This window comes from Latilactobacillus fuchuensis (genome assembly GCF_900258455.1).
Classification (GTDB): domain Bacteria; phylum Bacillota; class Bacilli; order Lactobacillales; family Lactobacillaceae; genus Latilactobacillus; species Latilactobacillus fuchuensis.
This window is the reverse complement of sequence record NZ_LT984417.1, coordinates 1,574,637-1,665,839: the sequence shown is the minus strand read 5'-3', so window position 1 is coordinate 1,665,839 and position 91,203 is coordinate 1,574,637. Positions and strand designations below refer to the sequence as shown.

Sequence of the window (91,203 nt, the reverse complement as noted above, 5' to 3'; positions counted from 1 at the left end):
CAACGACCGATTTAATTAGTTGGAATAACATCAAAAATAATATGATTCATCCTGGCGATGTGTTAATCGTTTCTAAATCAGCGGCTGGCAGTGGTAACAGCAACAGCGGTAATACGGGCAGCACAACGACACCCGCAACTGGCACGAAATACACGGTTAAATCCGGTGATTCAGTTTGGGCGATTGCTAATAAGTACGGCATTTCGATGGCGAATTTAGTCAAGTGGAATAGTATCCGCAATAACTTTATCTACCCTGGTCAAGTCTTAGTTGTGAGTCAAAGTGGTTCTGGTAGTACTAGTACCGGCAACACGGGTTCGGGTTCAACGACAACTAATCAAACTGGAAAAACTTACACGGTTAAATCTGGTGATTCAGTCTGGGCAATTGCCAATAAATCTGGCATCTCAATGGCAACATTAGTTCAATTAAACAATATTAAAAATAATTTTATTTATCCGGGTCAAGTGTTAAAATTAGGCAGTACAACGACGAGTATGTCGAACAATAATCAAGGGTCTGCATCGACAGCGAAGACTTATACCGTTAAGTCTGGTGATAGTCTCTGGTCAATCGCGCAAAAGAATCAATTATCAATCACGCAATTAAAACAAATCAATAATTTACATTCAGATTTAATCTTAGTTGGTCAAACCTTGAAATTGAAGTAAGAGTTTGGTATGCTAAGTACAATTATTTAACGTTGAAGAGGATTAGTAGTCAGTATTAAGTGTTCAGCGAGCGTATGGTTAGTGAGAATACGTCTTTAATACTGATGAACTCGCCTTTGAGTTTTCGACTGAATTAAGTAAGTTGGAACGTGAGCCGCGTTAAGGCCAGAGAGTTGTCCAATTTGTGTTGGGCAGAACTTAGGTGGCATCGCGGTCAATTCGTCCTATGGTATTTTATACCATAGGACTTTTTTTTTTCGTTAAATAAACCAGAAGAGGAGTGTTTTTATGACTTACGATCATCGCGCAGTTGAACAAAAGTGGCAAGCTTATTGGCAAAGCCACAAATCATTTAAAACCACAGAAGATCAGAATAAGAAGAACTTCTACGCACTCGATATGTTCCCCTATCCATCCGGCCAAGGCCTACATGTTGGTCATCCAGAAGGCTATACCGCAACTGATATTTTAGCGCGGATGAAACGGATGCAAGGCTTTAACGTGTTACACCCCATGGGTTGGGATGCGTTTGGCTTACCCGCTGAACAATACGCGTTAGATACCGGTAATAATCCGATTGATTTTACGCAAAAAAATATCAACACGTTTAAACGTCAAATTAATTCACTTGGTTTTTCTTACGATTGGGATCGTGAAGTCAATACGACTGATCCTAGTTTCTACAAGTGGACGCAATGGATTTTTGAAAAGATGTATGAAAAGGGTTTGGCTTATGAAGCCGAAGTGCCCGTTAACTGGAGTCCTGATTTAGGAACCGTTGTCGCCAACGAAGAAGTGATTGACGGCAAAACAGAACGGGGCGGTTATCCGGTTTATCGGAAACCAATGCGTCAATGGATGTTGAAAATCACGGCTTATGCTGATCGGTTAATCGACGATTTAGATACGGTTGACTGGCCTGAAAGTGTCAAAGATATGCAACGTAACTGGATTGGCCGTTCTAAGGGCGCTGAAGTCACGTTTGCGATTGAAGGGCAAACTGATTCAGTCGCCGTCTTTACGACGCGTCCGGACACGTTATTCGGTGTCAGCTACATTGTGATGGCCCCCGAACATGCTTTGGTGGCTAAAATCACGACTCCCGCTCAAAAAGCGGCCGTTGATGCTTATTTGAAAGAAATCGAACACAAAAGTGATCTTGAACGGACTGATTTGGCGAAAGATAAAACCGGTGCATTCACTGGTGCTTACGCCACTAACCCAGTGAATGGCGAACAATTACCAATCTGGATTTCGGATTATGTGTTAGCCACTTACGGAACTGGCGCAGTGATGGCCGTACCAGCCCATGATTCGCGTGATTGGGAATTTGCGAAGAAGTTTGATTTACCGATTAAACCAGTCGTTGCTGGTGGCAATCCAGAAGAAGCCGTTTATGACGAAGCTGGCGTAATGATTAATTCTGATTTCTTAGATGGATTAGATAAACAAGCCGCAATTGAATGCATGATTCCGTGGTTAGTAGAACATGATGCGGGTCACGAACAAGTGAGTTACAAACTCCGTGATTGGTTGTTCTCACGCCAACGCTATTGGGGTGAACCCATTCCAATTATCCATTGGGAAGATGGTACGAGTTCAGTAGTGCCTGAAGACCAATTACCACTTGAATTGCCAATTACGAGCGACATCAAACCTTCAGGAACTGGCGAAAGTCCATTAGCCAACCTAACTGATTGGTTGAACGTAACGGATGAAAATGGCCGTAAAGGCCGTCGTGAAACCAATACGATGCCACAATGGGCGGGTAGTTCATGGTATTACCTCCGTTATATTGATCCTAAAAACCCCGATAAATTAGCTGATTTTGCTAAATTAGAAGAATGGTTACCGGTTGATATGTATATCGGTGGTGCTGAACATGCCGTCTTACATTTACTTTATGTTCGTTTCTGGCATAAATTCTTGTATGATATCGGTGTTGTGCCAACCAAAGAACCATTCCAACGGTTGTATAACCAAGGGATGATTTTAGGTGATAACCACGAAAAAATGTCGAAATCAAAAGGCAACGTGGTTAATCCGGATGACGTGGTTGATCGCTATGGTGCCGATACGTTACGGTTATACGAAATGTTCATGGGACCTTTGGACGCGTCAATTTCTTGGAGTGAAAAGGGCCTAGCCGGCGCACGGAAGTTCTTGGACCGGGTATGGCGTTTATACACTGAGGAAGATACCGACGAACAAGATCAAGTTTCAAGTAAATTAGTTCAAGCAAATGATGAAACGTTGAAGAAATCTTACAACGAAACCGTTAAAAAGGTGACAGAAGATTTCGAAAACATGCACTTTAACGTTGCGATTTCGCAATTGATGGTCTTCATCAATGATGCTTATAAAGCCGATACATTCCCAATGGCCTATGCAGAAGGCTTCGTTAAGATGTTAGCCCCAATTGCACCGCATATGATGGAAGAATTGTGGACAATGCTCGGGCATACTGAATCAATCAGTTACGAAGCATGGCCAACGTTCGATCCCGCTGCACTAGTGGATAGCGAAGTCGAAGTTATTCTACAAGTTAATGGTAAGTTGAAAGCCAAAGTCACCGTTGAAAAAGACATGGCCAAAGACGCACTAGAAGCTCTAGCAATGGCGAACGAAAAAATCGCCGACTTCATCGCCGAAAAAACAGTCCGCAAAGTAATTGTCGTACCAAATAAAATTGTTAATGTGGTAGCAAATTAAAAGAAATAAGTGCTGACTGAGCTGGTCAGCTTCTGAGTATAGCCTAAAATCGGACGTTGTGACTGAAGTTTAGTCATGACGTCCGATTTGTAGCTAGACGGAAGAAGCTAGCTCAGAAGCACGTTAAAGAAGTAAGTGTGTTGAGTTGCGCTTAGCAACTGAGCATTAACAGAAAATTCCCAGTTATCTTGATTTTTAAGATAATTGGGAATTTTAGGTTAAGCGGAAGTTGTTGCAACTCAAAAGCACGTTAAGATCGAAGTGCCTAATTCAAGTTGGTCAGGCTTTGAGGATTAACCTAGAGCTGCCAAACTCTTCAGCACCAAAAAAACTAGCCATCACTTGAAAATAGTGGTGGCTAGTTTTTTGGTTAATAAAGTGGATTAATCTGGTCGTGGTGCAACACCTTAATCGATTCACCGGCTTGTTGACGGCGATCGATATTTTGTTCACCCCAAGTACAGAGTAGATTGAGAATCTGGTTGAGTGATTGACCGTATTCGGACAAACGATATTCAACGTGAGGTGGGACTTCTGGATAGATTTTACGATTAATAATCCCATCGCGTTCTAATTCGCGCAATTGTTGCGTGAGCACTTTTTGGGAGATACCGGGAATATTCTGGCACAGTTCACTGGTTCGTAAGGGTTGATTGCGCAGATGGCATAAAATGATTGGTTTCCATTTACCGCCGATGATTTCAATCGTCGCTTCAACGCCGATGTTATATATTTTCTCATCCATTTTTAATTTTGATTCACCTTTTCATTGTGATAATAACCAATTATAACCTTTGAGTAACCTAATAACAAAAAAGTGCGTAATTGTGCAGTAACCACTTCTATTGAATAATAGACTACATCAATAAAAAGTGTAGGAGTGTGGAAAATGAATCAGAAACAACGTGCCAATTTAACGTTATTGGCTTTAGCAATCAGTGCCTTTGCCATCGGATCGACCGAGTTCATTAGTGTCGGGTTAATGCCACTGATGATTAAGGATTTTGGGATTACGATGAGTCAAGCCGGTTTGACTGTTTCGATGTATGCGTTGGGGATTACCATCGGTGCCCCAATTCTAGTGATTTTAACCAGTCGTTGGCCGCGTAAAAATTTATTGTTAGGGATTATGTTAGTGTTTATCGTCGGTAATTTAACCGTCGCTTTTGCGCCTATTTTTCCAATTGTCTTGTTAGGGCGGATCATTTCAGCCTTGGCACACGGGATATTTATGTCAATCGCTTCAGTGATTGCCGCCGATGTTGTTGAACCAGAACGGCGGGCGAGTGCGATTGCAGTCATGTTTACCGGATTAACGGTTGCAACCGTGACGGGCGTGCCCCTTGGAACTTTCATTGGACAAGTATCAACTTGGCATATGTCGTTTATCTTTATTGCGGGGATCGGGGTGCTCGGTTTAATCGCCAACTGGTTCTTAGTGCCGAACGATTTACCATTAGGTCAGCCAAGTCATTTTAGTGGGATTAAACGGGTTTTCATGAATCGTCAAATCGTTTTAGCGCTATTGATTACGGCGTTGGGCTACGGGGGTACTTTTACCGTGTATACGTTTGTGACGCCGATTTTAGAAACGAAAATGGGGTGGTCGCCAAGTGCGGTCGTCATTATTTTAGTGATTTACGGTTTAATGGTGGCGATTGGTAATACCTTGGGAGGTAAATGGTCGAATCATCAGCCGTTGTTGGCGCTTTTAAAGATGTTTATCGGATTATTAGTGACCCTAATTTTCTTTTTAGTCACCTTGAATGGACACTGGTTCGGCTTAATCAACGTTTTAGTGATGGGCTTCTTCGCGTTTATGAACGTTCCCGGACTGCAACTCTATATTGTGCAACTAGCTGAAAAATATGCACCGAATGATATTCCGTTGGCCTCGGCTTTAAATATTTCGGCGTTTAATGTCGGGATTACGATCGGTTCACTAGTCGGCGGTCAAGCTTCTGCCGCGTGGGGCTTGGGCAGCACGCCAATCTTTGGCGCTGCGATGGTTTTCATCAGTATTTTATTAACGTGGTGGTTAATTCGAATGACGAAAAAAGCAGCATAACTGAAAAGCCAACTGATCCTGAAAAAAGGAGTAGTTGGCTTTTTTGATGTTGTGTGAGAATTTGTATTCTGAAACGTGCTTCTCAAGCAAACTTTTCCGCTTAACTACAGAAACGTCATTATGGTGAAAGGCAACCATAATAACGTTTCTTAGGTTAATGCTCAAAGTATGAACGCTTGATAAGCACTCTTCGAAAACGTGCTGCGTACACCAACTTCTTCCGTCTAGCTACAAATCAAAAATCATGACTCAAAACCGGTCATAATTTCTGATTTTAGGCTATACTCAGAAGTTACCCGGTGTACGCAGCACTCTGCCTAAAACGTGCAGTTCAAGCCAACTTCTTCCGTTTAGCTACGAATAGCAAATCATGACCATAGTTCGGTCACAATTCGCTACTCTAGGCTATACTCAGAAGCTACCCGGCTTGTACAGCACTCTGGTCAAAACGTGCTTCTCGAACAGCCTTTTCCGGTTAACTACAGGGCATAATTTATGGTAAAGAGCACTATAAGTTCTGTCCTTATGTTAATCCTCAAAGCCTCCCGTTCGAATCAGCACTCTGCCCCAAACGTGCAGTTCAAGCCAACTTCTTCCGTTTAGCTACGAATAGCAAATCATGACCATAGTTCGGTCATAATTTACTACTCTAGGCTATACTCAGAAGCTGAACGGCTTGCACAGCACTCTGCCTAAAACGTGCTCATTCTCACAGCTTCCTGTGCTTAGCTACGTTTCGCAAATAAAGTCCCAAGTACGGACTTTATTCACGGAACTAGGCTAATGCTCAGAAGCTTTCGTGAGAACTCACACCCTGAAATATTTTCTAAAGTTTTGTTAAAGGAATTGCAAGGATGGTGGCAATCAACTAGAATAGTAGGAAGACGCTTTTCGATGTTTAGACAAGGAGTTATGAAAAATGACCAATTCACCAGAAACGGGGACTACGGACACTTCTTCGCAGAGTAAGATGTTACGCGGTTCTGCTTGGATGACAGCTGGCAGTATTTTTTCGCGAATTTTAGGGGCTGTCTATGTTATTCCGTGGCCAATTTGGTTTGGCGTTAATTTTATTGCCGCCAATAATTTATTTGGACGAGGTTATCAGATTTACAGTGTTTTAATTGTTGTTTCGACGGCCGGTATTCCAGGGGCGTTATCGAAGCAAATTGCACATTATAATGAAATGAACGAATATGGCATTGGGAAAAAGTTATTTGAAAAATCATTGATTTTAATGTTAGTGATGGGGATTCTTTCGGCGGGGGCTTTATATTTATTGTCACCCGTTCTTTCTCAAGGTGATGCACGAATGATTCCAGTTTTTCATTCACTCTGTTGGCCTTTATTGATTATTCCGTTACTCAGTATTATGCGGGGATTTTTCCAAGGTTATGCTGAAATGGCACCGTCCGCCATCTCACAATTTGTTGAACAGGTTGCACGAGTTGCCTACATGACAATTACCGTTTTTATGATTACACAAGTTGCCAAAGGGAGTTACGTGACCGCCGTTACACAAGCAACGTTTGCTGCGTTTATCGGGGCAATCGCCGGATTATTATTACTTGTCTGGCACTATTTAAGACAACGACCAAAGCTTGAAAAGTTAATTGAAAATAGTAATAACGCAATTGAAGTTTCAACGACTGATTTGCTTAAAGGCATTATCAAACAATCAATTCCGTTTATCGTGATTGATGCCAGTATTAATTTAGTCTATATTATTGATCAATTTAGTTTTAATCGAATGATGAGTGACTTTGTGATTGCGAGTGATCATCAATTATGGAATATGTATACTTTATTTGCCGTTAACGCCAATAAATTGATTTCAATTACGGTTTCGTTAGCCGCTGCCATGGCGGTTACTGCGATTCCATTGATGTCAGCTGCTCATGTGCGTGGGAATCAAAAGGAATTAAAGCGCCAAATTGGGAGTACTATTCAGCTCTTTAGTTTCGTCATGCTTCCTGCAGCGTGTGGGATGGCGGCCGTGGCTGGTCCATTGTACACACTATTTTATGGCTACGATGCTTTAGGGGTCAATGTTTTACAATATTCATCATATATCTCAATTTTATTAGGGTTATTCACGGTTTTAGGGGCGATTTTACAAGGACTCTATCAAAATCGAACAGCGCTCTTTTATTTAATGATCGGTTTTATTGTTAAAATTGTAGCGCAATATCCAGCAATTTATTTCTTTCGTGTGTACGGGCCATTGACGTCCACTGGTTTGGCATTTGCCACGAGTTCGATTTTAATGTTGATGGCGTTACGTCGCAACTACCATTTTGATGTCTTACAAACCATACGTCGTTTAGCAGGGGTCTTAATCTTCTCAGGAATCATGTACATCGTCACTGCCGGTGCGGTTAAGCTGTTATACCTTGTTTTCAACCCATACAGTCGGTTACAAAGTGTCTTGGTCTTGGTGATTAGTGTTGGGATTGGGGCCGGTGTTTACGCTGCCTTAGCGTTGAAGACTCGGTTAGCTGATTTCGTTCTTGGAACCAACATGGATCGCTTTAGAAGAAAGTTGAAATTAAAATGAGAATCGATCGATTTTTAAGTTATATGCAAGTGGGGAGTCGGCAATCGTTAAAAGCCCTTTTTAAGGCCGGCCGAATCCAGGTTGACGGCCAAGTGATTGGCAACGGCAAGTTTCAGGTGACTGAAACGACTGTTGTTGAAGTCGATGGCGAACCGATTCATTATCAAACTGATTTTTATTGGTTACTCAATAAACCGGCGGGCGTGATTTCGGCGACCACTGATCCGCAAAAAACGGTCATCGATTTATTAACACCGGCCGATTATCGGGCTGATTTATTTCCGGTTGGCCGGCTAGATAAAGATACAACTGGGCTATTATTATTAACCAACGATGGCGATTTAACCCACTCATTATTAAGCCCGAAGAAGCATGTTTCTAAAAAATATCAGGCTAAAATTGCTGGGATTGTGACGGAAACGGATCAAGCGCAGTTTGCGGCGGGAATCCAATTAAGTGATTTTCAAGCGCAACCAGCGCAATTGATGATTCTCGAAACGGATGAACAAACGCAAACTAGTCTGATTACCGTTGAAATTCATGAGGGTAAGTTCCATCAAGTTAAGCGGATGTTTCACGCAGTCGGCAAAGAAGTGTTGACGTTGCAAAGGTTAACGATGGGGTCGTTAACCTTGCCCACGGACTTATTACCTGGGCAATACCGCGCATTAACCACGGCTGAAATTGAAGCCTTAAAAGAATAACAAAAAAGCCAACTCACTGAGTTGGCTTTTTTACTGATTATGATTGGGACAGCTTTGCCATAAATGCCGGCAGCGCTTGAATAATCTGGGTTGGTAAAGTGACATATTGGGTTTGCGCAAGTTGATCTGAAATCGCGCTGTGCGTATAAACCGCAGCGTTGACCGTTGCGATACTGGTTTGGAATTGACCGCAAAAGGCGGCAATAATCCCAGTTAACGTGTCACCACTACCACCGGTCGCTAAAGCGGGGGTGCCGATTGTTAATTGGTAAACTGCTTGGTCGTGATAAATTTCAGTGTGATGTTTCTTTAAAACTAAAATTGGTTGACCTAACTGGGCTAATGATTGTTGATTAGCGCTAATAGTCTGGTGGGCAATTGGTAACTGGCTGAGGCGCGACCATTCCATTTGGTGTGGTGTTAGGATTAATTGCGTGTTGGGCAATGGTAAGTGGTGTTTAGCGACTAAGGTCAGTGCTGAGCCATCCACTAGTAAAGTTTGGGTCGCCGTCACCGTTTTAAAAGTGAGTTGCAATAACATTAAGGCGTGGGCGGTTAAGCCCAGACCGGGCCCAATCACGATGACATCGGCGTTTCGAATGGTTTGTGCGAGTTGATTGGTGGGCGCTTGATAATCAACAAACATCGCTTCGGGTAACCGAGCGTGTAGGCTAGTCAGATTGATTTGATCGGTCATCACCGTTACCAGACCCGCACCGGCATTTACAGCCGCTTCGGCGCTCATCATGGCCGCGCCACCATATTGTTGGTTGCCGCCAATGATTAGAACGCGGCCAAACTGGCCTTTATGACTATTGGCGGGTCGTTTAACAATCACTTTTTGCACCATTTCGGTTGTAATAACTTGCATCGGAATCCCTCCAGTTATTTTGATTCTATTATAAGCCAAAGATTGGTAAAAAGGTATTGGCAGGGCTTGCTAACACTGGTACAATAGTCTTGTAGCAATTTTTGCCCGTGTGGCGGAACTGGCAGACGCGCAGCGTTCAGGTCGCTGTTTGGGTTTCCAAGTACAGGTTCGAATCCTGCCACGGGCACTATAAGAAAAATAAAAAGCACCAAAACCATTGATATATCAGTGGTTTTGGTGCTTTTTTTAAATTAAATAGTATAAGATTCAATATGTCTTTGTTAAAAGTGTATCAATTATTAAAAAAACAGTGATTGCTGTTTTTGTGTAGCGATACTAACAAGAAATGTAGCCTGCCGTATCAATAAAAATGATATTTGAATGACGTTGAGAACAAATTTTTGGTCGTTCATGTCGGAGTGGCAAATCATATGAACTATTATGTTAGAATTAAAAAAATATGAAAATAAAGGTGCCAGTGATTTTTATGAAAAAAATATTGATTATTGTAAGTGGTATCATTTTGTTATTGATTGGAATTAGGATGGGGGCAAAGATTTATATGGACAATAAAGTGACTAAAGAATTGGAATATCAAAGAGAATCTGCAATTTCATTGAGAAATGAGTATACGGATTTAGAAGAGATTATTTTTGATAAAGATGGTGGGCAGTTTTCAAAAACTGAAAATGATTTTGGTACTTGGTACATAGAAGTGAAATTAAAAATTTCTGATAACTGGTATGAAATTGCAACAGGGAAAGATGGTGGTTCCTATGGTGGAGTCGATAAAGATTTTCCTGAAGAAAAAATAGGAAAGGAAACTAAAAATTCTGTAATAGTTAAATATAGTAACGGAGATGAGGCGGTGTTGAAATGACGACAACAAAGCAATATGCCAGTTTAGATAATATTGTTTATGACGCTGATGCTTTAAAATTAAAAAAACCAATTAGAAGTGGAAAATTTGTTTATGAAAATTATCCAAAAAACGGTGGTCAAAAATATCAAGTTCTAAAGACCGTTGACACTAACGATACTAAAAATAGTCATGGGTATGACACAAACGGTTTCCAAGGGATGGCTGTGGCGCCAATTGATCAAAATGGGAATGTCGATTATACGCAGATTACAGTTGCGTATGCCGGAACTAATTTTAGTGATCGTAAAGATGTCGCGGAAGACTTACAGGGTATCGGTGCTGGTAATCGTAAAAACTTGATGTTAACCAACGAAAAATCGCAGAAGTATATCACTGCTAGCCAATTCGATTCGGCTTTAAAATTCTACCAACAGGTTCAGACTAAGTATCCGAACGCAACGCTTGATACAACGGGCCATTCTTTAGGAGGCGCGATTGCGTTGTTGGTAGGCAGTCATTATCATGTTTCGGCAACTGTATTTTCGGCGCCGGACCCGTGGAATGCGATGACGAATACTGAACGGCTTTGGGCATTGGCTCATCCGGAGTCATTGAGGAATTATCGGCATCAAGGTGATCTATGGTCGGAGACCGATTCTAAAACTTTGGGGATTGATGGGTTCACTGGAAAGACAGTCTGGTGCCAAACAACTGCAAGCGGCATGCTAAAAAATCATAATACGCATATGTTGTCGACGTTTAAATTTAATCAAAAGGGTCAGGCGAAACAACTGAAGGCGCAAATGGAGAACGATATCGATTTGCTTGATGAGAAGCAGTCTGCAATTAAGAAACTAGTTAAATCACTAAAAAAATCGGGTGGGACGTTTACCCATGCTGAAAAAATTGCCGTTGATGCGGTAGAAGCAATTGCAATGGCGGATAGTTTAAATCGAATCGCTGGCGATGGTATCGGCCAAATTATTAAACAGTATCATGCGGCAATTGAAGAGTTTGAGCCACTTTGGCAACAGACCATCAAGTCTGCGGCGCTGATTGGGGCTCATTTATCTGACAATGAAGTGATTCAAGCATTGGAAGCTGGTGGCGTCAGGCGTCAAACCGTCGTTGATGAACCAACGCAAAAATTGACGGCTAAAATAGACCAAGCACAGGCTGTCGGGCAAGAATACTTGGCGCTTTCAGCCAATATTAAACTGGTGGTTGATCGAATGATGGCCACTGATCAGGAATTAGCGGGGATGTTTAGCTAATGGTTACTAGTCAAAGAGAAGCATTAAGGACAAAACAAGCTGTTTTAGAGGCCGATTATCGGCAATCAAAGCGTTTAATGGTGGCGATGGCCGATCAGGTACAATTTGAAAAAAGACAAAATGCGACTGATTTGGAAGCTTTGTATCAGCGATATCATTATGTGATGCAAGCAGTTGCCGTCGATGTTGACCACACCTCATTAATGAACCAGTTGGCAACGACCAGAAATGAGATTGATCAGTTACTTAATCACCATCAGAGCGCAATCAAAGAGCAGATTGAAAGCAATGAAGCTCAATATCGCAAAACCCAACAAAATCTTTTAGAGAAATGATTGGAGCAGAATATTAATGGTTGATTTTGTAGCAGAAAGCCATCGAAATGAATTAGATAAGCAATTCAAAGCCATTCAACAACAAAGATTGGCGCAAACAAAGGCGTTAGAAAAATTAAGTATTTCGACTAATTTCAGTGTAGCGACTTTGAAAATAGTTGCTCATAAAAAGAGCACTGCTAAAAAGATTGCGCGACAATCCGCTGAAACGGTTAGTGAGCGGTTAAATCAACCCTTAACCGAAATGCCAATTTACATCAAGGGCAAAACTGTTTCAAAGATGAAAGTAGCGTATAGTGACGAAAATCAAAGGTTATTGAAACTATGAGCTATATTGTGAAATATGATTTGAGTATAGATAGGCACGTTAGCAAGGCTGTTAAAACAGTGATGCTAGTGTGCCTATTATTTTGCAATGATTATCAAATAAAACGATATTTGCACGACATTGAGGGCTGATTTAAAGACGTTCATGATAATCCGACCTATCGTGCAACTGATTATGATAGACTTTAGAAGAATTTTGGTGAAATTAGTGTGCAATCGAATCTGACACTTTAATCATAATGAATTAAGATGGAGAACTAAAAAATGACTAAAACAATGAAAATCATCATTAGTAGTGTTGTCATAATCGCAATCATACTTGGAGGAGGGTTAGTTTATATGCATGAGAAACAGGAGGCATTTCATCAAGAGATGGTCGACATCGTTAAAAGTAAAGAAGCAACCAATATTTTTGAAGATGGTATTCTGAAATTAGATTCTAAAGCTTTTACTAAAGAAGGCATTATTCAAAACTATTCAGTTGATTATTCAACGATTGAGCATAATCCGATGGGGGGAATAGACGGGACCCTCTACATAAATAATCAAAAAAATTATATGTAAGGTTTACTTTGAATAGTAATAATGATGATGAGTTGGATAAAGATTCTGGCATAAGTGGTTATTCAGCACAATTGGATAAACTTTTGGAAGGGGCAAAGTCTAATAATGAAGGAAATATTTAATGATACTGAAAATATTGAAATTGCTAGACATGAGTATTCGAAATATAACGTAGGGGATCCAATGACTATAAAAAATGGGACTGTGAGAATTGGGTTTATTGCCGATATTATTAATGATCCGAAAACGGGGCTGCAAGCTTACGTTATCACGCCGAATAGTCCTAATGCAGCCAACTTTGATCCGGATAAGGTGCAGCATGTGACGGTTATGTACCGGGGGTCAACCGGGGTCAATCACCTAGCGGGGACCGATGAATTGGGGCATGATGCGCGTCAAGATTGGTTTCAGAATGATGTACCAATTACCGGAAAAGTTAAAGCACCCATCACAAACATGTCTGAACGGGTCCATAATCAACTAGCCAACAGTTTGGGTGGCAACGCCGATCAAGCAACACCACAATTAAAAGCGGGGGGCAGAGCCCTATCTCGTGAAATGGGCATTTATCGAAACGCACAATTCGATGTTTATGGTCATTCATTGGGGGCGGCTGTTGGTGCTTATGCTTTGGGGGCCATTTCTGAGGAAAAGGGTCAACGAATTCGGCAAGCTTTTTTGTATGAAGGACCGAATGTGTACGGCCTGATGAATGACGCACAACGCGCACGGGTGGCCAAATTAAAGCAGTCGATTTTTAACTATATTGATTCGAAAGATCCGGTTGCATTAGGCTATGATGACCCCGCAGTTGGCACCGTCATCGAAGTTGATTCGAAGAAAACGGGCGACGTGACGAAACAGCATATGTGGGGTGGCTATCAATATGATCAAAATGGCAATATCAAGGCATCGGCTTCAGATATGTTGGCCGTTCAATTAGAGCGGTTAAACGTGCTCTACGAAACTTATCAAGCAAGTGGGACATTGACCGCTAGTCAGCAGATATTGCTAGATGCGGCTGCAGCGATGTCGTTGGTTAAATCGGTCGAAACGACAGCCATTGAAGCCTTAAATAACATGATTAAAATGTGGCGTAAAGCGATTGTTGAAGCACAAACGCTCTGGCAAGAAGCCCAATTAACCGCAGCCTTGGTTGGCCCGCATTTATCACATCAGGAAATGCACGATGCGTTGGCACGTGGTGGTGTCACCAAAGCATTGGTGGTCGATGGCCCGACTGATTATTACGAAGGTCAGATTCAACAGGCGCAATTTTTAAAGACTGAATTTAAGATATTCGTTAATAACATCCGGAGTGGCATTAATCAACAAATTGCAAATGATCAAACGTTGGCGAAGGGGTTCAAAGCATGGGATTAAAGCCGAATCAGTTAAAACAGCAAATTAGTCTTTTAGAAGAGCAGGCTATCGAGTGTGCTAACCAACAGCAATTAGACGAAGCTAAGTTGGATTGGTATCAACGTGAAAGTAATCAAGTGTTGGGCCAAATGCATCAGATTGCTTGTGCCAAGATGAGAAATCTTGAAGGTGCTGCTGACGTTTTACCACGTATTAATCAAATTGTAGAACAAAGTAACGATGATGTGGTTAAAACAGTTTGGGACACTAAAACCCAACTAACTGAAAGCAATGCGCAACGAACTCAGACGAATCAGAAGCGCCTGGCAAGACTAGCAGAACAGTTACGTGTGGCTAGGGGGACTCGGGATGATTGATGTCACGGATATCGAACATGCCTTTAATCAGACTGTCAAAAAAGCAGAAAAGATTTTGATTGAACAGGCAATCGCGGTGGGCTTTGAACAGGTTAAAAACGCACATCGAAAGCAAAATAAAAAAACTTATCAGGCTAAAAGTACCCAGGCTCAGCAACAGATTAAGACTCAAAGTGAGGCATTAAACCAAGCGATTAAAGGCAAGTGGGCTGACAAGGTGATTGAAAAATCAAAGGATAAGGGTACCAAGTTAACGAAGTTATAAATAGCCGTCATAAAAAGACCGTTTCAGGATTAGAAACGGCCTTTTTGTCTGTCATTTGCGAGGTAGATTAGAGCTTGCTCTTAATTAAAAATGAAAAGCCCCGAATAACATTTTTTAAATGTTATTCGGGGCTTTTTGGACTGTTTACATTGAAACAGACAGTCCCTATTGATGATATTTATTTTTAATTATTTAATAAAATTTTGGGAGGAATTTATTTCAAATAATTAATAGATGGCGTCTGTTTCAGAAGTGAAGATTGTATCGTTATTAGTACCAATAATTGGGGCCTTGAGAAGGTCCCATGGGGCTGATGAATATTGTAAGTGCGCAATGAATTCGTAACCAGCTGGTGCAGAATCAACTGGTAAGTGATGATTCTCTTCTAGTAATTGACCATAATCAATCACGATATCAGCGTTGACATCGCCAACGCCAATCCAGAATGATCTTGGGACTTCAACAATAATACGATCAGTATAAACGGTTACGTTACTGGGATTAATCGGTTGTGTGTTATCGCCAAACAATCTGGTTTCACGCATCTCCCCAGTGATGTAGGATGCGAATTCAGGTTGACTAGCAAGGTATTTAAATTGTTCTGGTAATTTAATCGTTAGGTAGGCAATATCGCCATCAACGAAGCCGCAATTTTGGGCGGTGTAGTGTAAAGTAACTTTACCTGTATTAGGGACACATCTAATGTAAGGAACCAGTTGTCCTTGTAGGGTGCCTTTAGCAGTGATAATCGCAGTTCGTGCTTGTTTAGGATTGCTGACAGTTGATGTTGGCGCGGTGTTTGTACCGGCAACTGCTGCTTGCGCCGTTGTTAGTGGTGCAAAAACACCAGCTAGCATCATCGCTGTAGCAGCCGTTGTTAGTAAGCGTACATTTTTTTTCATAAACTAAATCCTCCAAGAAAATAATAGTTAAGGGACGTCACCTTACGCGCTATTTTACACTGCTTAAATTAATTGTCAATAAAAACAATAAAATAATAGTATTTTTACATAAACTAAAAATATATAGTATACTGTGGTATCAGAAATAGGCGGATGACGGACGTAATTAGGAAATTTAATATTTGGAATAAAGCCCATGAATAGTACGTTATGGCTCATATCATTAAAAACTACTTGCGAACTAACATTGACTTCTAAAAAAGCATGTGATAATCTTCTCGACATAGAAATGCGATATGCCGTATCGTATTTTTATTATCATAAAATCACAAGGGGGAATTATGACGATATTAACGACATCCGAGATAATGGCGCTAATTCCTAACCGCTACCCAATCATTTACATTGATCGTGTTGAGGCGTTGGAACCGGATAAAAAAATTGTGGCCACTAAGCTTTTAACGATTAATGAATCGTTCATGCGCGGGTATCAACCTGATCAGCCGCAAATGCCCAATACATTGATCATCGAGGCACTCGCACAAACCGCTTCAATTTTAATTTTGAAATCACCAGCATATGCCGGTAAAACGGCTTATCTGGGAGCGGCCAAACAAGTTGATTTTGGACGGAAGGCTCGACCAGGTGATCAATTACAATTGACAGTGACCTTAATTAAGACGAAATCAAATATGGGTGTTGTGCAAACTAGCGCAACGGTTGACGGCGAAAACGTCTGCACAGCAGAATTAACGTTTGTTGTGGGTCCACGTGATAGTCAACTCGAAAAAAATAGGGGTTAAAAGATGGCCTTTAAAATGATTGCAACCGCTCAACAAGTGCCACAGCAAATTGTGACCAATGACGATTTAGCAAAACGCTTAGAAACATCTAATGAATGGATTGAAAGTCGCACCGGGATTAAAGAACGTCGAATCGCACAAACTGAAAATACATCTGATTTATGTACGCAAGTGGCACGCCAGTTATTGAACCAGCAACAATTAGCCGCGAGTCAAGTCAAAGCGATTATCGTGGCGACGATGACACCCGATTACTATACGCCAGCTACTGCTGCGATTGTACAGGGGAACATTGAAGCTGTCAACGCTTTTGCTTTTGACATTAGTGCGGCTTGCTCGGGTTTCACGTACGCTTTATCCGTTGCCAAAGGTTATCTACAATCAGAAGATGATTACGTGATGGTGATTGGTGGCGAAGTGATTTCCAAAGTGTTGGATTGGTCGGATCGCAGTAGTGCTGTTCTTTTCGGCGACGGGGCAGCAGGTGTGTTATTACAAGGCACGCTAGCCGCAGACGCTTGGTTAGGCGAACGATTGGTGACTCTGGGTCAGCAGAACGATCAACTGACTTCAGGGCAACTTGTTACCGGTCAAACGAATTGGCAAGCACCAACGCAAACCCATTTAGCAATCGACTTCTTCCAAATGTCGGGGCGTTTAATTTATAATTTTGCGACACGAACGGTGCCAGTGGAACTTGAACAAGCCGTTTTGGCGGCGGGCTATTCGTTGGACCAAGTCGATCATTTCTTGATTCATCAAGCCAATGCGCGACTGATTACGCAATTAGCCAAACGGTTAAAACAACCGTTGTCCAAGTTTCCGATGAATCTACAGCACTACGGCAACACCTCCGCCGCCAGTATTCCATTATTATTGGACGAAGAAGTCCAACAAGGTCGCATTAAAACCGGTGATTTATGTGTTTTATGCGGTTTTGGCGGTGGGTTGACGATTGGCATTCAAATCATACGTTATTAAAAATTTAAAAAAATAAACTAACAAACAAGGGGATTTTATCATGACACAAGCAGAAATTTTAAACAAAGTACAAGCAGTAATCGCAGAACAATTGGACGTTGAGATTGAAAAAGTGACACCACCAACTAATATTCGGGAAGAATTGGATGCTGATAGTCTTGATATTTTCGAAGTCATGAACCAATTAGAAGATGATTTAGAAGTCAAATTAGATCCAGACGAATCAATCGTGACGGTTCAAAACGTGGTTGATTACATTGAACAAACATTAGCCGCTAAATAAGGGGCAATACGATGCAGAAAATTGGACTTTTATTTAGTGGTCAGGGCAGCGAAGTGGCTGGGATGGGGCTTGATTTATATCAGAATCAACCGACTTATCGAGCTGTGATTGATCAAGCTAGCCAAGTGACGGGGCTTGATTTACCCGCAATAATGCAAACACCAGAATTATTGGCGCAAACCCAGTATGCGCAACCGGCAATCGTCGCGATGAGTGTCGGAATTGCCCAACTCTTAGCGGAGAATAATGTGCCGATTACGGCGGCCGCTGGTTTGAGTTTAGGGGAATATTCAGCGTTGATTGCCAACCAAACCTTTTCGATGGCGGGAGGCTTACCATTAGTCGCAACGCGCGGTCGTTTGATGCAACAAGCGATTGAGCACCAAGCCGGCCAAATGGTCGCGTTGATTGATCCAAATGTTGCGCAAGTGCAACAAATTTGTGCAGCTGTTCAGGCGCAAGGTGAGTGGGTGGCGATTGCTAATGTCAATTCGCCAAAACAGATTGTGGTTGGTGGCACACCAAATGGGATTCAGCAATTCACAACCGAACTAAATCGACTAGCACCCACGACGAAGTGTTTATCATTGAAAGTCAGTGGGGCTTTTCACACCCAATTGTTTGCTGAAACGGCGCAAGCTTTTAAACCGGTTATTGAACAAACGTCGCAAAATCAAGGGTTGTATCCCGTGATTAGTAACACAACACAACAGCCGTTTGAATTGGCGACTTTAACGGAGACGTTGGTCCAACAGATGGCCCACGCGACCCATTTTAGCGCTAATCTACAGTTTTTAGCCCAACAGGGAATTGATGTCTTAATTGAAGTCGGTCCGGGGAAGACGTTAAGTAAATTTGCCCGGCAAACGATTCCGACAGTTGAACGTTTTAATATTGGTAATCAAAAACAATTGACGTCCGTGTTAGCGGCGTTGAAAGAGGTGCACTAATGAAAAACGAAGCTAAAGTCGTGGCCATCACCGGCAGTAGCCGCGGAATTGGTCGCGCGATTGCGGTGACCTTTGCTAAGGCCGGCTATGATTTAATTCTCAATGGTCGCCAGACAGTCGATCCTGAACTGATTACTGAAATTGAAACCATTGGCCGCCAATGCGTCTTTGTGCAAGGCGATGTCACTGATGAAACGACGGCGACCCAAATCGTAGCGACCGCATTCGAACGGTTTGAACGATTGGACGTTGTGGTCAATAATGCCGGGATTACCAAAGATAAATTATTGATGGCGATGTCCGCAGCTGATTTTAAAGCGGTTGTGGATGTTAATTTGATGGGGACGTTTAATGTCACCCAAGTCGCCTTTACGAAGATGTTACGCCAACGCAGTGGTTGCATTATTAATTTAGCTAGTGTGATTGGTCAACATGGCAATGCCGGTCAAGCCAACTATGCCGCTAGTAAAGCGGGGATTATTGGTTTGACGAAATCAGTTGCTAAAGAAGGCGCTAAACGACATGTCCGGTGTAATGCGATTGCCCCAGGCATGATTGCGACCGATATGACAGCCGTCTTAAAACCAGCGATGACGGATGCCATTTTGGCACAAATTCCGTTAAATCGGTTTGGTGAACCAGAAGAAGTCGCATCAGCAGCGCTTTTCTTGGCTGAAAATCAATACGTCACCGGTCAAGTCTTAACAGTTGATGGTGGCATGACGATATAAGTGAGGGATAACAATGACAAGAGTAGTTGTAACCGGTATGGGCGTTGTCGCACCTTTAGGCAACGATACCGCCACTTTTACCAAACGAATTCTACAAGGTGATTTGGGCATCGGTCCGATCACTAAATTTGATGCCAGTGCGACTGGGGTGACCTTAGCCGCCGAAGTTCAAGATTTTGATGTGGCTGCTCGGGTTGGTAAGAAAAAGGCGAAGCGGATGGATTTATTTTCACAATACGCAGTCGACAGTGCGCTAGCAGCGATGCAACAGGCGCAGATTACACCAGAAAATACGAATTCTGAAGATTTAGGTGTGATTTATGGCTCTGGGATTGGTGGGTTAACCACGATTCAAGAACAAGTGATGCGAATGGTCGAAAAAGGCGCTGATCACATTTCACCGTTATTTGTGCCAAAATCAATCGGCAACATGGCATCGGCTAATATTGCCCTTGAAATCAACGCGCAAAACATTTGTACGACAATTGTCACGGCTTGCTCTAGTGGGGCCAACGCTATTGGTGAAGCCTATCGCCAGATTAAAGAAAAGCGCGCGACTGTCATGGTAACGGGCGGGGCCGAAGCATCGATTAATGAAATCGGGATTGGTGGTTTCGCGGCGTTATCAACGTTGTCAACGGCGACCGATCCGCAGCGTGCTTCTTTGCCGTTTGATCAAAATCGTCAAGGTTTTGTGATGGGCGAAGGCGGTGCGACGCTCGTGTTAGAAAGTTTAGAACACGCGCAAGCCCGCAACGCGACTATTTTAGGTGAAATTGTTGGTTACGGCACGAATTGTGATGCTTATCATATGACGTCGCCGAATCCGGACGGGAGCGTTGCAGCTAAAGCGATGCAGATGGCGCTTAAGGAAGGCCAGATTACACCCAACCAAGTGGATTATGTCAACGCCCACGGGACGGGGACGATGGCCAATGAACTCGCTGAATCGGCCGCGCTCAATCGGGTCTTTGGTTTAGACAGCCAAGTACCAGTCAGCAGTACTAAAAGTATGACGGGTCATTTATTGGGTGCGGCCGGCGCGGTTGAAGCCGTCATTACGTTAGCGGCTTTACAACAAGGTGTTTTGCCACCGAATATCGGGACGCAACAACTCGATGAGCATTGTCAGATCAATCTGATTACGGCGCCAACGAGTGCCCCTGACGCCCAATACGGGATGAGTAATTCATTTGGTTTTGGTGGTCACAATGCGGTGTTGCTGTTTAAGAAGTGGAGTGACTAAAGATGGAATACGAACAAGTCAAAGAAATGGTGACCTTATTTAATCAATCGGCCAACCAAGAAATGCAACTTGAAACAGAAGACGTTAAATTATATTTAAATAAACAACCGACGTCAGCAGTCACCACAATGAGGACGCCGGTTGAGGCTACACCTGATTTGCCAACTGAGGAAGCAACGTCGACTCATCAACCAACGGTTAGTGAATCGGGAACGACGATTGAATCGCCGATGGTCGGCAGTGTTTATTTGCAACCGGCCCCCGATCAATCAGCTTACCTGACTATCGGTCAATCAGTGACCGTTGGCGAGGTGGTTTGCGTAATTGAAGCCATGAAGATGATGACCGAAGTTAAAAGTACAGTGGCAGGTGTTGTGACGGCCGTTTTGGTCGCCAATGAAGAACTGGTTGAATATCATCAACCCCTTTTCGAAGTGAAAGAAGGCTAAAACATGTTAGATATTGTCGAAATTCAAAAGATATTACCGCACCGCTATCCGATGTTGTTAATCGATCGGGTCTTAACGCATGTACCAGGTGAATCAGCCGTGGCGCAAAAAAATGTGACGATTAACGAAGCTGTTTTCCAAGGCCATTTCCCGGGCAATCCAGTGTTACCGGGGGTCATGATTTTAGAATCGATGGCGCAAACCGGCGCGATTGCGTTATTGACTTTAGACCAATTTAAAGGGCGGACGGTCTACTTTGGTGGCATTAAGAGCGCCAAGTTCCGGCGCGTTGTGCGACCAGGGGATGTTTTAGAAATTACGGTTACTTTAGAAAAGTTAAAAGATAAAATTGGGTTAGGTAAAGCGATTGCGACCGTTGATGGTCAAAAAGCCTGTACCGCAGAATTAACATTCATCATCGAATAAGGAGGGCACCAGATGTTTAAAAAAGTATTGGTTGCCAATCGTGGCGAAATTGCCCTCCACATTGTTCGAACGTTAAAAGAAATGCAGATTGCGTCAGTCGCGGTTTATTCGCAGGCTGATCACAATAGTTTACATGTGCAGTTAGCCGATGAAGCCGTTTGTATCGGGGGCAATCGTGCGCAAGATTCCTATTTGAATATGCAAAACGTCATGTCCGCGGCTTTAGGAACCGGTTGTGATGCGATTCATCCCGGCTACGGTTTTTTATCCGAGAATAGTCAATTCGCAGAAATGTGTGAAGCTTGTGGCATCACGTTCATCGGACCTAGTAGTCAAGTGATTGCTTTGATGGGCGATAAGAGTCAAGCCAAGTTAAGCATGCAACAAGCCGTTGTGCCGTTGATTCCCGGCAGTGACGGTCCAGTGCAAGATTTGGCGCAAGCCCAAGCGGTGGCACAAGACATTGGTTATCCAGTCTTGTTAAAAGCCGTCGCCGGTGGGGGTGGCAAAGGGATTCGACGTGTTGAATCCGAAGCACAATTGAATCAACTGTATCCGCAAGCGCAAGCTGAAAGTGCCGCAGCGTTTGGCAATCAAGCGCTCTATCTAGAAAAAATTATGACCAACGTTAAACATATTGAAGTCCAAATTTTTAGAGATCAACAGGGGCACGGCGTCTATTTTCCAGAACGGGATTGTTCATTGCAACGCTTTAAACAAAAGGTATTGGAAGAAACGCCCAGTACTTTATTAACGACTGAAGAACGCCAAAAACTCGGTGCCATCGCCTTGCAAGCCGCCGAGCAAATTAATTATGTCAACACGGGTACCGTTGAATTTTTAATGGATCAAGCCCATCAATTTTATTTTCTAGAGATGAATACGCGGATTCAAGTCGAACATCCGATTACTGAAATGGTGACCGGGATTGATTTAATTCGCGAACAGATTAATGTCGCACAGGGGCATCCCTTGTCGTTTGAACAAAGCCAGTTAACGCCCAATGGTTTTGCCATTGAATGCCGGTTGAATGCCGAAAATCCAGAACAACATTTTGCGCCTTCAGCAGGGACGATTGATTATCTCTATTTACCAATTGGCAATCTTGGGGTGCGAATTGATAGCCATCTTTTTAGTGGTTATACGATTTCGCCTTTTTACGATGCGATGATCGGCAAGTTAATCACTTGGGGGCCAACGCGGGCGATTGCGATTGCGAAAATGCAACGGTTATTAAACGAACTGATTGTAACCGGGATTAAAACGAACCAAGCTTTCCAACAAACATTGTTGATTGATCCGACATTTGAAGCCAGTCAGGTGACAACCGATTATTTATCACAGAAATTAACGGATTAACGTAGGAGGGTGTCATGCAATTATTTAATGCCGTGCGTCAGATTGGCAAAGCGCACCTGAAATATAATCAAGCGAGTCGCAAAAAGGTGCCTGATGGTTTATGGATTGCTTGTCCTAAATGTCAGCAATCTTTTTACCATAAAGAAATTGGGCTGTACCGAGTCTGTCCGTTATGTGGATATGGTTTCCGCACGCGGGCTAAAACGCGGTTAGCGTGGCTAGCGGCCGATTTTCAACCGCTCGATACGACGCTTAAAACCATTAATCCATTAAAATTCCCAAAATATCCGCAAAAAGTCAAACAAGCCCAACAAATTACCGAATTAAATGACAGCGTCCTAACGGGCATCGCCATGATTGACGGTCACCGGGTGGCGCTTGGGATTATGGATCCGTATTTTATCATGGGTAGTTTGGGCACGATTGCCGGTGAAAAGATTACTCGATTATTTGAATTAGCAACGATTCAAAAGTTACCAGTGCTGCTGATCACCGCCTCTGGTGGCGCGCGGATGCAAGAAGGGATTCTATCGCTGATGCAGATGGCGAAGACCTCAGCTGCGATTAAACGCCATGCCGAACAAGGGCTGTTGTACATCAGTTTATTGACTGATCCGACCACGGGGGGTGTGACGGCTAGTTTTGCCACGCAGGCTGATATTATTCTAGCGGAACCTAAAGCGTTGATTGGATTTGCCGGGCGCCGCGTGATTGAACAAACGACGCACGAACAAATTCCGGCTGATTTACAGGATGCCGAAACCGTACTGCAAAATGGGTTCATCGATCAAATCGTTCCACGCGAACAACAAAAGGCGGTCTTGAGTCAAATTCTCAGATTACATGAAAGCGGGGCTAACGAATGAAATCAACTAAAATCCAAGCCGCCGAAATCGTGGCGGGGGCCCGTAGTCCGCAAAAAATCACCACGGAACAATTATTAACCGGCTTATTTGACGATTTGCTGGTTTTTCATGGCGACCGGGTTGGCGGCGAAGACCCCGCAATTATTGGTGGCGTGGCGACTTTTCAAGGCCAGCCCGTGACTGTGATTGCGACGGACAAAGGCACCACACCGGAAGAGCGCATCGCGCGTCATTTTGGCTGTCCCGAACCGGCTGGTTATCGGAAGGCTTTGCGCTTAATGCAGGCCGCCGAGAAATTTAACCGGCCGATTATTACGCTAGTCAATACAGCGGGGGCCTACCCAGGCGCTCACGCTGAAGAAACGGGTCAGGGGATGGCGATTGCCAATAACCTCTATACAATGAGCACGCTAAAAACCCCAATTATCAGTTTGATTTTCGGGGAAGGCGGTTCTGGTGGCGCATTGGCGTTGGCGTGTGGCGATCAAGTTTGGATGGTCACTAATAGTATGTATTCGGTGTTATCACCGGAAGGTTTTGCTTCCATTTTGTGGAAAGACAGTTCATTGGCGGATCAAGCCGCTGAAATCATGCAACTAACGCCGACCGCATTGAAGAAGGCGGGGATCATTGAAGGGATTATTCCGGAATCGGACAATCCAGCTGAATTCTGCCAAGCGATTCAAAGCGTTTTGAGTGAACAATTAACCAATTTACAGGCGATTCCAAGTGAGACGCTCTTGAAGATGCGTCAAGCGCGGTTCCGCCAATTTTAAGGAAGAGGAAGTGACGCAAAGTGTTAAAAGGTCAAAAAATATTAGTGATGGGTGTTGCGAATAAAAGAAGTATCGCTTGGGGATGCGCACAAGCGATTATCGCCGCTGGTGGCGACGTGATTTACACTTATCAAAATGAACGGATTAAACAAAAATTACTTAAAATATTACCAGCTGAAGCGACTTTAGTAGCGTGTGATGTCAGTGATGATCAAGCGATTGAAACAGCTTTTCAAACGATTAAAACCGAGATTGGCATGATTGATGGCATTGTTCACGCAATTGCTTTTGCAAACCGCGAAGAATTAGAAGGCGTTGTTTATGAAACATCGCGCGCGGGTTACTTATTGGCTCAAGAAATCAGCGCTTATTCATTAATCGCAGTGGCTAAATACGGTCGTCTAATTTTAAAACAACCGGGTAGTATTGTGACATTAACTTATTTTGGTTCAGAACGTGCGATTCCGAATTATAATGTGATGGGGATTGCCAAAGCCTCACTGGAAGCGAGTGTCCGTTATTTAGCGCGTGATTTAGGGGCTGAAAATATTCGAGTTAACGCAATTTCCGCCGGCGCGATTAAAACGTTAGCCGTCACTGGGGTCAAAGATTACCGGGCCTTGTTGGACGAATCAGAACGCCGGACGGTTGATGGCCAATCAGTCACGATTGAAGAAGTCGGCAATACCGCCAGTTTCTTATTGAGTCCGTTAGCCAGTGGCATTACGGGTGATGTGATTTATGTCGACAAAGGCGTTCATTTAATTTAGCGAACGACAGCAATTATTAACGATTCAACCCTTTAAGATAGTTTCCTCAACAAGCGATTATTTAAAAATAGCCCTAGTGGTTTGCGAGGAGTGAAAAAATGACTTTATCCAAGGCGCGTCAAATCAGTTATGCAAGTTTGGGCTTAGCGTTATTAATCATTAGTGCCCAAATTAGCTTACCAATTTGGACGATTGCGGTGACGCTCCAAACGTTAGTCGTTGGCTTATTAGCGACGATTTTACCGTATCGTTTAAATCTCATGATTATTTTAGCCTACCTAACGTTAGGGTTGCTCGGCTTACCAATCTTTGCCAATTTTACGAGCGGGATGAGCGTGTTGGTCGGGCCGACCGGTGGCTATCTAATCGGATTTTTGGCGTATAGTACCGTGACGACCATTGGTATTGCTTGGTTAGGCCGCCAGCCATTAACGCTATTCGGGGTGACTTTTGTGGCCAGCATCAGCCAATTATTAATTGGGACGGTCTGGTTATTGTTCTTTTTAAAATTAACGTGGCCGGTAGCGTTGATGACCGGTTTTGTCCCATACGTGCTCATCGAATTGATTAAATGTGGTTTAATCAGCCAAATAGCCCCTCGATTAAGGGCCAATCTATTTAAAGACTCATGAATCAGCTTGGCAACCAGTCACGCCCTGTACGTTAGGACCTGATTAGCTGCCTTTTTGATTGGTTTCAAGTAATTCTGAACCAAATTCATCAATTAGTGCGTGAAATTCTTGGAAGTCTTGAACGGTCAAAGTGGTTAGAGTCGATTCGAGTTGCTGTTTGACCCCGGCGTAAGTTAAATTTTTAAGTGGCCGTTGTTCGTAGTGGGACACCAGTCGGCGGGCGTAAGTGTCGGCAACAAAGACTGGCCGGTTGAAGACGTATAATAATAACACATCAGCGGTTTCGGGGCCGACGCCGGGAAGGGCTAATAATAAGGTCCGTAATTCAAGCGTTGAATAAGTCGCGTCCATTTGGCTAATCTGATAATCGTGCGTTTTGAAGAAATTGAGGAGGGCAACCAGCGCCTGACTTTTATGTCGATAAAAGCCGCTGGGCCGGATTAACGTCATCAGTTGGTCAGCGCTTAACGCCAGAATGCGAGCGGGCTGTAAATCAGTGGCGCGCTTTAAATTGGCCAGCGAATAATCGACATTGCGCCAATTTGTATTTTGAACGAGAATGGCGCCAATCATCATTTCCCAAACTGAATCGGCAGGCCACCAATGTTGCGGACCATGTTGGGCTAATAGTTGATGGTAGAGTGCGGTGTAATCAATCATTGTGAGGACTTCCTTTGCTAGTCATTAGTTTAGCACGCCGATCGATTAACTCAGTCCGTGAACACTTATGAGATTTAAGGCTTGACTTTTTATGTTTACAGATGTAAATTTAATGTATCGAAAGAAAGCAGTTGTTCGCAACGGCTATTTTTTTAAAGATAAAGTTTACAAATGTAAATAATAGGAGGCTTTAATCATGGAACAAATTGTTAAGATTGATGGGATGAAATGTACGGGTTGTACGCAAAAGGTGCAAGATCGGTTTGAAAAATTAGCGGGGGTTCAATCCGTCCAAATGGATTTAGCCCAAAAGCAAGCGACGTTGACGGTTACTGAACCAGTCGCCTCAACGACGTTAGCGGCCGCATTGCAAGATACGAAATACACGATTGCTTAGTAATTAGGCGAGAAAGGAGTCAGCGATGACCACCAAAACTTTTAATATCGACGGGATGGTTTGTGCCTCTTGCGCGCAAACGATTGAAGGCACGACCCGCAAATTACCAGGCGTCCGTACTGCGGCCGTCAACCTAGCGACTGAGAAAATGCAGGTCGATTACGATAGTCAACAATTGGCTGTGGCTGAAATTGAAACGGCCGTTAGTGATGCCGGTTATCAAGCCACTGAACAAGTCGATCATCAACAAACAGCGGCTAAGATTCAGGATAAACGGGCGACTCATTTGCAAGTGCTCTGGCACCGCTTCTGGTGGTCCGCGTTGATGACGATTCCACTACTGCATTTATCAATGGGGCATATGGTTGGTGCGCCGTTACCAAGTCTCTGGCACCCGACCAGCCATCCGTTGATGTTCGCGGGGACGCAACTGCTACTGACATTACCGGTGTTATATTGGGGCCGGTCATTTTTCACAATTGGCTTTAAAGCGTTATTCAAAGGTCATCCGAATATGGATACGTTAGTGGCGCTCGGGACGAGTGCGGCTTGGGGTTATAGTTTGGTTGCGACGATTGGTATTTTGTTTGGCCAAACCGCACTAACGATGAGCCTTTATTATGAATCAGCCAGTGTTATTTTGACCTTGATCACGCTGGGTAAATATTTTGAAGCGCGTTCGAAAGGCAAAACATCGGCGGCGATTGAACGGTTGATGAATTTAGCGCCGAAGCAAGCGACGGTCTTAATTGATGGTGTTGAACAAACCGTGGCGGTCGCCGATTTAAAAGTGGTCGACGTGATTCTGGTTAAACCGGGTGAAAAAATTCCGGTTGACGGGCAAGTGATTAGCGGCCATTCCGCGATTGATGAAGCGTTGATTACCGGCGAAAGTTTACCAGTTGAAAAACAAGTCGGCGATGCGGTGATTGGGGCCAGTCTCAATAAGAATGGTAGTTTCCAATTTAAAGCCACTAAAGTCGGTGAAGCAACGGCTTTGGCTCAAATCGTTAAATTGGTTGAATCAGCTCAAGGTTCAAAGGCGCCGATTGCAAAATTAGCCGATACGATTGCCGGCGTTTTCGTTCCGATTGTGATGGGGCTAGCGGCCTTTTCCGGCTTAGCTTGGTATTTCTTGGGCCAAGAATCATGGTTATTTGCTTTAACGATTACGATTTCGGTCTTAGTGATTGCCTGTCCGTGTGCGCTCGGTTTAGCGACGCCGACAGCGATTATGGTCGGAACCGGTAAAGGGGCCGAAAACGGCATTCTAATCAAAAGTGGGACGGCGCTCGAAACTGCACAACGGGTGCAAACAGTCGTTTTAGATAAAACTGGGACGATTACGCAAGGCCAACCCCAAGTGACCGATACGGTGGTGGTTCAAGGGACCACGACTGAATTATTACAACTGGCGGCGAGTGTTGAAGTCGGCTCGGAACATCCGTTGGCGAGTGCCTTAAAACAGGCGGCAACGGATCAGGATTTAGCTTTATTACCGATCAGTCAATTTACGGCCGTTCCCGGCTTTGGGTTATTAGCCGAAGTGGCTGAAGCAACGATTGCTTTTGGTAATCTGGGATTGATGCAACAACAAAATGTACTGGTGACGGCTGAGCAACAGACCACCGTTCAGCAATTAGCGGCGCAAGGTAAAACACCCATGTATCTCGCTAAGGCGGGCCAACTCCAAGGGGTGGTCGCGGTTGCGGATCCAGTGAAAGAAACGAGTGCCACCGCGATTCAAGCATTACAACAACAAGGGGTTCAAGTCGTGATGTTGACGGGCGATAACGCGGAAACGGCGCAAGCAATTGCGGCATCCGTGGGGATTACTGAAGTCATTAGCGACGTTTTACCAGCACAAAAAGCACAAAAGGTGCAAGCTTTACAAGAAGCCGGTCAAATCGTGGCGATGGTCGGCGACGGCATCAACGATGCGCCCGCGTTAGCGCAAGCTGATATCGGGATTGCGATTGGTTCTGGCACCGATGTGGCGATTGAATCGGCCGATATCGTACTGATGCATAGCGATTTACAAGACGTGCCACGAGCTTTGACGTTGAGTCGCAAAACGATGCGCAATATTAAAGAAAACCTCTTTTGGGCCTTTGCGTATAACGTTTTGGGGATTCCAGTTGCGATGGGGGTCTTACATCTATTCGGAGGACCCTTATTAAACCCAATGATTGCCGGGGCAGCGATGAGTTTTAGTTCCGTTTCGGTGTTATTAAATGCATTACGTTTGAAACGGTTGACGTTAAAATAAAGACAGTATTAAAAGAGACTAACGCCTACATATAAGGGGTGTTAGTCTCTTTTTTTGTTTCAAAATCAATGTAATCGGTTGCTAGAATTGGATTTAAACGTTATATTATTAGAAGTAATTATTGAGAAGGAGTTTACTAAATGGCAATTAAATTAATCGCATCCGATATGGATCATACTTTATTAACGGAACAGGGGCAGCTGCCCCCCGATTTTGTCGAAACGGTTCATGCGTTGACCGAAAGTGGTATCTTGTTCACCGCCGCTAGTGGTCGTCCATTGTATACGCTGAAACAAATGTTTCCGACATTAGCCGACCAAATGTGTTATGTCGGGGATAACGGGGGCGTCATCAGCTATCGAGGCGAAATCCTGTTTAAGAGTTTATTACCCTTAAATGATTATCAACGAATGGTTCAATTTGTGAATGAAAGTCAGACCGGAATCGGGATGATTTGTGGGATGGACGCTGCTTATATCGAACGGCAATATCAAGATTCAGATGCCATCTTCCGTCAATTTTATGCCAATATTGAATACGTTGATGATTTGACCCAAGTCACGGTTGAAGCGGATAAATTTACCGTCTACTTCCCCGAAAAGAATAGCCAGGCCTTCTATGAACAGGTTTATGGTCCAGAATTTGGCAGTGATTATTCGGTGACGGTCGCGGGCGTCGAATGGGTTGATATTATGAATCAAGGCGTCAATAAGGGCCATGCCATGCATTTATTGGCTGAGCATTTCCAGATTTTACCCACCGAAATGATGGCGTTTGGGGATACTTATAATGATAAGGAAATGCTCCAAACCGTGAAATATAGTTATCTAATGGGCAATGCGGCGCCTGAAATGGCGCAATACGCGACGTATCAAGCTGATACGAATGATAATTATGGGGTTTTAAAAGAAATTAAGAAGTTATTATAGATAGCCAAGACGCAATTTTTTGGAAGGTGATTGGGGCTGTCGTTTCTTGTAAAATTTCATGGGCAGTGTGTGGTAAGATTTGGACCGTCGCGGCAGTCAATTGCGCCTGATCAAACTGACTGGTTAATTGGCGGGCCCGACGACCATTACCACCGGCCGGATCGTCTTGGCCGCTTAAGACAAGCATTGGGAAAGTTTGATTTGTGGCGAACCAATCCGTTTGTCTGGACTGTTGCGCGATGGTAAAGAGGGTTGCAAAACCATTGTTGGTAAAAGTATAACCACAAAGGGGATTTTGTTCATAGGCGGAAACGTTGTCTAAATTGTAACTCAGCCAAGAAAAGGGGCGGCGTCGATCAAATTTTTGTGGATAGATGCCAAAAGCGAGCCGGTTTAGGACGTTCCCCGGTTTGTGTGGCGCCTTTTTAGCGATGAGTCGGATGACCGGTAAGCCAACTTTTAAAACAGCGGGGACGTCAATTACCCCGATGAAAATAACACCACTTAATCGACTGGACGCTTGTTTCAAATACTGGGTCGCGAGCATTGAGCCCATTGAATGGCCTAGAACGAACAAGGGGAGTTCGGGATAACGTTCTTGAGCGAATTGACCAATTTTTAAACTATCCGCCAGTAGTGTCGCTGCACCATCTTGACCGAAGTAGCCCAATTCGCTAAGGGATTGGACTGAATGACCCTGTCCCAGATGATCATGGCCGATAACCACCCAACCTTGAGCGGTTAGATATTCTGCTAGCGGGGTGTAGCGTTCAATATATTCGGCCATACCGGTGATAATCTGGAGAATACCGACGGGTGTTTGGTCGGTCGGTTCCCAAAGGATGGTATGCAATTCGACATCGGCTTTAGTCGAGTTAATTTTAAAAACGTGCATGGTTTATTGCCTCCTTTAAAGGGCTTTCATTGTTGCCATTGTCCCCATTCTAGCAGAGATTATTAATAATGCACCTAGTCTGCTTATACATCATTGAACAATCGCAAGTAGTTAGAAGCACAATTTTGTATACCGCAATATAAAAAAGGGTCATTCGCCAGAATTTTTGGCGGATGCCCCTTTTTAAGTGGTGCGTGTGCAACGAGCAGTTTAATTTTAATCTTTAACGGTTTGATTAATCGCTTCGGCTTGTGCAAAGTATTGTGAACGGAAGCGACTAACGACGCCCCAGTAATAGAAAATTAAGGCGAGCACCGTGATGATGACGAAATCATATGGATAATGTAGCCAGTTACGACCATTAAACGCAGTACTACCAACACAGGAAATCACCGATAACAATGCGAGATAGATAATGAGCCACAAACTGCCTTTAACTTGCGCCCAAGTATCTTGCCAATGGCGGCGGTATTCATAATAGATGTAAAAAGGAATCCCTAACAGAATCACGCCAATCACCTTAATCGTCGTCGGCCACATCGCCCAATAAGTCGCTAAACTAGCCAGAACAAACGAAAAAGGCGCCATGACTTTGAGCCAACGCGATTGAACGGGCCGTTTGAAATCCGGGGCCATTTTACGTAAGGACATTGCGGTGACCGGACCGGTTAGATAGGCAATCAGTGTCGCCGTTGAAATGACACTGGCTAAGGTCCCCCAGCTTCTAAAAATCGAGACGAGTAACATGCTAACGAGCGCGTTAATCACCATCGCAACCCGCGGGATATGGTATTGGGCGTTGAAGCGCCCGATGATCGCCGGCATGTGTTGATTTTGTTTCAAGGCGGCAAAGGTGCGCGCACAAGACGCAACAAACGAAACGCCGGTCCCAAAAGGGGACACAAAAGCGTCTAAATAGAGTAAGACGGCTAACCAATGAATCCCTAATAAAATTGCTAAATCGGCAAAAGGCGATTGAAAGTTTAACCCGTGCCAACCCGTCTTGGCGATGATTGTTGGTGAGACCGCGCCAATGAAGGTGACTTGTAATAATAGATAAATCACAATACTGATGCCGAGTGAAATCGCAATGCCGCGCCCAATATTGCGTTTGGAATCTTGAATCTCACTGCCGACATTGATCACGGTTTGAAAGGCGTTATAGGAAAAGATAATCCCCGATACCGAAGTGGCCGCAAAAATTTTAGCGGAACCATACGGCATGAAAGTCGCCATTGAATGACCAAAATTAGCGGGATGCCAACCAGTTGAAATCAATAAGATTATCGTCAAGAGCGGCACACCCAATTTAAAGACGGCGATAAAGCTCGTGAAACGGGTCAGAAATTTAACTGACCAAAAATTAAGTAACGTAAAGACGATAATAAATAGGAAAACGACGAGTAATCCGCGATTTGAAATCGCGCTATTGTGCATAAAATGATTGGTCCAATTGGCCCAAGCGGCGATAAAACCTAATAAAGAACCGTGACTATATTGAGCGTAATGACTCATGCCGCCACTTTCGGGGAACATGGTGCCGAGTTCAACGTAATTAAAAGCGATGGCGCCAATCACAATTGCTCCGACAATCCAAGAAATAATGGCGGCCGGTCCGGCAACGGTCGTCGCTTCCCAAGCACCAAATAACCATCCTGAACCAATAATTGAGCTGAGGCCTAACATGACCAAACTAAATAAACTCATTTTGTTTTTCTCTAACATGGCAACCTCCTGTGTATGGTGAGCTATTATAGCAACCAATTAGGGGGGATACAAATGGCAATCGGATTAAGAAAGGGCCACCAATCGTTTGTCAGCAGTGACGTTCGCGATTTTAAAATAAATCGGACACTAAAAAAACCACTATCAATAGTGGTTTACTAATTTGCTTGTATAAATTAAGGCTTAGCGATGAATCGCGTCGGTTTGTTTGAGTAATTTAACTTTACGATCATTCCAAAATGATTCAGACATATCGCGATAGAAAATGGCAGTCTGACAAGTAGGACAACGCTTGATACCGTAATCAATAGCGGCTTGGCATGCTGGACAATGAAAAGCAGTTGTCGTTGATTCAGTGGCAACTGGTGTTTCTTCACGCGTATCTACCATCAATAGGACTCCAATCTTAGCTTAATGACCTTAGTATACCTTATCGGGTAGCGCTTTGTTAAGTCCTTGAACCGGTTTTTTAAAAAAATATGCACAAAATCGAAATAATATGCTATACTAGGCAAGTACTAAAGCGGTATGCGAGTGTAGTTTAGTGGTAAAATTCAAGCTTCCCAAGCTTGTGTCGCGGGTCCGATTCCCGTCACTCGCTTCTATAAAACAGTATAAGTGAAAAACGATTATCCGATTTTGGGGGTAATCGTTTTTTTGTGCTAGTCAGAGTGCGAAGCATCGTCTTTTGAAACCTTATCAGTTATAATGGGTTCACAACTAATCAAGGGGGTCAAATTGATGAATAGCATCCATTTAATTTGTTTAGGCGTTTTAGATTTAACGGCGTCTCGTAAATTCTATCAAGCACTTGGTTTTAATGAACCGGCTAGCGAACATGCTGATGTGATTGCTTTTTTTAATAACTTTGGCACTAAACTGGAACTCTTTCCGTACGAAGCGTTGTTGGCCGATATCGGTCTTGATGCAGCGGAGAACCCAATGCCGACGACGTTTAATGGCGTGACCTACGCTTATAATACGAAGAGTGTAGCCGAAGCTGATCGTGTCTTTCAAAGGGCGTTGGCCAACGGTGCCACTTTAGTGAAACCCCTGACGTGGGGCGACTGGGGTGGTTACAGTGGCTATTTTAAAGAGTTGAACGGTTATTATTGGGAAGTGGCTTACTCCAAGGACTGGCAATTTGATGCCAATGATATGCTGATTATTCAGTAGGGTTAAGACTTTAGGCGGATTGTGTCCCAATTAGTGGTTTGGTAAAGTAATGACTGTAGTAAACGCCTTAAACTCTAGGCGATTGAATGGGCAGGAGTGAATCGAATGACATTGTTAGAAATCAAAAATATTCACAAGTCATATTACGTGAATAAAGAAGAATTTAAAGTTTTAAAGGGGATTAATCTCAATTTTGATCGAGGCGAATTTGTCTCCATCTTGGGGGAATCCGGTGGTGGTAAATCAACCTTATTAAATATTATTGGCGGCTTAGATCACCAATACGATGGTGAATTAATCGTCAACGGTGAATCCCTTAAAAATGCGTCTGAAAAGAAATTTGATGCGTACCGGAGTCAGACGATTGGTTTTATTTTCCAAAGTTTTAATTTAATCAGTCATTTAACCAATTTGGAAAATGTGATGGTGCCACTCGAAATGACTAATTTATCGCACAAAGAACGGGTCGCTAAAGCCACCGCTTTGCTCGAACAAGTTGGGTTGAAAGACCATGTACATAAACATCCTAATCAATTGTCGGGGGGCCAAAAACAACGAGTCGCAATTGCACGGGCACTAGCGGCCAATCCCGATGTGATTATTGCCGACGAACCAACGGGGGCGTTGGATAGCCAAAATACCGCGGAGATTCTCGAAATTCTCCAAAAGATTGCTGAAGATGGTAAGTTGGTGATTGCCGTCACGCATTCCCAAGCAGTTGCGGATCACGGCACGCGCGTCGTTCATATGGTTGATGGTCAAATTGATTATGACAAGTCATTGAAGGTGGCTTATCCAGCGCCAGCAGAAGTTGCTACAAAGAAGAATAGTCCGTTAAGCTTTGCATCGGCGTTTAAAATGGCGATGCAACACATGCGTTACGATATTAAACGCAATCTGTTGATTATCTTTGGCGCATCGATTGGGATTTTCTCGGTGATTTTAATGCTGGGCCTGGGACAAGGAGTGACCGGCTACATCAATGATCAGGTCTCGTCACAAGTTAATCCGAATACGGTCCAAGTGGCTCGAAATATCACCAAAGAACAGACCGAAGCTGGTGATACCGGAGATTTAGCAACGAAAGATTTAAATCGTTTTAAAAAGATTAAGAATGTAACAAAAGTTGAAAAAGGCTTTTTCGCACAAGGGGTCCAGGTTAATTATTTAAAGAAGCGGACTACGATTCAAATGTTCCAAACTTTTAATAAGACCGAACGGGTGTCAGACATTACGGTTGGTCATCAACCTGGGCGAGATGAAATTCTGTTAACCAAAGCGACCGCTAAGGAATTGAATAAACATTATAAACAGATGGTCGGCCGGACGATTACGGTTTACGTCAACGCGCTTTCGAAGAATCAACAACCGGTTCAAATGAAAAAGACGTTGACAGTTTCGGGAATTATTAAATCCGGCACGGACGCAATTAATTACAACACACTAGCGGCGATGTACGCTGCTCAAAAATTAGAGTTTGCCCCGAATTTTGCCGCGGTGACGATTAATGAAACGGCGAATGTTAAAGCGGTGCAAAATAAGATTAAGACTTATAGTAGCCAAGTTGCTGGCAAAGCGCATAAAGATTATCAAATTACGGGGGTCGGTGCGATTTTAGACTCGATCAACACTTATTTGATGTTAGCCTTCTATGTCTTAGCGGGTATTGCTGGTATTTCACTCTTAGTTTCTGCGATTATGATTATTGTTGTTTTATACATCAGTGTTTCTGAACGGACCAAAGAAATTGGCATTCTACGGGCAATTGGTGCGCGCAAGAAAGATATTCGCCATTTATTCGTTTCGGAAGCGTTCTTGATTGGTCTATTATCAAGTGTCCTCGGTGCTTTAATCGCGGGAGTCGGCCAAGTGATTGTCAATACGATTGCGAAACCGTTAACGCATATGGCGATTGTTGATATTTCAAGTGGTTATATTATTTTTGGAATTGTCATCAGTATTCTGATTAGTTTACTGGCAGCATTAGCGCCATCCCGTAAAGCGGCGAAGTTAGATCCAATTGAAGCGTTGGCTGCTGAATAATAGTTGAAAAATTAATTCGGATTGGTTATACTAGGGTCAAGATAGAACAGTCGAAAGAATAATATCAGTGGCGATTACTAGCGAGTTCGGGATTGTGTAAGCCGAATAATCAAACTGATGTGGCGCGCTTTTGATTGAACAATTGCATACTTTAAAGTGGATCGATTGATCAATTTGAGTGGTACCGCGGGAAATCTCGTCTCTTTCATTTATTTGGAAGGGACTTTTTTTTCGGAAATTAAAGGAGGAATTTAACATGGATTTTAAACAACAAGTGGCCAATACGTTAGCATCAGTTTTAGGTGAGACATTAGAATTAGCCCAAATCGAAAAATTAATTGAAACCCCTAAGACGTCAGATTTAGGGGACTATGCCTTTCCAACCTTCATTTTGGCGAAGAGTTTGCATAAAGCGCCTCAACAAATCGCCCAAGATTTAGTCGCTGAAATTGACGCGACTGATTTTGAAAAAGTGGTCGCAACTGGCCCTTACATTAACTTCTTTTTAGATAAAGCGGCGTTTAGTGATCAAATCTTAAAAACCGTTTTAACTGAAATGAGTAACTATGGTCAAAGTGATTTAGGCCAAGGCGGTAACGTACCAATCGATATGTCATCACCTAACATTGCCAAACCAATTTCAATGGGTCATTTACGCTCAACCGTGATTGGTAATTCAATTGCCAAAATTTTAACTAAAGTAGGCTATCAACCCATTAAAATTAATCATTTAGGTGATTGGGGCACGCAATTTGGTAAGTTAATCGTGGCTTACAAAAAATGGGGTAGTGAAGAAGCTGTTAGAGAAGATCCAATCACTAACTTATTGAAATATTATGTGAAGTTCCATCAAGAAGACGTTGAACATCCTGAATTGGATGATGAAGCGCGTGCTTGGTTTAGAAAACTAGAAGGTGGCGATGAAGAAGCCACTGAATTATGGTCATGGTTCAGAAGTGAATCCTTAAAAGAATTCCAAAAGATTTACGACATGTTGGACGTTAAATTTGATTCATACAATGGTGAAGCTTTTTACAATGATAAGATGGATACGGTCGTTAATGCGATTGAATCTAAAGGGTTATTGCAAGAAAGCCGCGGCGCTGAAATTGTTGATTTAACGGCTTATAACTTAAACCCAGCGTTGATTAGAAAATCAGATGGTGCCACGCTTTACATGACACGTGATTTAGCGGCTGCGATGTATCGGCATGATACTTACCATTTTGTGCAATCATTGTACGTCGTTGGTGGCGAACAACGTGAACATTTCAGCCAATTAAAAGCTGTTTTAAAAGAAATGGGCAATGACTGGTCAGACGATATTCATCACATTCCATTTGGTTTGATTACGCAAGGGGGTAAGAAATTATCAACCCGGAGTGGTCGGGTCATCTTGTTGGAAGAAGTTTTAAACGATGCGGTGAAATTAGCCGGTCAACAAATTGAATCGAAGAATCCTGACTTACCGAATAAAGCAGAAGTAGCCAAGCAAGTCGGGATTGGCGCGGTTATTTTCCATGATTTGAAGAATGATCGTTTAGATAATTTCGACTTTAACTTGGAAGAAGTGGTGCGTTTTGAAGGCGAAACCGGTCCTTACGTACAATACACGAATGCGCGTGCGCAAAGTATTTTACGCAAAGCCAACCAAGAAGTCGTTGCTGACGATCAATTAGTAGTTGCCGACAGCAATGCTTGGGATGTTTTAAAAATGTTGAATAACTTCCCGAACGTCATTGTGCGTGCTAGCAAGGAATACGAACCATCAGTAATCGCTAAATATGCGTTACGTTTAGCCAAAGTTTTCAATAAATATTATGCAAATTCTAAGATTTTAGCGGATGACGACCAACGCAACGCACGGTTGGCATTGGTTAAGAGTGTCAGTACCGTTTTAGAAACGGCCTTAGATCTATTAGGCGTTCAAGCACCGAAGGAAATGTAGCGTACTAGCGCTACTTATAGGAAGTTTATACGTATAAATAAAAATAGCTTATTATGACTTTTTGGGTCATAATAAGCTATTTTTTATTGATTAGAAAAAATATTTAAATGTGTAAATCCTTAGACGATAATTATAGGCTAAATTGCTAATTAATTATTGTTGTCCGTAGGTTTTAAATTTCTCTTTAACAATTTTCATATCGTCATCATTTAATAGAACAGGTTTGCCGATAGATTCAGCATGGACTTTTAGTTTGGCCAAAAATTCAATATCTTTTGCAACCGAAAAAGCATCAGCACAAGTTGGTCCTACTGCCAAAACACCATGATTACCTAATAAAATACCATTATTATTGCGCATTGTTAGATAGGCCTCTTCGGCTAATTTTGAAGAACCAAACGTTTCATATTTACAGCAACGTACTTTATCACCAACAGAACCAATAATATAATGTAAGGGTTCGATATCTTCATGCAGACAGGAAATTGCGGTAGCGTAATCTGAATGTGTGTGCACAACAGAGTTAATATTAGCAGTTTTTCTATAAAAAATTGAGTGCATTGCATATTCACTGGAAGGCTTTTTAGAACCTTCTAAAATATTGCCATTTAAATCCATAACAACGATATCTTCAGGTAAAGTGTCGTTATATGGAATACCGCTAGGACTAATCAACATGACATTATCAGAACGAATAAAAATGCTGATATTACCACCGGTACCGGTGGTAAGTCGTTCAGTAACTAATTTTTTTCCAAATTCGACAATTTGATTCCGTTCGTTTAAATATTTCACTTTATATTCCAGCTTTCTATTCGTAATATACGTAGTTCACAAATACATAATATCAGGCATTTTTTATAAAATCAATGTTTTTCTTTGTTTTTCTTGTTTTGATGTTTTTAAATAAGGAATATATAATTTGATTTATTCTAAGATATGTAAGCAATAAGAGATATTGAATGGTCAGCATATTGAATATGTGTATACAATGAAATTTGTTGGATATCCTAAAATGGCTACTGTAACTAAGCACTTGTGCCTTAACAGTCCCGGAGATATATAAGTAATGATATTGTATAGAAATTAGAATAGAAAGAAATACTTAAAAAATAAGGTTTATTTATTTAATGAATAACGTACGCAATACGACTATCTAAGTGATCATACAAACTGATGAAGCCGAATATATTGCAATAACCAAAAAAAATAAATAAAAAACAAAGAAAAACATTGATTTTATAAAGAATAATTGATAATATGAGTTTGTTAAATGAAAGCGATTTCTAAAAGCGGATGGCGTGTGGTTATTTTAAAAGGAGGTCATATCAGCGATTGCATATTAATCATAAGTAGTTAGTAAAAGTTGTAATGTTACAGAAAAATAAAAGGAGGTCTATGTATGCAAAATTTTGATTATTATAATCCAGCGCATATATATTTTGGGAAAGGTCAAGAAGAATTAGTTGGTGATTTAACAGCACAATACAGTAAACATAAAAATGCACTTGTTTTATACAGTGGCGATTATTATAACTTTTTAGGGATTTCTGAACTGATTAGAACGAAATTTAAAAAGTCAGGCATCTCATACGTTGAATGTGGTGAAGTAGTTCCTAATCCTCAAATTAAATTAGTTCGTCAATTATGTGATTTAGTTCGAGATAAAAAGATTGATTTTATTCTGGCAGTTGGTGGCGGCTCTGTTATTGATACTGCAAAAGCTGTTTCATTTGGAGCTTTGTACGATGGAGATCCTTGGGATTTCTTTGCTGGAAAAGCAGTTGTTGAAAATGCGTTACCAGTTGGTGTTTTATCGACGGCGGCTTCCTCTGGGTCTGAAATGTCCAATGCAACTATTATAGACAACGACAATTATAAATTAGGCGTTGAGACGAGTTTAATTATTCCTAGTTTTACAATTATGAATCCTGTCTATACTCAAAAAATACCAGCATATCAAACTGGTGTAGGAATTTCCGATATTATGTCGCATATGTTAGAACGATACTTTACTTTAGTGAAAGATGTTGATTTAACGGATCGGTTATTGGAATCTGTAATGTATTCGTTGATGAATACAGCTAAAAAATTATTGAAAGATCCAGAAAACTATCAATTAAGAGCAGAGATTATGTGGGCCGCGGTGACTGCTCATAATAATTTCTTAGAATGTGGTCGCGAACCAGATTGGGGTTCACACCGTATTGAACATGAGATTAGTGCTGAATATGGTGTTGTTCATGGTGAAGGGATGGCTGTCGTGACTCCGGCCTGGATGGAATATACTAGTCAGAATTATCCCGATAAATTTGTTCAATTGGCAGCTAGATTATTTGGCGTCAATACTCAAGTAGTTGGTGAGGATGAAGCAATTAAGATTCTGATTGGTGAATTCAGAATGTTTTTCAAGGAACTTGGAATGAAAGATTCTTTACAGTCACTAGGAATAGAAGACAAAAAACAATTTAAAAAGATGGCTGAAAGGGCGACACATAATGATGAAAGTCCTGTAGGTCACTATCAGAAATTGTATGTGAATGATATTGTTGAAATTTTAAATAGAGCATTCTAAGTTAAATTATGATAATTAATTAAATCTAAGGCTTATCAAAGGAGTTAACTATGCTGAAATCTAAATTAATTCACCCAGAAATAATGAGTGCGTTGGCAACATGTGGACACGGTGATCATATTTTGCTTGTTGATGGCAATTATCCATTAGCATCTGCTACCAATATAAATGCAAAAAAGGTATATCTAGGATTAGAAGCGGGCGTTCCATCGGTTTCTTCGGTTCTAGAAGTTTTAAAGACAGCCATTAATTTTGAATCAATGGCTGTTATGTCCCCAGAGACAACGGAATCAGAACCAACTATCTTTGAAGATTTCCGAGAAATTCTACCGACGGTGCCATTAGAAAAGATCGATCGGTTTGAATTTTATGAAAAAGCAAAAAGTATGGAAAATATTAAGCTTGCAATCAATACCGGCGAGCTTAGAGCATATGGATGTCTTATTTTAACAGTTGGGTTTCGTCCAGCATAAGATGCTAGATGAATAAAGATAGTTTGATAAACTTAATCGACATTTGTTAGTACTAATTTGATCATAGAATTATTTGTGTAACTACTGAAGGAGGTTTATGCATGTCAACAAAAGAAAATGAAGTCAAAGGGTCATTTGCAGGCCTTTTACCATTAATCGGTTTCTTAATGTTATATATCATGGCTGGATTGGTTAGTGGTAAATTTGATAGTATGCCGTTATTAGTGGGAATGACTATTGCCGGAATTATTTCATTCGCATTACCACCAGCAAAAGGCGAAAAGAAGCTCTCTTTCCAACAGAAAGTTATGAAATTTTGTAAAGGTGGTGGCGAACCAAACTTAATGATGATGGTTGTCATATTCATTATGGCTGGTGCGTTTCAAGGTGTTGCCTCGAAAATGAATGCGGTTTCATCCGTGACTAATCTTGGGTTAAGTATCTTACCCCAAAGTATGGTTTTACCAGGGATCTTCATTGTAGGTTGTATCTTAAGTTTTGCAATGGGCACTTCAATGGGTACCATTGCAGCGTTAATGCCAGTAGCTGTCGATGTCGCAGCCAAAACTGGGGTCAACCCAGCGTTAATGGCTGGGATTGTTGTAGGTGGCGCAATGTTTGGGGATAACATGTCTTTTATCTCTGCTTCAGCAATTGCTGCAGTTCAATCTCAAGCAGTGACGATGCGATCAAAATTCAAATTAAACATTTTGTGTTATCTGCCAGCATTGGTTATTAATATTGTAATGTTGGCATTGTATCCCATCAAAGAAGTATCTTTAGGTGCTAATTACACCTTCAATTTGGTTAATATTATTCCGTATGCTTTGGTTATTGTTCTTTCATTAATTGGAATAAGTGTAATGCCAGTTATGATTATCGGTGTCTTATCAGGGATTGTGATTGGGGTTATGCACGGAGATTTCGGGTGGATTAGTTCTATGACTTATGTCAACAAAGGTATGGCCGGCATGGAAGAAATGGCAATGATTGCGATTTTTGTCGGTGGTGTAGTTGAAATGATGAAATATTTAGGCGGTATTCAATGGTTGATTGATAAATTAAGCAAAAATACAAAAACCAAGCATGGCGCTGAATTATCGATTGGTTTATTGATTATCTTACTTTGTGTCGCCACCACAAATAATACCATCGCCATTGTAGCTGTTGGTCCGATGGCAGTTACAATTGGTAAGAAATTTAAGCTTGCTCGATCACGTGTATCAACGATTCTTTCTATGTTCTCGACACACGTACAAGGTATTATTCCATATGCAGGTCAACTATTAGTCGCAGGGGCTATGGCAAAAGTATCACCTGTATCTATCATGCCTTGGGTATGGTATTGCTACTTGACATTGATTATGAGTTTACTATTTATCTTCATTAATTTCCCTAAAATTAAAGGTGAAGATGAAGGGTATGAAAATTTCGAACAATTAAAAGAAGAATCAGGATTAGAATCTTAAAAATACAAGTATAAAGGGGTATTTATCATGGATTACAACAAATATTTTCTTTTAGATGAAGAGACAGTTAAGGCGTATACATTAGAACGGACCGATTATTTCGGTGATATAGATGTATCTGAATTAAGTGCAAAAGAAATTAGCGATGGTAATATTAATCATATTTTTAGACTAGAAGCAAAAGATAAAACTTTAATTGTTAAACAATCAGGTGCAGAGATTAGAACCTCTGGCAGACCGTTAGATAGAAAACGCAGTTTAATCGAATCTGAAATTTTATCAATTCAAAGGGAGTTATGTGGAGAGGTTATTCCAAAGGTCTTTGACTATAATAAAACAATATCAGTTATTATTATGGAAGACGTCTCTGACTTTAAGAGTTTACGATTAGAATTACAGAAAAAGAGAACGTTCAAAGGGTTCTCTGAAGAAATTGCTAAGTATTTAGCGGATAGTTTGTTGCCTACAACCGATTTAGTTTTAGATCGACATAAGAAAAAAGAGTTGGTTAAAGAATTCATTAACATCGAATTATGCGATATTACTGAAGATTTAGTTTTAACAGAACCATATTATAATTATAAAAATAGAAATATTTACGATGAAGAACTGAACGATTTTGTTGAGCAGAATTTATATAAAAATGAGTATCTTAAAGCTAATATTAGTGAATTACGTAATAGTTTTATGAATAATGCACAAGCGTTGTTACATGGTGATTTACATTCGGGTTCGATATTTATTAATGATTCGGGGATTAGAGTGTTTGATCCAGAATTCGGTTTTTATGGTCCTATGGGTTATGATATTGGGAATGTTATTGGCAATCTAGTATTTCCGTATGTCGTGGATAAAGTTCAGAGTAAACAAGGTTCAAATTCAGATAGTCAGTTTACACAATGGTTAGGTCGTACAATTGAAGAAATATTTGATAAAACTTTTGATAATATGCGGGGAAATTACGATTCACTGGTAGAATTTCCGTTATATAAAGAACGAAGCTTCAAGAATAAATATATCAAGGATATTGAATCAGATACTTTGGGATATGCGGGTACTGAAATTATTAGACGTACGATTGGGGATTCAAAAGTTATTGAAGTTACTGAGATAGAAGATTTAAATACTAAAAATTTGGTATGGAAAGTATTGATTAAAATCGGAATTAATTTAATCTTAAATAGAAGTATCTATCATAATGGAAGTGAAGTTATGACTGATATTGATTCTATTATCGATGACCTCATTAAGGAGGAAACAAATTTATGATACGACAAGATGAAGGAATGCCATTTTTATTGAATTTTGAAAATGTGGCTTGGTATGAAAATGGTCAAGTTAGAATTTTAGACAGACGAATTTTCCCGATGGAAAAAAAGTTTGTATACTGTTCTGATTATCACGAAATTATTAAGGCTATTCAAGAGATGGTTACACAAAGTGCAGGACCGTATACAGCAGTTGGAATGGGGATGGCGTTGGCGGCTTATCAATGTAAAGATAAGAATCAACGGGAACAAATTGATTTTTTAACAAAGGCCGCTAAGGAATTAGGAAATGCTCGTCCGACGACCGCTAATCGATATTTTGCAATTACTAGCAGAACGCTTGCCAAACAAATTGAAGCACTAAAGAATGGAAAATCAGCAATTTCAGCAGCTTTTGATGATACACTTGACTCTTTAAATCGTCGATATTTCACTATGCAAAAGGTGGGCAATTATTTGGTTGATCAATTTCCAAATAATTCAAGTATTCTCACTCAATGTTATGGTGAAACAATCATTGGAGCTATTATTAGAGCCGCCCATGCGAGCAATAAAGATTTAAAAATCTTTAATGCTGAAACAAGACCGTTCATGCAAGGTGCGAGATTAACGTCCAGTTGTTTTCAAGAAGCCGGATTTGATACAACTGTTATAACTGATAACATGACTAATTTTGTTTTAGAGAATGGCGATATTGATTTTTATACATCTGCTGCAGATACAATTGCAATGGATGGTCATATTGCAAATAAAATTGGAACCAAGCAGATTGCTATTTTAGCGAATAGAGTTGGCGTTCCGTATTTTGTAACAGGAATTCCTGATCAGGATAAGAAGAATAAAGATGCCATTAAGATGGAATTTAGAGATCCTAAACAAGTACTCGAATTTTCAGGGATTAAAACAACCCTCGAAGGTGTCAAGGCAATCTATCCATCATTTGACATTACTAGTCCTGAATTGATAGGTGCTATTGTGACAGATAAAGGGGTTTTCTCACCCTATTCATTGGAAGATTATAAAGAACTTGGTGGGGAAGATTTTTATTAAACAACTTAGGTCAGTCACAGAAGTTCATTATATTCGTATATTGAAAGTGTTAAGGAGTGCTAATGGGGCGTATATGGCATCGATTAAATTTAAAACAAAAACCAGAATATTATATTGAAAAAGATTCAAACTTAAAGCGTGAAATTAGGACCGTCGACTTAATTGGATTGGGAATTGGAATGGTTGTCGGAACGGCAATTTTTACGCTTCCTGGTATCGTTGCTGCAAAATATGCTGGTCCAGCAGTGATTATTTCATTTTTAGTCGGTGCGATTGGTGCTGGCCTGTCGGCTTTAGCTTATGGCGAGATGGCTTCAGTGCTACCATTTGCTGGATCTGCTTTTTCTTGGATTAGTATCTTATTTGGAGAATTTTGGGGTTGGATTGTCGGTTGGTCTTTATTAGCCGAATACTTTATATCGGTCGCTTTTGTCGCTTCTGGCTGGTCCGTATATATGAGAGCCTTTTTAGAAAGCTTAGGCGTTAAAATTCCGAAATTCATCAATGGTGGTTTTAATACTAGTTCGGGTAGTGTGATTGATATTTTTGCTGTATTTGCTATTCTACTAGTGGCAGTCATACTTTCAAAAGGGGTTAGCCAAGCTAGTAAAATTGAAAATACGATTGTGAGTGTAAAATTGTTAGTGATTATATTGTTTGTTGTGATTGGTATTACTGAAGTACATGTTCAAAACTACACGCCTTTTATACCATTGCATCAAGCAGGAACGAGTTTTGGCGGTGTTCAAGGAATACTAGCAGGAGCTTCTCAGATTTTCATCGCATATGTTGGTTTTGATGCAATTGCGGCTAATGCTGCAGAAACCAAAAATCCTAGCAAAGCCATGCCGATTGGATTATTGGGAACGCTATCAATTGGGACATTTTTATTTGTTGTCGTATCTTTAGTGTTGGTTGGGATGTTTAAATATACAGCATATACTAACAACGCCGAACCAGCTTCATGGGCATTGCGTGAAACTGGGCATTATGTAGCTGCCAATTTATTATCAGTCATTGCGTTAGTTGGGTTGTTTTCAGCTTTAATAGCTGTTTTATTAGCCTCTTCTAGACTAATTTATTCATTTGGTAGGGATCAGTTATTGCCAAAAAAATTAGGGACTATCAACAAAAAGCACATGCCTAATTACGCGCTATGGGTTATAACAACTGCTTCAATAATTCTAGGATCAATCTTACCATTCGATTTTTTATCTAGCTTAGTGTCTGCTGGAACGCTGATAGCATTTATCTTCGTGTCATTGGGAATATACGCATTACGTCCACGTGAGGGGAAAGATTTGCCAGAGGCTAAATTCAAAATGCCGTTGTATCCAGTATTACCTGCCTGTTCGGTACTCTTTTCGTTAATGATATTCTTTAATTTAAATATTGATGCTAAAATATTGATATTTATTTGGTCCCTATTAGGCGTTATTGTATATGTATTTTACGGATGTAAACACTCTAATTTAGTAGAAAAATGATTGATAAATAATTGGGTCCATATTATCTTTTATGTTGAATGAAGAGTCCCAATAAATGTATTTGTGATAAAAATAAAAACCTCTAAATTTGAAATAAATATTTAGAGGTTTTCGTTTTTTAATCAATTAATTTTGATTATTGATGGAGCGGCTTGATGAAGTTAACTAGAAATAGACCTATTACAAGGGGCAGTACCTTGCACTAGGTCTATTTTGAATTTATGAAATAAGTATCCATGAATTTGATTATCGCTGCTAGTTACTGTGAAGATAATTGATTAATTTGTAGAGAGATTAAGATAGTGTTGATTGGGATAAGATGGTTACTTCCTGTTTTTCAAAGAAATTAATCCATTCTTTACTTAAATTAGCCTCTGTGATGATGAAGTCTATTCTGTCAAAATCAACAATTTTATAGACCGTTCTAAAATCGAATTTAGTCCGATCAACCACAAGATAATTTAAGTTCGATTGGTTAATAAACTTTCTGCGGACTTCGCCTTCGCTTTGGTTGTTATCTGTTAATCCCCATTCTCTAGAGATACCAGAACAGCTTATAAAAAATTTATCAATCACATAATTATCAATCATTTCAATAGCTGACGACCCGATAAAAGAATGTGAAATACCTCTGAATCTGCCACCGATTAGAATTAAATTTAGATAAGGTTCATCTTGTAAATAATGGACAATTTCAATGGAATTAGTAATTATAGTACAATTTATTTGAGATTGTTTAATTTGTTGTGCGATATGAAACGAAGTAGTTGAACTGTCTAACGCAATATTATCACCTCGGACAATTTGTTTCGCACAAATTTCAGATAATAGATTTTTTTCTTCTTGAAACATCTCAGTACGGACATCAATGGGGACCTCTTTATCAACTGAATCAACTAAGTAGGCACCCCCATGAACGCGTTTAAGGACACCTTTTTTCTCCAAGGTATCTAGATCTCGACGGACAGTTTCTAATGTAACGCCTAGATCATCGGCTAATTGAATTACCGTACATTTTTTATTCTCATTCAAATAGGTTTCTATTTTAAGAAGTCTTTCCATTTTTAACATTTTAGCCATTTGAGTGCACGACCTTTTAATAGTATTCTATACATCAGTAATTTTATAATAATTATCTTAAGTATACCAAATTATTTCAGAATTAAATGCAAAAAAACTAGTTCAAAAATAATATTTAGAAGTACCTTACTTAGTAGCGCTATAAGTACCATTAAGTGACAGCGTATCAACAATCTTCTATAGTGGAGTGAATGTAATACTGGGAGGTCATCAAGATGGTTCTAATCTTAAAGCGCCAAATTCAAACGATTCCGATTTTAGAAGTGGTCGCAGAACCGTTGCGCCATCAGGCATTACCGCTAGTCGTGTATTATCACGGTTGGCGTTCGACGAAAGAATTGGTGCTAACGCAAGCGCGTAAATTAGCGGATAAAGGGCTGCGCGTGATTTTACCGGATGCCTTAAACCATGGTGAACGATTACAACCGATTAGTCCAATTCCTTCATGGACTTTTTGGCAGAGTATTCAAACCAACCTAGTCGAATTTAGTTTGATAATTGATTATTTTGAACAACTAGCGTTAATTGAAGATCATCAGATCGGCGTTGGTGGGGTGTCGATGGGTGGCATGACTACGACGGCTTTGTTAACGCAACACCCGGAAATCAAAGTGGCCGCGTGTATTATGGGGTCACCAACGTTGCAAGCTTATGCGGGGTTAGTACGGTCGGTTGCGGGGCAACAGTATCGATTACCAACGGATTTAGATTTGTTAACGAGTTGGCTAAATCATTATGATTTAGCGCAACAGTCCGCTAAAATTGCGGGGCGGCCATTATTATTTTGGCATGGAACAGCTGATGAAAAAATTCCGTATACCGAAGTGAGTCAATTTTATACACGAATCCAAAATGAAGCGTATGCCCAAAATGTTTTATTTAAAACCGGTAAGGGTCAGCGCCACCTTGTTCAGCCGGCATTAATGACTCAAATTGCGGACTATTTTGAACAACAATTTAAAGCACTATAACAAAAAACATCAATCGGAAAGTCAGCCGATTGATGTTTTTTGCGTCTATTCTATGTTTGCCTTGGCTGAGAATGCACGATTACGACCTTCAATGAATAAATCTTCCGTAATATTAAAGTGACCTTCGCAACGGATATCATTTGATGAAGCACCCACTTTGATATCAATATCGCCTTTTTCAATTTTCCATTGCATATTTTTATCAAGAAAGGCCATGACACTGGGTTCAACCGTAAAAGTAATCTTTTTTTGTTCGCCAGCTTTTAGTGGCACTCTTGCAAAACCGACGAGTTCCATCACGGGTCTTGTCATGGAGGCATAGCGATCACTGAGATAGAGTTGAACAATTTCCGTACCTGCGACTGAACCACTATTTTTTAGATCGAAGGAAATTTTAAGATTGGCACCAGGGGCAACTTGCGTTTGACTGAGGGTTAGATTGGTATAGTCGTAATGCGTATAAGATAAACCATGGCCGAAGAAATAACGGGGAGTATGCGGTCTATCGACATAGTTTTGGAAACCAATACTTCTTGCTTGATGGTAGGCAGAACCGTTTGGATGGTTATAATAGATTGGAATTTGACCAGCATTATAAGCCACTGAAACGGGTAGCTTACCACTAGGATTATTAGTGCCTTTTAAAGTTGAGGTAATGGCAAAAGCGCCGGCTTCAGAAGGGTTCCAAGCTTCTAAAATGGCATTGAGATACTGATCCGCGGCGTCACTTGAAATGGGTCGGCCATGTAAATGGACGCCGATTAATGGTTTGTTTAACTTAGCGGCTTTTTTGATGAAGGCATCTTGGCAGACGGGTAGATTAATATCAGTGCTGTCAACGCCTTCGCCCATCGTTGATAAGGAGTTGGAACCCGTTTTGCCACCTAAAGTCATGACACATAGATCAGCCTCACTAATCAGCTTTAATGCTTCATCAAAATGGGATTGATCATCGCCAGCGATTGGATAACCGTAAGCATAGGTGATTTCAGCGTTTGGAAATTGGACCTGCATCTCTTCAAATAGGTTTTTGGATTGTGGTGATAATAAAGGTAAAATTTCGTCAAATTGCGGTGTTTCATCACTTTCAATTTGTGTTCCGGGAACTTTGGAAGTTGCCTCAAGGTCGCCATCTTTACGCCGGGTTCCGGCCATTGCGTTGGCAGCGGCATAATAAGTTTCCACCATGCTAAGATGCGTATAACCACCAAAAAAGCTTCTAGCATTTTTAGCGTGGCAACCAACGACGGCAATTCGCTTAACTTCTTTTTTGATTGGCAAAACACCATCATTTTTTAATAGCACTAATGATTCCAAGGCACTTTGACGAGTAATCTGTTGATCTTGCGGTTGTGAAAATTCAGCCTTGAATTTATCACCACGAAGGGCTGTTCAAATAATCCCATTCTAAATTTAGATTCTAGATTTCTTAAAACGGCTTTATTTAGAATTTCAATATCGGCAGTTCCGTTTTCGAATTGTTCTTTTAATTGCTCATTATAAGCGTCGCGTTCGGGCAACTCAGAATCAACGCCAGCAGCCATACAGTGCAAACCAGCTTCTTCTAAGCTGTTATACAGTTTTTGGACCTTGTGAACATTTGAGACGCTACTGTAATCAGCAACGACAACGCCGTCAAAGCCCATTTCATCACGCAGTAAGCCAGTCATGAGTGGTTTTGAGGAGGAAGCTGGTTCACCATTAATTGATGCGTAACAAGGCATCACGCCTTTTAAATGGGCATTAGAAATTGCGGCTTGGAAAGATTTACCATAAATTTCTTGTAATAAACGGGGCGGTGTATCACTATTTGCACCATGAATCCCACCTTGAGCATTGTGAAAACCAAGGAAATGTTTGGCGACAGCATCGGCTTTTAATCCTTGTGAATGACTATTCTGAATGCCTTTAGTAAATTCAGAACCAAGTGTAGCACTGATGGTCGGATCTTCACCATATGTTTCACCTTGGCGGCCCATTCTGGAATCTCTAGAAATATCTAGCACGGGTGCGAGGATGCGTGTGATGCCTAACGCGCGTTCTTGGCGACTAACAACTTCGCCGATCCGGCGTTCCAGTTCAGGATCCCATGAAGCCCCACGACTGATGCCTGCTGGGAAACTGGTTGCACCCGGAATATAGGCGCCACAAAGGCCTTCCATATGAAAAGTGGCGGGGATTTTATGGGGACTATTGGCAAGGACTCTTTTTTGTAAATTGTCGCGCCACTTTAAGGCCTCTTTTAGGGTTTTAAAACCAACCATCCGCAAAGTGGGAAGTTCACCGATGCCATTCTTGATGTCGTCATCAATTTTAGCGAAACCAGCGTACGCAGAAGTGACCTGCGCCATTTTTTCATCGATAGTCATCCGTGCCAATAAATCTTGTGCTCTTTTTTTGGGTGATTGAGTGTGATCCTTGTACAGTTCCATTACGAATGCCCCCTTAGTAAGGTCTGTCAATTGAGTTGGTTTTCGGAATAAACAAACTATACGCACAGTTTATGGATAGCGGTTTCATTTGTCAACAAGCTAAAGCCTGGTTAAGGATTTTTATGAGGTATTGATAGTCTAACGATTGCGGGAAAACGGGCTATTTATATTAGCAAAAGTAGAAATTAATCAATAAAAATAAATAGTAGTTGACAATGAAAACGGATGCATTTATACTGACGAAAATGGTTGGTAATTCGAAACAACTAACTATTTAATTAATTGTTCAATTGCTGGTGGTAGTAGGAAGAATCGAAGGGGGCGTTTTACATGTCAAAAGAAATTGTAGAACAGGATGGGGTTTTTAAAACCAGCTTTCCTGAAAAAATTGCCTATGCTTTAGGTGATGTTGGCTGTAATCTTGTTTGGGGATTAGCATCAACTTTTCTAACGTTGTACTATACAGACAGTGTTGGGCTTTCACCAGCATTTTTTGGGGTCATGATGTTGGTCGCACGTTTGCTAGATGCATTCAGCGATATTTTAATGGGCGTCGTTATTGAAAAAACGAAAACCCGTTGGGGCAAAACCCGTCCTTGGATTATTATTGGGGCGATTCCATTATCAATTAGTATTGTGCTCTTATTAAATGTACCAGCTGGGTTCAGTCCTATTGGCAAAAATGCTTACGCTGCGATTACTTATATTTTTATGTCTGTCATTAGTTATACAATTGTTAATCTATCATATCATTCAACCTTGCCACGGATTTCAACCGATTCACAAGATCGGAGTGTTGCTTCGAGTGTCCGGGTCTTATTCACAGTATTCTTAGCCATTATTACAAATGTTGGGACACCAATGGTATTAAACGCTTTTGGGGGATCTCAATCACAAGAAGCATGGACTTTGATTTCAATTGTTTATGGGATTGCCGCATTTATCTTATTAGCAATTTGTTTCTTCGGGATTAAAGAAAAAGTAGCACTTGATTATAACGAAGGTGGCGCCAGCGAAAAACATAGCCTGATTGATTCATTTAAATCAGTTGCTTCAAGCAAATACTTTTTCTTATTAATTTTCTTGTTTATTAATGGATCACTTTCCGCAGGTTATGGGGCAGTTGGACCTTACTATGCACGTGATGTTTTAGGGAATATGAGTTATTTTGGAACCAATACAATTATCGTTGTTTTACCAACCCTGATTGCAATTGTCATGATGCCTAAAATTTTTGCGAAATTTGGTAAACGACGCACAATTTTAGTGGGATACTTATTAACTTTCATTTCAACAGGAATTGTTTTAATGGATCCCCACAATGTTTTACTCTACTATTTTGGAAATGTTTTCCGGGCCTTTGGGGTTGCACCCTACACTGTCGCGAATTTTACATTGGCAGCGGATTTAGCCGATTTTGGTGAATGGAAATCAGGTATTCGGGCAGAAGGATTTGTTTACGGTTGTACAAGTTTCGGGATGAAAGTCGGAACTGGGATTGGTTCAGCAATTTTGGGATTAGGATTATCATTAGGCGGTTACAGCGCGGCAGCAGCGGCAGCTGGTCGCCCACAATCAGACTCTTCAATTTTCTCAATGATTTTCATGAATTTAGGACTCCCAATGTTAGTGGTTGCTGGTCAATTTATTATGATTTACTTCTGGGATATGGACAAAATCTTCGGCAAAGTTAAGAAGGACTTGGATGCTAAACGACTCCGTGAACACGCAATTGCTCAAGAAAAATAATCGGTCATTTTTAATTATCGGTAAAACAGCTTATCAGCGGATGAAAATTCGTTTGGGGGGCTGTTTTTTTAGTGACTTATAGTTAAGAGAAATTATAAGGGTTGACTTCACAAGTGTACTACGTATAATAGTACACAGTAGTACAGTGATAAAAAAAGGTGGTGAATGGCTGAATGATAATTGATAAAACGAGTGCCAAACCTTATTACGAACAGATTATATTGATGATTAAAGAACAAGTGATGCAAGGCATTTTACAACCAGGGGAACAAATCCCTTCAGTCCGCGAAATGGCGCGCCAGTTGTTGATGAATCCCAATACGGTTAGCAAAGCCTATAAATTATTAGAAGTTCAACGGGTGATTGTAACTGTGAAAGGTCGTGGGACCTACATTGCTGATCGTCAAACGGAACAGCGCGATCTCGTAAAGCAACAACAACTGCAAGAAAGATTAGATGAACTTGTTTTGGAAGCCAGTTACTTAGGCGTTTCACAAACTGAAATGACAGAATGGCTTGCGACAAGTTATGGAAGGGGTCAAACAGATGCTAACGATTCAAAACGTTCATAAAACAATTGATAAAAAATCAATATTAACAGCGATTAGTTTTACCCAAAAGCCGGGCGAAATCATTGGTTTAGTGGGACGCAACGGTGTCGGTAAATCGACGTTATTACGGTGTATTGCCGGTTCGTATCAATTAGATGACGGACAGGTCTTGATTGATCAAACGGACGTCGCTGTTCAACCCGAAATGCGCACGCAACTCTTTTATTTAGATGAAGCGCATTTGTTCTTTAAGGGCAATCAGTTATTACAAATTGGCCGCTACTATGCGCAAGCCTATCCCGATTTTGATACCGATCAGCTAACGGATTTATTGGCGATGTATCATCTGGACGGCCACCAACGGTATCAACAGATGTCAAAAGGGATGCAGGGGTTGTTTAACATTATTTTGGCCGTTTGTAGCCATGCGCGTTACTTATTATTGGATGAACCATTTGACGGGTTGGACGTGATTGTCCGTAAGAACATTATTCGACTCTTGCTAGACCACGTTGGACAAACCCAGACGGCGGTTTTAATCACGTCGCATAATTTAGTTGAACTTGATCAATTAATCGATCGTACGCTGATTCTGAAAGAGACTAAAATTATCAAAGATTATCAATTAGAACAATTACGGCAAACCGACCGTAAATTACAAATTGTGTTAAAAACCAATACGATACCGGCGTTGTTCAAAGAAGCCGGTCGAGTCTTATCAGTCTCCGGTCGCGTGATGGTCGTTTATTTCCCTAATTATTCTGATGAATTAGCTGCGCAAATTCAAGCGTATGAACCGGTCTTGTGTGAAAGCTTACCGATTACGTTAGAGGATTTATTTGAAGCGAACTTAGTCACGGAAGAGGACTATCAAGTTTTTATTTAAGAAAGAGGGGGACATTGAAATGACACGACAACAATTAGCGGCTATTATCCACCAACGCTATTTCAAATATCTAATTGGGTTATTGTTACTGATGGTCGGGATTCAAGCGGCTGTTGGCTTACAACAAGGCCAGGCTTGGCAAAGGGATAATCAATATTATCATTCAACCAAATTTGTGAAGGACTATAAGGCCGATCCGTCGATCTATATCGGTTATCAAGATGTCAGTGGTAAGCAACCAGCTAAAGTGAAGCTTGAAAGCTTTCAAAAACAGGTTTTGACCTTTTTTGATAACGGGGATAATGCCGTACCGTCTATGATGACTATTACAATGGCCGTTATTTGTTTGACGGCAGGCCTGCTGACCTTTACCTATGACTGCCGGACGCATTTTGATGCTTTTTTGTTTGGGCTGGCGATCAAGCGGCGATCAATTTATTGGGCCAAAATAAAATTAGTTGGGTTAATGGTCCTGGCGGGCATTGTCATTGGCCAGAGTAGTTATTATTTAATTTTAAAATCAATGGTTCACCACCCCTATTTGAATATCGAGATTGGCAACCTATTACAACGGGAATTGGCCTTGCTGATTATTCTAATGGCGCTTTACATCTTAGGGTGTTTCTTAGGGTTAGTCGTTGGCGAACTGGTTACCCTGATGGTCGGTGCTTACGGGCTCCTATTTAGCTTAACGTTTAGTATCTCTAATTTTGAGGATATTCGACGTTTTATTCAGAGCCGGACAGCTGATCAGTATGGCGCAGAACCTGAGAGTCTTCGAGTCTTTTTAAATCGGTTGCTTGATGCTCACTACGTTGGTGTGGTTTACAGAAATGGGCGCTATTTAGCATTAATTATCGGTATTTTAATCGTCAGTGTATTTATTTTATGGTTAGGTCAGCGAATCTATCAAAAGAGTTCGTTAGAACAGCAAAATCAAGTGGTAACGATGGACTGGCTGAAATGGCCGTTGTTAGTCTTAGGGACTTTGTACGTGGCCTTCCTGATGACGATGAATGGCTTTTTCAGTCGAGTGCCTTATGACCTGTTAGAGAAACATGAAAAATACTTATTAATTTGGTATTTCATCCGCAATGTCGTGCTCGTCGGAATCGTTGGTTGGTTATTTATCAATCGCCCTTGGCAACGAAAAACACGATTGAGTGAGTTTAAAATCAGTCGTAAAATAAATTAAATGCAAATCAAAAATAGCGTTAATCCTGAGTTGATCCGGGATTAACGCTATTTTTGATTGACGCGTGCCAAAACTCATCAATCTCCGTTCAAATCAAAAAAATCAGATTATCCTAAATACGGGATAATCTGATTTTTTAACTTGATACTCAATTGATAACCGAGTTCTGTCACAGCTTGATTAAGCCACTTTATTTTGATGACGCGCAATGGCTGGTAAAATCATGCCCAGTGCGATGAAGATGACTGGCGTGATGATGTTCAAGCTCAATTGGAACCACCAAGTTGATGGGTTAGCGGCGTAACTGAGTTTCGGTACCATCCCCATCAAACAAGCGAAAGCAGTGAAGAAGAAGCACCAACCGCCGATAATCATACCGACAGTCGGATTTTTAACGAAATGGTATTCTGAATTGAATTTCTTTAATTGTTTATTTAAGAGCATGTAAGCTAAGAAGACCCATAGATAACGCAATGGCATAACAACTGAGTTCAAGTTTAATAACCAGTTATATAACTCATTCATATTGCCAATCCCAAGGGCGGGAATCACAATCAATAAACCGACTAAGGTCCCGGTTAAAATATAACCGTTGGTTGGAATCCCTTTAGCGTTGAGTTTCGATAATTTTTTAGGAATGAAGTTGCTATCGGCATCACCTAGCAAAATTTTAAGCGGTGCATCGATTGAGAAGGCCAAAGCTGAGACTTGGGCGAGCGTATTAGCGAGCGCATAGAGAATTACGAAAGTTGGGCCGACGTGGTAATAAAGGCCTAAACGACGGAAAGCTTCATAAGCACCGTTTGCCATTAAATCAGATGGAATGTGGTTGGAATTAAAGAGCATTCCCATCCCGAATGATCCTAAGATCGCACAAAATGCGACCATCCCGGCAAGGACTAACATCCCTTTCGGAAATTCGCGGGCAGCATTATGCGTATTGTTGACGTAAGGTGAAATTTTTTCAGCACCACCCACGGCAAAAACTAACATTGAAATCGTGGTGAAGTAGTTGACATCAAATTTAGGAATGTACGTTTTGATACTCGTCATATCAGGCGTTGCGATGTGCGCACCCTTAGTCATGAAAGGCGCTGAAACGGCTAGAATAATGAATAGAATCGACATGATGAACATGGCCGTACCAGCAATACTCCCAATTCGGTTTAAAGTCGCAATCCCGCGTGATGATAGCCAGAGGAATAATAAGAATAATGCGAGACAGATAATCGAAACCGTCAAGGATGAAATCGTGTTGACAAAATTACCATTGCCTTTAAAGAGCCAACTCATCGCAATCAGAATTCCTTGGGGCTTTTGAGCCAAATAAGGAATGTGAACGACCCAATAAGTCCAAGCGGCGTAATAAGCGAGCCGTTTGGTGCTAGTGGCTTTAATCCAAGATGAAACGCCACCGTTGGCCTCTTTAAAAGTGGAACCTAATTGACCGACAATTAAGGCGTAAGGCACGAAATATAAAAGCATGATCAAAATCCAAGAAGTAATAACAGAAAGTCCCTGTTGTGCATAGTTGTTGACGACATTGCCTAATCCCCAAACGGCGACGAAGGCAATTAAGGCAACGTTAAACCAGCGCAATTGTTTTGTGTCTGATGCCATGATAAAATCTCCTTTGATATTAATTAGGTACCCTTAGAATATTAAGCGAAAATTAATGAGATAGCAATGATAAATAGCAGTCACACCCAATTAATGTGACTGCTATATAGCGCTAATGACTCGTATAAGTGGTATTTATCACAAACTAAATCATATTTTGTGGATTGACCCATAAATCAAAATCGGCTTCAGTAATATCGGTCAATTCAAGAGTCGCTTCTTTTAACGTCTGTTGGTTGGCCAGTGCAGCTTGCGCAATTTTAGCGCTTTGTTCATAACCAATATGGGGACTTAGTGCAGTCACTAACATTAATGAGTTTTCACATAAGGTTGCCATTTTTTCGACGTTTGGCGTTAAACCGACTAAGCAATTGAGTCGGAATGAACGGAGACCGTCAGTTAGTAATTGAATGGATTGCATCATATTATAGGCGATCACTGGTTTAAAGACGTTTAATTCGAAGTTACCTTGGCTGGCAGCCACTTGAATCGTGGTGTCGTTGCCCATGACTTGAACCGCCAACATGGTTAAGGCTTCACATTGCGTCGGATTAACTTTGCCCGGCATGATTGAGCTGCCTGGTTCATTGGCCGGAATCGTAATCTCGCCTAAACCACAACGGGGGCCACTGCTTAACCAGCGAATGTCGTTGGCAATTTTGAGTAGGTCACCGGCTAAGGCACGTAAGGCACCATGTAGGTAACTGATGGCAGAATGGCTGGTTAAAGCGTAGAACTTATTCGGATCACTAGTGAAGCTCAACTGATATTGGCGGCTGAGTTGTTCAGCCATTGCGGTGCCAAATGTTGGTGAGGCGTTCATGCCGGTTCCAACGGCGGTGCCGCCAATCGCCAAGTTGCGTACGGCGTCTTGGGCTTGGTCGATAAATTGAATATTATTGATCAACATGCCAGCCCAACCGCTGACCTCTTGACCGAAAGATAGCGGGGTGGCGTCTTGTAAATGGGTGCGCCCGATTTTGATAATCGCGGCGTAATCACTGGTTTTTTTCTGTAAGAGCGTGGCCCATTTTTGACATTCAGGTAACAATTCAGTGCTAATCGCTTCGACGATGGCCAGGTGCATCGCGGTCGGGAAAGTATCGTTAGAACTTTGCGAAAGGTTGATGTGATCGTTCGGATGAATCCAATCGGCATGCGTTTGATTACAGAGATGCGCAATCACTTCGTTGACGTTCATGTTCGATTGCGTGCCACTCCCAGTTTGCCAAACGCTCAATGGAAATTCGTTGTCATGTTGACCAGCAATAATCGCATCGGCTGCCTGGCAAATCGCTTGTTGACGTTCGTCAGATAGTTTATGTTCTTGTTGATTAACGATTGCCGCTGCTTTTTTAATTTGGGCTAGGGCCGTGATATAGGGGAGTGGAATCGTTTCGGTACTAATCTTAAAATGTTCCAGGCTTCGTTGCGTTTGTGGGCCCCATAGATGGGTATCATCAATTTCAACGGGACCGAGTGCGTCGTGTTCAATTCGGGTCATTTGGCAGTCACTCCTTTTTGCGCGACACCGGAGTCAATCGCCGCTTGAGCCACAGCTTGGGCGACAGTGTCACTGATGGCCGGTTCGAAGATTTCGGGCATGATGTGTTCGGTCGTTAGTTGGGCTGGCGTGACGTAATTGGCAATCGCATAGGCCGCCGCAACTTTCATGGCTTCATTGATTTCGGTGGCCCGCACTTGGAGGGCACCTGCGAAAATACCGGGGAATGCGAGCACGTTATTGATCTGGTTCGGATAGTCCGAACGGCCGGTTGCAATAATCGCTGCGCCAGCAGTTTTGGCAATTTCGGGCATCACTTCTGGAATCGGATTGGCTAAGGCAAAAATAATTGGATCCGGCGCCATCGTGCGAATCATTTCAGGGGTTAGCGCTTCTGCGACAGAAACACCAACAAAGACGTCTGCGTCGACGATTGCGTCGGTCAGTTGACCGGTGACGTGTTCTGGATTAGTCGTTGCGGCAATTTCACGTTTATGGGCCTGACTATTTGAATCGTCAGCGCGCAGAATTCCGAATTGATCGGCGGCGATAATATTGGTGACGCCGAGATTTTGGAGCATCTTGATGATGGCCGTCCCGGCCGCACCCGGGCCGCTGAGGACGACTTTAATTTGGTCGATTGATTTATGGACTAATTTTAACGCGTTGATTAAACCGGCCGCAACGACGACTGCGGTGCCGTGTTGATCGTCATGGAAGACCGGAATGTTTAATGTCTTTTTCAAAACAGCTTCGATTTCAAAACATTTAGGCGAAGCAATATCTTCCAAATTAATGCCACCAAAACTAGGGGCAATTTGTTGGACGGCCGTAATAATGGCTGCGGGATCTTGAGTGTCCAAACAAATCGGAAAAGCATCGAGCTGGCCGAATTGTTTGAATAGGATTGATTTGCCTTCCATCACGGGCATCGCGGCTTGAGCACCGATATTACCGAGACCTAAAACGGCTGAACCATCACTGATGACGCCGACTAAATGGGATTTAGCAGTGTATTGGTAGGCGGTTTCGGGGTCTTTTTGGATAACGCGACAGGGTTCCGCCACCCCAGGACTGTATGCAAGGGCTAAATCATGCATCGATTGGATTTGAACCGTACTTTCCACCGCAATCTTACCTTGTTTAGCGGCGTGTAAAGCGAGTGCTTCTTCATTAATCGTCATGACAATGCTTCCTTTCAATAATGTAATTGTTTGACTAATTTTTCAGGGATGCCATCTTTGAGGGCAGTCGTGCGGAAATCATCTTTGGATTTAACCGTATCTTTAGCAATTTTGGCCGCTCGTGAATAACCGACGACTTTGGACAAATCGGTCGCTAGTGACGTGCTGTTTTCGAGATTTTCGAGACAACGTTGCGGATCGGGTTCGAGGTCGACTAGGCAGTTGGTCACGAAAGTGTCAATGACCCGTGTTAAATATTGGAATGATTCGAGTAATTTATAGAAGATAACCGGTTCAAAAGCGTTTAATTCGAGTTGACCGGCTTCAACCGCCATTGAAATCGTGGTGTTGTTGCCAATCACTGCAAATGCGCATTGATTAACGATTTCAGGAATCACCGGATTAATTTTACCGGGCATGATTGAACTGCCGTTTTGTTTAGCAGGAATCCGATATTCGCCAATGCCAGATAAGGGACCTGAAGAGAGTAGGCGAATATCATTGGCAATTTTAGAAAGACTCAGTGCTAGTGTTTTAAGATTGTCGGCCAAAACGGCGTAACTTTCGACGTTTTGGGTGCCATCGATTAAATCTTGACTAGGTAAGAAATTAAAACCAGTCATTTCCCGGAGAATTTTAGCGGCCGTTTGTGGGAAATCAGGATGACTATTGAGACCAGTCCCGATAGCAGTACCGCCTAAGTTGATTCGCAATAATTCATTGGTCGCGTTTAGAATCCGTTGATGATTGCGACTGATCACCGTGTAGTAGGCGTGAATTTCATCACCGACTGATAAGGCAACCGCATCGTTGAGTTGGGTACGCCCTAATTTCATGACGTCTTGGTAGCGGTCCGATTTTTGTAAAAGGGTCGTTTCCAAATAATCCAATTGCGCCATTAATAGTGGCACTTTTTTAAGTAAGGTTAATTTACCGGCTGATGGGTAAACGTCGTTGGTTGATTGGCCTTTGTTGACGTGATCGTTAGGATGGACGATTGAATAATCACCACGAGTGCCACCAAGGTATTCGATGGCGCGATTGGCAATCACTTCGTTAGCATTCATATTGGAACTCGTACCAGCGCCACCTTGAAGGGGATCAACGATGAACTGGTCGTGTAACTTGCCGCCAATGATATCGTCGCAGGCGCGGACAATCGCAGTAGCAATTGCGGGTTCTAAAACGTTTAATTCTCGATTGGTCAAAGCGCAGGCCTTTTTAATTTCAGCGAGACTAATAATAAAATCAGTGTCTAATAAATTATCGGTAATTTTGAAATTTTCTTGCGCACGAGCGGCATTCACACCGTAATAAGCAGTATCTGCAATGTTCATTTCGCCAACGCTATCGCGTTCAATTCTTGTCATGTCGATTCCTCCAGAAATTAATTGTTAAGAACACCTTTATCTAAACATATTATTCAAAAAGTGTAAACGGTTACAAATGTGATTATCACTCACTTTTAATGGCTTTAACATTGAATTTTCGTTGAGATTAGAATGCGCTAATTTTCACGAAGCAATTCATTAGACAAATGGTGAATTGAGGCATTTCAGACGATTAATCATTATCGGTTGGACAAATGGTTTATAATAAACCTATCATTAATTTATTTTTGGAGGAATGCGTGCGATGCAAGATAACCGACGACGTGAGAGCCGCTTCAATAAGACCCGTTTTTTCTTTATCATTAAAGGGTTAGTTGTTGGGGTACTAGCGGGGATTGTGGTCAGTCTTTTTCGTCTATTAATCGAAAAAGGATTAGCGTTTTCGATTAATCTGTACCAACGCGCACAACAGGCGCCAAGTCTCTTACTGGTCGTGTTAGCGATTAGCGTGGTGTGCGGTTTAATCGTCGCCCATTTATTAAAACGGGAACCGAATATCAGTGGTTCGGGGATTCCACAAGTTGAAGGCCAATTAGCGGGTGAATTTGATTTGAAATGGTGGTCGATTCTTTGGCGAAAATTCGTCGGTGGGCTGTTAAGTTTAGCACCAGGTTTGTTTCTAGGGCGTGAAGGGCCTTCCATTCAACTCGGTGCAGCGGTCGGACAAGGCGTCGCTGAAACCTTACACAATAAGGGGACTGATCGGCGGTTGTTGATTGCTGGTGGGGCCGCGGCTGGCTTATCCGCCGCTTTCAATGCACCGATTGCTGGCACGTTATTTGTTTTAGAAGAGATCTATCATAATTTTTCACCACTTGTTTGGCTGACCGCTTTAACAAGTGCGTTGGCGGCTAACTTTGTGTCGTTAAATTTTTTCGGCTTAACACCGGTTTTACATATTGCGTACACCAAAAGTTTGCCGATTAATCAATATTGGCATTTGATTATTCTAGGGATTATTTTAGGTTTAGCGGGTTATCTCTACCAAAAAGTGTTGTTATGGATGCCACAATTTTATGCGCGCCTTAAAGTACCGCAACGCTACCGTGGATTAGTGCCGTTGATTTTAGTGATCCCGATTGGGTATTTTTGGCCCACTATTTTGGGCGGCGGGAATACCGTGATTACCCAATTAGGGCAACAGGTACCCAGTTTAAAAATCGTGATTGCGCTATTAGTGATTCGGTTTGTTTTTTCGATGATTTCGTATGGTTCCGGCTTACCGGGTGGGATATTTTTACCGATTCTATCGTTAGGCGCTTTAATTGGCGCTGTTTACGGCTTAACGATGATGCATTTAGGCCTATTGGCACCGAATTACGTGGTTAATTTGATGATTTTTTCAATGGGTGGCTATTTCGCCGGCATCGGGAAAGCACCGTTTACCGCCATCTTGTTGGTGACCGAAATGGTCGGTTCACTAACGCATCTGATGCCGTTGGCGATTTTATCGTTAATCGCGTACGTCGTCGTTGATTTAATGGGCGGTGCACCGATTTACGAATCACTATTGCAACGGTTAATTGGTAAGAGTGCGCCGCAAACTGAAGGTTATAGTGATCGACTAGAAGTACCGGTTTTTGTCGGCGCACCGTTAGAAGATCGGCAAGTGCGCGAATTAGATTGGCCCAAAGCCAGTTTATTGATCGCAATTCGGCGGGGTGAAACCGAATTAATTCCGCATGGGGATACCTTAATTCGCGCGGGCGATACCCTAGTTGTTTTGACCAAACATCAGTTACGCGCGTCGGTGAGACGTCAGATTGAATTGGCAGCGCAACAGTTGCAAGAAATCGATGAAAATCTCGTGAAATAATTGATAAAAATGTGGTGTCTGAATACTTTTTATGCTAAAGTATTAAAAGACAGTGTAGATAGAAAGGTAGGGGTTAGGTTGGAAAATCTTTTCCTGAACTTATTATTAATCGATTCAATCTTGATTGTAATTGCAGTCATGATGCAACCAAGTAAACAGCAAGATGCTTTGAGTGCTTTATCAGGCGGTGCTGGTGATTTATTTGGTAAACAAAAGGCACGGGGCTTTGAAGCTTTCATGCAAAAAGTCACAGTTGTCCTAGGCATTTTATTCTTCGTCTTTGCGTTAGCGTTGGTGTATCTTTCATCACACTAATTTAACAGGCGGATCGAATTCTAATAAGAACGTTGATGCGGTCTCCTGTTGAATGGCAGGAGACCTTTTTAAATGAATTTTGCCGGTAGGAGGCCGTGGTATGCGTTATCGATTACCAGAACCCTATTATTTTGAACAAGGCTCAATTGGCATCGTTTTACTACATGCTTATACCGGTAGTGCGAATGATGTTCGGATGTTAGGCCGCTCTTTAGAAAAGCAAAACTGGTCCGTATTAGCACCGAATTTTGCGGGTCACGCGACGTTTGAACCGTTGGATATTTTAAACGGCGGCAACGTCACGCTTTGGTGGCAAACAACCGTGACAGCGATTCAGCAGTTAAGCAAGGCCCATAAAAAGCCCATCTTTGTTTTCGGGTTGTCGTTAGGCGGGCTTTTTGCTTTGCGAGCACTTGAATTACTGCCGGAAGTGGTTGGTGGTGGGGTTTTTAGCACGCCGCTTCTAGAGGGTGTGCCAGCCAGTTTGACCCCGTTATTTCAACAATATGCACAAAAAGTGTATCAAGCGACGGCGGTGACTGAGGCGTTACAAATGGCCAAGTTAGCGCAGATTCGCCAACAATTACCACAACAATTAGCGCAAATCCAACAGTTTGGTCAGTTAGTTCAAACGGATTTAAATCAGATTGGCCCGAAACCCGTTTTTATTGGGCAGGGAGGCCACGATCAAGTCATTGATCCCAATCAAGCTAAACAATTGCAACAACGGTTGACCGACCTGGGTAGTCCAGTCGATTATCATTGGTACGCTGAGGCCGGTCACGTGATTACGGTTGATACCGCGCACCATCAATTAGAAGCAGACGTAACGGCGTTTATTAAGCGCTTTGAAAACAAGAAAGAGGTGTTGATATGACACAAGTTGAACAAATGAAATCAGCCATTATGGCCATTTTCGCCGCAGATGAAACGCAACAATTAAACGTATCAGAAATCAGTGAACGGATTGGTGTCAGTGGTTCACAAGATTTTAAAGACTTAGTTAAAGTGATGGCCGATTTAGAAGCCGCTAAAACATTAAACATGGATGAAGCCGGCAAGTTTAGAATGCCAGCCACTCAACGACGTGTTGAAGGGGTTTTTCACGCCAACGAACGCGGTTTTGGGTTTGTTTCGCTCCCCGTTGATAATACGGATCCCGATATTTTTATCGCGCCACCGAATACCAATTTTGCAATGAACGGCGATACCGTCGAAGTTGAAATTGTTAAAGAGGCCGAAGAAAATAGTCGTCGTGGCCCTGAAGGTAAGATTGTCAACGTCATTACTCGTGGGATTGAAGAAATTGTCGGTGAATTTATGCCTTATTCCGATATTCAAAAAGAAAAAACCGGTTTGATTGGTTACATTCAAAGTCACGCCAAAAAATTGAGTACTTATTTAATTTATTTAACGGACAATGGGTTACATCCTCAAAAAGGCGATATGGTTCAAGTCGATATTACGAAATACCCAAGTGTTGAAGCACCCGGTCAAATGCGCGGGATTGCCAAACAAGTTTTAGGCAATAAAAACGATCCTGGTGTCGATGTCTTATCGATTGTTTATCAACATGATATTAAAACAGACTTCCCTGAAGAAGTTCGGTTACAATCTGAATCCGTACCGGATACGGTTTTAGAATCCGATAAAGTTGGTCGCAAAGATTTAACGAACCAAGACGTGGTGACAATTGATGGCGACGATTCAAAAGATTTCGATGACGCGGTTAATGTCCGTAAATTAGCGAATGGTCATTTCCATTTAGGCGTGCACATTGCCGATGTCAGCTATTATGTAACGGAAGGCTCACCACTGGATGTTGAAGCGCTAGAACGTGGGACGAGTACTTATTTAACGGATCGTGTGATTCCAATGTTACCTTTCCGGTTATCAAATGGGATCTGTTCTTTAAATCCAGATGTTGAACGTTTGGCTTTAACGTGTGAAATGGAAATTGACGAACACGGTCAAGTCGTTGAACACCACATTTTCCCAAGTGTGATTAAATCAACTGCTCGGATGACTTACAATAACGTCAATCATATTTTAACGGATCAAGATGCTGATCTTCGTCAACAATACGCGGCCTTAGTACCGATGTTTGAAGATATGTCTGAATTACACGAAATTTTATTGAAGAAACGCCATAATCGCGGTGCAATTGATTTCGAAGAAGACGAAGCTAAGATTATCGTCGATGAAAACGGTAAAGCGATTGACATCGAATTACGTTCACGCGGGTTATCGGAACGCATGATTGAATCATTCATGTTAGCTGCCAATGAAACGGTTGCTGAACATTACAGCACGGCTCATGCGCCATTCTTATACCGGATTCACGAAACACCAGATAGCGAAAAGATGAAGAAATTCTTTGAATTTATTACGGCTTATGGCATTCAGATCCAAGGCTCAAGTCAAAAAGTGACACCAATGATGTTACAAGAAGTCTTGACTCAAATTGAAGGTCAACCAGAACAACCCATCATTACAACGATGTTATTGAGAAGTATGCAACAAGCACATTATTCAGACGAATCATTAGGCCATTTTGGTTTAGCGGCTGAATTTTACACGCATTTCACATCACCAATTCGTCGTTATCCCGATTTAATGGTTCATCGTTTAATTCACGAATATGCTAAAAATGGCATGACAACTGAAGAAAAGGCGAAGTGGGAACCTAAACTAGCCCCAATCGGTGAACAAACTTCAATCGAAGAACGTCGCTCAATTGATACTGAACGGGAAGTCGTTGATCTTAAAAAAGCTGAATTTATGTTAGATAAAGTTGGTAATGAATACGATGCCGTCATCAGTTCAGTCACTAGCTTTGGGATGTTCATCGCCTTACCAACCACGGTTGAAGGACTTGTGCACATTTCACAGATGAAAGACGATTATTACAGCTTTGTTGAGAGTCAATTAGCTTTAGTTGGCGATCGGACACACAAGATGTATCGAATTGGCCAACCCGTTCGAGTGAAGGTTGCAAATGTTGACCTCGATGCGCATTCAGTTGATTTTGAACTCTTGAAGACCGAGGACGTTCCCTTGGCTTCTGCTGAGATATTGAGTAGAATAGAACCAAGACCTAAACGGCCAATGCGCCCACGTGATAATGAAAAGAGTGGCGACAAACGCAATCGTCATTTTGACAATAAAAAGAATAACGGTCGGCGCCCAGCGCCAGCCAAAGATTCACAAAAACGTACTTTTAAAAAGTAGGTGATTAAATGGCAAAGAAACATCCGCAAAAACCAGCAAACCTGATTGCTCAAAATAAAAAAGCTGGTCATGATTACAGCATTTTAGAAACATTTGAAGCCGGATTAGTGTTGACTGGGACCGAGATTAAATCGGTTCGTAAAGGTAAAATTAATTTACGGGATGGATTTGCCCGGGTCCGCAATGGTGAAGCTTATTTAGAAAACGTCCATATTAGCCCCTACGAACAGGGCAACCAATTTAATCATGATCCACTACGGAATCGTAAGTTGTTATTGCACCGTAAAGAGATTGATAAATTAGTGGGCATTACTAAGAATAAAGGTATCACGATTGTCCCGTTAAAGGTCTATTTAAAACATGGTTTTGCGAAGGTGTTAATTGGTGTTGGTCAAGGGAAACATGAATATGACAAACGCGAAACATTAAAACGCAAAGAACAAGATCGTGAAATGGCCAGAGTGTTAAAAAATCGATGATCAATTCATTAAAATCTCGTTTAACCTGACTCCTAGGTTGACGAGATTTTTTGTTCAACTGCACAGAAGGATTGGTTGTTTTTAGAGATAACAGTTTGAGCGGTCAATTATCAAGCCGGATTAGCGTCGGCTAAAGTTTAAATTTATTACACAAAAAATATAAATGTCGTTAAACTGTAATATAACGTCATAAATCTGCAATCTAATAGGGCCACTTCTTGGGTATAATCGACTCTGGGTTATGAATGGAGGAGTTTAACAAGATGCGATTTAAAAGACTAGCGTTGATTGTTGTCACAGGATTAGTTGCAATGGTAACGATGGTAACATCTGTTAGTGCTGCCAGCTTGAGTGAATTAAAAGATCAAGAAAGCAGTACACAAAAAGATATTTCAGAAACAAATTCAAAGATTCAGGTGACGTTAACGAGTGTTAATGCACAATATCAAAAAGTCGATCAATTAAAAACTAAAATTGCTGATAATGAAGCTAGCATTACGAATGCTAAAAAGGTTTTGAAAAAGCAAGCGGTCTTATTAGCGAAACGTGAAACTTATGCTAAAGAACGGTTACAATCGTTGCAACAAAGTGCTGACGATCGCAACGTCGTTAACGCGTTGTTATCAGCTGATTCGTTGAGCGATTTCTTCAACCGGGCGTATGCATTAACGGTACTTCAATCGGCTGATAATCAAAATATGGATGAATTAGTCCAAAGCTATCATGATACGAAAGTGGTTCAAGAACGTTTAGAAACGAGTAAAACTAATTTAGATCAAGAAAAAATCGAATTAGACCAACAGACAACGACATTGCAAACGCAAATTGATCAGATGAAGACTAACTTAAGTCAAAGTCGAGATAAATTAGCTAAGATTGCGCAAGAAAAGAGCACTGAAGAAGCTAAAATTGCGGCAGAACAGGCAGCAGCTGCTAAGGCTGCTGAACAAGCCAAAGCCGCTACGACCGTTGCTAAGGTGACGGATACAAGTAGTAGCGATACTGCCGCTAAGCAACAGGCTAGTTTAGCCGATAAAGCGAGCGGTAAGGCCGGTCAAACAATTCAGGTCCAAGCAACTGCCTATTCAATTGCAACGCCGGGTATGGGTCGTTACGGCGCAACTGGGATTGATTTAATGAAGAACCCGAACTGTATTGCGGTTGACCCAAGTGTCATTCCGTTAGGATCATTGGTAATGGTGCCAGGTTATGGGTATGCCATTGCGGGTGATACCGGTGGTGCGATTAAAGGTCACATTATCGATGTTCATTTTCCAACGGTCGGCCAATGTGTTAGTTGGGGTCGTCGGAGCGTCGCAATTACGATTGTACAATAATTAAAATAAATCACGATTAAACGACAATCAGATTTCTGATGTCGTTTTTTTTGATGGAGACTAAGTACTTGCATCTGTTAATAAAACATGCTATTACTTACTAGAGACTCGTAATGAATTCGCTTTAATGATTGAAAATAGTGTGAAAATGGGTTTGATTTCATTAAGAAAAAATAAATTTTTTTATTAAAACCAAAGATCATTTTCATGATAATGTTGATACAGCAAGGTTTTTATCTTTGAACTTACTTATTTGTTTTGTAAATGAGCTGTAAAGTGAGTTGAAATATATCTTTTAATGCTATAAACTATTATTATCGCTTTAAGTCATAATTATTACCAATTGTGTCAAATTTTGATAAGGATTATATATTGAGGCTTATCGAATAAGTGCGGGAATAAAGATTCGAAATCGGTAATCCGTTTAGGGATTATTGGGCTCAGAATTTTGTAGGAGGAAGAATATGGATGTAGTAGACAAGTCCGATTTAATCGGCAGCACGTGGTCAGATTTTATGGAATTTGCGGGGTTATACCGCTGGTTAATTAATAACTTAAGTGAATGCATGAGTAAGGAAAGCCAGAAATATGGGTTATCTTTTGATCAATTTTTGGTCATGCACGAAATTCAAAATGCTAATAATGAAACAACAAATAGTGCTTTAGCTGAAAAGATGCAAGTCAGTCGTTCTGCAATCTCACGTCAATGCCGTTCATTACGGAAGATGGCGTTCATTGCTGAACAATCTGATGAAAATGATCAACGAATTCGTCGTGTTCATTTAACGGATAACGGGATGCAAGTTTATCGTCATTTATTATTCTATTATCTCGATCTTTATAACGACTTAAAAGAAGAAATTGGTGAAGATAAGGTTGAAGCAACCATTGGTCAAAGTAAAGAAATCTTTGAACGTATGGTGACCATCAACAGCAACCGACCCGAAGCTAAATAAAGTGCCATAAAAAAATCCGATTAATCCTGAGTTTGGGACTAATCGGATTTTTAATTGGTATCTTGATTGATAAAGTCATGTGATTTTTTGTAACGCGAATCAGTATCGGTCGATGACTATCTTTGATAGAATAGGGATAGTGGTTTGACAACAAGGAGGAACAAAATGAGTTCTCAAAAAAAATTATTATTAATTGATGGTAATAGTGTAGCCTTTCGCGCTTTTTTTGCAATGCACCAGGCGTTAGATCATTTTACCAATCAAGATGGGTTACATACTAATGCGATTTATGCGTTTAAAAATATGCTTGATATTATTTTGAAAAAAATTGAACCGAGTCACGTGTTAGTAGCGTTCGATGCGGGTAAGACGACCTTTAGAACGGCTGAATTTAGTGATTATAAAGCGGGCCGCTCTAAAACGCCGCCCGAATTATCAGAACAGTTTCCGTATATTCGAGAATTGTTGAGTGCGTATGGGATTCAATCGTATGATTTAGATAATTTTGAAGCGGATGATATTATTGGCACTTTGGCGAAAGAAGCCGAGGCAGCCGGCTTTACCGTTGATATTGTCACTGGTGACCGCGATTTAACCCAGTTAACGACTGATAAGACGACCGTTAACATCACGGTTAAAGGTGTTAACGAAATCGAAGCCTATACGCCAGAACACGTTCAAGAAAAGTTGGGATTATTGCCGAGTCAGATTATCGATTTAAAGGGTTTGATGGGTGATACCTCTGACAATTATCCGGGCGTCACTAAAGTGGGCGAAAAAACGGCCTTAAAATTATTGGCCGCTCACGAGAGTATCGAAGGGGTCTATGAACACGTCGATGAAATGAAAGCTAGCAAGTTAAAAGAACATTTAATTGAAGATCGCGATCAAGCATTTATGAGTAAGATGTTGGCCACGATTCGTCGGGATGCGCCGTTAACCGTCGGTATTGATGATCTCGCTTATAATGGTCCGGATTTAGAGACCTTAATTGCGTTCTATCAAGCGATGAATTTCAAATCATTTTTGAATCAGTTGAACGTCACTTCAGAAGAAGCCGTGCCAGTTGAATCGTATGATTATACGGTTTTAACCAATGATAATTTAACGCTTCTTTCTGAATTAACGGGCACCGCTACATTTGGGATTGAAATGTTAACGGATAATTATCATACGGCCGAGATGATTGGTTTCTACGTTGGTACGCCAAAACACTGGTACGTCAGCGATGATGTGGCTTTATTAGCAGAACCAATTTTTAAAGATTGGTTGGAAGATGCTGACCAAACAAAAGCCGTATTTGATGTTAAACGGAATCAAGTAGCGGCTAGTCGCTTAGGGATTGAATTGGCAGGGGTTGAATTTGATTTATTGCTCGCGTCATATTTATTAAATACGACCAATAACAGTAATGACTTAGGAACGCTCGCTAATTTACACGACTATCAAAACGTGCAAACGGATGAACAAGTTTACGGTAAAGGGGCTAAACGGGCGCTACCCGAAGAACTAACCACGTTCTATCAACATTTAGTTCAAAAGGCAGCGGCGATTAATCAATTACAACCCCAATTAGTCGCTCAGTTAAAGGAACATCAACAATTTGATTTATTCACTGATATGGAATTACCGTTAGCGTTGGTCTTAGCGCGGATGGAAATTACTGGTATTAAAGTGGATGCCAGTTGCTTACAACAAATGGGTTCTGAATTTATTCAAACGTTAAAGATATTGGAAGAAAAAGTTTATGCCGAAGCTGGGGAAACCTTTAACATCAACTCTCCTAAACAGTTAGGGGTCATTTTATTTGAAAAAATGGGCTTACCAGTGATTAAGAAAACCAAAACGGGTTATTCAACTGCGGTTGATGTACTTGAACAACTCCGTAAAGATGCGCCGATTGTCCAAACCATTTTGGATTATCGCCAGATTGCTAAGATTCAATCGACCTACGTTGAAGGGTTATTGAAATCGATTCATCAAGACAATAAAGTGCATACGCGTTATTTACAGACTTTAACGCAAACCGGTCGTTTATCATCGGTTGATCCTAACTTACAAAATATTCCGGTCCGGGTGGCCGAAGGGCGTAAGATTCGCCAAGCGTTTGTCCCTAGTCAACCAGGTTGGCAACTATTTTCTTCCGATTATTCCCAAATTGAATTGCGCGTTTTAGCCCATATTTCGGGTGATGTTAACATGCAAGAAGCCTTTAAAGAAAATCGGGATATCCATGCCAATACAGCGATGAAGATTTTTGGCTTAACCAGCGCGGATCAAGTGACACCAGATATGCGGCGTCAAGCGAAAGCGACAAACTTTGGGATTGTTTACGGGATTAGTGACTACGGGTTATCGCAAAATATTGGGATTACCCGTCAACAGGCTAAAAGTTTCATTGAAGCCTATTTCGAACAATATCCAGGTGTTCAACAATTCATGGTCGATATTGTCAAAAAGGCGCGTGAAGAAGGTTACGTTGAAACGCTATTCCATCGTCGTCGGTATTTACCGGATATTCACGCTAAAAGCTTTAATCTGCGGTCGTTTGCCGAACGGACTGCGATGAACACGCCCATTCAAGGTAGTGCGGCCGATATTATCAAAGTGGCCATGATTTTGATGCAACAAGAATTAACCAAGGCTAACTTACAGGCTAAAATGTTGTTACAGGTCCATGATGAATTGATTTTTGAAGCACCAGAAGCAGAAATACCAATTCTACAAAAATTGGTGCCCAGTGTGATGGATTCGGCGGTTAGTTTAGCCGTACCGTTAAAAGTGGAAAGTGGTTTTGGCCCCACTTGGTATGATATTAAGAAATAAGGTGGAAAACAATGCCAGAATTACCAGAGGTTGAAAATGTTCGGCGTGGTTTAGCAGAATTAGTCATTGGTAAAACCGTCAAAGACATCCAAATTTTATGGTCTAAAATTGTCGTTAATCCTGATGAAGTCTTTTTAGACGGCTTAGTGGATCGGCAAATTATCGGTGTCGATCGGCGGGGCAAATATTTATTGATTCGATTTGATCACGATTTAACGGTCGTTAGCCATCTGCGGATGGAAGGTAAATACGAAGTGGATGATCAAAGTGCACCCGTCACCAAGCACACCCACGTGATTTTTGAGATGACTGATGGGACGCAATTACGTTATTTAGACACGCGTAAATTTGGCCGGATGCAGTTGATTGAAACCGGCCAAGAAATGACGGTTGCTGGGCTGAAAACCTTGGGACCCGAACCGACACCGGCGACGTTTGACGTGCACCAGTTTTATCAAGCGTTACAAAAACACCATAAAGCCATCAAACCGTTATTGTTGGATCAAAAAGTGGTGAGCGGCTTAGGTAATATTTATGTGGATGAAACATTGTGGTTGAGCCAGATTCATCCGGAAACACCGGCTGATTTATTAACGCAAGCGGAAGTTCAAAAACTCCACGATGACATCATTACTGAATTGCAATTAGCGATTAATAGTGGTGGCACAACCGTCAATACCTTTTTGAACGCGACCGGACATGCTGGTGCTTTCCAAGAGATGTTGCATGTTTATGGTAAAAAAGGGGAACCGTGCGAACGTTGTCAGACGCCGATTGAAAAAATAAAGGTCGCCCAACGTGGTACACACTTTTGTCCGCATTGTCAGATTAGAAAAGAGGCGCGTTAATGACCTATTTTTTAGGGTTAACGGGCGGAATTGCGACGGGCAAATCGGCAGCTTCTACCCTTTTTAAAACACTAGGGGTACCGGTGATTGATGCGGATCAAGTGGCCCATCAAGTGATGGCGGAAAATCAAACGGTTAAAGAACAAATTGCAGCCACTTTTGGGGATTCGTTAGTGATTGATGGTCAAGTTGATCGTCACAAATTAGGACAACTCGTTTTTGGACAACCGACAGCCTTAGCGCAGTTGAACGCGATTACCGCACCGGTTATTCGCCAGGCCTTGATTGCACAGATGGCCGCGATTAAGCAAGCCTCAGTTGTGGTGGTTGATATTCCGTTGTTGTATGAACAAGGTTACGCCGAATTATTCGATGGTGTAGCTGTGGTGGCCGTCTCACATGCGACGCAATTGGCACGGTTGATGGCCCGTAATCAGCTAACGGCTGAAGCGGCTGAATTACGAATCGCTAGTCAGTTGCCGTTGGCTGAAAAGCGAGCGCAGGCCGATTATATATTAGAGAATGAAGGGTCGTTAGCAACACTACAGGCGCAAATTGATAGTTTATTAACGAAAATCACTGATTAGTTAAAAAATCCCGACTAAATTAAACTTTGGTCGGGATTTTTGACGATTCAACATTTAGTGAATTTGCGTGTTCATGGTATAATAACCAAGATAAGATGGGTTTATACTAAACTAAAATAAAAGCTTAATTTAAGAATAGAAGGTGTCACTATGTTATGTCCGCATTGTCATCAAAATAGTTCACGGGTGATTGACAGTCGACCAACCGATGAGGGGCGTGTTATTCGTCGTCGCCGTGAATGTGAAAACTGTCGTTTCCGGTTTACAACGTTTGAACGCGTTGAACAAACACCATTATTGGTGATTAAGAAAAACGGGACGCGCGAAGAATTTAATCGCGATAAGTTATTACGCGGGTTGATTCGGGCGGCTGAAAAACGGCCGGTTACGATGGAACAAATGACGGAAATCGTCGACGATGTCGAAAATAAAATTCGAGCATTAGGTGAAAATGAAGTGTCGTCACAAGCCGTTGGGGAATACGTGATGGCACTATTGCCAGAAATTGATGAGATTGCCTATATTCGTTTTGCCAGTGTTTATCGACAATTCAAAGATATGAATGTCTTCATGAAAGAATTACAAGATATGATGAAAAAAGAAAAAGCAAAAGAATCAAAATAAGGGAAGGACGTTTTTATGGCTGATGCATTTGATTTTTTAAGTCCAAAAGACGGCTTTTTGGTGACGAAAGCAAACTACTTAACTGATTTCGACCAAACGGTGGTGACGTATTTGTATCAACCGTTGATGGGTGCCGTTGCCTATAGTCTTTATTTGTTATTGTGGAGTCAAGTGAAGGATGTTGCGAGCCAACATCAATTTCAAACCCACGCAACGCTATTGAATTTATTGAGTGTCGATTTACCAGCGTTCTATGACGGCCGCAGTAAATTAGAGGCATTAGGCTTAATCCGGACGTATCAAAAAAATGGTGAAGCAGGCCGCCAATTGGTTTATGAACTATACGCGCCAATGAAACCAGATGTTTTTTTTAAAGACGATCTATTGAGCGTTGTGTTGTATGAATCGGTTGGCGAGAAGCGGTTTATCGAATTGCGGGAGCGGTTTAAGCTCCAACCGGTACGTTCACAAGATTATAAAGAAGTCAGTAAGAACTTTTTAACCGTCTTCCACGTTCAAAATGACCATTTGCTAAATACACCAGATGGCGTGGCAGAAACGAAGAGCCTTTATCAGCAGAAATCGCCGAATAAACCTAGTTTTAGCGCGCTTGAGTTACAGACGTTTGATTGGGAACTGTTGCAAGATGTGTTAGGGCAACGGCAGATTTCACCCGACGAAGTGCTACGCAATGAACAACGGTTATTTAATTTACATTATTTCTACGGCTTAGACGAAATAACCCTCGCGAACTTAATGGGCACGACGATGGATGCCAGAGACAATACGTTGAATATGGAGGTGCTTGAACAAAATGTTCTGGGCAACTATACGCGCCGCCACGCCGCTCAAAATAAAGTAGCGACTGATTCTAAATATACCTTAAGTGAATTACAAAAGCAGGGGCAGCAGGCCAAGTTTAACGAACAAGAAATGCAGTGGTTAACAGACAGCCAACGCTATCTACCGGTCGATTATTTGAACGATTTAAAGCAGAAAAAACACGGCTACGTCGCTAAAAATGAAATTCGGGCGCTAAAAGATTTGCAAGGACGCTATATTTTTAGTAACGATGTGCTCAACATTTTAGTGGCGTACATTACTGAACGTTATGAAGGTTTGACGCAAGCCTTGTTGGATCGGATTGCTAATCAGTGGGCGCAAAAAGGGGTTCAAACACCGGTTGATGCCATTCAGCAGATTCGTCAGTTCCAAACCGCGCAAACTGATAAAGCGAAGACGAAACAAAATAATCGTTATCAAACAAAACCGACGAAACAAGAAACCGTGCCGAAGTGGGCGCAACCCGATTATCAGGCACCCAAGGAAACAACAACTAAGGCCGATCAGAATCAAGTCGATCAATTGCTCAAAAAAATTCGTGAAGGGCGGGGAGAATAATGGAAGATATGAAAAAAGGACTCATTGAACAGATGAATCGTCGCCAGTTAAACCAACGTTTCAATCAATTGGTTGAATCCGCCTTACAAGATCCGGATGTGCAAGCTTTTATTGAGGCGAATCAGGATCGGCTGACTCAGGAGACGGTCACGCGGAGCGCCGCTAAAATCTACGAATACGTTAATGAAAAACAGAAATTAGCCAACGGTCAAACGACGTTAGCGCCCGGATACGCGCCCAAGCTGGTTTTAATCAATCATTTTATTGATGTGAGTTATGAACCAACGGCCTCGCTAATGAAGCAGCGGGAACAACAAGCTTTAAAGGCCCGGGTTAAATCGATTAATATGCCTAAAGATATTGTGGATGCCAATTTGGCCCAATACGATATCAATGAACGTAAGTTACCGTTAGTGACGGCGCTGCAATTTATTGAAGATATCAAAAACGCTCCAACGATTTACCACCAAGGCTTATACCTATGTGGTAAATTCGGGGTTGGTAAAACTTATCTGCTAGGCGCTTTGGCCAATGAACTCGCGTTAGACGGGTTTGAAACCACCTTGATTCATTTTCCGACCTTTGCGGTTGAAATGAAAAATGCGATTGGTCAAAATAACGTGCTAGATAAAGTTAACGTGATTAAAAAAGCGCCAATTTTGATGATTGATGACATTGGGGCTGATGCATTGAGCGCGTGGATTCGGGATGAGGTGCTTGGGATTATCTTGCAATATCGGATGCAAGAACAACTGCCGACTTTCTTCAGTTCCAACTTTACGATGGACGAACTCGAACAACATTTAACCACCAGCCAACGGGGGGATAATGAACCCGTTAAAGCCGGGCGAATTATGCAACGAGTTCGTTATTTGGCGAAAGAAGTTGAAGTATCTGGGCATAATCGTCGGTTAAATTAAGCTGATTAGGGGTTGCATAACGACGATGAAAGTGGTTTAATGAGTTTAATCAATGATAAAAGACACCTATTGAATGCAGGATTGATCAGAGAGAAAAACAGCGCTGAAAGTTTTTCAAAAGCACATTTAATGGACCACTTTTTGAGAGTTATCGTAAGATCGGGTCGTTACCGTTAAAGACGCTAAAGCTGGAGCCCAATTATTTTTGGGTTCAAGATGGGTGGAACCGCGAAATCAATTCGTCCCTGAGGTACATTTTTATATGTATCTCAGGGACTTTTTTTATTGTTGATAACCAAAAATAAAGGAGTGTCAAAAGATGGCAGAAATTCAATTAACGTTTCCAGATGGTGCTAAGAAGACTTTTGATCAAGCAGCTAGTCTATTCGACGTTGCGAAATCAATCAGTACAAGCTTAGCTAAAAAAGCAGTTGCTGGTAAATTCAATGGTGAAGTGGTCGATTTACATCAACCACTTTTAGAAGATGGGGCAATCGAAATCATCACCAAAGATGATGAAGCAATCAGCTTAAAGGCGATTTGGAATACCGCTGCGTTTGTTTTAGCAGCTGTTTTAAAACAACGTTATCCAGAAATGCAATTTGGTGAAGTCAACGCCACTGAAGATGGTTTCTTTTATGATACTGATAACCAAAACGGCCAATTAGCCGTGACTGATTTACCCGACATTAAAAAAGCGATGGCCAAATTGATTCAATCAGGTGAAGCCATTCAACGCGTTAACATGTCTATGGCCGATGCCAAAGCGTTGTTTGCGGGTCAAACTTATAAATTAGCATTATTGGATAAAGTGGACGCTGATCAAGTCCTCGTTTATCAATTAGGGACTTATTCAGATTTCGCTTTAGCACCAATGTTAGCGAAAGTTAGCGATGTTAAATTCTTTGAACTATTATCAGTGGCCGGTGCTTATTGGCAAGGTAAATCAAGTAACCAAATGTTACAACGGGTTTATGGCACGGCTTATCCGAAACAAGCTGAATTGGAAGCTGATTTACAACGTCGTCAAGAAGCGAAAGAACGCGATCACCGTGTGATTGGGAATCAATTGGATTTATTCTTCGTTGATCCTAAAGTTGGTGCGGGCTTACCTTACTGGTTACCAAATGGGGCCACGATTCGACGGACAATTGAACGTTACATCATCGACAAAGAAGTCGCTAATGGTTACGAACATGTTTACACACCAATCTTAGCAAACCTTGATTTATACAAACAATCAGGTCACTGGGATCATTATCGCGAAGACATGTTCCCACCAATGGACATGGGTGATGGCGAAATGCTTGAATTACGCCCAATGAACTGTCCTTCACATATCCAAGTTTACAAACATCATCCTCGTTCATACCGTGAATTGCCAATTCGCTTAGCTGAACTTGGCATGATGCACCGTTATGAAAAATCAGGCGCATTATCTGGTTTACAACGGGTTCGTGAAATGACTTTAAATGATGGTCATACTTTTGTCCGTCCTGATCAAATCCAAAATGAATTCAAATCAATCTTGAACTTAATGATTCAAGTTTATGCTGACTTTAACATCAACGATTATACTTTCCGTTTAAGCTATCGCGATCCTAAGAATACTGAGAAGTATTATGACGATGACGAAATGTGGAATAAGGCACAAGACATGTTAAAAGGTGCGATGGATGATCTTGGCTTGAACTATGTTGAAGCTGAAGGCGAAGCAGCCTTCTACGGTCCTAAGTTAGACGTTCAAACGAAGACGGCGACTGGCAATGAAGAAACACTTTCAACGATTCAATTAGATTTCATGTTGCCAGAACGTTTCGAATTGGAATATGTTGGTGAAGATGGTGAAATGCACCGTCCAGTCATGATTCATCGTGGCTTAGTGTCAACGATGGAACGTTTTACTGCTTACTTAACAGAAATCTACAAAGGCGCTTTCCCAACTTGGTTAGCACCAACGCAAGCTGTGATTATTCCCGTTAAGAATGATTTGCACTATGAATATGCTAAGGGCGTTAAAGATGCTATGGTTAAAAAGGGCTTACGGGTTCGGATCGATGATCGCAACGAAAAAATGGGTTATAAGATTCGTGAAGCCCAAACAAGCAAGATTCCTTATACATTAGTTGTTGGGGATCAAGAAATGGCCGAAGCAACGGTCTCGGTTCGTAAATACGGTGAAGACAATGCCGTCGAAGAAGCCTCAGACATGTTTGTTAATGCGATTTTTGCTGAAGTTGGCAATTACAGTCGTGATGGTAAGAAACACGCAAGTAAAGTTAATCTATAATTAATAATAAGCGTTTAAATCACCGTACAGTATGATAATCAGTCAACTATAGGTGTGGTGTAAGCTATTAAAAGAGTCATCATTTCTAATTAGGAAATGATGACTTTTTTGATAGCGGGAATGATATTAAATGATCAATTAATTTTAGCAATTAATAAGGACTAAAAACGAGTGGTCTTTAATACTAGTTTAGGTTAAATTGAATATTATTAATGAAATTAACGATTTATAAGTTGAATTGGTTGTGCACAACCATAAAAGCGCTATAATGAAATTGTAAACGATTACACGATCGATGGAGGTCTTTATAATGGCAAACAATCAATATGTAACAAGTTCAGCAGAAAAGGTACTCAACATTATTAATTTATATGAATTAGAAGAAGACGCTGGTAAAGTGATCCCACAAGATGGCTACGGCTATATTTACAGCGGCGCAGGCGATCTCTATACGATTAAAGAAAATATTGCCTCATTCAATCATAAATATATTGTGCCCCATGTTTTAAGAGACATTGAAAATCCGGACACGAAGACTGAAATATTTGGCGATCAACTGACATCACCAATCATCATGGCCCCCGTTGCAGCGCACAAGCTAGCGAATACGCAAGGTGAAGCTGCCACGGCAAAAGGGATTGCCGATTACGGCTCAATTCTAACAATGAGTTCATTTGCCTCAGCAAGCATTGCTGATATGGCGGATGCGGCTCATGGCGGCCCACAATGGTTCCAACTCTATATGAGTAAAGATGATGACATTAACCGTAAAATCTTAGATGAAGCGATGGCTCATCACGTTAAAGCGATTGTTTTAACGGCGGATGCAACCGTTGGTGGTAACCGGGAAACTGACAAGCGAAATCATTTTACGTTCCCAGTTGGCTTACCAATTGTGGAAGACTACCAAAGTGGTGTCGGTCAAACGATGGACGTGGTTTATAAATCAGCTAAACAAAGCCTAAGTCCTAGAGACGTCAAATTTATTTCTGATTACACGCATTTACCAGTCTTCGTAAAAGGGGTGCAAACGGCAGAAGATGTTGAAATTGCTCTTCAAGCGGGGGCTAAAGGGATTTGGGTGTCAAATCACGGCGGTCGTCAATTAGATGGTGGACCAGCGGCGTTTGATTCATTGCAAGTGGTCGCTAAAGCCGTGAATAAACGGGTGCCAATCGTCTTTGATAGTGGTATTCGTCGTGCTCAACACGTCTTTAAAGCGTTGGCATCAGGGGCTGACATCGTGGCCATTGGTCGGCCAGTGATTTACGGATTAGCCTTGGGCGGGAGCCAAGGGGTCAAGAGTGTCTTTGATTATCTCCAAACTGAATTAGAACTTGTCATGCAACTCGCCGGGACCCATAATATTGATGAAGTGAAGGCCACACAATTACTCGATAATTTATATGGTAATTAAAGCTTGACTTCATAATCTAATCTCGGTATACTAATGTCTGTTGAGAAATAAAGCAGAAGTTCCCGCTTCTCGCCTAAGTAGACACTTGATGTCTCTGGGCTGATAGTTTCTAATTCGGACGAATTAAGTCATTAGAACGCGCGGGCCTTTCTGTTGAAAGGGCCCGTTTTTTAGTGCTTAGCTGCATTTTCTCTTTAAACTTTATGGAGGTGAAAGTCATAGCAAAAGATTTGATGGTTAACGATGGTATTCGTGCACGAGAATTGCGTTTAATTGATCAAGATGGCGAACAACTTGGTATTAAGAGTACTCAAGATGCGATCGCATTAGCTGAACAAGCTAATATGGATGTCGTTTTGGTGTCACCAAACGCAAAACCACCCGTTGCTCGTATTATGGACTATGGTAAGTATCGTTTCGAGCTTCAAAAGAAACAACGTGATGCTCGTAAAAAGCAGAAAACCATTAACCTCAAAGAGGTTCGTCTTAGTCCCACAATTGAACAGAACGATTTTAATACTAAGTTGAACAATGCACGTAAGTTCCTTGGCAAAGGCGATAAAGTGAAAGCTTCTATTCGTTTTAAAGGTCGAGCAATTACGCATAAAGAAATTGGTCAACGCGTATTAGAAAGACTTGCTAAGGAAACAGCGGACATTGCGAAAGTAACTGCACGTCCTAAGATGGATGGCCGTAGCATGTTCTTAATGTTAGAACCGCTTAAAGACCAAAAATAAAAACCTGTTTCTGATTCATTAGGAGGAAATATCATGCCAAAATTTAAGACACATCGTGCTTCAGCAAAACGTTTTAAACGTACCGGTAATGGCGGTTTAAAACGCGCCCATGCCTATACTAGTCACCGTTTCCACGGTAAGAGTAAGAAACAACGTCGTCAATTAAGAAAATCTGGAATGGTTTCAAATAGCGACATGCGTCGGATCCGTCGGATGTTAACAGGTCTTAAATAGACATCTGAACGTCAGTAAAAATTAGATCAGTACAACAACGCATTGACGTTGTTTGTTATTCAAGGAGGAATTTCTTATGCCACGTGTTAAAGGTGGAACAGTGACGCGCAAACGTCGTAAAAAGATTTTAAAATTAGCCAAGGGTTATCGCGGCGCTAAACATTTATTATTCAAATCAGCAAATACTCAAGTAATGGTTTCATACCGTTATGCTTTCCGGGATCGTCGTCAACGTAAACGTGACTTCCGTAAATTATGGATTACTCGTATCAACGCTGCTGCACGTTTGAATGATATTTCATACAGCCAATTGATGCACGGCTTACGTTTAGCTGAAATCGATATGAACCGTAAGATGTTAGCTGATTTAGCGGTTAATGATGCTGCAGCATTTACATCAGTTGTAGATGCTGCTAAAGCTGCATTAAACAAATAATTAGTTATTAAGCTATTCAAAAAGGCTTCGTATTCTATTTAGAATATGAAGCCTTTTAAATTAGCTAAAATTAAGTGATTAACGCGAAATGATGATTTTACCAGGGGCGTGATGAGTGGCTAATAATTGATGTGCGGTAATCACGCCGTCTAAAGTGAATGGTAACGTTTCGTGAACGGTGACATGAATTAATCCTTGATCGATTAATTCACTTAAATCTTGAAGGGCCGTTAAAGACGGTTGGTCCTTGCGTGGATAAACCATTTGATAGGTGACATCGGCTAATTGCTGGTCCTCAGTTGGTAAAATGGTGGTACTGGCAAAATAGCCATTCGGTGCAATTAATTGATTGAGTAATTGGGTTGATTCAGGATTCTGGCTCGTGTTGACGCCAATTTTAATTTGACGGTTAATTGTCGCTAATGATTCTGGTGCGTCGTAAGCCAGAATATGTTGGACGCCAAATGATTCTAGATATTCGCGATTGCGACTGTGCGCAATGGCGGTCACGTCTAGATGAGCCGCTAAGGCGAGTTGAACGAGTAAATTACCTACAGCACCACTAGCACCCATAATCGCGATTGAATCGCCATGTTTGAAATGCGTAAAGTGCATTAGCGTATTGTAGGCCGTGATGCCAGCGGTTGGTAAACCCGCAGCTTCAGCGATGCTTAAACTAACGGGTTTACGAATAATCTTATTCGTCGAAGCCGTTACAAATTCGCTGTAGCCACCCAGACTGCGATGGTTAATTACGATTTCACCGACGCGGTAGTCATCAACGGCGCTGCCTAGTTCGACAATTTCGCCGACGACATCTGCGCCTGGGAAAATTGGGAATGGTAATGGGCGAACGGTTTGTTGATTGCCACTCCGTAAAAGTGCATCGTAGGGGTTGATCCCGAAAGCCAACACTTTAATGAGGACCTGTTGTTCTTTAGGAACTGGTACTGCTTGTTCAAAGCGTTCAAAAACGGTTGGATCACCAAATTGATTAAAACCAAATTTTTCCATAACAACACATCCTTTACAATTTCTTTAAACGTAACAGAAAGCGGTTTAAAAGTCGACTAGTTTGACTTATTACGGGCTTTTTATCGAATAATCGGGGATTAATGAGTCTGAAATAATTAATTGTAGACAGGTGCAATTTAGTGGCAAATACCCTATAATTAACCAGTGACTAGATAAAAGGAGACAATGCATGTTAAATAACTTTAAACCAACCTGGATGGTCAATGCAATTTACGACTTAACACCAGCCCAATTGCAGGCTCATGGGATTAAAGCTGTGTTGACGGATTTAGACAACACACTAATTGCCTGGAATAATCCAAACGGGACACCGCAATTAAAAGCGTGGTTGGCCCAACTAGAAGCTGCTGGCATTCCGGTAATGGTCGTTTCTAATAACAGCCATCAACGGGTTGAACGTGCGGTAGCGCCCTTCAACCTGCCCTTTATTTCACGGGCGAATAAACCACTTGCGGGCGGGATTACCAAGGCACATCAACAATTGGGATTGTCACGGCACGAAGTCGTGATGGTCGGCGATCAATTGATTACGGATATGCATGCGGGTAACGTCGCTGGTGTGCGGACCATTTTAGTGAAACCCATTATCGATAGCGATGCTTGGAATACGTCAATCAATCGATTCTTTGAAAAATATATGATGCAACAACTCTTAAAAAAACATACTGACTTAACTTGGCGGGAGGATTTAAATGACTGATTCAATAGAAGAACAAACACAAGAAGAACTATTTTGTATCGGCTGTGGTGCAAAGATTCAAACAACGGATAAAAATCAATTAGGGTACACGCCTAGCTCAGTCCTGAAAAAAGGATTGGAAACAGGCCAACTTTATTGTCAACGTTGTTTCAAATTACGTCATTACAACGAAATTAGCGATATTCAATTAAGCGATGATGACTTTTTAGCTTTATTAAACCAAATTGGTGATAGTGACGCTTTAATCGTCAACGTGGTGGATATTTTTGATTTCAACGGGAGTATTATTCCAGGGTTACACCGATTTGTCGGTGACAATCCCGTGATTCTGGTTGGGAATAAAGTGGATATCTTACCAACCGCTTTGAATCCGAATAAGATGATTAATTGGATTCAAAAAGAAGCGAAAGAACAAGGTTTACATCCCATTGAAACGATGTTGATTAGTGCTAAAAAAGGCAATTCGGTCGATGAATTATTAGCCTTGATTGATCGCGAACGTAAAGGCCGCGATGTCTACGTCGTTGGGGTGACTAATGTTGGTAAATCGACGTTAATTAACCGGATCATCAAACAGACGAACGGGATGCAAGACGTGATTACAACGTCACAATTCCCAGGCACAACGTTAGATCGGATTGAAATTCCATTGGATGACGGCCATGCTTTAATTGATACACCAGGGATTATCCATGCCCAACAAATGGCCCATTATTTACATGACAAAGATTTACGCTTGATTGCCCCTCAAAAACAAGTTAAACCTAAAGTTTATCAATTAAACGCGGGTCAAACATTGTTTTTAGCTGGCCTTGCACGTTTTGATTTCATTCAAGGCGACCGGGCTGGTTTCGTGGGTTATTTCGACAATGAACTTTACATTCACCGGACTAAATTAGAAAATGCGGATGATTTCTACGGCAAACACTTAGGTGATTTATTGCAACCACCACATCCAGAAGATTTAGCGGATTTTCCAGAACTACACCGTTACGAATTTTCGACAAAGCAAAAGAGCGATTTGGTCTTTGCCGGTTTAGGTTGGATTACATTACCAGCAGACGTCGTTGTTGCTGGTTATGCGCCTAAAGGGGTTTCGGTCATGATTCGTAAAGCACTTATTTAATAATCAGAAAGAGGTTGAACTTGTGTTAACAGGCAAACAAAAGCATTATTTAAGAGGTCTAGCACAGACCACCAAACCCCTATTCCAAATGGGTAAAAACGGTTTGAGTCAAACTTATTTTGAACAAATCGAAGAAGCAATCGAAAAACGTGAATTGGTTAAAATTAACCTTTTACAAACGACGGAAGTCACTGTTGATGAATTAGCGAACTATTTAAAACAACAAGACAGCCGGATGGAAATTGCACAAAAAATCGGCCGGACTTTAGTCGTTTATAAGGCTTCGCATAAAGAAAAATATCAAAAGATTTCACCAATTGTGACCAAACTCGGGCGTTAATCGATAGGGTGATGAGATGCAAAACACAACATTGAAACAAACCACCATTCAAACGGCACCAGACGAACTAGTGGCCGTCAATGGTCAGCGTCCACAAGTCGGGATTATGGGGGGCACCTTTAATCCGCCACATATTGGGCATTTGATGATGGCTGATCAAGCCGCTAATCAGTTGGGGTTAGATTACGTGGTATTTATGCCAGATGCTAATCCGCCGCATGTCGATCATAAAGAGACGATTCCGGCCATCCAGCGCGTTGAAATGGTTAAACGGGCGATTGCAGCTAATCCGTTATTTAAACTCTCATTAGCTGAAATTGACCGCGGTGGGATTAGCTATACGTACGATACAATCGTCACGTTGAAACAACAGCACCCCGAAATTGATTATTACCTGATTATCGGTGGCGATATGGTTGATTATCTACCGACTTGGCACCGAATTGATGATTTAGTCCAATTGGTCCAAATTGTGGGGGTCGAACGACCAGGGTATTCGAAACAAACGCCGTATCCGGTGTTGTGGGTCGATGCGCCGACCATCGCGTTGAGTTCGACGCAAGTTAGACAGAAGGTGCAACAAGGCTGTTCGATTCGTTATTTAGTCCCAGAAGCAGTTGCTGACTATATTGAAGAAGAAGGGTTATATCATGAGTGAATTCGTTTATCAGGCCAATTTAGTGCCGTACACGCGCGCTGAATTAGTCGAAAAGGTGGCCGCTAATCTATCAACCAGTCGGTTTGAACATTGTTTACGTGTTGAACAAACGGCGATTGAATTAGCCCGTCAAAATGGCGCTGACGTTGAACGGGCCGCCATTGCGGGTTTGGTTCACGACTATGCCAAACAGCTACCAGATGAAACGTTTATTGCGGCGATTCAAGCCAATCATTTTGACCCTGATTTATTAAATTACGGGAATGCGATTTGGCACGGTGTGGTTGGTGCGTATTTCATTGAACGTGATTTAGGCATCCATGATGACATCATCTTGAATGCCATTCGCCGTCACACGATTGGGGCGCCTGAAATGACCCTGATCGATCAAATCTTATTCGTCGCCGACTTTATCGAACCGGGCCGTGATTTTCCGGGCATCGAGCAAGCGCGTCAAACAGCAAAGGCTGATTTAGCAGCCGGTGTGCGGTATGAAATTTTAAACACGTTAAGTTTTTTAATTAAAGGTCAAAAAAAGATTTATCCAAAAACAATTGATACTTACAATGCCTGGGTGCCCACTCAGGAACAATAAAGGAGAATTATTAGTGAAAAGTTTAGAAATGTTAGAAATTGCGGTTAAAGCCGCTGATAGTAAACGCGCAGAAGATATCGTTGCGTTAAATATGGAAGGTATCAGTTTATTAGCTGATTATTTTGTCATGTTAACCGGGAGTTCAGAACGCCAATTAAAGGCGATTGTGACTGCAATTGAAGATGCCGAAGAAGAAAACGGCGTCTTCGTTAAGAGTATCGAAGGTAAAAAAGGCTCACGTTGGATCTTAATGGATTTTGGCGATTTAGTGATTAACGCCTTCATGTCCGAAGAACGTGATCTATACCAACTCGAAGAATTATGGGATCAAGCACCAAAGGTCGATGTTGCTGATTGGATTACGGCAGAATGATTTATCAAAGTTTTGCCACCGTCTATGATCGGTTGATGGATCATAGTCTTTACACGCAATGGCGTGATTATACGCTTGAACAGCTACAAGGCCAAGCTAGCGTCTTAGAACTGGCTTGTGGGGCTGGTGATTTAGCCATTTTACTCAAGCAAGCGGGGTTGGACGTCGTTGGGTTAGATTTATCCGAAGAGATGCTCAGTATTGCGTCTAAAAAAGCGACTGAGGCGGATGTGACTTTACCCTTATTGCAAGGGGATATGACGGATTTAGGCGAAATTGGGACGTTTGATGCGGTCACGTGTTTTGACGATTCAATTTGTTATATGCCCGATCTCGACCATGTTAAACAGGTCTTTGAACAGGTTTATCAACGGTTAAACGTTGGTGGCCAGTTTTTATTTGACGCCCATTCGCTCCACCAGATGGATGACTTATTCCCAGGTTTTATGTATAACGATAAAACTGAAGAGACGGCTTTTATGTGGACCAGTTATGCGGGCGAAGTGCCCCATTCGGTTGAACATGATTTGAGTTTCTTTGTTTGGGATGACCAAATCGACGGTTATCAAGAATTGAATGAATTACATCATGAACGGACTTATCCGCTGGCTGATTTCACGACGACTTTAGAACAGGTTGGTTTCAAAAATGTTCAAGTCAGTGCTGATTTTGGTCAAAATGCAGTTCAATCCGATAGTGTTCGCTGGTTCTTTAGCGCCGTTAAATAGGAGTTGCTATGAAAGTTACGGGGATTATCGCTGAATATAATCCGTTGCACAACGGTCATCGTTATCAATTACAACAGGCACGACAAACGTCACAGGCGGATGTCGTGATTGTTTGTATGAGCGGAAATTACGTGCAACGGGGTGAGCCGGCAGTACTTGATAAATGGACACGTGCGCAACTTGCATTGGCTGCGGGGGCGGATATGGTCGTTGAGCTGCCGTTTGCGAGTGCCGTTCAACCAGCCGACCGTTTCGCGACCGGGGCAATTGATTTGTTAGCCCAATTGGGGTGTCAAACAGTGGCCTTTGGTAGTGAAGAAGCAGCTTTTGATTATCAAACAATCGGGCAAAAGATTGCGGCTTTACCAGCGCAGTCTGCGGCCTTTGTCGATTATCAAAAAACGTACGCAACGCAATTAAATGAATTCTATCAACAAACGTTGAACCTTTCTATCGATCAGCCGAATCATTTGTTAGGCATTAGTTATGCGGCCGCTAACGCGCGATTAGCGCAGCCGATGCAATTGTTGGCGATTGAACGTCAACAAGCGCAACATGCCGACCAATTGATTCAAACTGGGGCGTACGCGAGTGCGAGTGCGATTCGCAAAGTATTGGCGCACACGCCAGTTGATTTGACCACGGTTCAACCAGTCGTGCCGGCCACAACGATGGCGGCTTTAACAACGCAGCAGGGGGTCCAGTGGCCGCAATTGTGGCCATTGTTACAATACCGGATTAATAGTACGCCGTTAGCCGAATTAAGACAGGTTTACCAGATGTCGGAAGGGCTAGAGTACCGTTTTAAGAAGGTTATCACCCAAGTTGACAGCTACGAAGCGTTATTGCAAGCTTTAAAGACCAAACGATACACGTATGCGCGGTTACAACGTGTTTGCTTATACGTTCTTTTAAATATTAAAGATACGGCGATTCAGCAAACCCTTGAGCAGCCGTATGTTCGTTTGTTAGGGTTTAACCAAGTCGGGCAAACCTATCTACACCAATTAAAAAAGCAACTGACTTGGCCGCTAATTAGTAAAATTTCGGCGAAGTTGGGGGCTGAGACTGGTTTGTTAGGATTAGAAGTGCGTGTCGATCGACTCTTTGAGCAATTGACGAATACGCATCAGAATTTTGCAAGACAACCACTTTTTTATCAGGGAAAGGATGTTGAATAATGTTACAATGGTCAGTCCAAGCTTTACAAAAACACCGTGATCGACCACTTCCGTTTGAAGAAGTGCTCGTGTTAAAGGCAAACTTGCAAGAAAGAGAACCCGATCTTATCGATGTCTCTGAATTTAAAGTTGATGGCCAATTAACCGTTGATCAACGGGCAATTATTGCCGATGTTCACGTTGTCGGTCAATTAACGGTGCCATCAACGCGGAGTCTGTTACCCGTTGAATTACCGCTTGATTTTAAGTTTAGTGAGATTTATGTCGATCCCGAAGATGAAGACTTAGATCGGTTTACCGATGCTGATATGTTGTTCCCATTGGAAGGCGAAACATTAACGTTACAAAATGCGATTGAAGATCATATCTTGTTGCATATTCCCAGCCACATTCTAACAACCGAAGAAGAACAGGAAAACGTGATGCCAGCTGGCGAAGCGTGGGCCGTCATTTCTGAAGAAGAATTTGCGCAGAAACAAGCTGAAGAAGAATATGCACCAAATCCAGAATTAGCGAAGTTAAAAGAAATGTTAGATGCTAAAAACGATGACGCCAACTAAGCTGGCGTTTTTTTGTACCAAAAATTAAAATGGACCGGTCCATTTCGGTTAAAATCCTTTTATTTGAGCACCAATTCTGCTAACATAATCAGAGTAAACACGTTACTGGAAAATTAATGAGTGACGATTAAAATTAGAACATTATTAGGAGGCCTTTTACATGAGTCAACCACAAATTGGTGTCATCGGGATGGCAGTTATGGGCAAGAATTTAGCATTAAATATCGAAAGTCGCGGTTACACGGTCGCTATCTATAACCGGACAGGTTCTAAAACGGAAGCGGTCATGCAAGACCACGCTGAAAAGAAATTGGTCGCTAGTTACACAATCGCCGATTTTGTGAAGACACTTGAAAAACCACGTCGGATTATTTTGATGGTCAAAGCCGGTGCTGGGACAGACGCTGTCATCACTGAATTATTACCTTTATTGGATAAAGGTGATGTTTTAATTGATGGTGGTAATACATTCTTTGGTGATACAATCCGTCGGAATAAAGAATTGGATAAATCAGGAATTAACTTTATCGGCATGGGTGTTTCTGGTGGTGAACTAGGTGCCTTAGAAGGCCCTTCAATGATGCCAGGTGGTCAAAAGGAAGCTTATGACCTAGTAGCCCCAATCCTAGAACAAATGTCAGCTAAAGCTGAAGATGGCCAACCTTGCGTGACTTACATCGGCCCGAATGGTGCAGGGCATTACGTGAAGATGGTGCATAACGGGATTGAATACGGCGATATGGAATTAATCGCTGAAAGTTACAACTTGCTCCGCAACGTTGTCGGTTTGTCAGTTGAAGAAATTGCCGCAGTCTTCCAAGAATGGAATCACGGTGAATTAGATAGTTATTTAATGCAAATTACAGCTGATATTTTGACCCGTAAAGATGATTTAGAAACTGGTAAACCAATTGTGGACGTGATTTTAGATGCGGCTGGCAATAAGGGGACTGGTAAATGGAGTTCACAAAGTGCGCTTGAATTGGGCGTGCCACAATCCTTGATTACTGAATCAGTTTACGCGCGTTATATTTCAGCGATGAAGGACGAACGGGTTGCGGCTAGCAAGATTCTACCAGCGCCAACCGTTGCTAAATTTAGTGGTGATCAAAAAGCGATGATTGAAAAGATTCGCCAAGCCCTCTATTTCAGTAAGATTATGAGCTATGCCCAAGGTTTCGAACAAATGCGGGTGGCTTCAGATCATTATGATTGGTCATTAAATTATGGTGAAATCGCTAAGATTTGGCGTGAAGGTTGTATCATTCGTGCGCGCTTCTTACAAAAGATTACCGATGCCTTTAATCATAAGGCCGATTTAAATAATTTACTATTAGACGACTATTTCTTAGAGATCACTAAAAACTATCAAGGCGCTGTTCGTGATGTGGCTGCTTTAGCCATTCAACAAGGCGTTCCAGCACCTGGTTTAACAGCAGCGATTACGTACTTTGATTCATATCGTTCAGAAGTCTTACCAGCAAACTTAATCCAAGCACAACGGGATTACTTTGGTGCGCATACTTACGAACGGACAGATCGTGAAGGTATTTTCCATTACACATGGTATAAAGAACAATAAACTTAATACTGAGTGCTGACTGAGCTGATCAGCTTCTGAGTATAGCCTAAAATCGGGAATTATGACGGTACTTAGTCATGATTCCCGATTTGTAGCTAGACGGAAGAAGTTAGCTCAGAAGCATGTTATGGCCGAAGTGTTGGCACGTTAAAGAAGTAAGTGTGTCGAGCTGCAGGTAGCAACTGAGCATTAACAGAAAATCCCCCAATTATCTTGATTTTAGGATAATTGGGGGATTTTAGGTTAGGCACAGGAATCAGTGGGTGTTGGCACGTTAAAGTCTGAGTGCTGACTGAGCTGATCAGCTTCTGAGTATAGCCTAAAATCGGGAATTATGACGGTACTTAGTCATGGTTCCCGATTTGTAGTTAACCGGAAAAGCCTACTTGAGGAAGCAAGTTATCAATTGCTTATCCAGTTGAACGGAAATTAATGCCCTCTGGCGCGCGTCAAAGCAGCCTGTTTGTTTAATATCAGAACACTAAGACTCATCACTTATTTTGTATAGTCATTTTAAGTCTTGAATTTAACGACATAATGGCTACAGCTAGCTAGTTTAGTTAGTTATTTAGCCCAATCTATGCTAAAATAATAAAGAGAATATTCTGTGTAACATTAATTGATGATGAGTAAAAGCGTCGTTTAGATGAGCTTTTATGGCAGGCATCAAATTTCATTTCTGGGGAGTGACCACATGAGTCGCATATTAATTATTGAAGATGAAAAGAATTTAGCACGATTTGTAGAATTAGAGCTAAAACATGAAGGTTATGAAACTGAGGTTCATTTTAATGGGCGGACTGGTTTGGAAGCTGCTTTAA

86 protein-coding genes, 2 tRNA genes, 1 pseudogene and 1 other annotated feature (1 of these 90 cut by a window edge) are annotated in these 91,203 nt (G+C 41.6%); of the genes and pseudogenes, 73 read left to right on the top strand and 16 right to left on the bottom strand.

Annotated features, from left to right (window positions below):
- Positions 1–671, top strand: a 671-nt coding sequence (locus tag LFUMFP_RS07940; protein WP_158697736.1) for a LysM peptidoglycan-binding domain-containing protein, incomplete at its 5' end; no start/stop codon positions are given.
- 23 nt (positions 672–694) lie between these two features.
- Positions 695–901, top strand: a binding site (T-box leader).
- Positions 902–959: 58 nt separating this feature from the next.
- Positions 960–3,383 carry a leucine--tRNA ligase gene (gene leuS / locus LFUMFP_RS07935; protein ID WP_056950056.1) on the top strand — a complete coding sequence of 808 codons (2,424 nt, stop codon included), beginning with the start codon at positions 960–962 and terminating at the stop codon, positions 3,381–3,383.
- A 370-nt stretch (positions 3,384–3,753) separates the two neighbouring features.
- Here the strand turns inward: leuS and LFUMFP_RS07930 are convergent, their stop codons facing one another.
- The gene (locus tag LFUMFP_RS07930; RefSeq protein WP_025083783.1) at positions 3,754–4,128 is read right to left on the bottom strand and encodes a winged helix-turn-helix transcriptional regulator; all 375 of its coding nucleotides are present in this window, start codon (positions 4,126–4,128) and stop codon (positions 3,754–3,756) included.
- A 144-nt stretch (positions 4,129–4,272) separates the two neighbouring features.
- Here LFUMFP_RS07930 and LFUMFP_RS07925 point away from each other — a divergent pair, with 144 nt between their 5' ends.
- The 3 genes from LFUMFP_RS07925 to LFUMFP_RS07915 all read left to right on the top strand — a co-directional run bounded on the left by LFUMFP_RS07925 (position 4,273) and on the right by LFUMFP_RS07915 (position 8,712).
- Entirely contained in the window at positions 4,273–5,451 is a 1,179-nt protein-coding gene (locus tag LFUMFP_RS07925; RefSeq protein ID WP_106483399.1) for an MFS transporter, read from the top strand.
- 919 nt (positions 5,452–6,370) lie between these two features.
- A complete protein-coding gene (locus LFUMFP_RS07920) occupies positions 6,371–8,008 on the top strand; it encodes a putative polysaccharide biosynthesis protein (RefSeq protein ID WP_025083781.1) in 1,638 nt (545 codons plus the stop codon).
- Positions 8,005–8,712, top strand: coding sequence for a pseudouridine synthase (locus LFUMFP_RS07915; protein WP_025083780.1), 708 nt, complete (start codon positions 8,005–8,007; stop codon positions 8,710–8,712). The genes LFUMFP_RS07920 and LFUMFP_RS07915 overlap by 4 nt, the downstream gene beginning before the upstream one ends.
- Before the next feature lie 37 nt (positions 8,713–8,749).
- Here the strand turns inward: LFUMFP_RS07915 and LFUMFP_RS07910 are convergent, their stop codons facing one another.
- A complete protein-coding gene (locus LFUMFP_RS07910; protein ID WP_025083779.1) occupies positions 8,750–9,583 on the bottom strand; it encodes an NAD(P)H-hydrate dehydratase in 834 nt (277 codons plus the stop codon).
- A 103-nt stretch (positions 9,584–9,686) separates the two neighbouring features.
- Here LFUMFP_RS07910 and LFUMFP_RS07905 point away from each other — a divergent pair.
- The 9 genes from LFUMFP_RS07905 to LFUMFP_RS07865 all read left to right on the top strand — a co-directional run bounded on the left by LFUMFP_RS07905 (position 9,687) and on the right by LFUMFP_RS07865 (position 14,949).
- A tRNA-Leu gene (locus LFUMFP_RS07905) sits at positions 9,687–9,770 on the top strand.
- Positions 9,771–10,070: 300 nt separating this feature from the next.
- The gene (locus LFUMFP_RS07900) at positions 10,071–10,463 is read left to right on the top strand and encodes a hypothetical protein (RefSeq protein ID WP_158697735.1); all 393 of its coding nucleotides are present in this window, start codon (positions 10,071–10,073) and stop codon (positions 10,461–10,463) included.
- Positions 10,460–11,719, top strand: a complete 1,260-nt coding sequence (locus LFUMFP_RS07895) for a lipase family protein (RefSeq protein WP_106483397.1) — start codon at positions 10,460–10,462, stop codon at positions 11,717–11,719. The genes LFUMFP_RS07900 and LFUMFP_RS07895 overlap by 4 nt, the downstream gene beginning before the upstream one ends.
- Positions 11,719–12,054 (top strand): hypothetical protein, encoded by a 336-nt coding sequence (locus tag LFUMFP_RS07890; protein WP_106483396.1) that lies wholly within the window; start codon positions 11,719–11,721, stop codon positions 12,052–12,054. Before LFUMFP_RS07895 ends, LFUMFP_RS07890 begins: the two co-directional genes overlap by 1 nt.
- Positions 12,055–12,070: 16 nt before the next feature.
- Positions 12,071–12,382 carry a hypothetical protein gene (locus LFUMFP_RS07885; protein WP_106483395.1) on the top strand — a complete coding sequence of 104 codons (312 nt, stop codon included), beginning with the start codon at positions 12,071–12,073 and terminating at the stop codon, positions 12,380–12,382.
- A 338-nt stretch (positions 12,383–12,720) separates the two neighbouring features.
- Positions 12,721–12,945 (top strand): DUF1310 family protein, encoded by a 225-nt coding sequence (locus LFUMFP_RS07880; protein WP_233210636.1) that lies wholly within the window; start codon positions 12,721–12,723, stop codon positions 12,943–12,945.
- 183 nt (positions 12,946–13,128) lie between these two features.
- Positions 13,129–14,328 carry an alpha/beta hydrolase family protein gene (locus LFUMFP_RS07875; RefSeq protein WP_158697734.1) on the top strand — a complete coding sequence of 400 codons (1,200 nt, stop codon included), beginning with the start codon at positions 13,129–13,131 and terminating at the stop codon, positions 14,326–14,328.
- Complete coding sequence (locus tag LFUMFP_RS07870; RefSeq protein WP_106483392.1) at positions 14,319–14,684, top strand: hypothetical protein; 366 nt, start codon at positions 14,319–14,321, stop codon at positions 14,682–14,684. Before LFUMFP_RS07875 ends, LFUMFP_RS07870 begins: the two co-directional genes overlap by 10 nt.
- Complete coding sequence (locus tag LFUMFP_RS07865; RefSeq protein ID WP_106483391.1) at positions 14,677–14,949, top strand: hypothetical protein; 273 nt, start codon at positions 14,677–14,679, stop codon at positions 14,947–14,949. The genes LFUMFP_RS07870 and LFUMFP_RS07865 overlap by 8 nt, the downstream gene beginning before the upstream one ends.
- Positions 14,950–15,176: 227 nt before the next feature.
- Here the strand turns inward: LFUMFP_RS07865 and LFUMFP_RS07860 are convergent, their stop codons facing one another.
- Complete coding sequence (locus LFUMFP_RS07860; protein ID WP_056950194.1) at positions 15,177–15,851, bottom strand: hypothetical protein; 675 nt, start codon at positions 15,849–15,851, stop codon at positions 15,177–15,179.
- Positions 15,852–16,192: 341 nt separating this feature from the next.
- Between LFUMFP_RS07860 and fabZ (LFUMFP_RS07855) the strand changes: the two genes are divergently transcribed.
- The 13 genes from fabZ (LFUMFP_RS07855) to LFUMFP_RS07795 all read left to right on the top strand — a co-directional run bounded on the left by fabZ (LFUMFP_RS07855) (position 16,193) and on the right by LFUMFP_RS07795 (position 26,123).
- Entirely contained in the window at positions 16,193–16,654 is a 462-nt protein-coding gene (fabZ, locus tag LFUMFP_RS07855; RefSeq protein WP_025083141.1) for a 3-hydroxyacyl-ACP dehydratase FabZ, read from the top strand.
- A gap of 3 nt (positions 16,655–16,657) precedes the next feature.
- Positions 16,658–17,635 carry a beta-ketoacyl-ACP synthase III gene (locus LFUMFP_RS07850; protein WP_025083142.1) on the top strand — a complete coding sequence of 326 codons (978 nt, stop codon included), beginning with the start codon at positions 16,658–16,660 and terminating at the stop codon, positions 17,633–17,635.
- A gap of 40 nt (positions 17,636–17,675) precedes the next feature.
- Positions 17,676–17,918 (top strand): acyl carrier protein, encoded by a 243-nt coding sequence (locus tag LFUMFP_RS07845; RefSeq protein ID WP_025083143.1) that lies wholly within the window; start codon positions 17,676–17,678, stop codon positions 17,916–17,918.
- Positions 17,919–17,929: 11 nt separating this feature from the next.
- Positions 17,930–18,868: an ACP S-malonyltransferase gene (locus tag LFUMFP_RS07840; RefSeq protein ID WP_106483390.1), complete on the top strand. Its 939-nt coding sequence runs from the start codon at positions 17,930–17,932 to the stop codon at positions 18,866–18,868.
- Entirely contained in the window at positions 18,868–19,599 is a 732-nt protein-coding gene (gene fabG / locus LFUMFP_RS07835; RefSeq protein ID WP_025083145.1) for a 3-oxoacyl-[acyl-carrier-protein] reductase, read from the top strand. Before LFUMFP_RS07840 ends, fabG begins: the two co-directional genes overlap by 1 nt.
- A gap of 13 nt (positions 19,600–19,612) precedes the next feature.
- Positions 19,613–20,845, top strand: a complete 1,233-nt coding sequence (gene fabF / locus LFUMFP_RS07830) for a beta-ketoacyl-ACP synthase II (protein WP_056950192.1) — start codon at positions 19,613–19,615, stop codon at positions 20,843–20,845.
- A 2-nt stretch (positions 20,846–20,847) separates the two neighbouring features.
- Positions 20,848–21,294, top strand: a complete 447-nt coding sequence (gene accB / locus LFUMFP_RS07825) for an acetyl-CoA carboxylase biotin carboxyl carrier protein (protein WP_025083146.1) — start codon at positions 20,848–20,850, stop codon at positions 21,292–21,294.
- Positions 21,295–21,297: 3 nt separating this feature from the next.
- Entirely contained in the window at positions 21,298–21,720 is a 423-nt protein-coding gene (gene fabZ, locus LFUMFP_RS07820) for a 3-hydroxyacyl-ACP dehydratase FabZ (RefSeq protein WP_025083147.1), read from the top strand.
- Positions 21,721–21,732: 12 nt separating this feature from the next.
- On the top strand, positions 21,733–23,079 hold the full coding sequence (gene accC / locus LFUMFP_RS07815; protein ID WP_025083148.1) for an acetyl-CoA carboxylase biotin carboxylase subunit: 1,347 nt from the start codon (positions 21,733–21,735) through the stop codon (positions 23,077–23,079).
- A gap of 14 nt (positions 23,080–23,093) precedes the next feature.
- A complete protein-coding gene (gene accD / locus LFUMFP_RS07810) occupies positions 23,094–23,945 on the top strand; it encodes an acetyl-CoA carboxylase, carboxyltransferase subunit beta (RefSeq protein WP_056950189.1) in 852 nt (283 codons plus the stop codon).
- On the top strand, positions 23,942–24,721 hold the full coding sequence (gene accA / locus LFUMFP_RS07805; RefSeq protein WP_106483389.1) for an acetyl-CoA carboxylase carboxyltransferase subunit alpha: 780 nt from the start codon (positions 23,942–23,944) through the stop codon (positions 24,719–24,721). The genes accD and accA overlap by 4 nt, the downstream gene beginning before the upstream one ends.
- Positions 24,722–24,741: 20 nt before the next feature.
- Positions 24,742–25,491 carry an enoyl-ACP reductase FabI gene (gene fabI / locus LFUMFP_RS07800; RefSeq protein WP_106483388.1) on the top strand — a complete coding sequence of 250 codons (750 nt, stop codon included), beginning with the start codon at positions 24,742–24,744 and terminating at the stop codon, positions 25,489–25,491.
- Positions 25,492–25,589: 98 nt separating this feature from the next.
- On the top strand, positions 25,590–26,123 hold the full coding sequence (locus LFUMFP_RS07795; protein WP_106483387.1) for a biotin transporter BioY: 534 nt from the start codon (positions 25,590–25,592) through the stop codon (positions 26,121–26,123).
- A gap of 42 nt (positions 26,124–26,165) precedes the next feature.
- Here the strand turns inward: LFUMFP_RS07795 and LFUMFP_RS07790 are convergent, their stop codons facing one another.
- On the bottom strand, positions 26,166–26,783 hold the full coding sequence (locus tag LFUMFP_RS07790; RefSeq protein WP_106483386.1) for an endonuclease III domain-containing protein: 618 nt from the start codon (positions 26,781–26,783) through the stop codon (positions 26,166–26,168).
- Between the two features lie 196 nt (positions 26,784–26,979).
- Between LFUMFP_RS07790 and LFUMFP_RS07780 the strand changes: the two are divergent.
- Positions 26,980–29,449, top strand: a pseudogene (locus LFUMFP_RS07780) (heavy metal translocating P-type ATPase).
- Positions 29,450–29,589: 140 nt separating this feature from the next.
- On the top strand, positions 29,590–30,378 hold the full coding sequence (locus tag LFUMFP_RS07775) for a Cof-type HAD-IIB family hydrolase (protein WP_025083155.1): 789 nt from the start codon (positions 29,590–29,592) through the stop codon (positions 30,376–30,378).
- On the opposite strand, the gene LFUMFP_RS07770 is transcribed toward LFUMFP_RS07775, so the two are convergent.
- From LFUMFP_RS07770 to LFUMFP_RS07760, 3 genes are all read right to left on the bottom strand, one after another.
- Positions 30,362–31,273: an alpha/beta fold hydrolase gene (locus LFUMFP_RS07770; protein WP_106483384.1), complete on the bottom strand. Its 912-nt coding sequence runs from the start codon at positions 31,271–31,273 to the stop codon at positions 30,362–30,364. The two genes, LFUMFP_RS07775 and LFUMFP_RS07770, sit on opposite strands and share 17 nt — an antisense overlap.
- 216 nt (positions 31,274–31,489) lie before the next feature.
- Positions 31,490–32,998, bottom strand: coding sequence for an APC family permease (locus LFUMFP_RS07765; RefSeq protein ID WP_106483383.1), 1,509 nt, complete (start codon positions 32,996–32,998; stop codon positions 31,490–31,492).
- Between the two features lie 183 nt (positions 32,999–33,181).
- A complete protein-coding gene (locus LFUMFP_RS07760; protein WP_025083158.1) occupies positions 33,182–33,388 on the bottom strand; it encodes a hypothetical protein in 207 nt (68 codons plus the stop codon).
- 140 nt (positions 33,389–33,528) lie between these two features.
- Between LFUMFP_RS07760 and LFUMFP_RS07755 the strand changes: the two genes are divergently transcribed.
- The 4 genes from LFUMFP_RS07755 (at position 33,529) to argS (ending at position 38,165) form a co-directional block, all read left to right on the top strand.
- Positions 33,529–33,599, top strand: a tRNA-Gly gene (locus tag LFUMFP_RS07755).
- Between the two features lie 140 nt (positions 33,600–33,739).
- Entirely contained in the window at positions 33,740–34,174 is a 435-nt protein-coding gene (locus tag LFUMFP_RS07750; RefSeq protein ID WP_025083159.1) for a VOC family protein, read from the top strand.
- Between the two features lie 105 nt (positions 34,175–34,279).
- On the top strand, positions 34,280–36,217 hold the full coding sequence (locus LFUMFP_RS07745) for an ABC transporter ATP-binding protein/permease (protein WP_106483382.1): 1,938 nt from the start codon (positions 34,280–34,282) through the stop codon (positions 36,215–36,217).
- Positions 36,218–36,473: 256 nt separating this feature from the next.
- Positions 36,474–38,165, top strand: a complete 1,692-nt coding sequence (argS, locus tag LFUMFP_RS07740; RefSeq protein WP_025083161.1) for an arginine--tRNA ligase — start codon at positions 36,474–36,476, stop codon at positions 38,163–38,165.
- A gap of 153 nt (positions 38,166–38,318) precedes the next feature.
- Here argS and LFUMFP_RS07735 read toward each other — a convergent pair whose 3' ends face one another.
- Positions 38,319–38,960, bottom strand: coding sequence for an L-fuculose-phosphate aldolase (locus tag LFUMFP_RS07735; protein WP_106483381.1), 642 nt, complete (start codon positions 38,958–38,960; stop codon positions 38,319–38,321).
- A 607-nt stretch (positions 38,961–39,567) separates the two neighbouring features.
- On the opposite strand from LFUMFP_RS07735, the gene LFUMFP_RS07730 reads away from it, so the two are divergent.
- The 6 genes from LFUMFP_RS07730 to LFUMFP_RS07705 all read left to right on the top strand — a co-directional run bounded on the left by LFUMFP_RS07730 (position 39,568) and on the right by LFUMFP_RS07705 (position 46,487).
- Positions 39,568–40,740, top strand: a complete 1,173-nt coding sequence (locus LFUMFP_RS07730) for an iron-containing alcohol dehydrogenase (RefSeq protein ID WP_106483380.1) — start codon at positions 39,568–39,570, stop codon at positions 40,738–40,740.
- Between the two features lie 50 nt (positions 40,741–40,790).
- Positions 40,791–41,213, top strand: a complete 423-nt coding sequence (locus LFUMFP_RS07725; RefSeq protein ID WP_106483379.1) for an RbsD/FucU family protein — start codon at positions 40,791–40,793, stop codon at positions 41,211–41,213.
- A 101-nt stretch (positions 41,214–41,314) separates the two neighbouring features.
- On the top strand, positions 41,315–42,682 hold the full coding sequence (locus tag LFUMFP_RS07720; protein WP_106483378.1) for a Na+/H+ antiporter NhaC family protein: 1,368 nt from the start codon (positions 41,315–41,317) through the stop codon (positions 42,680–42,682).
- 27 nt (positions 42,683–42,709) lie between these two features.
- On the top strand, positions 42,710–43,951 hold the full coding sequence (gene mtnK / locus LFUMFP_RS07715; protein ID WP_233210635.1) for an S-methyl-5-thioribose kinase: 1,242 nt from the start codon (positions 42,710–42,712) through the stop codon (positions 43,949–43,951).
- Positions 43,948–45,000 carry a s-methyl-5-thioribose-1-phosphate isomerase gene (locus LFUMFP_RS07710; protein ID WP_106483376.1) on the top strand — a complete coding sequence of 351 codons (1,053 nt, stop codon included), beginning with the start codon at positions 43,948–43,950 and terminating at the stop codon, positions 44,998–45,000. Before mtnK ends, LFUMFP_RS07710 begins: the two co-directional genes overlap by 4 nt.
- A gap of 62 nt (positions 45,001–45,062) precedes the next feature.
- Entirely contained in the window at positions 45,063–46,487 is a 1,425-nt protein-coding gene (locus tag LFUMFP_RS07705; RefSeq protein WP_106483375.1) for an APC family permease, read from the top strand.
- A 294-nt stretch (positions 46,488–46,781) separates the two neighbouring features.
- Here the strand turns inward: LFUMFP_RS07705 and LFUMFP_RS07700 are convergent, their stop codons facing one another.
- Positions 46,782–47,567, bottom strand: coding sequence for a DeoR/GlpR family DNA-binding transcription regulator (locus LFUMFP_RS07700; RefSeq protein ID WP_106483374.1), 786 nt, complete (start codon positions 47,565–47,567; stop codon positions 46,782–46,784).
- 215 nt (positions 47,568–47,782) lie between these two features.
- Here LFUMFP_RS07700 and LFUMFP_RS07695 point away from each other — a divergent pair, with 215 nt between their 5' ends.
- Complete coding sequence (locus LFUMFP_RS07695; protein WP_106483373.1) at positions 47,783–48,538, top strand: alpha/beta fold hydrolase; 756 nt, start codon at positions 47,783–47,785, stop codon at positions 48,536–48,538.
- A 45-nt stretch (positions 48,539–48,583) separates the two neighbouring features.
- On the opposite strand, the gene LFUMFP_RS09910 is transcribed toward LFUMFP_RS07695, so the two are convergent.
- Both LFUMFP_RS09910 and LFUMFP_RS09905 read right to left on the bottom strand, forming a co-directional pair.
- On the bottom strand, positions 48,584–49,843 hold the full coding sequence (locus tag LFUMFP_RS09910; RefSeq protein ID WP_199190576.1) for a glycoside hydrolase family 3 C-terminal domain-containing protein: 1,260 nt from the start codon (positions 49,841–49,843) through the stop codon (positions 48,584–48,586).
- Positions 49,843–50,970: a glycoside hydrolase family 3 protein gene (locus LFUMFP_RS09905; RefSeq protein ID WP_199190575.1), complete on the bottom strand. Its 1,128-nt coding sequence runs from the start codon at positions 50,968–50,970 to the stop codon at positions 49,843–49,845. The genes LFUMFP_RS09910 and LFUMFP_RS09905 overlap by 1 nt, the downstream gene beginning before the upstream one ends.
- Before the next feature lie 330 nt (positions 50,971–51,300).
- Between LFUMFP_RS09905 and LFUMFP_RS07685 the strand changes: the two genes are divergently transcribed.
- The 4 genes from LFUMFP_RS07685 (at position 51,301) to LFUMFP_RS07670 (ending at position 55,351) form a co-directional block, all read left to right on the top strand.
- Positions 51,301–52,719 (top strand): MFS transporter, encoded by a 1,419-nt coding sequence (locus tag LFUMFP_RS07685; RefSeq protein WP_106483372.1) that lies wholly within the window; start codon positions 51,301–51,303, stop codon positions 52,717–52,719.
- Between the two features lie 173 nt (positions 52,720–52,892).
- The gene (locus LFUMFP_RS07680) at positions 52,893–53,291 is read left to right on the top strand and encodes a GntR family transcriptional regulator (protein WP_106483371.1); all 399 of its coding nucleotides are present in this window, start codon (positions 52,893–52,895) and stop codon (positions 53,289–53,291) included.
- Positions 53,266–54,156, top strand: a complete 891-nt coding sequence (locus tag LFUMFP_RS07675; RefSeq protein WP_106483370.1) for an ATP-binding cassette domain-containing protein — start codon at positions 53,266–53,268, stop codon at positions 54,154–54,156. The genes LFUMFP_RS07680 and LFUMFP_RS07675 overlap by 26 nt, the downstream gene beginning before the upstream one ends.
- A gap of 19 nt (positions 54,157–54,175) precedes the next feature.
- The gene (locus LFUMFP_RS07670; RefSeq protein ID WP_106483369.1) at positions 54,176–55,351 is read left to right on the top strand and encodes a hypothetical protein; all 1,176 of its coding nucleotides are present in this window, start codon (positions 54,176–54,178) and stop codon (positions 55,349–55,351) included.
- Positions 55,352–55,531: 180 nt separating this feature from the next.
- Here the strand turns inward: LFUMFP_RS07670 and LFUMFP_RS07665 are convergent, their stop codons facing one another.
- From LFUMFP_RS07665 to LFUMFP_RS07650, 4 genes are all read right to left on the bottom strand, one after another.
- Positions 55,532–56,971, bottom strand: coding sequence for an amino acid permease (locus tag LFUMFP_RS07665; protein ID WP_106483368.1), 1,440 nt, complete (start codon positions 56,969–56,971; stop codon positions 55,532–55,534).
- 145 nt (positions 56,972–57,116) lie between these two features.
- Entirely contained in the window at positions 57,117–58,475 is a 1,359-nt protein-coding gene (fumC, locus tag LFUMFP_RS07660) for a class II fumarate hydratase (RefSeq protein WP_106483367.1), read from the bottom strand.
- A complete protein-coding gene (locus LFUMFP_RS07655) occupies positions 58,472–59,659 on the bottom strand; it encodes an NAD(P)-dependent malic enzyme (protein WP_106483366.1) in 1,188 nt (395 codons plus the stop codon). The genes fumC and LFUMFP_RS07655 overlap by 4 nt, the downstream gene beginning before the upstream one ends.
- A 14-nt stretch (positions 59,660–59,673) precedes the next feature.
- Positions 59,674–61,029, bottom strand: coding sequence for an aspartate ammonia-lyase (locus LFUMFP_RS07650; RefSeq protein WP_025083167.1), 1,356 nt, complete (start codon positions 61,027–61,029; stop codon positions 59,674–59,676).
- Between the two features lie 265 nt (positions 61,030–61,294).
- On the opposite strand from LFUMFP_RS07650, the gene LFUMFP_RS07645 reads away from it, so the two are divergent.
- The 18 genes from LFUMFP_RS07645 (at position 61,295) to rplT (ending at position 81,504) form a co-directional block, all read left to right on the top strand.
- Positions 61,295–62,866, top strand: coding sequence for a ClC family H(+)/Cl(-) exchange transporter (locus LFUMFP_RS07645; RefSeq protein WP_025083168.1), 1,572 nt, complete (start codon positions 61,295–61,297; stop codon positions 62,864–62,866).
- Positions 62,867–62,944: 78 nt separating this feature from the next.
- The gene (secG, locus tag LFUMFP_RS07640) at positions 62,945–63,181 is read left to right on the top strand and encodes a preprotein translocase subunit SecG (protein ID WP_025083169.1); all 237 of its coding nucleotides are present in this window, start codon (positions 62,945–62,947) and stop codon (positions 63,179–63,181) included.
- A gap of 100 nt (positions 63,182–63,281) precedes the next feature.
- A complete protein-coding gene (locus tag LFUMFP_RS07635) occupies positions 63,282–64,058 on the top strand; it encodes an alpha/beta hydrolase (RefSeq protein WP_025083170.1) in 777 nt (258 codons plus the stop codon).
- Positions 64,055–66,412: a ribonuclease R gene (gene rnr, locus LFUMFP_RS07630; protein ID WP_056950182.1), complete on the top strand. Its 2,358-nt coding sequence runs from the start codon at positions 64,055–64,057 to the stop codon at positions 66,410–66,412. Before LFUMFP_RS07635 ends, rnr begins: the two co-directional genes overlap by 4 nt.
- A gap of 8 nt (positions 66,413–66,420) precedes the next feature.
- Positions 66,421–66,891, top strand: a complete 471-nt coding sequence (gene smpB, locus LFUMFP_RS07625) for an SsrA-binding protein SmpB (RefSeq protein WP_025083171.1) — start codon at positions 66,421–66,423, stop codon at positions 66,889–66,891.
- A 263-nt stretch (positions 66,892–67,154) separates the two neighbouring features.
- On the top strand, positions 67,155–68,228 hold the full coding sequence (locus LFUMFP_RS07620) for a 3D domain-containing protein (RefSeq protein ID WP_025083172.1): 1,074 nt from the start codon (positions 67,155–67,157) through the stop codon (positions 68,226–68,228).
- Between the two features lie 464 nt (positions 68,229–68,692).
- Entirely contained in the window at positions 68,693–69,184 is a 492-nt protein-coding gene (locus LFUMFP_RS07615) for a transcriptional regulator, SarA/Rot family (protein ID WP_106483365.1), read from the top strand.
- Positions 69,185–69,349: 165 nt separating this feature from the next.
- Positions 69,350–72,010: a DNA polymerase I gene (gene polA / locus LFUMFP_RS07610; RefSeq protein WP_106483364.1), complete on the top strand. Its 2,661-nt coding sequence runs from the start codon at positions 69,350–69,352 to the stop codon at positions 72,008–72,010.
- 11 nt (positions 72,011–72,021) lie between these two features.
- Positions 72,022–72,858, top strand: coding sequence for a DNA-formamidopyrimidine glycosylase (mutM, locus tag LFUMFP_RS07605; RefSeq protein ID WP_025083174.1), 837 nt, complete (start codon positions 72,022–72,024; stop codon positions 72,856–72,858).
- Positions 72,858–73,445 (top strand): dephospho-CoA kinase, encoded by a 588-nt coding sequence (gene coaE / locus LFUMFP_RS07600; RefSeq protein WP_056950176.1) that lies wholly within the window; start codon positions 72,858–72,860, stop codon positions 73,443–73,445. The genes mutM and coaE overlap by 1 nt, the downstream gene beginning before the upstream one ends.
- 150 nt (positions 73,446–73,595) lie before the next feature.
- Positions 73,596–74,069 carry a transcriptional regulator NrdR gene (nrdR, locus tag LFUMFP_RS07595; protein WP_025083175.1) on the top strand — a complete coding sequence of 158 codons (474 nt, stop codon included), beginning with the start codon at positions 73,596–73,598 and terminating at the stop codon, positions 74,067–74,069.
- Positions 74,070–74,084: 15 nt separating this feature from the next.
- Positions 74,085–75,470: a replication initiation and membrane attachment family protein gene (locus LFUMFP_RS07590; RefSeq protein ID WP_106483363.1), complete on the top strand. Its 1,386-nt coding sequence runs from the start codon at positions 74,085–74,087 to the stop codon at positions 75,468–75,470.
- A complete protein-coding gene (gene dnaI / locus LFUMFP_RS07585; RefSeq protein WP_025083176.1) occupies positions 75,470–76,390 on the top strand; it encodes a primosomal protein DnaI in 921 nt (306 codons plus the stop codon). The genes LFUMFP_RS07590 and dnaI overlap by 1 nt, the downstream gene beginning before the upstream one ends.
- 319 nt (positions 76,391–76,709) lie before the next feature.
- The gene (thrS, locus tag LFUMFP_RS07580; protein WP_106483362.1) at positions 76,710–78,680 is read left to right on the top strand and encodes a threonine--tRNA ligase; all 1,971 of its coding nucleotides are present in this window, start codon (positions 76,710–76,712) and stop codon (positions 78,678–78,680) included.
- A gap of 310 nt (positions 78,681–78,990) precedes the next feature.
- Complete coding sequence (locus LFUMFP_RS07575; protein ID WP_106483361.1) at positions 78,991–80,097, top strand: alpha-hydroxy-acid oxidizing protein; 1,107 nt, start codon at positions 78,991–78,993, stop codon at positions 80,095–80,097.
- A gap of 233 nt (positions 80,098–80,330) precedes the next feature.
- Positions 80,331–80,834 carry a translation initiation factor IF-3 gene (gene infC, locus LFUMFP_RS07570; protein ID WP_035439254.1) on the top strand — a complete coding sequence of 168 codons (504 nt, stop codon included), beginning with the start codon at positions 80,331–80,333 and terminating at the stop codon, positions 80,832–80,834.
- A 33-nt stretch (positions 80,835–80,867) separates the two neighbouring features.
- Positions 80,868–81,068: a 50S ribosomal protein L35 gene (gene rpmI / locus LFUMFP_RS07565; protein WP_025083905.1), complete on the top strand. Its 201-nt coding sequence runs from the start codon at positions 80,868–80,870 to the stop codon at positions 81,066–81,068.
- Between the two features lie 76 nt (positions 81,069–81,144).
- Positions 81,145–81,504, top strand: coding sequence for a 50S ribosomal protein L20 (gene rplT / locus LFUMFP_RS07560; protein ID WP_025083906.1), 360 nt, complete (start codon positions 81,145–81,147; stop codon positions 81,502–81,504).
- A gap of 78 nt (positions 81,505–81,582) precedes the next feature.
- Here rplT and LFUMFP_RS07555 read toward each other — a convergent pair whose 3' ends face one another.
- Positions 81,583–82,518 (bottom strand): NADP-dependent oxidoreductase, encoded by a 936-nt coding sequence (locus LFUMFP_RS07555; RefSeq protein ID WP_106483360.1) that lies wholly within the window; start codon positions 82,516–82,518, stop codon positions 81,583–81,585.
- A 190-nt stretch (positions 82,519–82,708) separates the two neighbouring features.
- Between LFUMFP_RS07555 and LFUMFP_RS07550 the strand changes: the two genes are divergently transcribed.
- The 11 genes from LFUMFP_RS07550 to LFUMFP_RS07500 form a co-directional block, all read left to right on the top strand.
- Positions 82,709–83,239 (top strand): YqeG family HAD IIIA-type phosphatase, encoded by a 531-nt coding sequence (locus tag LFUMFP_RS07550; protein ID WP_106483359.1) that lies wholly within the window; start codon positions 82,709–82,711, stop codon positions 83,237–83,239.
- Entirely contained in the window at positions 83,232–84,365 is a 1,134-nt protein-coding gene (gene yqeH / locus LFUMFP_RS07545) for a ribosome biogenesis GTPase YqeH (protein WP_025083908.1), read from the top strand. Before LFUMFP_RS07550 ends, yqeH begins: the two co-directional genes overlap by 8 nt.
- Positions 84,366–84,387: 22 nt before the next feature.
- Entirely contained in the window at positions 84,388–84,705 is a 318-nt protein-coding gene (locus LFUMFP_RS07540) for a YhbY family RNA-binding protein (protein WP_025083909.1), read from the top strand.
- A 16-nt stretch (positions 84,706–84,721) separates the two neighbouring features.
- Positions 84,722–85,363 (top strand): nicotinate-nucleotide adenylyltransferase, encoded by a 642-nt coding sequence (locus tag LFUMFP_RS07535; RefSeq protein ID WP_106483358.1) that lies wholly within the window; start codon positions 84,722–84,724, stop codon positions 85,361–85,363.
- Positions 85,356–85,958 (top strand): bis(5'-nucleosyl)-tetraphosphatase (symmetrical) YqeK, encoded by a 603-nt coding sequence (gene yqeK, locus LFUMFP_RS07530; protein ID WP_106483357.1) that lies wholly within the window; start codon positions 85,356–85,358, stop codon positions 85,956–85,958. Before LFUMFP_RS07535 ends, yqeK begins: the two co-directional genes overlap by 8 nt.
- Positions 85,930–86,331: a ribosome silencing factor gene (gene rsfS, locus LFUMFP_RS07525; RefSeq protein ID WP_199190574.1), complete on the top strand. Its 402-nt coding sequence runs from the start codon at positions 85,930–85,932 to the stop codon at positions 86,329–86,331. Before yqeK ends, rsfS begins: the two co-directional genes overlap by 29 nt.
- Entirely contained in the window at positions 86,328–87,059 is a 732-nt protein-coding gene (locus LFUMFP_RS07520) for a class I SAM-dependent DNA methyltransferase (RefSeq protein WP_106483355.1), read from the top strand. Before rsfS ends, LFUMFP_RS07520 begins: the two co-directional genes overlap by 4 nt.
- Before the next feature lie 8 nt (positions 87,060–87,067).
- Positions 87,068–88,240 (top strand): nucleotidyltransferase, encoded by a 1,173-nt coding sequence (locus LFUMFP_RS07515; RefSeq protein ID WP_106483354.1) that lies wholly within the window; start codon positions 87,068–87,070, stop codon positions 88,238–88,240.
- Positions 88,240–88,800 carry a DUF177 domain-containing protein gene (locus tag LFUMFP_RS07510; RefSeq protein ID WP_106483353.1) on the top strand — a complete coding sequence of 187 codons (561 nt, stop codon included), beginning with the start codon at positions 88,240–88,242 and terminating at the stop codon, positions 88,798–88,800. Before LFUMFP_RS07515 ends, LFUMFP_RS07510 begins: the two co-directional genes overlap by 1 nt.
- Positions 88,801–88,960: 160 nt before the next feature.
- A complete protein-coding gene (gene gndA / locus LFUMFP_RS07505) occupies positions 88,961–90,382 on the top strand; it encodes an NADP-dependent phosphogluconate dehydrogenase (RefSeq protein WP_025083913.1) in 1,422 nt (473 codons plus the stop codon).
- A 694-nt stretch (positions 90,383–91,076) separates the two neighbouring features.
- On the top strand, positions 91,077–91,203 hold the 5' end (the start) of the coding sequence (locus LFUMFP_RS07500) for a response regulator transcription factor (RefSeq protein ID WP_106483352.1). 560 nt of this gene lie beyond the right edge of the window; the window shows 127 of its 687 coding nt (coding positions 1–127); its start codon is at positions 91,077–91,079; the stop codon falls past the right edge of the window.

Excerpts from the sequence above, each read along its gene's own strand:
- LFUMFP_RS07680 (WP_106483371.1), top strand. The coding sequence starts at position 52,893 with ATGATAATTGATAAAACGAGTGCCAAACCTTATTACGAACAGATTATA.
- LFUMFP_RS07615 (WP_106483365.1), top strand. The coding sequence starts at position 68,693 with ATGGATGTAGTAGACAAGTCCGATTTAATCGGCAGCACGTGGTCAGAT.
- LFUMFP_RS07850 (WP_025083142.1), top strand. The coding sequence starts at position 16,658 with ATGGCCTTTAAAATGATTGCAACCGCTCAACAAGTGCCACAGCAAATT.
- accB (WP_025083146.1), top strand. The coding sequence starts at position 20,848 with ATGGAATACGAACAAGTCAAAGAAATGGTGACCTTATTTAATCAATCG.
- LFUMFP_RS07720 (WP_106483378.1), top strand. The coding sequence starts at position 41,315 with ATGTCAACAAAAGAAAATGAAGTCAAAGGGTCATTTGCAGGCCTTTTA.
- gndA (WP_025083913.1), top strand. The coding sequence starts at position 88,961 with ATGAGTCAACCACAAATTGGTGTCATCGGGATGGCAGTTATGGGCAAG.
- argS (WP_025083161.1), top strand. The coding sequence starts at position 36,474 with ATGGATTTTAAACAACAAGTGGCCAATACGTTAGCATCAGTTTTAGGT.
- infC (WP_035439254.1), top strand. The coding sequence starts at position 80,331 with ATGGTTAACGATGGTATTCGTGCACGAGAATTGCGTTTAATTGATCAA.
- polA (WP_106483364.1), top strand. The coding sequence starts at position 69,350 with ATGAGTTCTCAAAAAAAATTATTATTAATTGATGGTAATAGTGTAGCC.
- LFUMFP_RS07635 (WP_025083170.1), top strand. The coding sequence starts at position 63,282 with ATGCGTTATCGATTACCAGAACCCTATTATTTTGAACAAGGCTCAATT.
- LFUMFP_RS07875 (WP_158697734.1), top strand. The coding sequence starts at position 13,129 with ATGACTATAAAAAATGGGACTGTGAGAATTGGGTTTATTGCCGATATT.
- LFUMFP_RS07915 (WP_025083780.1), top strand. The coding sequence starts at position 8,005 with ATGAGAATCGATCGATTTTTAAGTTATATGCAAGTGGGGAGTCGGCAA.
- fabZ (WP_025083147.1), top strand. The coding sequence starts at position 21,298 with ATGTTAGATATTGTCGAAATTCAAAAGATATTACCGCACCGCTATCCG.
- LFUMFP_RS07700 (WP_106483374.1), bottom strand. The coding sequence starts at position 47,567 with ATGGCTAAAATGTTAAAAATGGAAAGACTTCTTAAAATAGAAACCTAT.
- LFUMFP_RS07510 (WP_106483353.1), top strand. The coding sequence starts at position 88,240 with ATGTTACAATGGTCAGTCCAAGCTTTACAAAAACACCGTGATCGACCA.
- LFUMFP_RS09905 (WP_199190575.1), bottom strand. The coding sequence starts at position 50,970 with ATGGAACTGTACAAGGATCACACTCAATCACCCAAAAAAAGAGCACAA.
- LFUMFP_RS07685 (WP_106483372.1), top strand. The coding sequence starts at position 51,301 with ATGTCAAAAGAAATTGTAGAACAGGATGGGGTTTTTAAAACCAGCTTT.
- LFUMFP_RS07865 (WP_106483391.1), top strand. The coding sequence starts at position 14,677 with ATGATTGATGTCACGGATATCGAACATGCCTTTAATCAGACTGTCAAA.
- LFUMFP_RS07655 (WP_106483366.1), bottom strand. The coding sequence starts at position 59,659 with ATGACGATTAATGAAGAAGCACTCGCTTTACACGCCGCTAAACAAGGT.
- leuS (WP_056950056.1), top strand. The coding sequence starts at position 960 with ATGACTTACGATCATCGCGCAGTTGAACAAAAGTGGCAAGCTTATTGG.
- LFUMFP_RS07575 (WP_106483361.1), top strand. The coding sequence starts at position 78,991 with ATGGCAAACAATCAATATGTAACAAGTTCAGCAGAAAAGGTACTCAAC.
- fabZ (WP_025083141.1), top strand. The coding sequence starts at position 16,193 with ATGACGATATTAACGACATCCGAGATAATGGCGCTAATTCCTAACCGC.
- LFUMFP_RS07845 (WP_025083143.1), top strand. The coding sequence starts at position 17,676 with ATGACACAAGCAGAAATTTTAAACAAAGTACAAGCAGTAATCGCAGAA.
- LFUMFP_RS07555 (WP_106483360.1), bottom strand. The coding sequence starts at position 82,518 with ATGGAAAAATTTGGTTTTAATCAATTTGGTGATCCAACCGTTTTTGAA.
- fumC (WP_106483367.1), bottom strand. The coding sequence starts at position 58,475 with ATGACCCGAATTGAACACGACGCACTCGGTCCCGTTGAAATTGATGAT.
- LFUMFP_RS07795 (WP_106483387.1), top strand. The coding sequence starts at position 25,590 with ATGACTTTATCCAAGGCGCGTCAAATCAGTTATGCAAGTTTGGGCTTA.
- yqeK (WP_106483357.1), top strand. The coding sequence starts at position 85,356 with ATGAGTGAATTCGTTTATCAGGCCAATTTAGTGCCGTACACGCGCGCT.
- LFUMFP_RS07870 (WP_106483392.1), top strand. The coding sequence starts at position 14,319 with ATGGGATTAAAGCCGAATCAGTTAAAACAGCAAATTAGTCTTTTAGAA.
- fabF (WP_056950192.1), top strand. The coding sequence starts at position 19,613 with ATGACAAGAGTAGTTGTAACCGGTATGGGCGTTGTCGCACCTTTAGGC.
- accD (WP_056950189.1), top strand. The coding sequence starts at position 23,094 with ATGCAATTATTTAATGCCGTGCGTCAGATTGGCAAAGCGCACCTGAAA.
- LFUMFP_RS07860 (WP_056950194.1), bottom strand. The coding sequence starts at position 15,851 with ATGAAAAAAAATGTACGCTTACTAACAACGGCTGCTACAGCGATGATG.
- LFUMFP_RS07765 (WP_106483383.1), bottom strand. The coding sequence starts at position 32,998 with ATGTTAGAGAAAAACAAAATGAGTTTATTTAGTTTGGTCATGTTAGGC.
- smpB (WP_025083171.1), top strand. The coding sequence starts at position 66,421 with ATGGCAAAGAAACATCCGCAAAAACCAGCAAACCTGATTGCTCAAAAT.
- LFUMFP_RS07925 (WP_106483399.1), top strand. The coding sequence starts at position 4,273 with ATGAATCAGAAACAACGTGCCAATTTAACGTTATTGGCTTTAGCAATC.
- LFUMFP_RS07775 (WP_025083155.1), top strand. The coding sequence starts at position 29,590 with ATGGCAATTAAATTAATCGCATCCGATATGGATCATACTTTATTAACG.
- LFUMFP_RS07725 (WP_106483379.1), top strand. The coding sequence starts at position 40,791 with ATGCTGAAATCTAAATTAATTCACCCAGAAATAATGAGTGCGTTGGCA.
- accC (WP_025083148.1), top strand. The coding sequence starts at position 21,733 with ATGTTTAAAAAAGTATTGGTTGCCAATCGTGGCGAAATTGCCCTCCAC.
- LFUMFP_RS07885 (WP_106483395.1), top strand. The coding sequence starts at position 12,071 with ATGGTTGATTTTGTAGCAGAAAGCCATCGAAATGAATTAGATAAGCAA.
- LFUMFP_RS07650 (WP_025083167.1), bottom strand. The coding sequence starts at position 61,029 with ATGACAAGAATTGAACGCGATAGCGTTGGCGAAATGAACATTGCAGAT.
- LFUMFP_RS07620 (WP_025083172.1), top strand. The coding sequence starts at position 67,155 with ATGCGATTTAAAAGACTAGCGTTGATTGTTGTCACAGGATTAGTTGCA.
- LFUMFP_RS07550 (WP_106483359.1), top strand. The coding sequence starts at position 82,709 with ATGTTAAATAACTTTAAACCAACCTGGATGGTCAATGCAATTTACGAC.
- LFUMFP_RS07710 (WP_106483376.1), top strand. The coding sequence starts at position 43,948 with ATGATACGACAAGATGAAGGAATGCCATTTTTATTGAATTTTGAAAAT.
- LFUMFP_RS07745 (WP_106483382.1), top strand. The coding sequence starts at position 34,280 with ATGACATTGTTAGAAATCAAAAATATTCACAAGTCATATTACGTGAAT.
- LFUMFP_RS07890 (WP_106483396.1), top strand. The coding sequence starts at position 11,719 with ATGGTTACTAGTCAAAGAGAAGCATTAAGGACAAAACAAGCTGTTTTA.
- LFUMFP_RS07840 (WP_106483390.1), top strand. The coding sequence starts at position 17,930 with ATGCAGAAAATTGGACTTTTATTTAGTGGTCAGGGCAGCGAAGTGGCT.
- LFUMFP_RS07695 (WP_106483373.1), top strand. The coding sequence starts at position 47,783 with ATGGTTCTAATCTTAAAGCGCCAAATTCAAACGATTCCGATTTTAGAA.
- LFUMFP_RS07520 (WP_106483355.1), top strand. The coding sequence starts at position 86,328 with ATGATTTATCAAAGTTTTGCCACCGTCTATGATCGGTTGATGGATCAT.
- LFUMFP_RS07895 (WP_106483397.1), top strand. The coding sequence starts at position 10,460 with ATGACGACAACAAAGCAATATGCCAGTTTAGATAATATTGTTTATGAC.
- LFUMFP_RS07590 (WP_106483363.1), top strand. The coding sequence starts at position 74,085 with ATGGCTGATGCATTTGATTTTTTAAGTCCAAAAGACGGCTTTTTGGTG.
- yqeH (WP_025083908.1), top strand. The coding sequence starts at position 83,232 with ATGACTGATTCAATAGAAGAACAAACACAAGAAGAACTATTTTGTATC.
- LFUMFP_RS07515 (WP_106483354.1), top strand. The coding sequence starts at position 87,068 with ATGAAAGTTACGGGGATTATCGCTGAATATAATCCGTTGCACAACGGT.
- fabG (WP_025083145.1), top strand. The coding sequence starts at position 18,868 with ATGAAAAACGAAGCTAAAGTCGTGGCCATCACCGGCAGTAGCCGCGGA.
- coaE (WP_056950176.1), top strand. The coding sequence starts at position 72,858 with ATGACCTATTTTTTAGGGTTAACGGGCGGAATTGCGACGGGCAAATCG.
- LFUMFP_RS07930 (WP_025083783.1), bottom strand. The coding sequence starts at position 4,128 with ATGGATGAGAAAATATATAACATCGGCGTTGAAGCGACGATTGAAATC.
- LFUMFP_RS07645 (WP_025083168.1), top strand. The coding sequence starts at position 61,295 with ATGCAAGATAACCGACGACGTGAGAGCCGCTTCAATAAGACCCGTTTT.
- rpmI (WP_025083905.1), top strand. The coding sequence starts at position 80,868 with ATGCCAAAATTTAAGACACATCGTGCTTCAGCAAAACGTTTTAAACGT.
- LFUMFP_RS07730 (WP_106483380.1), top strand. The coding sequence starts at position 39,568 with ATGCAAAATTTTGATTATTATAATCCAGCGCATATATATTTTGGGAAA.
- rsfS (WP_199190574.1), top strand. The coding sequence starts at position 85,930 with ATGCCTGGGTGCCCACTCAGGAACAATAAAGGAGAATTATTAGTGAAA.
- LFUMFP_RS07665 (WP_106483368.1), bottom strand. The coding sequence starts at position 56,971 with ATGGCATCAGACACAAAACAATTGCGCTGGTTTAACGTTGCCTTAATT.
- thrS (WP_106483362.1), top strand. The coding sequence starts at position 76,710 with ATGGCAGAAATTCAATTAACGTTTCCAGATGGTGCTAAGAAGACTTTT.
- rnr (WP_056950182.1), top strand. The coding sequence starts at position 64,055 with ATGACACAAGTTGAACAAATGAAATCAGCCATTATGGCCATTTTCGCC.
- LFUMFP_RS07705 (WP_106483375.1), top strand. The coding sequence starts at position 45,063 with ATGGGGCGTATATGGCATCGATTAAATTTAAAACAAAAACCAGAATAT.
- nrdR (WP_025083175.1), top strand. The coding sequence starts at position 73,596 with ATGTTATGTCCGCATTGTCATCAAAATAGTTCACGGGTGATTGACAGT.
- mutM (WP_025083174.1), top strand. The coding sequence starts at position 72,022 with ATGCCAGAATTACCAGAGGTTGAAAATGTTCGGCGTGGTTTAGCAGAA.
- dnaI (WP_025083176.1), top strand. The coding sequence starts at position 75,470 with ATGGAAGATATGAAAAAAGGACTCATTGAACAGATGAATCGTCGCCAG.
- LFUMFP_RS07910 (WP_025083779.1), bottom strand. The coding sequence starts at position 9,583 with ATGCAAGTTATTACAACCGAAATGGTGCAAAAAGTGATTGTTAAACGA.
- LFUMFP_RS07770 (WP_106483384.1), bottom strand. The coding sequence starts at position 31,273 with ATGCACGTTTTTAAAATTAACTCGACTAAAGCCGATGTCGAATTGCAT.
- LFUMFP_RS07880 (WP_233210636.1), top strand. The coding sequence starts at position 12,721 with ATGCATGAGAAACAGGAGGCATTTCATCAAGAGATGGTCGACATCGTT.
- LFUMFP_RS07760 (WP_025083158.1), bottom strand. The coding sequence starts at position 33,388 with ATGGTAGATACGCGTGAAGAAACACCAGTTGCCACTGAATCAACGACA.
- accA (WP_106483389.1), top strand. The coding sequence starts at position 23,942 with ATGAAATCAACTAAAATCCAAGCCGCCGAAATCGTGGCGGGGGCCCGT.
- LFUMFP_RS07900 (WP_158697735.1), top strand. The coding sequence starts at position 10,071 with ATGAAAAAAATATTGATTATTGTAAGTGGTATCATTTTGTTATTGATT.
- LFUMFP_RS07670 (WP_106483369.1), top strand. The coding sequence starts at position 54,176 with ATGACACGACAACAATTAGCGGCTATTATCCACCAACGCTATTTCAAA.
- LFUMFP_RS07790 (WP_106483386.1), bottom strand. The coding sequence starts at position 26,783 with ATGATTGATTACACCGCACTCTACCATCAACTATTAGCCCAACATGGT.
- mtnK (WP_233210635.1), top strand. The coding sequence starts at position 42,710 with ATGGATTACAACAAATATTTTCTTTTAGATGAAGAGACAGTTAAGGCG.
- LFUMFP_RS07535 (WP_106483358.1), top strand. The coding sequence starts at position 84,722 with ATGCAAAACACAACATTGAAACAAACCACCATTCAAACGGCACCAGAC.
- LFUMFP_RS07920 (WP_025083781.1), top strand. The coding sequence starts at position 6,371 with ATGACCAATTCACCAGAAACGGGGACTACGGACACTTCTTCGCAGAGT.
- LFUMFP_RS07675 (WP_106483370.1), top strand. The coding sequence starts at position 53,266 with ATGCTAACGATTCAAAACGTTCATAAAACAATTGATAAAAAATCAATA.
- LFUMFP_RS07750 (WP_025083159.1), top strand. The coding sequence starts at position 33,740 with ATGAATAGCATCCATTTAATTTGTTTAGGCGTTTTAGATTTAACGGCG.
- rplT (WP_025083906.1), top strand. The coding sequence starts at position 81,145 with ATGCCACGTGTTAAAGGTGGAACAGTGACGCGCAAACGTCGTAAAAAG.